84 protein-coding genes, 2 tRNA genes and 1 pseudogene (1 of these 87 only partly in view) are annotated in these 115,343 nt (G+C 70.6%); 40 read left to right on the top strand and 47 right to left on the bottom strand.

What is annotated here, in order from left to right:
* The 3 genes from WMF26_RS36695 to WMF26_RS36685 form a co-directional block, all read left to right on the top strand.
* A protein-coding gene (locus WMF26_RS36695) for an NAD(P)/FAD-dependent oxidoreductase (protein ID WP_437996512.1) crosses the window boundary here: on the top strand, positions 1-646 show its 3' portion. 1,184 nt of this gene lie to the left of the window's left edge; the window shows 646 of its 1,830 coding nt (coding positions 1,185-1,830); the start codon falls outside the window, past its left edge; its stop codon occupies positions 644-646.
* A gap of 112 nt (positions 647-758) precedes the next feature.
* Entirely contained in the window at positions 759-1,400 is a 642-nt protein-coding gene (locus WMF26_RS36690; protein ID WP_437567794.1) for a hypothetical protein, read from the top strand.
* 290 nt (positions 1,401-1,690) lie between these two features.
* The gene (locus WMF26_RS36685; RefSeq protein WP_437572906.1) at positions 1,691-3,283 is read left to right on the top strand and encodes a peptide chain release factor 3; all 1,593 of its coding nucleotides are present in this window, start codon (positions 1,691-1,693) and stop codon (positions 3,281-3,283) included.
* Between the two features lie 155 nt (positions 3,284-3,438).
* Here the strand turns inward: WMF26_RS36685 and WMF26_RS36680 are convergent, their stop codons facing one another.
* From WMF26_RS36680 to WMF26_RS36660, 5 genes are all read right to left on the bottom strand, one after another.
* A complete protein-coding gene (locus WMF26_RS36680; protein WP_437996511.1) occupies positions 3,439-5,295 on the bottom strand; it encodes a DUF885 domain-containing protein in 1,857 nt (618 codons plus the stop codon).
* A gap of 89 nt (positions 5,296-5,384) precedes the next feature.
* Positions 5,385-6,581 (bottom strand): hypothetical protein, encoded by a 1,197-nt coding sequence (locus WMF26_RS36675; protein WP_437996510.1) that lies wholly within the window; start codon positions 6,579-6,581, stop codon positions 5,385-5,387.
* Positions 6,582-6,649: 68 nt separating this feature from the next.
* Positions 6,650-7,312 carry a DNA-3-methyladenine glycosylase gene (locus WMF26_RS36670; RefSeq protein WP_061622299.1) on the bottom strand — a complete coding sequence of 221 codons (663 nt, stop codon included), beginning with the start codon at positions 7,310-7,312 and terminating at the stop codon, positions 6,650-6,652.
* A 42-nt stretch (positions 7,313-7,354) separates the two neighbouring features.
* Positions 7,355-7,831: a peroxiredoxin gene (locus WMF26_RS36665; protein WP_437996509.1), complete on the bottom strand. Its 477-nt coding sequence runs from the start codon at positions 7,829-7,831 to the stop codon at positions 7,355-7,357.
* A gap of 109 nt (positions 7,832-7,940) precedes the next feature.
* The gene (locus WMF26_RS36660) at positions 7,941-9,416 is read right to left on the bottom strand and encodes a sigma-54-dependent transcriptional regulator (RefSeq protein ID WP_437996508.1); all 1,476 of its coding nucleotides are present in this window, start codon (positions 9,414-9,416) and stop codon (positions 7,941-7,943) included.
* A 356-nt stretch (positions 9,417-9,772) separates the two neighbouring features.
* Here WMF26_RS36660 and frr point away from each other — a divergent pair, with 356 nt between their 5' ends.
* Both frr and WMF26_RS36650 read left to right on the top strand, forming a co-directional pair.
* On the top strand, positions 9,773-10,330 hold the full coding sequence (gene frr / locus WMF26_RS36655) for a ribosome recycling factor (protein WP_061622296.1): 558 nt from the start codon (positions 9,773-9,775) through the stop codon (positions 10,328-10,330).
* A 474-nt stretch (positions 10,331-10,804) separates the two neighbouring features.
* Positions 10,805-11,668, top strand: a complete 864-nt coding sequence (locus WMF26_RS36650; RefSeq protein ID WP_236644138.1) for a Stp1/IreP family PP2C-type Ser/Thr phosphatase — start codon at positions 10,805-10,807, stop codon at positions 11,666-11,668.
* 109 nt (positions 11,669-11,777) lie between these two features.
* On the opposite strand, the gene WMF26_RS36645 is transcribed toward WMF26_RS36650, so the two are convergent.
* The 4 genes from WMF26_RS36645 to WMF26_RS36630 all read right to left on the bottom strand — a co-directional run bounded on the left by WMF26_RS36645 (position 11,778) and on the right by WMF26_RS36630 (position 15,594).
* The gene (locus WMF26_RS36645; RefSeq protein ID WP_437996507.1) at positions 11,778-12,350 is read right to left on the bottom strand and encodes a hypothetical protein; all 573 of its coding nucleotides are present in this window, start codon (positions 12,348-12,350) and stop codon (positions 11,778-11,780) included.
* Between the two features lie 143 nt (positions 12,351-12,493).
* Positions 12,494-13,684: a cystathionine gamma-synthase gene (locus WMF26_RS36640; protein ID WP_437996506.1), complete on the bottom strand. Its 1,191-nt coding sequence runs from the start codon at positions 13,682-13,684 to the stop codon at positions 12,494-12,496.
* Positions 13,685-13,779: 95 nt separating this feature from the next.
* Entirely contained in the window at positions 13,780-14,676 is an 897-nt protein-coding gene (locus WMF26_RS36635; RefSeq protein WP_061622293.1) for a protein kinase domain-containing protein, read from the bottom strand.
* Positions 14,677-14,682: 6 nt separating this feature from the next.
* Positions 14,683-15,594 carry a hypothetical protein gene (locus WMF26_RS36630; protein ID WP_437996505.1) on the bottom strand — a complete coding sequence of 304 codons (912 nt, stop codon included), beginning with the start codon at positions 15,592-15,594 and terminating at the stop codon, positions 14,683-14,685.
* A 288-nt stretch (positions 15,595-15,882) separates the two neighbouring features.
* Between WMF26_RS36630 and WMF26_RS36625 the strand changes: the two genes are divergently transcribed.
* A complete protein-coding gene (locus WMF26_RS36625; protein WP_437996504.1) occupies positions 15,883-16,521 on the top strand; it encodes a hypothetical protein in 639 nt (212 codons plus the stop codon).
* Between the two features lie 18 nt (positions 16,522-16,539).
* Here the strand turns inward: WMF26_RS36625 and WMF26_RS36620 are convergent, their stop codons facing one another.
* Together WMF26_RS36620 and WMF26_RS36615 are read right to left on the bottom strand one after the other, a co-directional pair.
* On the bottom strand, positions 16,540-17,061 hold the full coding sequence (locus WMF26_RS36620) for a YqaA family protein (RefSeq protein ID WP_437996503.1): 522 nt from the start codon (positions 17,059-17,061) through the stop codon (positions 16,540-16,542).
* A gap of 68 nt (positions 17,062-17,129) precedes the next feature.
* Positions 17,130-17,633 (bottom strand): response regulator, encoded by a 504-nt coding sequence (locus WMF26_RS36615; protein ID WP_437332869.1) that lies wholly within the window; start codon positions 17,631-17,633, stop codon positions 17,130-17,132.
* Positions 17,634-18,020: 387 nt separating this feature from the next.
* Between WMF26_RS36615 and WMF26_RS36610 the strand changes: the two genes are divergently transcribed.
* A complete protein-coding gene (locus tag WMF26_RS36610; protein WP_061625543.1) occupies positions 18,021-18,290 on the top strand; it encodes a hypothetical protein in 270 nt (89 codons plus the stop codon).
* Positions 18,291-18,372: 82 nt separating this feature from the next.
* On the opposite strand, the gene WMF26_RS36605 is transcribed toward WMF26_RS36610, so the two are convergent.
* The 3 genes from WMF26_RS36605 to WMF26_RS36595 form a co-directional block, all read right to left on the bottom strand.
* Positions 18,373-19,755 carry a hypothetical protein gene (locus tag WMF26_RS36605; RefSeq protein WP_437996502.1) on the bottom strand — a complete coding sequence of 461 codons (1,383 nt, stop codon included), beginning with the start codon at positions 19,753-19,755 and terminating at the stop codon, positions 18,373-18,375.
* Between the two features lie 788 nt (positions 19,756-20,543).
* Positions 20,544-20,619 (bottom strand) — tRNA-His (locus WMF26_RS36600).
* Between the two features lie 197 nt (positions 20,620-20,816).
* Positions 20,817-21,908, bottom strand: coding sequence for a histone deacetylase family protein (locus tag WMF26_RS36595; RefSeq protein WP_437332868.1), 1,092 nt, complete (start codon positions 21,906-21,908; stop codon positions 20,817-20,819).
* 81 nt (positions 21,909-21,989) lie between these two features.
* On the opposite strand from WMF26_RS36595, the gene WMF26_RS36590 reads away from it, so the two are divergent.
* Positions 21,990-23,438 (top strand): MXAN_5187 C-terminal domain-containing protein, encoded by a 1,449-nt coding sequence (locus WMF26_RS36590; RefSeq protein ID WP_437996501.1) that lies wholly within the window; start codon positions 21,990-21,992, stop codon positions 23,436-23,438.
* 45 nt (positions 23,439-23,483) lie between these two features.
* On the opposite strand, the gene WMF26_RS36585 is transcribed toward WMF26_RS36590, so the two are convergent.
* Positions 23,484-24,572 (bottom strand): hypothetical protein, encoded by a 1,089-nt coding sequence (locus WMF26_RS36585; RefSeq protein ID WP_437996500.1) that lies wholly within the window; start codon positions 24,570-24,572, stop codon positions 23,484-23,486.
* Positions 24,573-24,874: 302 nt separating this feature from the next.
* Between WMF26_RS36585 and WMF26_RS36580 the strand changes: the two genes are divergently transcribed.
* The 4 genes from WMF26_RS36580 to WMF26_RS36565 all read left to right on the top strand — a co-directional run bounded on the left by WMF26_RS36580 (position 24,875) and on the right by WMF26_RS36565 (position 30,667).
* Positions 24,875-25,858, top strand: a complete 984-nt coding sequence (locus WMF26_RS36580) for a hypothetical protein (RefSeq protein WP_437996499.1) — start codon at positions 24,875-24,877, stop codon at positions 25,856-25,858.
* 274 nt (positions 25,859-26,132) lie between these two features.
* The gene (locus WMF26_RS36575) at positions 26,133-28,313 is read left to right on the top strand and encodes a transglycosylase SLT domain-containing protein (protein WP_437996498.1); all 2,181 of its coding nucleotides are present in this window, start codon (positions 26,133-26,135) and stop codon (positions 28,311-28,313) included.
* A gap of 101 nt (positions 28,314-28,414) precedes the next feature.
* Complete coding sequence (locus WMF26_RS36570; RefSeq protein WP_437996497.1) at positions 28,415-29,758, top strand: hypothetical protein; 1,344 nt, start codon at positions 28,415-28,417, stop codon at positions 29,756-29,758.
* 210 nt (positions 29,759-29,968) lie between these two features.
* The gene (locus WMF26_RS36565; RefSeq protein WP_437950766.1) at positions 29,969-30,667 is read left to right on the top strand and encodes a DUF4230 domain-containing protein; all 699 of its coding nucleotides are present in this window, start codon (positions 29,969-29,971) and stop codon (positions 30,665-30,667) included.
* Positions 30,668-30,751: 84 nt separating this feature from the next.
* On the opposite strand, the gene WMF26_RS36560 is transcribed toward WMF26_RS36565, so the two are convergent.
* Positions 30,752-32,023, bottom strand: a complete 1,272-nt coding sequence (locus tag WMF26_RS36560; RefSeq protein WP_437996496.1) for a DUF418 domain-containing protein — start codon at positions 32,021-32,023, stop codon at positions 30,752-30,754.
* Positions 32,024-32,231: 208 nt separating this feature from the next.
* Here WMF26_RS36560 and WMF26_RS36555 point away from each other — a divergent pair, with 208 nt between their 5' ends.
* Together WMF26_RS36555 and WMF26_RS36550 are read left to right on the top strand one after the other, a co-directional pair.
* Positions 32,232-33,212, top strand: coding sequence for a hypothetical protein (locus tag WMF26_RS36555; protein WP_437996495.1), 981 nt, complete (start codon positions 32,232-32,234; stop codon positions 33,210-33,212).
* A 136-nt stretch (positions 33,213-33,348) separates the two neighbouring features.
* Positions 33,349-33,846 (top strand): hypothetical protein, encoded by a 498-nt coding sequence (locus WMF26_RS36550; protein WP_437996494.1) that lies wholly within the window; start codon positions 33,349-33,351, stop codon positions 33,844-33,846.
* A gap of 374 nt (positions 33,847-34,220) precedes the next feature.
* On the opposite strand, the gene WMF26_RS36545 is transcribed toward WMF26_RS36550, so the two are convergent.
* Positions 34,221-35,441 carry a helix-turn-helix domain-containing protein gene (locus WMF26_RS36545; protein WP_437996493.1) on the bottom strand — a complete coding sequence of 407 codons (1,221 nt, stop codon included), beginning with the start codon at positions 35,439-35,441 and terminating at the stop codon, positions 34,221-34,223.
* An 83-nt stretch (positions 35,442-35,524) separates the two neighbouring features.
* Between WMF26_RS36545 and WMF26_RS36540 the strand changes: the two genes are divergently transcribed.
* Together WMF26_RS36540 and WMF26_RS36535 are read left to right on the top strand one after the other, a co-directional pair.
* Positions 35,525-36,331, top strand: a complete 807-nt coding sequence (locus WMF26_RS36540; protein ID WP_061627925.1) for a DUF899 domain-containing protein — start codon at positions 35,525-35,527, stop codon at positions 36,329-36,331.
* A gap of 318 nt (positions 36,332-36,649) precedes the next feature.
* The gene (locus tag WMF26_RS36535; RefSeq protein ID WP_437996492.1) at positions 36,650-39,112 is read left to right on the top strand and encodes a PAS domain-containing protein; all 2,463 of its coding nucleotides are present in this window, start codon (positions 36,650-36,652) and stop codon (positions 39,110-39,112) included.
* A gap of 59 nt (positions 39,113-39,171) precedes the next feature.
* Here WMF26_RS36535 and WMF26_RS36530 read toward each other — a convergent pair whose 3' ends face one another.
* The 3 genes from WMF26_RS36530 to WMF26_RS36520 form a co-directional block, all read right to left on the bottom strand.
* Entirely contained in the window at positions 39,172-41,070 is a 1,899-nt protein-coding gene (locus WMF26_RS36530; RefSeq protein ID WP_437996491.1) for a hypothetical protein, read from the bottom strand.
* Between the two features lie 337 nt (positions 41,071-41,407).
* On the bottom strand, positions 41,408-42,919 hold the full coding sequence (locus tag WMF26_RS36525) for a hypothetical protein (RefSeq protein ID WP_437996490.1): 1,512 nt from the start codon (positions 42,917-42,919) through the stop codon (positions 41,408-41,410).
* Between the two features lie 367 nt (positions 42,920-43,286).
* Positions 43,287-43,451 (bottom strand): hypothetical protein, encoded by a 165-nt coding sequence (locus WMF26_RS36520; protein ID WP_437996489.1) that lies wholly within the window; start codon positions 43,449-43,451, stop codon positions 43,287-43,289.
* 302 nt (positions 43,452-43,753) lie between these two features.
* Here WMF26_RS36520 and WMF26_RS36515 point away from each other — a divergent pair, with 302 nt between their 5' ends.
* From WMF26_RS36515 to WMF26_RS36505, 3 genes are all read left to right on the top strand, one after another.
* Complete coding sequence (locus tag WMF26_RS36515) at positions 43,754-46,699, top strand: eCIS core domain-containing protein (RefSeq protein ID WP_437996488.1); 2,946 nt, start codon at positions 43,754-43,756, stop codon at positions 46,697-46,699.
* A gap of 84 nt (positions 46,700-46,783) precedes the next feature.
* Positions 46,784-47,908, top strand: coding sequence for a hypothetical protein (locus tag WMF26_RS36510; RefSeq protein WP_437996487.1), 1,125 nt, complete (start codon positions 46,784-46,786; stop codon positions 47,906-47,908).
* A complete protein-coding gene (locus WMF26_RS36505; protein ID WP_437996486.1) occupies positions 47,909-48,556 on the top strand; it encodes a CpXC domain-containing protein in 648 nt (215 codons plus the stop codon).
* Between the two features lie 354 nt (positions 48,557-48,910).
* On the opposite strand, the gene WMF26_RS36500 is transcribed toward WMF26_RS36505, so the two are convergent.
* The 3 genes from WMF26_RS36500 to WMF26_RS36490 form a co-directional block, all read right to left on the bottom strand.
* Positions 48,911-49,207 carry a hypothetical protein gene (locus tag WMF26_RS36500; protein WP_437996485.1) on the bottom strand — a complete coding sequence of 99 codons (297 nt, stop codon included), beginning with the start codon at positions 49,205-49,207 and terminating at the stop codon, positions 48,911-48,913.
* Positions 49,208-49,223: 16 nt separating this feature from the next.
* Positions 49,224-50,321, bottom strand: a complete 1,098-nt coding sequence (locus WMF26_RS36495) for an IS630 family transposase (protein ID WP_437996484.1) — start codon at positions 50,319-50,321, stop codon at positions 49,224-49,226.
* Between the two features lie 313 nt (positions 50,322-50,634).
* Entirely contained in the window at positions 50,635-51,117 is a 483-nt protein-coding gene (locus WMF26_RS36490) for a hypothetical protein (RefSeq protein ID WP_437996483.1), read from the bottom strand.
* 29 nt (positions 51,118-51,146) lie between these two features.
* Here WMF26_RS36490 and WMF26_RS36485 point away from each other — a divergent pair, with 29 nt between their 5' ends.
* Positions 51,147-51,464, top strand: a complete 318-nt coding sequence (locus tag WMF26_RS36485) for a hypothetical protein (RefSeq protein WP_437996482.1) — start codon at positions 51,147-51,149, stop codon at positions 51,462-51,464.
* 159 nt (positions 51,465-51,623) lie between these two features.
* On the opposite strand, the gene WMF26_RS36480 is transcribed toward WMF26_RS36485, so the two are convergent.
* Together WMF26_RS36480 and WMF26_RS36475 are read right to left on the bottom strand one after the other, a co-directional pair.
* Positions 51,624-52,238, bottom strand: a complete 615-nt coding sequence (locus WMF26_RS36480) for a hypothetical protein (RefSeq protein WP_437996481.1) — start codon at positions 52,236-52,238, stop codon at positions 51,624-51,626.
* A gap of 115 nt (positions 52,239-52,353) precedes the next feature.
* The gene (locus tag WMF26_RS36475; RefSeq protein ID WP_437996480.1) at positions 52,354-52,479 is read right to left on the bottom strand and encodes a hypothetical protein; all 126 of its coding nucleotides are present in this window, start codon (positions 52,477-52,479) and stop codon (positions 52,354-52,356) included.
* A gap of 345 nt (positions 52,480-52,824) precedes the next feature.
* Between WMF26_RS36475 and WMF26_RS36470 the strand changes: the two genes are divergently transcribed.
* Positions 52,825-53,106, top strand: a complete 282-nt coding sequence (locus tag WMF26_RS36470) for a hypothetical protein (RefSeq protein WP_437996479.1) — start codon at positions 52,825-52,827, stop codon at positions 53,104-53,106.
* A 1,391-nt stretch (positions 53,107-54,497) separates the two neighbouring features.
* On the opposite strand, the gene WMF26_RS36465 is transcribed toward WMF26_RS36470, so the two are convergent.
* The 7 genes from WMF26_RS36465 to WMF26_RS36435 all read right to left on the bottom strand — a co-directional run bounded on the left by WMF26_RS36465 (position 54,498) and on the right by WMF26_RS36435 (position 69,602).
* The gene (locus WMF26_RS36465) at positions 54,498-58,247 is read right to left on the bottom strand and encodes an effector-associated domain EAD1-containing protein (RefSeq protein ID WP_437996478.1); all 3,750 of its coding nucleotides are present in this window, start codon (positions 58,245-58,247) and stop codon (positions 54,498-54,500) included.
* 65 nt (positions 58,248-58,312) lie between these two features.
* Positions 58,313-61,594 (bottom strand): helicase HerA domain-containing protein, encoded by a 3,282-nt coding sequence (locus WMF26_RS36460; protein WP_437996477.1) that lies wholly within the window; start codon positions 61,592-61,594, stop codon positions 58,313-58,315.
* A 51-nt stretch (positions 61,595-61,645) separates the two neighbouring features.
* On the bottom strand, positions 61,646-62,695 hold the full coding sequence (locus WMF26_RS36455) for a hypothetical protein (protein WP_437996476.1): 1,050 nt from the start codon (positions 62,693-62,695) through the stop codon (positions 61,646-61,648).
* 222 nt (positions 62,696-62,917) lie between these two features.
* Entirely contained in the window at positions 62,918-63,940 is a 1,023-nt protein-coding gene (locus WMF26_RS36450) for a trypsin-like peptidase domain-containing protein (RefSeq protein ID WP_437996475.1), read from the bottom strand.
* A 42-nt stretch (positions 63,941-63,982) separates the two neighbouring features.
* Complete coding sequence (locus WMF26_RS36445; protein WP_437996474.1) at positions 63,983-64,636, bottom strand: hypothetical protein; 654 nt, start codon at positions 64,634-64,636, stop codon at positions 63,983-63,985.
* A 110-nt stretch (positions 64,637-64,746) separates the two neighbouring features.
* Entirely contained in the window at positions 64,747-68,007 is a 3,261-nt protein-coding gene (locus WMF26_RS36440) for a protein kinase domain-containing protein (protein WP_437996473.1), read from the bottom strand.
* Positions 68,007-69,602, bottom strand: a complete 1,596-nt coding sequence (locus WMF26_RS36435; RefSeq protein ID WP_437996472.1) for a sigma-54 interaction domain-containing protein — start codon at positions 69,600-69,602, stop codon at positions 68,007-68,009. Before WMF26_RS36435 ends, WMF26_RS36440 begins: the two co-directional genes overlap by 1 nt.
* Before the next feature lie 647 nt (positions 69,603-70,249).
* Here WMF26_RS36435 and WMF26_RS36430 point away from each other — a divergent pair.
* Both WMF26_RS36430 and WMF26_RS36425 read left to right on the top strand, forming a co-directional pair.
* Positions 70,250-73,036 carry an ATP-dependent helicase gene (locus tag WMF26_RS36430; protein WP_437996471.1) on the top strand — a complete coding sequence of 929 codons (2,787 nt, stop codon included), beginning with the start codon at positions 70,250-70,252 and terminating at the stop codon, positions 73,034-73,036.
* 111 nt (positions 73,037-73,147) lie between these two features.
* Positions 73,148-73,447 (top strand): DUF3892 domain-containing protein, encoded by a 300-nt coding sequence (locus WMF26_RS36425; RefSeq protein WP_437996470.1) that lies wholly within the window; start codon positions 73,148-73,150, stop codon positions 73,445-73,447.
* A gap of 288 nt (positions 73,448-73,735) precedes the next feature.
* Here the strand turns inward: WMF26_RS36425 and WMF26_RS36420 are convergent, their stop codons facing one another.
* The 3 genes from WMF26_RS36420 to WMF26_RS36410 all read right to left on the bottom strand — a co-directional run bounded on the left by WMF26_RS36420 (position 73,736) and on the right by WMF26_RS36410 (position 76,754).
* Positions 73,736-74,437: a sigma-70 family RNA polymerase sigma factor gene (locus tag WMF26_RS36420; RefSeq protein ID WP_437996469.1), complete on the bottom strand. Its 702-nt coding sequence runs from the start codon at positions 74,435-74,437 to the stop codon at positions 73,736-73,738.
* A 225-nt stretch (positions 74,438-74,662) separates the two neighbouring features.
* Positions 74,663-75,565, bottom strand: coding sequence for a helix-turn-helix transcriptional regulator (locus WMF26_RS36415; protein WP_437996468.1), 903 nt, complete (start codon positions 75,563-75,565; stop codon positions 74,663-74,665).
* A gap of 115 nt (positions 75,566-75,680) precedes the next feature.
* Entirely contained in the window at positions 75,681-76,754 is a 1,074-nt protein-coding gene (locus tag WMF26_RS36410) for an RNA polymerase sigma factor (protein WP_437996467.1), read from the bottom strand.
* A gap of 513 nt (positions 76,755-77,267) precedes the next feature.
* On the opposite strand from WMF26_RS36410, the gene WMF26_RS36405 reads away from it, so the two are divergent.
* From WMF26_RS36405 to WMF26_RS36395, 3 genes are all read left to right on the top strand, one after another.
* Positions 77,268-78,101, top strand: a complete 834-nt coding sequence (locus WMF26_RS36405; protein ID WP_437996466.1) for a hypothetical protein — start codon at positions 77,268-77,270, stop codon at positions 78,099-78,101.
* A 218-nt stretch (positions 78,102-78,319) separates the two neighbouring features.
* Entirely contained in the window at positions 78,320-79,759 is a 1,440-nt protein-coding gene (locus WMF26_RS36400; RefSeq protein ID WP_437996465.1) for a hypothetical protein, read from the top strand.
* A 37-nt stretch (positions 79,760-79,796) separates the two neighbouring features.
* A complete protein-coding gene (locus tag WMF26_RS36395) occupies positions 79,797-81,332 on the top strand; it encodes a hypothetical protein (protein WP_437996464.1) in 1,536 nt (511 codons plus the stop codon).
* An 11-nt stretch (positions 81,333-81,343) separates the two neighbouring features.
* Here the strand turns inward: WMF26_RS36395 and WMF26_RS36390 are convergent, their stop codons facing one another.
* From WMF26_RS36390 to WMF26_RS36380, 3 genes are read right to left on the bottom strand one after another with little or no spacing between them, the layout of a single operon-like run.
* Positions 81,344-82,456 carry a hypothetical protein gene (locus WMF26_RS36390; RefSeq protein WP_437996463.1) on the bottom strand — a complete coding sequence of 371 codons (1,113 nt, stop codon included), beginning with the start codon at positions 82,454-82,456 and terminating at the stop codon, positions 81,344-81,346.
* On the bottom strand, positions 82,453-83,145 hold the full coding sequence (locus WMF26_RS36385) for a hypothetical protein (RefSeq protein ID WP_437996462.1): 693 nt from the start codon (positions 83,143-83,145) through the stop codon (positions 82,453-82,455). The genes WMF26_RS36390 and WMF26_RS36385 overlap by 4 nt, the downstream gene beginning before the upstream one ends.
* A complete protein-coding gene (locus tag WMF26_RS36380) occupies positions 83,142-83,645 on the bottom strand; it encodes a hypothetical protein (protein WP_437996461.1) in 504 nt (167 codons plus the stop codon). The genes WMF26_RS36385 and WMF26_RS36380 overlap by 4 nt, the downstream gene beginning before the upstream one ends.
* Before the next feature lie 847 nt (positions 83,646-84,492).
* On the opposite strand from WMF26_RS36380, the gene WMF26_RS36375 reads away from it, so the two are divergent.
* Positions 84,493-84,627 (top strand): hypothetical protein, encoded by a 135-nt coding sequence (locus WMF26_RS36375; RefSeq protein ID WP_437808605.1) that lies wholly within the window; start codon positions 84,493-84,495, stop codon positions 84,625-84,627.
* Positions 84,628-85,566: 939 nt separating this feature from the next.
* Positions 85,567-86,082 (top strand): hypothetical protein, encoded by a 516-nt coding sequence (locus WMF26_RS36370; protein WP_437996460.1) that lies wholly within the window; start codon positions 85,567-85,569, stop codon positions 86,080-86,082.
* Between the two features lie 159 nt (positions 86,083-86,241).
* Here WMF26_RS36370 and WMF26_RS36365 read toward each other — a convergent pair whose 3' ends face one another.
* Positions 86,242-86,880 (bottom strand): hypothetical protein, encoded by a 639-nt coding sequence (locus tag WMF26_RS36365; protein WP_437996459.1) that lies wholly within the window; start codon positions 86,878-86,880, stop codon positions 86,242-86,244.
* Between the two features lie 91 nt (positions 86,881-86,971).
* Positions 86,972-87,100 carry a hypothetical protein gene (locus WMF26_RS36360; protein WP_438002513.1) on the bottom strand — a complete coding sequence of 43 codons (129 nt, stop codon included), beginning with the start codon at positions 87,098-87,100 and terminating at the stop codon, positions 86,972-86,974.
* Positions 87,101-87,446: 346 nt separating this feature from the next.
* Here WMF26_RS36360 and WMF26_RS36355 point away from each other — a divergent pair.
* The 3 genes and pseudogenes from WMF26_RS36355 to WMF26_RS36345 all read left to right on the top strand — a co-directional run.
* A pseudogene (locus WMF26_RS36355) lies at positions 87,447-88,583 on the top strand (tyrosine-type recombinase/integrase); the annotation flags it as partial.
* A 217-nt stretch (positions 88,584-88,800) separates the two neighbouring features.
* Positions 88,801-88,884: transfer RNA gene (locus WMF26_RS36350), tRNA-Leu, on the top strand.
* A gap of 380 nt (positions 88,885-89,264) precedes the next feature.
* Complete coding sequence (locus WMF26_RS36345; RefSeq protein WP_437950713.1) at positions 89,265-89,465, top strand: hypothetical protein; 201 nt, start codon at positions 89,265-89,267, stop codon at positions 89,463-89,465.
* Positions 89,466-89,804: 339 nt separating this feature from the next.
* On the opposite strand, the gene WMF26_RS36340 is transcribed toward WMF26_RS36345, so the two are convergent.
* A complete protein-coding gene (locus tag WMF26_RS36340; protein ID WP_236644122.1) occupies positions 89,805-90,152 on the bottom strand; it encodes a hypothetical protein in 348 nt (115 codons plus the stop codon).
* A 107-nt stretch (positions 90,153-90,259) separates the two neighbouring features.
* Positions 90,260-91,867 (bottom strand): histidine ammonia-lyase, encoded by a 1,608-nt coding sequence (gene hutH, locus WMF26_RS36335; RefSeq protein WP_437996458.1) that lies wholly within the window; start codon positions 91,865-91,867, stop codon positions 90,260-90,262.
* Positions 91,868-92,045: 178 nt separating this feature from the next.
* On the opposite strand from hutH, the gene WMF26_RS36330 reads away from it, so the two are divergent.
* On the top strand, positions 92,046-93,833 hold the full coding sequence (locus WMF26_RS36330; protein WP_437996457.1) for a hypothetical protein: 1,788 nt from the start codon (positions 92,046-92,048) through the stop codon (positions 93,831-93,833).
* A 187-nt stretch (positions 93,834-94,020) separates the two neighbouring features.
* Positions 94,021-95,010 (top strand): D-cysteine desulfhydrase family protein, encoded by a 990-nt coding sequence (locus WMF26_RS36325; protein ID WP_437996456.1) that lies wholly within the window; start codon positions 94,021-94,023, stop codon positions 95,008-95,010.
* A 24-nt stretch (positions 95,011-95,034) separates the two neighbouring features.
* Here the strand turns inward: WMF26_RS36325 and WMF26_RS36320 are convergent, their stop codons facing one another.
* Entirely contained in the window at positions 95,035-95,802 is a 768-nt protein-coding gene (locus tag WMF26_RS36320; protein ID WP_437996455.1) for an NTP transferase domain-containing protein, read from the bottom strand.
* Between the two features lie 143 nt (positions 95,803-95,945).
* On the opposite strand from WMF26_RS36320, the gene WMF26_RS36315 reads away from it, so the two are divergent.
* Entirely contained in the window at positions 95,946-96,719 is a 774-nt protein-coding gene (locus tag WMF26_RS36315) for an acyl-CoA desaturase (RefSeq protein WP_437950709.1), read from the top strand.
* Between the two features lie 185 nt (positions 96,720-96,904).
* On the opposite strand, the gene WMF26_RS36310 is transcribed toward WMF26_RS36315, so the two are convergent.
* Positions 96,905-97,999 (bottom strand): hypothetical protein, encoded by a 1,095-nt coding sequence (locus WMF26_RS36310; RefSeq protein WP_438002475.1) that lies wholly within the window; start codon positions 97,997-97,999, stop codon positions 96,905-96,907.
* A gap of 130 nt (positions 98,000-98,129) precedes the next feature.
* On the opposite strand from WMF26_RS36310, the gene WMF26_RS36305 reads away from it, so the two are divergent.
* The gene (locus WMF26_RS36305) at positions 98,130-99,047 is read left to right on the top strand and encodes a TIGR01777 family oxidoreductase (protein WP_437950707.1); all 918 of its coding nucleotides are present in this window, start codon (positions 98,130-98,132) and stop codon (positions 99,045-99,047) included.
* Between the two features lie 524 nt (positions 99,048-99,571).
* Here WMF26_RS36305 and WMF26_RS36300 read toward each other — a convergent pair.
* Positions 99,572-101,443, bottom strand: coding sequence for a HEAT repeat domain-containing protein (locus WMF26_RS36300; protein WP_437950706.1), 1,872 nt, complete (start codon positions 101,441-101,443; stop codon positions 99,572-99,574).
* An 843-nt stretch (positions 101,444-102,286) separates the two neighbouring features.
* Between WMF26_RS36300 and WMF26_RS36295 the strand changes: the two genes are divergently transcribed.
* Both WMF26_RS36295 and WMF26_RS36290 read left to right on the top strand, forming a co-directional pair.
* Complete coding sequence (locus WMF26_RS36295) at positions 102,287-109,597, top strand: SpvB/TcaC N-terminal domain-containing protein (RefSeq protein WP_437996454.1); 7,311 nt, start codon at positions 102,287-102,289, stop codon at positions 109,595-109,597.
* Positions 109,598-110,389: 792 nt separating this feature from the next.
* Positions 110,390-111,640 (top strand): glycosyl hydrolase family 18 protein, encoded by a 1,251-nt coding sequence (locus WMF26_RS36290; protein WP_437996453.1) that lies wholly within the window; start codon positions 110,390-110,392, stop codon positions 111,638-111,640.
* A gap of 50 nt (positions 111,641-111,690) precedes the next feature.
* Here WMF26_RS36290 and WMF26_RS36285 read toward each other — a convergent pair whose 3' ends face one another.
* Entirely contained in the window at positions 111,691-112,776 is a 1,086-nt protein-coding gene (locus WMF26_RS36285) for an acyltransferase family protein (protein WP_061627298.1), read from the bottom strand.
* 405 nt (positions 112,777-113,181) lie between these two features.
* On the opposite strand from WMF26_RS36285, the gene WMF26_RS36280 reads away from it, so the two are divergent.
* The 3 genes from WMF26_RS36280 (at position 113,182) to WMF26_RS36270 (ending at position 114,612) form a co-directional block, all read left to right on the top strand.
* Positions 113,182-113,766, top strand: coding sequence for a thioredoxin family protein (locus tag WMF26_RS36280; RefSeq protein WP_437950703.1), 585 nt, complete (start codon positions 113,182-113,184; stop codon positions 113,764-113,766).
* 328 nt (positions 113,767-114,094) lie between these two features.
* Positions 114,095-114,373 carry a hypothetical protein gene (locus tag WMF26_RS36275; protein ID WP_437996452.1) on the top strand — a complete coding sequence of 93 codons (279 nt, stop codon included), beginning with the start codon at positions 114,095-114,097 and terminating at the stop codon, positions 114,371-114,373.
* Complete coding sequence (locus WMF26_RS36270) at positions 114,370-114,612, top strand: hypothetical protein (protein ID WP_437996451.1); 243 nt, start codon at positions 114,370-114,372, stop codon at positions 114,610-114,612. Before WMF26_RS36275 ends, WMF26_RS36270 begins: the two co-directional genes overlap by 4 nt.
* Positions 114,613-114,922: 310 nt before the next feature.
* On the opposite strand, the gene WMF26_RS36265 is transcribed toward WMF26_RS36270, so the two are convergent.
* A complete protein-coding gene (locus WMF26_RS36265; protein WP_437996450.1) occupies positions 114,923-115,114 on the bottom strand; it encodes a hypothetical protein in 192 nt (63 codons plus the stop codon).
* Positions 115,115-115,343 lie beyond the last annotated feature (229 nt).

Genomic DNA, 115,343 nt, shown 5'->3' with positions numbered 1-115,343 from the left:
GAAGTACCTGCTCGATTTCAACAACTACTACAACCTGGTCGTCTGGCCGTTCATGGCCGACCGCGTGACGGACGTCGGCTGGATCCGGGAGGAGCTCCGGTTCACCGATCTCGTGCTGCGGGCCCTCTCGACGATGGGCGATCATTTCGCGTCGCTGGCCGCCGACCTGCGCGCGCGCGGCGAGTACTTTGCGCAGAACGAGGGGCGCTTCGCCAACGGGCTGAACGGCGTCGTGCAGCTGGAGACGCGGCTCGGGCCGTCGATCGACGAGCGGTTCCGGCGCGAGCAGGTCGATCGGGCTTACGGGAGCGTCTTTGCGGCGCTCGTGGAGAGGCGGCTCGCCGAGCGGGGCCTGTCCGATCGTGCGCGCCTCGTCTCGGAGCTCAAGCTCCCGCAGGTGCTCACGTTCCGGGACATCACGCCCGACCGGCTCGCGCGTTTGCTCGATCGCATCGGCGAGCGGATGACGAAGGAGTTGCGCGCCGAGTTTCCGGACGCCGGGGTCGAGCGGGTGGATCTCGGTTCGGGCGGTGAGGTCTCGGTGACCGGCCCTGCGGAGGGGACCGAGGTGCACGCGGCGGTCCTCTCCCGGGCGCGGTCGCTCTGGGACGCCTCGGCGGGCTCGCTCGCGCACGTCGCCCTCTGATCCGGGGACAAAAAAGCGCCGTTTCCGATGTACAAGCGCCCGTTCCGCAGTATCACAGCGGCCGATGCGGTGGCGAGCGGCAGGTGGGCGTTTGGGTCAGTGGACGGTCTCGGTGGCGCTCTCGATCAGCGCCATCGGCGCGTGTGTCGGCGCGGCTACCGAGGGTGGCGCGCAGCCGCCGCAGGCTCCTCCGTCGCAGGGGTGGGTCACCGCGGCGTCTGAGGCGGATGCCGGTCCGCGGTGTCCGCATGGCGCGCTGGAGGATCCGCACCATGGTTTCGTGCGGTGTCTCGAGCCTGGCGAGGCGGATGCCGGCTGGCTCCCGCCGCCCCCGCAGCCCGAGCCTCCTCCGGACGACGCCGGCGCCCCGCCGCCCGACGGCGGCCCCGTCGATGGCGGCGCGCCCGACGCCTCTATCGTCTCGGCCCCTCCTCCGCTCGTGGAGGTCAAGGAGCCCGAGTTCATGAACGGCGACGTCCCGAACGTGGCCAAGCGTCTCGAGAAGGTCTCCTCCGACCTCGCGAAGTGTGTTGCCGACAACGGCGGTCTCTCTGGCGCGACGGGCACCATCAAGCTCCAGTTCCTGGTCCGCGTGCGTGGCCGTGCCGAGGGTGTGGAGATCCTCGACGCTCGCGGCGTGACCCCCGATGCTCAGCGCTGCATCCGCCAGTTTCTCAAGAACCGCGCCATCGGCACCCCCAGCGCCGACCCGGTGGGCGTCACCGTCACCCTCTCCCTCCGCGCCCCGAAATAAAAAAATAACGCCCTCCACCCCCTTGGAAGAGCCGGTGCGGGCAGGGGTGGCTCGCGAGCGGGCGGGCGGGGGTGGGCCCCACGAATCCGAGGGCCGGCCCGCATCGCAGCGTCCACCTCCCGGACCGCGTCCCCCGTCCATCCGGCCATAGCCTCCCAAAGGCCCGAGTTCGTGGGGGGACCCCCGCCCGCCCGCTCGCGAGCCACCCCTGCCCGCACCGGCTCCGTGGCCGCCGTGGGTTGACGCCGCCCCCGCCGCTCCTATCCTGCCGCGCCGCCGTGCCCGACCCAATGCTCACCCGCGAGATCGCCCGTCGAAAGACGTTCGCGATCATCTCCCACCCCGACGCTGGCAAGACCACGCTCACCGAGAAGCTCCTGCTGTACGGAGGCGCGATCCAGCTCGCCGGCGCCGTGAAGGCGAAGAAGGCGCGGGCCCACGCGGTCAGCGACTGGATGGAGATGGAGCGCGAGCGCGGCATCTCCATCTCGACCAGCGTCCTCCAGTTCCCGTACAAGGGCCGCCTCCTCAGCCTTGTCGACACCCCCGGCCACGCCGACTTCAGCGAGGACACCTACCGCGCGCTCATGGCGACCGACGCGGCCATCATGATCCTCGACTGCGCCAAGGGCGTCGAGGCGCAGACGAAGAAGCTCTTCCGCGTCTGCAAGCTCCGGCAGATGCCGATCTTCACCTTCGTCAACAAGCTCGACCGCCCCGGCCGCGACCCGTTCGAGCTCATCGGCGAGGTCGAGGAGGTCCTCGGCATCGGCGTCTACCCGGTCACCTGGCCGATCTCGGCCGGCGGCAAATTCCGCGGCGTCTACCACCGCGAGCGCAAGCAGGTGTTCCTCTTCGAGCTCGTCGCGCACGGCGCCGAGATCGCCCCCATGGAGGTCGTCTCGCTGGACGCGCCCGAGCTCATCGAGGCGCTCGACGAGGAGGGCGCGCGCCAGCTGCGCGAGGACATCGAGCTCATCGACGCCGCCGGCGACGCGCTCGACCGCGACAAGCTCGCCCGCGGCGAGGTCACGCCGATGTTCTTCGGCAGCGCCATCACCAACTTCGGCCTGCCGCAGTTCCTCGACGCCTTCATCGAGCTCATGCCCCCGCCCGCGCCGCGCGGCAGCGACAAGGGCCCCATCGCCCCGGACGACGAGCGCTTCACCGCCTTCGTCTTCAAGATCCAGGCGAACATGGACCGGGCCCACCGCGACCGGATCGCGTTCCTCCGCGTCTGCTCCGGCCGCTACGAGCGCGGGATGAAGGTGCACCACGTGCGCCTCGACCGCGACATCCGGCTCACCAACCCGGTGCAGTTCATGGCCCAGGAGCGCACGCTCGTGGAGGACGGCTTCGCGGGCGACATCATCGGCGTCTTCGACCCGGGGTTGTTCCTCATCGGCGACACCCTCTGCAGCGGCTCGCCCGTGAAGTACGCCGCGCTGCCGCAGTTCCCGCCGGAGCAGTTCGCCCGCGTCGTCATGATCGATCCGATGAAGCGCAAGCAGCTCAAGAAGGGGCTCGAGCAGCTCGCGCAGGAGGGCTCGGTGCAGCTCTTCCGGCCGCCGGAGGGGCGCGAGGGCGAGGCGATCCTCGGGGTCGTGGGCGAGCTCCAGTTCGACGTCGTGAAGCACCGGCTCTCGGCCGAGTACGGCGTCGACGCCCGGATCGAGCGGCTCTCGTTCAGCCTGGCGCGCTGGGTCGAGGGCGAGCCGGTGCCCCTCGCCGAGCTCGAGTCGAACCTCTACGGCTACGGCGCCCTCGACGTGCACGGCAACGCGGTCGTGCTCTTCAAGGGCGACTGGCAGCTCGAGGCCTGCGCGAAGGCGTTCCCCAAGACGCGCTTCGTCGAGCTCGGCGGCTCGATCAACCCCGTGTAGCAGAGCGACGCGCCCGCTTCGGATACGGGCCCACCTCGACGTTTTCGGTGCTCAGCGCACTGGAGTGCGCTTGCGCGCCGAAAACGCCGATCTGGGCCCGTCTCCTGTGCGGGCGCGCCGCTCTGCTGCGCCGCGGCGGCTGACCTACGGCTGATCTACTCCGAGAGCAGCGCCCGGAGGTGCCGCACCGAGGGCGAGCCGTGGCTGAGCAGCCGGTCGTGGTAGGCGCGCTCGGTGAAGCCCGGCTTGCCCTGGTGCTCGGCGCGCAGGCGCATCATCTCGGTGAAGCCGTGGAAGTACGTCGTGAGCTGCGCGCTCGTGAGCCGGGCGCGCCGCCACTTGCCGACGGCCTCGCCCTCCTCCTGGAACGCGTCCCGCGTCATGAGCGCGATCGCCTCCTTCTCGTCCATCGCCCCCGCGTGCACGCCGTGGTCGATGATGGCGTTCGCCGCCATGCGCAGCACCATCTTCTGGCGCTGCATCCGCACCTTCGGGCCGCCGAAGCCGTGGTGGGCCATCAGCCACTCGGTGTAGACCGCCCACCCCTCGACGAACGGGCCGCTCGAGAAGACCGCGCGGAACTTCGAGGGGAACGCGTTGTTGTGCATGAGCTGCAGGAAATGGCCCGGCATCGCCTCGTGGATGGTGAGGTCGGCGAGCATGCTCGTGTTGTACTCGCGGTAGAACGAGTCGACGCGCGCCTTCGGCCAGTCCTTCGGCGTCGGCGCGATCGCGAAGACCGTCTCCTGCTTCGCCTCGAGCGGCCCGGACGCGTCGCAGTAGGCGATCGCGACCCCGCGGCGGTACTCCGGCATCTCGATCACCCGGCAGGGCTCCTCCGGGACGCGCACGAGGTCGCGCTTGCGGACGAAGTCGGTCGCCTCGGCGAGCAGCCTCTCCGACGCCTTCACGATGGTGGCGTTCGTGGGGCGATCGGCCGCGATCGCGTCGAGGACCTTCCGGATCGCCGCCATCTTCTCGTCCTGCGCCTCGACCCTCGGGAACGGCTGCTTCCCGAAGAGCTCCGGCCAGAGCTCCCGCGAGGTCTCGAGCATCTCGGCGTGCGTCGCCGCGAGCAGCGCGCGGGCGCTCGTCACCACGCCGTCGATGTCGACGGACGCGTCGTCCAGCGCGAAGCGGAGCTTCTTCTCGAAGCGCGCGCGGCCCAGCCGGAAGTCGCCGTTGCTCCGCGGGAGCAGGTCCTTCTCGAGGAACGCCTGGAAGCCCTCGAGCGCCGCCGCCGCGGCCTTCGCCGCCGCCTCGAGCTCGGCCTTCTGGGCGGGCACGGACGCGAACAGCGCCGGGAGCTCGGCCTTGCAGAGCGCGATGAGCCCCTGGTTCTGCGCGATCGCCGTCTCGGTGTGGATGCGCGGCGGCGCCCCCGCGAGGCGCTGCTGCGCGCTCCGGACGAGCGCGGGGATGCCCGAGAGGCGGCCCTTCAGGCTGCGCATGCGCTCCTCGAGCGGCGCGAAGCTCCGCGTGATCAGCGGGTCGAGCCCGTCGCCGATGAGGCCGGTGGCGACCATCGGGTTCCACGTCGCCTCGCGGAGCTCGTCGATCGCGAACAGCCAGGAGCGCAGCTGGTTGTCGATCATCGCCGCGTCGACGCGGCTCTGGAGGCCGAGCCGATCGACCGGCAGCGCGGTGAGCTCCGACAGCGCGCGCTCGATCGTGCGCCGGCGCGCGGCCTCGCCCTGCTCGGTGATGTCGGGCCACGCGCCGTCGTACCGGTGGTCCCCCGCCTCGGTGGCGCGGACCGGCTCGTCGCGCAGGTACTCCTCGAGCACGCGGGCCGACAGCGCCGCGAGCGCCTGCTCGGCGCCGGCTGCCGCGTCGCCGGGCCGCGCGTCGGCCGCGCTCACGACGGGCTCCTTGGCCCCGGGCTGCGCGGGCGGCGGGACCGCTGGCTCGGCCGACCCGCACGCGCAGAGCAGCGCGACGAGCAGCAAGAGGCCGCCGCGGAGCGGCCGCCGGGCGGTGGAGGGAGCGTCGGACGGATCATGGTGTCGCACCTCGGCGTTCTTAGCGAAAGCCCGCGAAGAAACTAGCGAAAGCTGGCGGCGAAGGGAACGCGCGCGCGCCGGGGGGAGGAGCGCCGGCCTCACGGCGCGCTGCCGAGCGACGCCTTCGCGAGGCTGGAGATGGCGTCCATGTCGCCCTGCACCGCGTCGAGGAGCGGGCCGAGCGCGAGCCGCAGCTGCTTCGAGTTCGGGTGCCGGAGGATGCGCGCCACGCTCTCGGCCGCCAGCTCGTTCAGATCGTGCTCCACGTAGCGATCGATGTGGGCGCTCGACAGCGCGAAGCCCGGGAAGGCGGTGCGGCAGAGCGCGTCGACGAGCTCGCCCACGAGGCCCGGCGGGATCGCCGCGGTGCTCAGCGCCATCCGGGCCTTCTGCGCGCTGATCGTGCACGACTCGGCGCGCAGCTGGCTGATCACGGGCGAGCCGAGCACCGCGTGCCACCGGGAGAGCTCGGCGGCCCGGCTCGCCTCGAGCTCGCCCGGCGGCGCGTCCGAGACCGGCACGAGCGCCGCCATCTGCTCCGCCGCGCCCGGGTCGATCGCGACGCGGCGCACGATGATCAGGTCGTGCGCGCGCAGGCACCCGAGGAGCAGCCGCGTCGCCGCGTCGCGCAGGAGCGGCGCGAGCGCGGCGGCGATGACCGTGGGGGGCGAGCCGACGAGCCCCGGGCTCGACCCGCGCCCGTTGCCGGCCCCCGCGCCGCGGAGGCGGTAAGCGCCCGAGCTCGGCGGCGAGCGCACGCTGGACGGGGGGATGCTCGACGGCGAGCCGTGGCCGAGCGCCGGCGGCGGGCTCGGCAGCTGCCCGACGTTGCGGCTGCTCGGCGGCGGCGGCGCGCTGGTGGGCATGCCGCCCGCCGGCGGCCGGCTCGACGGCGCGCGCGTGCCGGCGCTCCGCGGCGGGTCCGCGACGAGCGGCGGCACCGGGGTCAGCCGGTTGCGCCGCGACTGCGTGGTGCGGTCGGTCACGACGTGCAGCGACGCGAGCTCGATCGCGCGCAGCGCCGGGACGCCGCGCGGCGCGCGGGCGGCGATCGCCGCGGCGAGCTCGGCCTCCCTGCCGAGGAGCGGCTCCTGCTCGCCGGTCTCCCGCAGCAGATCTCCGGCGATCTGCGCGCACCGCTCCGCGGCCTTGCTCGCGGCGCTCTGCGTCTGCGGGTCCTTGAAATAGAGCGTTAACTTTCCCCGGAGGGTCTCGCGGCGCGTGGCCGCCGTGACGACCTGCGAGGCGCTCTCGACGTTGGCAGGCTCGCGGCTCCCGAAAGGCCAGAATCCCATGCCGCCATTGTCGCGCGATCCTGGGCCCGGGCGCGAGCGCTTCGAGCGGCTCGCGCCCTCACGCCCGCTCAATGGCGAGGAGGAACCGATACATAGCGATTGCCGCGCTCGTAGAAGCGCCACGGTTTCTTGGCCCACGCACCTGCGTAGTCCACGTTGATGCGAGGTGACCTACCAATGCGCCCCGCCGCGCCGGGGAGCAGCGAGAGCTGGGCGCCGCACACATCCATCCCGTAGGCGGCGCGATCGAGCCCCAGCGCCTTGCAGAGCTTCCCAGGGCCGTTGGTCAGCTCGACCCGCCCGGGCGCGACGCCCCGCCGGCGGCTCATGAGCGGGAGCCCGAGCACGGGCTCGATGGCGCGGACGAGCACCACGTGCGGCTCCCCCTCCGAGGCCACGACGATGTTGAACGCCCAGTGCATGCCGTAGAGCATGAACAGGTACGCGTAGCCCGCCGGGCCGAACATGACCTCCGTCCGCACTGTCCGCCGCCCTCCGGCGCTGTGCGCGGCGAGATCTTGCGGGCCGCGGTAGGCCTCGGTCTCGACGATCCGGCCGGCGGCGACGCCCTCGGGCGTCCTGTGGACGAGCACCTTGCCGATGCACGCCCGCGCGACGACGAGCGGGGGGCGCGCGTAGAAGTCGCGGGGCAGCGGCGACGCTCCTTCGAGGAGCGCGGCGGCTCGGTCGCGGGGGGCGGGCGGCTCGGGCGTGGGGCGCGTGGTGGGCACTCGGCTCTCCGGCGGACGTCCGGCGCGCGGACGAGCGCGCCGTCAGGAAGGGGGGCCCGGGCGCGTCGCCCGGAAGCGCTCGTCGACGAACGCGAGCACGTCGTCGCGGTGCTTCGTGGCCTGGAGCTCGTGATGGAACACCGCCGCGACGCGCAGGTCGGGCGCGATGACGTAGGTGACCCGCCGGGCGACGCCGATGAGCGGCCAGAGGACGCCGTAGGCGCGGCTCACGCTGCGGTCGTCGTCGGCGATCATCGGGAAAGGGACCTTGTGCGACTCGGCGAACCGGCACTGGGTCCGGTGATCATCGGTGCTGATGCCGACGAGGCTCGCCCCGGCGAGCGCGAGCTCGGCGTGGTTGTCGCGGAACTGCCGGGTCTCCACGGTGCATCCGGGCGTGAACGCCTTCGGGAAGAAGAACACGACCGTGCAGAGCCCGCCCTGCCGGGACAGCACGAAGCGCTGGCCGTCCGTGGCCAGCTTGTCGATCTCCGGCGCGAGCTCACCGACCTTCAGCATGACGCCGCAATCTGCCGCAAGTCGCCGCCCGCGTCGACAGGCGAGGGGGCGCCGCGCGCCGGCGCCGCCGGCCGCGATCCGCGCGATCGGCGCGATCGTCCGAAGGACGTCACGTGTCGATGCCGAGCCGCTTCAGCCTGTAATAGAGGGTCGTGCGCTGCATGCCGAACTGGCGCGCGACCTCGGCCTTGTTCCCGCCGCAGCGCTCGAGGGCGGCGAGGAGCTCCCGCCGCTCGATGTCGTCGAGCTGCGAGCTCAGGTCGAGCTTCGGCCGCGACGAGGCCGGCGCGGCGAGCGCCTTGCCGGCCGCGTCCGCCTCCGGGTCCGCGGCCTTCGGCGGCCGGGCGGGAGGCTCGGCCGGCTGGGGGCGCGCGGTGAACGCGAGGTGCTCGGGCAGGATCACGTCGCCGCGGGAGAGGATGGCGGCGCGCTCGACCACGTTCTCCAGCTCGCGCGTGTTCCCCGGCCACGCGTAGGCCGTGAGCTTCGCGATCGCCTCGTCCGAGAGCGACGTGGCCGCGCGCGCGTTGCGGCGCGCGTACTTGCGCAGGAAGTGCTCGGCGAGGGCGCGGATGTCCTCGCGCCGCTCCCGGAGCGGCGGCAGCCGCAGCGGGAACACCGAGAGCCGGGAGACGAGCTCGGGCAAGACGCCCGCGCGCGCCCACGCCTCCTCGATGCCGGGCGTGAGCGACAGGACGACGCGCACGTCGACGCGGGTGGTCTCGGTCGACCCGAGCCGCTCGACCTCGCCGTCGGCGAGCACGCGGAGCAGCCGCGCCTGGAGCGAGGGCGTGAGCGGCGCCGGCTCGTCGAGGTAGATCGTCCCCCGGTGGGCGAGCTCGAGCCGCCCGGCCCGCTCGGTGAACGCGCCGTCGAAGGCGCCGCGCCGCCAGCCGAACAGCTCGCGCTCGAGCGCCTCGCCCCGGAACGCGGCGCACGTCACCTTGACGAACGGCTGCTCCTCCCGCGGGGAGCCCACGTGGATCGCCCGGGCGACGACCTCCTTCTCCGCCCCCTCCTCGCCCTCGATCAGCACGTGCGTCGCCGCCTTCGCCACCTCGCCGATCCGGGCGGCGACCTCGCGCATGGCCTCGCTCTCGCCGGCGATCTCCCCGAAATCGATCGGGTCGCGCTGCTCGCGCTCGAGGTAGCCGGCGTAGTGGGCGAGCTGCTCCCGCAGCCGCCGGTTCTCCCGGACGGTCGCGACGCCGGCGATCGCCTGCCGGAGGACGACGGCGAGCTCCTTCGAGTTCCAGGGCTTCTGGACGTAGCGGTCGACCGCCCCCGAGTTGACCGCGTCGATGAGCACGGTCATGTCCGCGTAGGCGGTGAGCAGCACGCCCGCGGCGTCCGGCCGCCGCTCCTTCGCCTGCTTGAGGAACTCGATACCGCTCATCTCCGGCATCCGCTGGTCCGCGACGATCACCGCGGGATCGAGCCGCTCGAGGAGCGAGAGGGCCTCGGCGCCGCCCAGCGCGTAATGGAGCTTGAACGACTTCCTGAAGGCGAACCGGAACGCATCGAGGTTGTCCTGCTCGTCGTCGACGACGAGGACGTCGAAGCTGTTCCAGTCCAGATCGCGCATCGGGTGGCCCTGCCTCCCAGAGTTACTACAGCTCGGCGCGACCGTGACAGCGGAGGTGGCGCCGCCCGGCCGCCGGCGCGGCGCTTGCTGCGCGGACTGCCGCGGACTGCCGCGGTCCGCCGGCGGCGTTCCGCGGTCCGCCGGCGGCGTCCTGCCGTCCGCCGTCCCGAGAGGGGGCGTCCTGCGGTCCGCGCCGCGGCGCCCGCGCCCCGACGGAGGCGAGCGTTCGTCCGGCCGCGACGCCGGCGGCGCCGGGGCGGATCGATTTCTCCGCCGCCCCAGAAATACGCGGTAAGCTCCGCGCCCGCTCGCGAAGAGGGCGGGCTGGGCGAGCCCCACACGGAGGAAGCCGGATCATGCTCGAGGACATCATCAAGGAGCTGCGCGAAGGGATCGACAAGGCCATCGAAGCTCTCCGGCGAGACCTGGCGAAGGTGCGCACCGGGCGCGCCAACGCGGCCATGCTCGACGGCATCCGCGTCGATTACTACGGCGTGCCGACGCCGATCGTGCAGATGGCCACGGTGTCCGTGCCGGAGCCCCGGCTCATCACGATCAAGCCCTGGGAGAAGAACCAGGTGAAGGCGGTCGAGAAGGCGATCCGGGAGAGCGATCTCGGCTTGAACCCCCAGGTGGACGCGGATCTCATCCGGCTTCCGATCCCGCCGCTGACCGAGGAGCGGCGCCGCGAGATGGTGAAGCTCACCAAGAAGAACGGAGAGGACTGTAAAGTTGCCATCCGGAAGCATCGTCGAGACGCCAACGAGATGATCGACACCCTCGAGAAGGACGGCGAGGTCAGCGGCGACGAGGCCGACCGGTCGAAGAAGAAGGTCGAGGACGTGGTGGCCGAGGGCACGAGGCAGGTCGACACGGTGATCGCGACCAAGGAAAAAGACATCCTGGACGTGTGAGCGGGGCCGCCGCGGCGCTGGCGGCCGAGCGCGAAGGCCGGGCCGCACGATGCGGCGTCCCTGGCCATCGCGGGATGGGCCCGCGTCTCGGGGCGTGGGGGCGCGTGGTCCGCGGCCACGTGGCGCCGCCCGGCGTGAGCCGTGACGCCGCGCGCGCCGCGCGCGCCTCGTCGAGGACGGCCCTGGAGGTGCCCCGCAGCCCTGCCGGCGCGGGGCCCGGGGCTGAGCCGGCGCCGGCGCCGGACCGACGCCCGGGCCGACAATGAAGCGTTCAACGAAAAAGAGGCTTGCGGTCCCCCCGGTCCGAGTCGGTAGGATCAGGAAGGTCGGCGAGTGGACGTCTGAAGACGCCCATTACGGTGCGAGAGGCCCTGCTTGACAGGTTTTCGGTAGCATGAAACGGTTGGTGCTCGAAGCCAAAGGCCCGGAGCCGTCTCAAGGATTCCCGAGGTTATGCGAGCGATCGCTTCAGGAATGACGGACGTTGGTCTCCAACGCGACCACAACGAGGACAGCTACGCCGTCCTGTCGGAGTATGACCTGTTCATCGTCGCGGACGGCATGGGGGGCCACCGCGCGGGGGACGTAGCGAGCAGGCTGGCGACCGAGTCCATCGCGGACTTCTTCCGGTCCACGTCGCGGGAGGACGCCACCTGGCCATTCCACTTCGACACCAGCCTGTCGGAGGAGGAGAACCGGCTCCAGGCGGGCATCCGGGTCGCCAACCGCCAGATCTTCGAGCGCAGCATCCGGTCGCGCGACTGCGCCGGGATGGGCACGACGGTCGTGGGGGCGCTCTTCTCGAAGAAGAAGAACCGCATCTACGTCGGCCACGTCGGCGACAGCCGCGCCTACCGCGTCCGCAAGGGCTCGATCAGCCAGCTCACGCGCGATCACTCGCTCTTCAACGACTACATCATGGCGATGCCCGAGCTCACCGAGGAGCAGCGGGCCGAGCTCCCGCGCAACGTCATCACCCGCGCGCTCGGGATGAACGACAGCGTCGCCGTGGACCTGATCAGCGACGAGCCGCAGCCCGGCGACGTCTACCTGCTCTGCTCGGACGGCCTGAGCGGGATGCTCTCGGACGATCAGATCCTCCAGATCGTGAGCTCGACCGAGGAGGTGCCGGAGATGTGCCGTCGCCTCATCGCCAAGGCCAACGAGAACGGCGGCGAGGACAACATCACGGCGCTCGTGATCCGGATCGACGAGCAGGACGAGGCCGAGCTCCCGAACAGCGCGACGATCGGCCCGCCCGCCGACTCGCAGCAGGTCAACATGGGCGAGCGGTCGACGGTCCCGGCGGCGTCGGCCTCGCGCTCCGAGAAGAGCTGACGCGCAAGGAGCGCGGCGCGCGGCCTGCGCCCGCGCGTCCCGGCCTCGCGCTCCGAGGAGCGCCGCCGCGCGGGGGGCGCGCGCTCAGCCCCCCGCGCCCGCGGTCGGTTCAGTTCCCGCAGCTGTCGAGGGCGAGGGCGCCCCGCGTGATCTCGCAGGTGTACTGGCCGTCGGTCACGGACGGGCACTCGAAGACGACCCAGATCTTGCCCGCGTCGACCCCCTGCTCGCTGTCCGCGTCGAACCAAAACTGACACTGTTCGTCGGACGTGGAGACGAAGGCGGTGCCGCTCGTCTTCGCCGACGAGAAGATGATGCTGCCGCTGGCGGGCATCTCCTTCGTCGCCGCGGGGCTGATGTCCACGATCTTGATGCGGACGTCCGTGGCGGCGGTGCTGTTCCTGAGCGCCATCGTCGCCGAGACGTCGAAGGTGCCCGAGCCGGTCACGGTGCAGTCGACCGTGGCGCCCTCCTCGCCGTCGGCGACCATCCGGAGCCGCCGGGCCGCGCTCACCTCGCCGAGGACCTCCAGGTGGTTCCCCACGTTGCAGCTGGCGCCCGGTTTGACGAAGTTCAGGGAGTAGGCGGCGCGCGGGGTGGGCGGCGCCGGGTCGCTGCAGCCGAAGCCGAGCAGGGGTAGAAGGCCGAGCACGGGCACGAAGCCGAGGCGGGCGAGACTCATGGCAAGCTCCGGTGGTGGGTGGCGGCCCCGAGGCCGCACCTCGCTTCTATCGTATTCGAGGGCCCCCGATCAAACGGCGGCCGCGCCCCGCGCGACCGCGCGGCGAGCGCGAGCGGCCGCGCCCCCGCGCCCCGCGCGCGCGATCACCCGCGGGGCGCCTGCGCCTGCGCGTCCTCCAGCGCCTGCGCGACGTCGTTCCAGAGGTCCTCGCCGCCCTCCAGGCCGACCGAGAGCCGGAGGAGGCCGTCGGCGATGCCGAGCGCCTCCCGCGCCGCCGCGGGCACGGAGGCGTGGGTCATGATGGCGGGGTGCTCGGCGAGCGACTCGACGCCGCCGAGGCTCTCGGCGCAGGAGAAGATCGCGAGCCGCTCGAGGAACCGCGAGGCGACGGGGAGGCCGCCGCGCACGACGAACGAGATCATCGCGCCGGGCGCGCGCATCTGCCGCGCGGCGAGCGCGTGGCCGGCGTGCGTGGGCAGGCCGGGGTAGTTCACGGCCTGGACGGCGGGGTGCACGGCGAGCCTGCCGGCGATGAGCGCGGCCGACGCGCACTGCTGGCGCATGCGCACGCCGAGCGTCTTGATCCCGCGGAGCACGAGGTAGCAATCGAACGGGCTCGGCACGGCGCCGATCGCGTTTTGCAGGAACGCGACCCGCTCGGCGAGCGCGTCCTCCGAGGTGATGAGCGCCCCGCCCACGACGTCCGAGTGCCCGTTCAGGTACTTCGTGGTCGAGTGCGCCACGACGTGGGCGCCGAGGTCGAGCGGCCGCTGGAGCACCGGCGTGGCGAACGTGTTGTCGACGACGAGCAGCGCCCCGTGCGCGCGCGCGATCTCCGCGATCCCGGCGATGTCGAAGATCTTGAGCATCGGGTTCGTCGGGGTCTCGATCCAGATCATCCGCGTGGCCGGGGTGAGGGACTTGCGGACGACGTCGAGGTCGCTCATGTCGACCGAGGTCGAGGCGATCCCCATCGGCCGCATGACCTTGTCGAAGAGCCGGAAGGTGCCGCCGTAGACGTCGTCGCCCGAGAGCACGTGATCTCCGGGCCGGAGCGTGTGGAGCAGCGTGGCGGTGGCCGCGGAGCCGCTGCCGAAGGCGAAGCCGTGGCGACCGCCCTCGATCGCGGCGAGGCACGCCTCGAGCGCCTTGCGGGTGGGGTTGCCGCTGCGCGAGTACTCGAACCCCTTGTGCTGGCCCGGCCGCTCCTGGGCGAAGGTGCTCGCGAGGACGATCGGCGTCATGACCGCGCCGCTCGTCGGATCCGGCGGCTGGCCGGCGTGGATGGCGAGCGTGTCGAGGGCGAGCCTGTCGTGACCTAGGTGGGGCTTCATGCGGTCGAGACTTATCCCTCGGGCCGCGTGCGTCCACGGTTTTGGCGCCCGCGAGGGCCGGGCGCGCGCGCGCCGTCCGCGCTCCTGGGCCTGCGCTAGCCGCGCGGAGAGGCCGCGTCGCTGGCGCGCGGAGAGGCCGCGTCGAAGGCGTCGAGCAGCGCCCGCGCGCTCTCGACGCGCCGCTCCGGATCGCGGTCGAGGGCGCGGGCGAGCGCGCGGCGCTGCCCCGGCGAGAGCGCGCCCGCGGCGGCGAGCGCGTCGAGGCGGAGGCCCGACTCGCCGATCTCGACCAGCATCGCGGCCTGCTCGCGCGCGCGCGTGAGCGGCGCGCCGGTGGCGAAGGCGACGAGGGTCGCCGCCATGGCGTAGACGTCGCCGCGCGCGGTCGGCGGCGATTCGCCGCGGGCGATCTCGGGGGCGACGAACGGGAGGGTGCCCCGGTCGGCGGTCTCGAGATCGGGATCCATGCCGCGGAACCGCGCGGCGCCGAGGTCGACGAGGCCGACGTCGCCGAGCGGACCGAGCAGCACGTGATCGGGGCCGAGATCGCCGTGGACGAAGCCGATCGGGCCCGCGGCGTCCTCGAGCTCCTGGAGCTCGGCGAGGGTCTCGATGGCGGTCCGGACGACGTGGGCGACGAGCGACGCGGGCGGCGGACGGCCGCGGCCGCGCCATCCGTCGAGCACGTCGCGGAGCGAGGCGCCCTCGCGCCGGCTCTCGAGGAGGAAGGGGCCGTGGCGATCGACGCCGACGCGCGCGAGCGCGGGCAGGGCAGGGTGCCGGGCGAGGGAGATCGCCTTCGCCTCGCGGACGATGGCGGCGCGCCCGGCGTGCGCGTGGAGGGCGCCGGGGGCGAGGCGCTTGCAAACCAGCGTGGGGCCGAGCGTGGGGCCGGGCGGCGGGCCTCCGAGCCGGACCAGCGCCACGTCGAAGGTGGCGCCCGCGCCGAGGTGCTCGACCAGCTCGGTGCCGTCGGGAGCGGGGTAGGGCATGGGCCCTCAGCCGCCCCCTCCCGGCGCCGGGGCCGCCTCGTCGCATTCGCGCAGCCACCGCAGCGCCTCCTCCGCGCCGCCCTTGCCGCGCACCGCGAGCGCCCACCGCGCCTCGCGCCAGCGCGCCACGAAATCGGCCCAGCGCGCCGGCGCGTCGCCCCGGCCGGAGAGGGCGGCGACCCGATCGTCGATGCGCTGGAAGGGGAACACCGGGTTGCCGAGCCCGAACCGCGCCTGCGCCCAGTGGACCACGCTGATGAAGAGGCCGTACCGGCAGCGGCCGGTCGCCTCGTCGACGCCCACGACCGGCGACCTCCAGTCGAGGTGGATGTCGTCGAGCTCCGGCAGCCGCGGATCGCGCTTGCCCACGCAGATGTGCACCGCCTCCTCATCGGGCCGGTGCACCTCGCGCCAGCTGTCCGCGTCGAGCGGCTCGCCGCCCCGGAGCAGCGAGCCCATGCTCCCCGCGAGGGCGCCGAGCAGCGGGCCTCGCTGGTGCTCGATCCCGCCGAGGATCGTGTCGCGCGCCATGCGGCGACCGCCCGTCCCGGCGACCTGGCCGTCGAGGCGCTCGCGCATCGCCGCCGGCTCGGCGTAGACCGCTTTGAATCCCGCGCTCCCGCCGACCCACACGTTGCGCAGATACCTGATCTGCGCCCAGAGCCCGAGCGCAGGGTCGATATCGCGGATGCGCTCGAAGATGCGCGCCACCACGTTGACGCACGACGGCCCGAACCGGGTGAGCGCCTCGCCGAGGTCGCGGGGCTCGGGGGCGCCCCAGAACGCGTTGTCCAGGTTGAGCTCCGCCCCGGGGCAGCGAGCGAGCCGGTCGGCGAGGCTCCTCTCCAGCGCCTCGCGCAGCGGGCCCTCCAGCCCGGCGAGGTGCGGGCCCGCGCCTGCGTCGAGTGAGCCGGTCATGCGAACATCGTATCACGCCGGCCGCGCGCATCGCCGTGCCGCGGGGCGCGCGCCGCGGTGGGACCCGCGCCGGCGACGCGCGCCGCGGCAGAGCGGGGCGCGGCCCGCGCGGCGAGCTCACCGGCGGGCGTCGCCGACGCCGCGCGCGCGGCGGCCTGTGGGATGGCCACGCACCTGCACGGGGGGAGGGCGGTGGCCAACTTTTCTTCGCGTCATGCGGCATATCTCTGCGTTCATCGCGAACGTGATAGAAGTCTTGAGAACGGCATGGATCCCAAGATTTTGGAGATGCTCTTCATCGCTGTTAGCAACGGCGTCGCCCTCTTTATCGGCGCTTACGTGGCGCGCAGATCGGCAGATCTCAGCGCGGACCGCCGGGCCGAGCACGAGGAGAAGGCGGAGCTCCAGCGACAGCGGCGGGAGGCGCTCCTGGAGCGGCTGGCCCTCCAGCGGCGCGCGCTCGACGACTACGCGCGGATGATCGTCCGGTGGTCGTCGGCGCCCGCGTCCGGGGCGCCGCGCACGCGGGAGGAGGACCTCGCGGCGGACCAGGAGTCCATCGCGATGTACGCGCAGATGGCCAACGCGTTCGGGAGCCGGCAGTTCGCCGAGCAGGCCGCCGCGACGCTGCACGCCGTGCGCGCCGGCCGCGGCAATGTCCAGGTGTTCCCGTTCTCCGTGCAGATCGCCTCCGCCTGCTACCAGGAGATGATCCGGGCGATCTCCGAGCTCGAGAAGGAGATCGGCCTGCCGGCGCCGCGGTCACCCGCGCGGCCGTTCCTCCCGGACGAGGAGCTCGCGAAGGAGGCGACTCGGCTGTTCTCCAGGAACGTCGTGGAGCGCTCCGGGATCGATCTCGGCATGGTCGATCAGATCCTGGAGCGCGTCCGGGTGAACCCGTCCGAGGAGGCGGACAGCCCCAGGTAGGGGCTCACGCCTCCGGCTTCACTGGCTCCATCCCATCCGGATGAGCGCGTAGAAGATGAGGAGGCGAGGCACCCGGAACAGCACCATGGTGAAGAAGTAGCGCGGCGGGATCCGGTACAGCCCCGACAGGTAGCAGAGCATCGAGAAGGGGACCGGCGAGACGCTCCCGATGGCGATGGCCCAGTACCCGTAACGGTCGAACAGCCGATCGATCTTGGGCCGCGTCCGCTCGAGGCGCGCCGCGAAGATGCGGAAGCGCGCGAGGTGGGCGGCGAGCCGGTATCCCGTGCAGCCGGCGAGGAGCGAGGCCACCGAGATCGCGATCATGGGCCCGACCTGCGAGCCTCCCGAGGTGATCGCCGTCAGCATGTAGAACTGCGGCGGGATCGGGAACGAGAACGCGTCGGCGAGGTAGGTCCCGACGAACATCCCGGCGAGGCCGAAGCGCTCCACGAACCCGCGGCCGAGCGCGTCGAGCTGGTCGCGCGCGAGGTGCGCCGCCAGCGCGATGAGGCCGAAGAGCGCGGCCAGGCTGAGCACCAGCTGGACCAGCGTGCGCCACAGATCTCGCCGGTCGTCGCGCGGGCGCGCCTCGCTCGTTTGCTGGCTCAGACCGCCTCCTGCCGGCGGCGCTGGAGCCGCTCGATGATCCGCCTGCTGCGGAGCGTGCTCTGGAAGATCCGCGTCGCCTTCTCGAGGGCGTCGAGGAGCCTCTGCGCGTCGCCGTGCTTGTCGACGGACGCGAACGGCCGGTGCGCGTTGATGACCTCGAACGAGTCCTGCTCGTCCTGATACGCCGAATAGAAGATCACGGGCACTTCGGGCTGCACCTTGCGGATCTGGTCGCAGACCCAGAAGCCGTCCTGCCCCGACATCCGCACATCGATGATCACGGCGCAGGTGTCCTCGGTGAACGCGGCGACCCCGTCCAGGGCCGAGGCGCACACGACGAGGCGATATCGCTCCGAGAGGAGGGCGCCGAGCGGCTGCCAGAGGCCCCTGTCCTCGTCGACCACGAGCACGAGAGGAAGCCGCGTGGACTCGGGCTTCTCGCGATCCGGCCGCTGGGCTGGATCGGCCCCGAGCAGGGTATCGGGTTCCTTGGAGGGCATTCGGCGTGGATCGTGGAGGGCGCGTCGGAGCGCCCATGACACAATGTACCACGCCCTGCGCATCGAGCCAGCGCGGCGGCGCGCTCGGCCGGCGCGCTGGCTCGATGCGCGGCGAGCTCGGCGCGCGGCGCGCATCGAGCCAGCGCGGCGCGGGCGTGGCTCCGGCGCGCGGGCGGCCGCGCCGCGGGCGGCCGCGCCGTGGGCGGCGGCCTGGGATTCGTCTATGCTGGGCGCCGAGGCGTGGCCTCATGGTGAGGCCTGCAGGCCGTTTGCAACGCGCCGCGATCCTGCCGGATCGCGCGCTCGCCTTCTCGTGCGCTGACCCGGTCTGCCGGTCGGCAGCGGGTCGCTCGCCGGGGAGAGCCCCACAATCGAGATGAGCTGCCCATGAAGAACGCAGGACTCCGATCGATCCCCCTCGTCATCGCCGCTCTCGGCCTCTTTGCCGCGGGGTGCAAGGACGAGGACAACTTGCATGCGTGCAGTGAGCTCTGCAAGCACCGCATCCTCTGCGCGGAAGAGCAAGGGGACCCGCCGCCGAGCAAGACCAGCTGTGAGACCGCGTGCCTCGGCCTCGAGGGAGAAGGCCTCGTGGAGCGAACCGAGGAGTGCGTGAACGAGGCGTCGTGCGATTACGTGGCGTGCGCGGACCCCTGAGCCCGGCGAGCGCGCGCGCCGCGGGGGGCGGGGCGCGCCGGGCCTCCCGGCGCGGAGGCCGGCGCGATGACGGCCGGCGCGATCACGGCTCCGCGTCGCACTCGGGCGCGTCGCGGAGCTTGCCCGAGGCGAGCGGCGCGTCGAAGCGCAGGAGCTCGAGATCGACGAGATCGAGGCGCTTGAACGTCAGGTTCAGCGGGCCGACCGACACGCCGGCTTCCGCCTCGGCGTAGGCGCGCACGCCGCCGTCGACCCGCGCGTCGTACGAGCAGTAGGGCGGCGCGGTCTCCGCGCTGACGCGCGCGTACGCCTGGACTCCGACGTTCGGGCCGACGATGCCGTACAGGCGCGACCGGAGCTCCGCGCCGGCGCTCACCTTGCCGGACGCCGTGATCGCGCCGGGCGCCCCGATCGAGGCCGTCCCCGAGGCCGAGCACGAGGGATCCCAGATCGTGCGCCACGTCCCGTTCTTGTAGTCGACCCCGGCCTCGATCTCGGCGGTCGTCTGCGCCTCGGCCGCCACCTCGGCGGCCGTGAACGACAGCCCCACATCGGCCGTCGCCCTCGGCACGACGTTGGTCGTGACGACGATGGGCACAGGCCCCACCCAGAACGTCAGCGTCGGCAGCGGCACGCTCGGGACGCCCCCGGCGAGCTCGAGGAGATCGACCGTGCAGCTCCCCGTGACCGTGCCGGAGCCCTGGAGCGTGGCGCTCACGTCGAGCCTGCCCGAGGCGACGAAGCGGAGCTGCTTCAGCTCCGGGACGGGGTTGATCCCGCCGCGCGTGCCGACGTGGACCTCGAAATCGAGCACCGGAGAGAGCTCGGCCGTGACGTCGAGCGCCGCCGTCCCGTGCGCGGTGACCCCGCACGAGGCCGGGAGCGAGGCCGAGGAGAGCTCGAAGAGCTTCAAGGAGGCGCCGGACGCGATCTTCAGGGCCTCCGCCTGGCTCGCGATCGGCTCGTCGCCCTCCAGGCCGAGCTCGCGGGCGCGCGCGAGGTGCTCGTCGATGGCCTGCGCGTACTCGCGCGCGTCGTAGTGGACGTGGACGTGCCCCTCGGTGATGAACTCCGTGAGGTCGGCGGGGGTCGTCTCGAGCGCGACCCGCGCCGCGTCGAGCGCGCGGACGCGCACGACGCGGGCGAGGTAGCCGCCTCCCTGCGTGCCGCCGAGCACGTCGCCCGCGGCGAACGGCGGCAGGCTGCCGTCGTGGGTGATGACGAGCTCGCGCTCCCCGAGCTCCGCGGCGACGAACCCCGGCTCCTTTTCGGGCACGCGGGCGCGCTCGGACAGCTTGAGCGGCTGGACGACATCGACGGCGCCGGGGGCCGGCAGCTCGGCAGGGTCCGCGACGTCGTCCGCCGTGGCGGCGCACGCGGCGAGCCCGGGCGCGCCGATCGCGAGGAAGACGGCGGAGATGAGCCGCGCGGCCAGCGCGCGGCTCCGAGGGAGCGTGGTTTTCATGGGCGCGGACCCTATGCGGGCACTGTGGCGAACCGGTTACAGCGGCGAGACTTGCTGTCTCCGGGAGATGGGACAAAGGCTCACCGCGATGGATGGATATCCATGAATCGATGTCTCCGGGGCTTGCGAAGAGCACTTATTGAATCGAGCGATGTACGGAGCCCCGCGCGACGCGCTCGTGAGATGCCGCGCGACGCGCTCGTGAGATGCCGCGCGACGCGCTCAGGACGTGACGTGCGGGCGCGCTCATGAGGTGACGCTCGACGCGCTCATGAGACGACGTGCGAGCGCGCTCCTGAGGTGACGCGCGAACGCGCTCCTGAGGTGACGCGCGAACGCGCTCATCGGGGGCGACGGCGTGGAGCGCGTCGCGCGCTCAGACCGGGGCGCGCATCGCGCTCGCGCGGGGACGGCCGAGAGAGGGGGGCTGCGGCTCGCGGGTGGAAGGAAGAAGGCAGAGCGCGGAGATCGCGCGCGTCGCTCCCGCGGGCATGCCGCGTCGGGAGGGCGGCGGCTCGCCCGGCGAGCCGCTGCGCGGGCCTTGCTGGAGGCGCCGCGCTCGTCAGGCGGTCGCTCGCCGGGCGCCGCCGCCTCTTGCGTCGCCGGGCGCCGCCGCCTCTTGCGATGCGCAGGGTACGACGCGCCCGTTCGGGAGGCGCCGCAGCCTGTACCGCGGCGCTCGGGCGAGGAACCCGGCAGGCCCGCCTCGGCGGTCTGCTGTCCGTCGTGATGCGATCACGCCTCCGGGGCACCCGTCGCTTGCTGGGTGGCCTCGGGCTTGTCCTACCTGGGGTGAGTAACGGGATTCGAACCCGCGACAACTGGAGCCACAATCCAGTGCTCTACCAACTGAGCTATACCCACCGTTCTTCGCGGCCCGGGGGCTGCGAAGGCCTGGCAGAATACTCAGCTCCGCGCAGAGTGCAATCGGGTAAACGCACGGCGCGTCGCTCTTTTTGGTCCGGGCTCACTTCCGGCTCCCCCCGGGCCCCGCGCTGGCCCCCCACCGCGCTGCTCCCCCCCACCGCGCTGCTCCCCCCTCCCTGCTCCCCCCGCCTCCCTCAGAGCGTCGCCCACCGGCGCAGCGCGACCCGGCGGGCGCGGTCGAGGTCCGCGCGGTGGCGCGTCGAGATCGGCGCGCGCTGCGCGGGCGGCGGCCCGGATGCGCCCACCGGCTCGTCCGCCTCGCGGCCGGAGGCGGCGATCAGCGCGGCGGCGAGCGAGCCCTCGATCGCGGCCAGGTCGTAGCCGCCCTCCAGGAAGACGGCGAGCCGCCCCCCCGCCTTCGCGGCCGCCATCGCCGCGAGCCGGCGGCCCATCGCCGCGTAGGCCGAGCGCGACAGCTTCATCGCCGCCAGCGGATCGCGCTCGTGCGCGTCGAACCCCGCCGAGACCAGGATGAGCTCGGGCGCGTACTCGTCGAGCACCGGCAGGACGAGCTCGTCGAACGCCGCCTCGTAGACCGCGTCCGTCGCCCCGTCGGACAGCGGCACGTTCACCGTGTAGCCGGCGCCCTCGCCGCCGCCGATCTCCTCGGCGGAGCCGGTGCCCGGGTAGAACGGCCACTGGTGCAGCGAGCAGAACAGCACCCGCGGGTCGTCCCAGAAGATGTCCTGCGTGCCGTTGCCGTGGTGCACGTCGAAGTCGATCACCGCCACCCGCGACAGCCCGCTGCTCAGCGCGGCCCTCGCCGCCACGGCGACGTTGTTCAGGAGGCAGAAGCCCATGCCCGCCTCGCGCGTCGCGTGGTGGCCGGGCGGGCGCAGCAGCGCGACGCCGAGCCGGCCGGGGCCGGCGAGCACCGCCTCGACGAGCGCCACCGCGGCGCCGGCGCCCCGCCTCGCCGCGTCGACCGAGCGCGGGACGACGTACGTGTCGGGATCGAGCGCGGCGTAGTGCCCGCTGACCCGACCGAGCGACTCGAGGTACCGGGGCGCGTGGACCCGGGCGAGCTCGTCCTCGGTGGCGTCGCGCGTCGCGACGCGCTCGATCGAGAGGCCCGCCGCGGCGCAGCGCTCGATGGCGCGGCGGGCGGCCTCGAGCCGCTCCGGGCGCTCGGGGTGCGCGCCGCGCGCGCGGTGTTGCTCGAACAGCGCGTCGTCGACGACGTAGAGGCGCGGGGCTTCGGAGTGCGGGTGATTCAAGTGCACCATGAGCTGGGTGGAGAGTTGTAGCAGCGCCGCAGCGGATGGTAGCTTGCCCTGAGCCCCCGAAAGAAGGAGTGGAGACGCAGGATGCGCGGAAAGATCATCGCAGTCTTCGCCGTGATTGTCCTCATGGTCGGAGGGCTCTCGTACGCCCTCACGCGCGCCTCCCTCGCGGAGATGGGGCGGCCCGGCGAGGCGTCGCGCGCGCTCGCGGCCGCCATGGCGCAGCTCCAGGTGGACGGCCTCGTGCTGGAGCGGTGGCTCGCCTCCCACGCGAGCGACCCGAAGCTGCGCGAGCCGTTCAACGCCGGCACCGCCCCGGCCCGCGCCGAGGCGGCCACGAGCGCCGCCAACGCCATCCGGGAGGCGGTCGCCGCCTCGCCCGAGCTCGGCAGGACCCCGCCCTCCCTCGTCGTCCTGGTAGACACGAAGGGCGTGGTGCTCGGACGGAACGGCTCCGCGCTCATGCGCGGGGACAACCTCGGCGCCGTCTACCCGTCGCTGAAGCGCGCCGTCGAGCAGGGGGTGACCGGCTCGGACGTGTGGGTGAGCCGGGCGCGCAACGAGCAGCTGCTCGCGTCCTACGCGCCGATCCGCAGCGACGCCGGGCAGATCATCGGCGCCGTCGCGGTGGGCACCGCGCTGAACGACGAGCGGCTGACCAACGCGAGCGAGCGCACGAGCGGGCGGCTCCTCGTGGTCGCGATGCAGTCGGGTGACGGGCTCGACGTCGTCGCGAAGTCGCGCGACACCCCCCCGCAGCTGGTCGCGGCGCTCACCGCGTCGCCGGCGAAGGACAGCGCCCTCCAGGCGCTGAGCTCCGGGCGGGCGGTCGACATCGGCGGGCTGTCCGGCGAGTACGGCGCCGTCGGGCACGCGCTCGAAGGCTACGGCGACGGGCGGCGGGCGGTGCTGCTCAGCGTCGCGCAGATCCGGACGCCGGGGCTCGCGAGCTCGCTGGTCTGGCCGCTGCTCGGCGTCACCGCGCTCGGGCTCGTGCTCGTCGTGATCGCCGCCTATTTCCTGGACGCGTACATCTCGCAGCCGGTGTCCGAGATCGAGGACGGCCTGCTCGCGATCATGAACGGCCGGACCGACCTCCGGTTCGGGATCGAGCACGCCGAGCTCGGCGGCCTCGTGTTCCGGCTGAACTCGCTCCTGAACCAGCTGCTCGGCGTGCAGGAGGACGAGACCGACGCCGAGGGGCGCCCGTCGCGCGCGCCCACGTCGGCGTCGTTCCGGGACGCCCTCGAGGTCGACGAGCGGATGGCCGCGCTGTCCCCCGGCGAGATCCCGGCCGACGCCAAGGCGCTGCTCGAGGAGCCGGAGGACGCCTACTACGCGCGCATCTTCGCCGAGTACATCGCGGCGAAGAGGTCGCTCGGCGACCCGGTGGATCACATCACCCGCGACGCGTTCGTCGCCCGCCTCAAGGCGAGCGAGCAGGAGCTCGGGCGGAAGCACGGCAAGCCGATGCGCTACAAGATCGAGGTGCGCGGCAAGGAGGTCGTGCTCCTCGCCGTGCCGCTCGCCTGACGCGCGGCGCGCGCGCCCCGGGGCCGCGCGGCGCGCCGCGGCCGCTCAGTGCAGCACGGCGTCCGGGCCCTCGTGCGGCTCGACGCGCCCCGACGAGGGCTCGCGGCGGAGGGCGATCACGTCGGAGAGGTCGCAGCCGAGCGCGAACGCGGGCGACGACGTCGTGACGATCCACTGCACGTTGGGGAGCGCCGCCCGCAGGCGGGCGGCGAGCGAGCGCTGCCGGTGCGCCGGCTGCTGCGCCTCGATGTCGTCGATCAGGACCACGCCCTCGGCGAGCCGCGGATCGCCGGTCGGGTGGGCGGACGCGAGCGCGCGGAGCGCCAGCGCGCCGAACGCGATGGTGTGCCGCGCGCTCCGCCCGAGATCGTCGAAGTCGACGCGCTGGCCGTCCGCGCGCTCGAAGATCGGCTCGAGCCGCAGCGGATCGACGCCCACGTACGTCGCGTCGTGGCCCTCGAGCAGCGCCTCGAGCACCTCCCTGAGCGCGCGCTCGAGCGCGCCGAGCCGCGCTGCCTGCGCGTCCGCGCGCGCGTCCGGCCGCGCCTCGGGCTTGTTCTTCGCGCGGTCGCGCGCGATCGCGGCCGCGACCGGCACGAACGAGAGCACCTGCTTCGTCTCGCGGGCGAGGTCGGTGCGCGTCGCGTCGTCGAAGCTCGCGGCGGCGCGCACGTCGTAGCGGAGGATGCTGCGCTCGGGCGTCGTCAGCACGATCGCGGTGCGGGAGAACCAGCGCGCGCCCGAGAGCGCCACGAGGACGAAGCCCCCCTCGGCCGCGCGCCGCTCGAAGAGCGCCTGCTCCCGCCGCCGCAGGAGCGCCGCGTCCTCGGGCTCGTCGAGGCGCGCGTTCGGGCTCGCGACGCGCAGCGGGTGCGCGCGCGCCGGATCGTCCGTCCCGAGCATCCAGTCGGTGACCACGAGCGGGGGCGAGCCGTCGTCGCCGCGCGATTTCAGCTGTGCGACCGCGTAGCCGGGCCGCGTCGACGCGATCGCCGACAGGATCGAGGTCTTGCCCACGCCGTCGCCGCCGAAGAGGACCACGAGCCGGCGCGGCGCGCCGTCGGCGTCCTCGAGGGAGAGCGAGAGATCATCGAACGGACCGACGTGGGCGAGGCGGACGCGGGAGAGCAGCACCGCCCGCGAAGCTACCACCGCGCCGCGCGCGCGGAACGCCGCAGCGCCCACCTGCGCCGCACGCGCCGGCCGTCCGCCGGACGCACGGCGGCGCGGACGGCGCGGAGGTCGGCGCGCGGAGGCCGGCGCACGGCTGCGATCGGCACGACGCGCGCCTTCGACGCGCCGTGGCATGCGCCACGCGTGGATTCCTTCGCTCCTCCAGCAAGCCCGCGCGCGCCGCCGGATGCGCGCCACGGCGCCCGCGCATCCGGTGGCGCGCGGTGGCGCGGCGGCCTAGAGTCGTTGTCCGGGGTCGTATCGTGCTGCGCAAGCTGCCTCCGCCGGATTTCCGCTACGTGTGGCTCCACCCGGAGCCCGGCTCGACCGGCGCGCTCGCCGCGGCGGGGACCGCGGGGCTCGCGGGGGCCTCCGCGGCGACGTGGAGCGCCGGGAGCCACGCGCTCTCGCTGGGGCTCATGGCGGTGGGGAGCGCGCTCGGCGTGCTCGCGCTGGTCCGCGCCGAGCACCGCCTCCGCGCCCAGCGCGGCGCGCGCGAGGTGGCGATGGCCGTCGTGCCCTGGGGCGTCCTCGTCGACCCGGACACCGAGCCGCGCGTGCTGCGGTGGCCCGCCGTGAAGCGGGTGAGCGTCGACGTCTCGCACACGATGCGCGGCGGGACCCCGGCCGTCGTGTCGAGCCTCGTGACGGTGCACACCGCGCGCGACGTGCTCGCCGGCCGCGCCGCGGGCGCGGTGGACCTCGAGCGGCTCCTCGCCAACCTCGAGGGCTACGCGCAGGAGGCGGCGCGGCCCGTCGCCGGCGACATCGAGGGGCAGACGGTGCTCGGCGACGGGGTGACCGAGCCGATCGCCGCGGCGCTGCTGCAGGCGGCGGACGGCGTCTGCGCGACCAGCCAGGGCGCCGCGCAGCTCGCGCTCCCGGGCGGCGGCTACCGCACCGCGGCGGCGCGCGCGGCCGCGCCCGAGACGGTCACGGTGCTGCGCTCGGCGCTGTCGTGGAGCTACGACTGCCCCGCCGACCCGCGGCCGCTCGCGGCGATCCTCGCGGGCGTGCTCGGGGCCACGGAGCTCGTGCCCGAGCTCCTGCGGCTCGCGAGCTCGCCGCACCCGGTGGTCGCCGCGTTCGGCAAGGCCGCGGCGCTCCGCCTCGGTGCGCCGCCGAACCGCGCCGGCTCGCTCGACGAGGTCGCGGCCTTCCTGTTCGAGGAGGACGTCGAGATCGGAAAGCGGTGGATCGCGTCGGCCCCGACACTTTGTTTGCGACCTGGCGCGGAAGCTTGCTAGCTAAAGGGGTCGGCAGCGCGAGCGCTGCGGTTCGAGCGGCCTGCGCGCGGGGGCCCTCGGCCCGCGGGGCCCGGTCCTCACGGCGCGCTGCGTTCGGGTCGTCCACCGCGCCGGGTCGGCTATGAAACGGGCTCCGTCGCCACCGAAGCCGTCTGCGCGAGGAGCGCGCCGCGCGCTGGCCGCCGCGTGCCTCCTCGGCGCCTCGCTCGCCGCGTGCGCCGAGCCCCACGCGTCCGGGCCGCCGCCCTCGCAGAGCACCGCGCGCGTCGCGCCCTTGGACGCGCCGATCGCCGCGGCGGCCGCGGCCGCCGCCGCCGTCCCGCCGCTCGCGCCGCCCCTGGCCCTCGGCGCGTGGGTCGAGGCCGTGCGGCTCGAGCGCTGGGCCGAGGCGGCGGAGCGGCTCGACGCCCTGCCGATGGAGCAGCGGGCGCTGCCGGCGATGAAGTACGCGCGGGCGCGCGTCGCGCTCGAGCTCGGCGATCACGGCAAGGCCGTGGAGCTGCTCCACGGCCTGGAGCAGGAGCTGCCGTTGCTCGCCCGCGAGGTCTCGCGCTACCGCGCGGAGGCGGCGTTCGAGGTGGGGCCGTTCCTCGCGGCGGCGGCGTACTTCGAGGCCACGGGCAGCGCGCCCGGCCTCGCGCGCGCGGCGATCGCCTCGATGAAGGGCGGCGATCTCCAGAAGGCCCGCGCGCTCGCCGATCGCGCGGTGGTCGCGGCGCAGCGCGCGCGGCGGTCGCGCGACGAGGCGGCGGCGCGGCTCGCGCGGGCGCGGGTCCAGCTCGGCGTGCGCGACGCGGCCGAGCGATCGGGGGACAAGGGCGGCGCGAAGGCCGCGGCGGCGGCGCTCGCGCTCGCCGACCTCCGGTGGATCGTGAAGAGCGCGCCGTCGTCGCCCGACGGGCGCGAGGCCGCGGCGCTCCTCGCCGAGGTGCCGGGGCCGCTCTCGCCGGACGACCGGCTCCAGAAGGTCGACGCCATGGTCGCCGGGGGCAGCGCGGCCGAGGCGATCGCCGAGCTCGACAAGCTCTCGGGCGTGCCGGCGTCGGAGCTCCACCACCGCAGGGCCACCGCGCTGTACCAGGCGCGCGACTACGCGGGCGCGGCCGAGGCGTTCCTCAAGGTCGCGGCCTCGCCGTCGGCGCGCCAGGCGGAGCAGCTGCACCTCGCCGCGCGCTCGCTCTCCCGGCTCCACCGCGAGGCCGAGGCGATCGAGCGGCACCTCGCGGTCGCGCGCAAGTTCCGGAGGACCCGCTGGGGCGAGCTCTCGAGCCTGCTCTCGGCGCGGCTCCTCATGCAGGTCGGCCGCTACGCGGAGGCGGTCGCGCAGTACGGCCGGTTCATCGACGCCTACCCGCGGAGCGAGCGGCGCGACGACGCGCTCTACGAGCGGGCGCTCGCGATGCTCTCGACGAGCGGCGCGGCCCGCGCGCGCAAGCCGCTGGAGCAGCTCGCGCGCGGGGCGCGCCCGGCCGACGCGGCGCGGCTGCGCGAGCTCGCCGGGCTCGCGGCGCTACGCGGCGGCGATCGCGACGGCGCGGTGCGGCTCTGGACGGAGGTGATGAAGGAGCAGCCGCTCTCGTGGGGCGCGCTGCTCGCGCGCTCGCGCCTCGCGGCGGTGGGCGCGCCCATGCCGCCGCTGCTCGTCCCGGCGTCGCTCCGGGACGCGCGGCCGGTGGAGGTGAAGCTGCCGCCGGCCGCGGCGCTGCTCGCGTCGATGGGGCTCGACGGCGACGCGGAGAGCTACCTCGCCGAGAACGAGCGCGAGGTGACGGCGGCCTACGAGGGGCAGGAGAGCGAGGCGCTCTGCCGGATGTACGGCATGCTCTCGCCGGCGAAGCGCCGTTACCGGGTGGGCACGCAGGCGGTCTCCGCCGCGGCGCTCCAGCGCGCGCCGTCGGAGGCCGATCGCTGGACGTGGGAGTGCGTCTATCCGGAGCCGTACGTCGGCGAGGTGCGCGCGCTCGAGGCGCAGCACGGGCTGCCGAAGGGCCTGGTCCACGCGCTCATGCGGCAGGAGAGCGCGTTCGATCCCGTCGTGGTGAGCCCCGCGAGCGCGGTCGGGCTGATGCAGCTCATGCCGGCGACCGCGCGGAAGGCCGCGAGCGAGCTCTCGCTCGGCTTCGAGCTCGGGCAGCTCAAGAGCGCGCCGCTCAACCTGCGCCTCGGCGGCTTCTACATCGGCAAGCTGCTGCGGACGTTCGACGGGAGCCTGCCGCTCGCGACCGCGGCCTACAACGCCGGCCCCAAGGCCGTGTCGCACTGGCTCGAGGGGAAGATCGACCGGGACACCGACGTGTGGGTGGCGCGGATCCCCTATGACGAGACGCGCACCTATGTGGGGCGCGTCCTCGCGAACCTGGCGCGGTATCAGTGGCTGGACGGTGGGGACGCGGCCGTGGAGATGCTCCCGCTGACGCTCCCTACGGACGCGCGCGCCCCCGCCGACGCGTACTGAGGGCGTGAGGGCGGCCGCGCCGCCGCGGCGCGGGCGTTCTTCCTGCGCTGAAATTGCGCTGTGCGCTTGAACTCGAGGCCGGGTGCGCTCACCGTGATGGGGTGGCAGGAACCGCTGGCAGCGACGGCGTGTTCAAGCGCTGCGGGGTGCTCATCCAGCCCTACGCGGACGCGCGCTTCGTCGGCCGGCTGCTCACCTCGGCGCTCGCGTGGCTGCTGGTCCTCTTCTCGGTGGCCTCGCTCGTCGAGCCCATCGCCGGCCGGCTCGCGATGGTGCTCCTGATGCCGTTCGTGCTGCTCGGGTCGCTGCTCGCGCTGCTCTGCCTCGCGTGCCTCCTGTACACGCCGATCGCGTGGCTCTGCGCGGCGGTGGGCTCGTCCGGCGCGGCGGTCGTCCGGGTGAGCAACGCGCTCTGGATCGAGCGCCCCGGCGAGCGACGGTCGTTCTCGCTGCTCTCGCTCACGCGCGCGCGGCTCTCGAGCTCCGGCGGCGAGGTCGCCCTGATGACCGACGACGGCGACGTCATCCGCGTGCGCGTCGACGACCCGGTCGACGCGGAGCGGCTGCTCGGCGAGATCGCCGCCGGGCGGGCGCGGGGCACGTGGAGCGCCCGGCTCTACGACGACGCGCCGCGGCCGCTCCGGCGCCGGCTGTTCGTCGGCGTGGCGACGCTCATGTCGCTGATCTGCTGGTCGGTGCTCGACTTCGACCTGGCGCTCTCGCTCGGCGTCATCACGGGCGCCGCGGCGTGGGTGCTCGCGGCGCTGCTCCGGGAGGGCTCGGCGCTCCGCGTGCTCGTGGCGGGCAGCGACGGGCTCTCGCTCCGGGACGAGGCCGGCGAGCGCTTCGTCTCGTTCGGATCGATCGAGCGGGTCGACGAGACCGCGCTCGGGGTCGAGCTCGTGCTCACGGGGGGCGAGGAGCTGCCGCTGACCCTCGTGCCGCCGCAGCTGCTGCGCGATCCCAGCGAGACGGGGCTCAGCATGGTGCTCGCCGAGCGGCGCCGCGAGCACCTGCTCGCGCTCGTGCGCGAGCGGAGCGGGCGCGGCGCGCGCGAGGTGGGGCGGGCGGGCGCGCTCCTCGAGCGCCGCGGCCTGACCGCGCCGGCCTGGCGGGCGGCGCTGCGCCGCCTCGTGAGCGAGGCCGGCGCCGATTACCGCACGGCGAAGCTCACGCGGGAGCAGGCGTTCGCGGTGCTCGAGGACGGCGACGCGCCGGCCGAGCTCCGCGTCGGCGCGGCGCTCGCGCTGTCGTCGACGCGCGACGCCCAGACGGTGGAGCGGCTGCGGATCGCGGCCGAGGGCTGCGCGAACCGCGACGTGCGGCTCGCCATCGAGCAGGCGGCCGAGGGCGACGTGGACGACGGGATGCTCGAGCAGGCGCTGTCGTCCTCGGCGGCGCGGCCGCGCCTGGACGCGCCGCGGTGCGCGACGCCGGCCGCGTGAGGTGACGCCGGCTGCGTGAGGTGACGCCGGCCGCGCGCGGCTGCCCGGAGGGGCGCGCTCCTCGCCGGGCCAGCGGCCGGGTCGATTCTTCTCGCCTTCCGGCCTTCCTGTTCTCAGAACTCTCTCCCGGAGGACGCGCGGCTCTTCTAGGCTGTGCCCAGCCGAGCTGCCGCGGGCGCCTGCGCGCCTGCGGTCCTCCGAGGTACCCCGATGGAAGGCCCGCTCCAGGACCCCTACGCTCCGGTCGCAGCGCACGCGCCGCGCCCCCGCGCGCAGGCCGGCCGCGCCGCGCGGATCGCGCTGCTCGCGGTCGCGTTGCTCGCGTCGGTCGGCTTCGGCGCGCTCGTCGTGGCGCCGCGCCTCCGCGCGCCCGCGCCTGAGAGCACCCTCGTCGCGCGGCCGACGCCCGCGCTCGTCGTCGCGATCCGCGACCTGTCGCGGCTCGAGACCACCGAGGTCCACGTCGAGAAGGTCGTGGATCTGGCCGACCGGCAGAGCCGCCTGTTCGGCCTGGTGCAGGCCACCGACGCCCTCCTGCTCGTCGCGGTCGGGCACGTCACCATCGGCGTCGATCTCGCGCGGATCGGCGAGGGCGACATCGCGATGGATCCGGAGACCGGGGTCGCGCGGCTCACGCTGCCGGCGCCCGAGGTCTTCGCGACCCGGCTCGACGAGGATGCGACGTACGTCTACACGCGCAAGACGAGCCTGCTCGCGCGGCGCAACGAGCAGCTCGAGTCGCGGGCGCGCAAGGAGGCGACCGAGGCGATCGAGAAGGCCGCGCTCGAGGGGAACGTGATGACGCGCGCGAAGGCGCAGGCCGAGCGGCAGATCACGGCGCTCGCGACCCAGCTCGGCGCGAAGCGGGTGGAGATCCGCTGGCGCGACGTGGGCGTCGGGGGGGACTGACCCGGCGCGGCGGGCGCTCAGGCTGGACCGGGGTCTCGACCCGACGGACGCGGGCGGAGCCCGCGCAGCGAGCGTGAGCCACCTTCACCTCGAATCTGCGGTGATGCGGAGCGGCTGAAGACGAGCGTACGTCAGCGACCGCCAGAGCCACTCCGCCGGCCCGAAGCGGAAGCGCGACAGCCATGCGCGCGCGAGCAGCACCTCCAGCACGAAGACGGCGACCGTGATCGGGGCGATGTGGACCGGGCGGAGCCGTCCGGCCAGCCCGAGACCCCAGCCATAGAAGAGGAACGTGCAGATGAGGCTCTGAAGGAGGTAGCTCGTCAGGGCCATCTGCCCGACCGGGGCGATGCGCATCAAGGCGCGGCGCCAGGCGGGCTTCTGCATCAGCAGGACGACGGCGGCCGCGTACGCGCTCGCGAGCGCCATCGCCCCCAGCTCGGCGGGGATGACGAGCGCGAGCCCGGCGGACTCCGGGACGGCGACGCCGTGGCGCTGGAGGAGGCGGCGCCCGGCCATGAGCGAGGAGCCCGCGATGCCCAGCGCGAGGCCCCAGGCGAGGAGCTTGCGGAAGAAGGGGAGGCGCTCGCCGGCGTCCTGGAGCAGCCTCGTCGTTCCGGCCCAATAGCCGACGAGGTACCGCCCGAGGACCCACGCGAAGTACCACAGCCAGATCCGCCCCACATGGTAATAAGCCTGCTTCACGTGCATCTCGGCGAGCGCGCCGCGGTCATGCCCGGTGATCGCCGCGAACACCTGCGCCCTGAACGCCGCGAGGTCGGCCGGCTCGGGCGTGACGCGCGCGATGACCGCCGAGACGGCGGGGATGGATGCGACGAGCTGCGGCACGAGCGTGAGCGCCACCGCCCAGGCGAGGAGCTTCGCGCCCCGCACGCGTCGAAAGAGCGCGAGGCCCACGCCTGCGATCGCGTACCCCCACAGGATATCGCCCCACCAGAGCAGCAGCACATGGCAGACACCGATGAGCGCCAGCGCCGCGAGCCTCCGGAAGTGTGTCGGGAGCACGCTGCGCCCGTCTGCCTCGGCGCGCTGGAGCTGCAGCGCGAACCCGAGACCGAACAGGAAGGTCAGGAGCGTCATCGCCTTTCCGTCGACGAGGACGTTGAGCAGGACGAGGAACACCTCGTCGGCCGGGCCCCTCTGCGCGATGAGCTGGTCGCGCGTCATGAAGGCGCGCCCGCTGAACCACGGCACCGCGTTGGCGAGGAGCACTCCGTAGAGCGCGAAGCCTCGCAGCACGTCGAGCGCCGGAATGCGCTCGGCAGCGGCTGTCGGCGCCGCCCCTGTCGCCGCCGCCCTCGCCGGCTCGGCGTCGGCCCGGCTGGTGGCTGTCATCGTCGCAGGAGGATAGAGGCTCGTCGGGCAATCACCACCACCGCCGCGATGCTGAACCGTGCTCGGCGGCCGGGCGGCGATCTGCGAGGTGGACAGATCTCCGCGATTGCAGCCGTAGCGGATGACTTCGAAGGTTCATTTTTCCAAATGGCGCCCTGCCGGCGTCGCCACCCATTCGCAGCCGCGAACCTTGTCCCAGGGGGCGACCATGCTGCGTATCGCCTGGCCTCTGATTTCCGTAGGCATCGTCGTCGTCTCGCTCGCCGCGTGCGCGCAAGGCACCACCTTGGACCACCCCGTCGATGGGAGCCACGGGGAGGATGGGAGCGAGGGGGAAGCTGGCCCGTTCGGCGCGATCGGGCACGTCGGCGAAGGGGGGAGCGCTCGCGACGGGAGCGGCTGGGATCCGCCGCCGGGGAGCTCTGCCGGTCCGTGCTCGGATGTGACGCACCACATCTATCTCGTCTCGCCCTACCAGGAGCTCTTTTCGTTCCATCCCGCCGACCTGGAGCTCCATCGCATCGGCAGGCTGGGGTGCGGCGATGGCGGCCCGTTCTCGATGGCCGTCGACCGGAACGGCGTCGCCTGGATCGTCGACTGGAACGGGTCGGTCAGCCGGGTCGACATCGCCACGGGTCGCTGCGAAGTCACGCCCTACAAGGTGGAAGACGGGGCACCGTTCCGCAATTTCGGCATGGCGTTCGCCGCCGACGACGGCCCCGACCAGGAGACCCTTTATGTGCGAGACGCGGTCTTCTTCAATGACACGGACGGGGCGAACCCCGCCCGGACGCTCGGCGTCTTCGACAGGCGGTCGTACGCGGTCCGCCCGCTCGGCCAGGGCGCGGGCGCCAACGCGGACCTGACGGGCACGGGCGACGGCCGCCTCTTCGGGTTCGTGAAGCAGCCGGCGGGGGTGTCGTCCGTGAGCGAGCTCGACAAGCTCACCGGCGCCACGCTCTCGGAGAGAGCGCTCCCCGGCGTGACCATCGGCTCCAGCTGGGCGTTCGCGACGTGGGGGGGCGACTTCTGGTTCTTCGTGACCAACGACGAGGACGCGCTCTCGTCCAGGGTCTATCGCCTGGACCCTGACTCCCAGGCCCCGCCGGAGCTCGTGGTGCCCGTGCTCCTGACCGCGGTTATCGGCGCGGGCGTCTCGACGTGCGCGCCGACCGAGGTGCCCCATTAGCCCGTCCGCCGGTCGGAGCGATCGCGCGCGACCGCCGCGCGCGAAGGGCTCCTGGCGATCGCCTTCCGGGTGTAAGCTGCTGGGCGACGAGCGCGTTGCTCGGAACATGAGGATGAGGAGCGCCAGCGCATCGCCCTTGGTCTTGATCGTTCTGGGGATCGTCGCTGCGTGTGCAGCAGAGACCCCTTCTCCCGACTCTCCCTCCGCCGCCGGCGAGCCGCCCCTGGCCCGGGACTGCACCCAGATCGGGTGCGTCAACGGCTTTACCCTCCGGCTCGCGTCCGAAGCGCCCTGGCCTGCCGGTGCGTATCGCTTCGTGATCACGGCCGACGGCGAGACAACCACCTGCGAAGGAAAGCTGCCGTTGCCGGACTGCGCGGCGGGCCGGGCGCTCACGTGCAGCGGCCCGAACCTGCTCATCGGCGAGTCCGGCTGCGCGTTGCCGCCGAGCGCGCACGGGTTCTCCGAGATCCAGATGAGCTCCGCGCCCGGGCAGGTCACCGTCGAGATCTCGCGCGACGGCACGTCCCTGGCCGAGGCAGACTTCTCCCCATCGTACGTCGAGTCGCGCCCCAACGGCCCTGGCTGCGAGCCCGTCTGTCGCTCGGCCAGCGCCACGCTGAACGTGAAGTAGCGCCCCGCGCCGGCCGGGCGCGGCGCGATCCAGCGGGCAATGCATCGATGAAGGGTCGAGGGGCGGCCCATTCAGACCGATGCTCATTCGATTCTTCCACTTCGCACGAACGGCGCGTCACGGCATGTTGGCGAACCAGCGGTCGAGGATGGTTTGCGCCCGCCCGAGCTCCGAGAGCTCCGTCACCTCGTTTTGAGCGTGCATCGTCCGCTCCATGCCCGGTCCGAAATTCGCCGCCGTGCGCGCCAGCGACCGAGCCGCTCAGCATCGACCCGCTGGCGAGAGACCGTGCAGCACACGTCGCGCGCACGCAAGGGTCGCGTGCGGGCGTCGCGCGCTGGCTCATCGCACATGGCGGCGCGCGGCGCGCCCGCTCAGTCATTCGGCAGCGGGGCGGGGAGCAACAAGATCGCCGTGAAGCCCGGCCCCAGCGGGGTCATCCAGCGCCGCGCCCGCCCGTGACCGAAGGACTGTACCTTGCCCGCCGCCGCGAGGGCGTCGAGGGCCCGCTGCACCGTGCGCTGGCTCGCGCCGAGGGCGAGCGCCAGGGCCGAGCTCGACCAGGACTCGCCGTCGGCGAGGAAGGCGAGCACCGCCGCGTGCTGCTCCTCGACGGGCCGCGCCAGCACGACGACCTCGCGGGCGAGGCGGGGCGCCAGCGCGAAGCCCCGCCGCGTCGCGCTCACGCTGGCCAGAGCCCGCAGCGTCGCGCGGAGCCGCCCGATCTCGACCCGGAGCCGCGCACGATGCGAGTCGTCGGCGCGCTTCGCCTCGAAGGCGGTCGCCACCAGCGTGTCCCTCGGCACATCTCCGGGCCATGCCTCCGCCAGCGCGCGCGCGAGCGCGAACAGGACCGGGCGTCGCGCGAGCGAGACCGCCGTGCGCGCGTCGCGCACGACGTGGCGACAGGCATCCACGACCAGCGCCTCCGACGCCAGCAGCGCCTCCACCTCTTCGAGCAGCAGGGGGCGCGCCTCGCCGCGCGCGATCAGGCGTGCTGCCGGCGTGGTCAGGGTGAGGGCCGCGCCCTCGACCTCCGCCGTCAGCGCGGGGACACCCGCCTGGCGCGCGGCGCGCGCGGCCCGGGCGAGCGCAGCGCGCGCCGGCTTCGTCCGGAGGCGCCGCATCGCGATGCCGGCGACGACCAGCTCGTGGGCGGCCTTGAGCGCGGGCGGCAGGGGCGCCGGGTTGAGGTCGGCGAGCCTGTCCTCGGCCTCGTCGAGGCGTCCGATCAGCAGCAGGCGCCGGATCTCGAGGACCCGCGCATGTGCGGCGTTCACCCGGTCGCCGTGCGCTTCGAGCGTCATCCGCGCCGCGTCGAGCAGCTTCGCGGGCCAGTCCAGGTCGCGCGACGCGAGCGCGATCTCGGCCTCGGCGACCGCGCATCGCGCGCGGGCCACGGCCTCCTTCGCGCCGAAGGCGCGCGCCGCCCTTCGCAGGAGAGACTTCGCGCGCGCGAAATCGCCGAGCTGCGCCATCGCGATGCCGCGCAGCGCGAGCGCAGGCGCGTCGTCGCGCAAGGCGACCCGGCTCAGCGCGCCGAGCGGATCACCCGCCGCGAGCGCGCGCGCCGCGGCCGTGATCAGTGAGTCCATCCGAATCCCGCCACACTTGTAACTCCCGCCCGTTCGGCGCCCGATCCTAAACTACCTCACGACCGATTCAAGGAGTGAAGACGATGACGGCACACATGATCGGGACACGCGAAGACTGGCTGGCGGCGCGGCGCGAGCTGCTGGAGGCGGAGAAGGAGCTGACGCGGCGCAGCGATGAGCTGGCGCAGCGACGCCAGGCGCTGCCATGGGTCCGAGTCGAAAAGAACTACCGCTTCGAGACGGACGAGGGGGCCGCCTCGCTGGCGGACCTCTTCCGAGGGCGCTCGCAGCTCCTCGTCTACCACTTCATGTTTGGACCCGATTACGCGGCGGGCTGCCCTTCCTGCTCGATGATCGCGGACGGGTTCAACGGGTTCTCGGTTCACCTGGCCAACCACGACGTCATGCTCTGGGCGGTCTCGCGGGCGCCGCTCGCGAAGCTGCAGGCGTACAAGCGGCGAATGGGCTGGACCTTCCCCTGGGCGTCGTCGTCTGCGAGCGACTTCAACGCCGACTTCAATGTCTGGTTCACCGAGGAGCAACAGCGCAAGGGGGGTGTCGACTACAACTACCGGCGCGAGACTGCGTTTGTGTGGCGCCCGGGCCAGGAGGGCGGCGGCGAGGGGGCGGAGTCCAAGATCGCGGCCATGTGCGGGACCGACACGGCCACGTTCCACCGCGATCGGCCGGGCATGAGCGCCTTCGTGCTGGAGGACGGCGCCGTCTACCACACGTATTCCACGTATGCGCGCGGCCTGGACGGGCTGTGGGGCGCGTACCAGTGGCTCGACCGCGCTCCCAAGGGGCGCAACGAGACGGGCGTCTGGTGGCGTCGTCATGACGAGTACGATGCGCCGGCGAAGAGCGTCGGCGCGCCGTGCTGCGGGTGATCCGGGCGTCGCTGTCGACGGTGCGATGGGAGGGCGAGAGGCCTCGAGGCCGGCGCGCTCTCCCCTCCGCGACGAGCTGAATGGACGGCGAGGAGCCTTATTCGCGCACGCGGTTCTGGCGATCGTGGATGCTCACTCCGAAGCATCGCGCGAGCGTCCGGTAACGCTGCGAGACAGAAGAAGCCCATCGACCTCGGCGCGCTGCTCGAGCGGTCGAGCGCTACGTCTGATGAGCTCGCCGCGCGCGGGGGTCCCGCGGTCTGATGGACTTGACGCCGTCCGAGGCGTTTGCTCGTCTGGCCGGACGGACGTCCAGGAATGAAGCCAACCTCTCGCACGCACTTCGCTCCCGCCGAGAGCACCGTCGCTGCCGGCGGAGTCCGCCGCCCCGCCATCGCCGATGTCTTCCCCGGCGCGAGCGAGCTGAGCGCGCTTTGCCGGGAGAAGGACTGGGGCGCGACGCCGCTCGGCCCTGTCGAGCGCTGGCCGCAGAGCCTGAAGACCGCGGTGAGCATCGTCCTCAGCTCCAGCTTCCCGATGATCGTGCTCTGGGGGCCGGAGCTCGTGCAAATCTATAATGACGCGTACCGGCTGCTCATGGGCGCCAAGCACCCGGCGGGGCTCGGACAGGCGAACCGGGAGTGCTGGCCCGAGGTCTGGCACATCAACGAGGGCATCTACCCGCGCGTCTTCCAGGGTGAGACGATCTCCTTCAAGGAGACGATGTACCCGCTCGCCCCGCATGGCCGAGTCGAGGAGCATTACCTCACGCTCTGCTACAACCCCGTCCGCGACGAGTCGGGCGCGGTGGGCGGCGTCTTCGTGACGGTCTTCGACGTCACCCAGGAGGTGCGGACGCGGATCGAGCGCGACCGCGCGCTGGCGGAGGCCAAGGCGGAGCGGGAGCGCCTCTATGAGGTGTTCATGCAGGTCCCGGCGATCATCGCCGTGCTCGAGGGGCCGGAGCACACGTTCACCGTGGCCAACCCGCGCTACCTCGAGCTCGTGGGCCGGCGCGACCTGGTTGGCAAGCCGCTGCGGGAGGCGCTGCCCGAGGTCGTCGGCCAAGGGTTCCCAGAGCTCGTCGACTCGGTGCGGCGCAGCGGCAAGCCGTTCGTGGCCCACGAAGCGCTCGTGAAGCTCGATCGCCGCGGCGACGGCGTGCTGGACGAGGTCTACCTCGACTTCGTGTACCAGCCGCTGAAGGACGCGGGCGGGAGCGTCTTCGGCATCATGGCCCACGCGGTGGAGACCACGGAGCAGGTGCTCGCCCGCAAGCGCGTCGAGGAGCTCGCGGCGGAGCGGGCGGCCATGCTGGGGCAGATCGCAGACGCGGTGGTGACCTTCGACAGCGAGGGTCGGGTCAACTTCCTCAACGACATGGCGCGCGCCCTGTATCCCGAGCTCCGCGCCGGGGCGACGCTCGCCGAGCAGCAGGAGCGGCTCCCGCTGGAGCGGCTGGACGGCACGCCGTACCCGGCCGAGCAGCTCCCCCCGGCGCGGGCGCGGCGGGGCGAGCGGGTGATCGACGAGACGTGGGTCGTGCGCAGCCCCGGCGCGGCGCCGCGCCGCATGCAGGGCAGCGCGGTGCCGGTCTACGGCGAGCAGGGGCGGCACATCGGCGTGGTGCTCACCGCGCGCGACGTCACCGAGCAGCACCGGCTCCAGCAGCAGCTCGAGCACGAGCGCAACCGGCTGAACGACGTGTTCCTGCAGGCGCCGGCGGCGATCATGGTCACGCGCGGGCCGACGCACGTCATCGAGGCCGCCAACCCTCTTTACGCGCACGTGACCGGGGAGCGCCCGCTGCTCGGCAGGACGGTGCGGGAGGCCTTCCCGGATCTCGTCGACCAGGGCTTCCCCGCGCTGTACGACCAGGTGCTCGCCACGCGCGAGCCGTACGTCGGCAACGAGGCGCTCGTGCGGGTCGAGCGCTTCGGGCGCACGGAGGAGGCATACTTCAACTTCGTCTATCAACCGCTGATCGGGGAGGACGGCAGCGCCTTCGGCGTGATGACCCACGCGATCGAGGTCACGGACATGGTGCGCGCGCGTCAGCAGGCGGAGCAGCGGGCCGTGGAGCTCACGCGCCTCACGCAGGCGCTGGAGCAGTCGAACCGCGAGCTCGACCGCTTCGCGTACGTCACGTCGCACGACCTGAAGGCGCCGCTCCGCGGCATCGCGAGCCTGGCGCAGTGGCTCCAGGAGGACGTGGGCGAGCTCCTCTCGCCCGGCTCGCAGGAGCACATCAAGTTGCTGCTCGGGCGCGTCCACCGCATGGAGGCGCTGATTGACGGGATCCTGGCCTACTCCCGCGCGGGGCGGGTGCGCGACGCGGCCGCGCCGGTGGACACGGCGACGATGGTCAGGGAAGTGCTGGATCTCCTCGCGCCGCCGGAGCACGTCCAGATCGCGGTGCAGCCGGGGCTTCCCACGCTGATGGCCGAGCGGGTGCCGCTCCAGCAGGTGTTCATGAACCTGCTCGGCAACGCCATCAAGTTCTCGGCGCTGGCGCGCCCCGATCCCCTCGTCCGGCTCGGCTTTCGGCCGGCGGGCGACGCGTTCGAGTTCTTCGTCACCGACAACGGCCCTGGCATCGCGCCCGAGTACCACGAGCGCATCTGGGGCATCTTTCAGACGCTGGAGGCCCGCGACAAGGTCGAGGGGGCCGGCATCGGCCTCTCGGTGGTCAAGAAGATCATCGAGACGCGGGGCGGCCGGGTGTGGGTCGAGTCCACGCCCGGCCAGGGCGCCACGTTCCGGTTCACCTGGCCCGCATAGCGCGGAGGAGCCCCAGGACTGCATGCGGGGCGCCGGACGCGTGCCGCGGGGCGGCGCGGCTATTGCAGCGTCATGGTGTAGGAACCATTGGCGCGGAGGCCGATCATCTGGATGACCCGGACGACGTACTCGCCAGGTTGCTCGAAGAGCCGCGATACGTCGTTGTCACCTTCCAGAAGATACTCCTCGAGGGGGAGCTCGTCGGCCGGCGCATCGCGCCGGATCACCTCGACGCGGCCAGTGTCCGTATCCCGCAGCACGATGTGGACGTTGGCCGATGCGCCTGCGCTCACCAGGAACCAATCCTCGTCTTCTCCCTTGGCCAGCTCCCACGTGCCCTCGCCGGCCTCGCCGGCCTCCAGCGTGGTCGCCGTCTCCAGGGACGCCCCGTGATCGTCCGCGTAGAGGGAGATGTAACGATCGAGCTCTTCGGGTCTCGGGAGCAGCGGTGACGTGACCAGCTGTTCGCCCAGCGACGCTCGGAGGTAGTATGTGCCCGTCTGGCTCGGCTTGAACGAGACGGCCCGTTGCGAGGCCGATGCCACGAGGTTCTGCTGGGCATCGAAGAGCTCGAGAGGCAGGCGGCCACCGAGGGAGTAAAGCGTGTTCGCCTGCAGATCGACGGCGAACATGTCCGCGTCGCCGGGCGGCTCGATGCGCGCGCTCCATTCGCCGGGATCGACCGCGCTGGCCGAATCGGGGCGATTGCCGTGGTCGTCTTCCACGTGGCACAGGGGCCGCGACGGGTCGTCCGTGTGCCCCTCGCACGCGCGAAAATCCCGGAGGAGACCCAAGTAAAGCGAGAGCCAGCGGGAGAAGACCTCATGGTTCTCCTCGTTCATGGTCGACTGATCGACGGCGCCTTGCATCTGGTCGGCTCGAGCCAGCATCCTGTCGATCTGTTCGAACAGCGTGGGGCTCTGGTTGCGCCGCAGCCAGTCCGCGAACGCGTCTCGGTTCTGTTCGAGCGTGCGCCCCTCGTTGGCCACGTAATCTGGCCGGGACACGCCGACCAGGTCGAAGTCGTAGGGAGCGTGGACGATCGCCTTGCGATCGACGTCGGCCATTTCGACCAGGTTCTTCCCGTCGATCCCGTCGTACTGAATCACGAAATCGTTCAGCAGGTTCAGCAGCACTACACCCTGCTGGTCCACCTTGAACTGCGAGGTGTCGACCCCGGACAGGTCTTCCAATTCCTCCATGCCGCAGCGCTCGGCCATCTCGTCCTCGGGCTCGCGCACGAACGCGAGGTGCGTCTCCTCCTTGCCGGTCGGCGCGTCGTGGTAGGTGAGCCGTACGAGCCGCGTCTTGAGCGAGGGCATCTGCAGCTGATCGAGCACTTGATAAATAGTGTCCTCCATCAGCAGGCGCTGTTCGTAGGTCTCGAGAGAGTCCGCCTTGAGCGTGGGTGACAAGCCTTCCCTGTCTCCGCAATGCGTGACGAATTTCACCGACTTGCCGAGGTGCGCGAAGATGTTGTCTTTCTGCTTCTCCTCGAATTTGAGCGAGAACGGGCGAAAGCCGCAATTGAAGCGCGAGACTCCCCGGGCGATGATGTTCGCGGTGATCGGCGCCGCGTCGCTATGGTCGCTCAGCTCGATCACGGCCTGCGAGCCCGATTCCTCTTTTGTTGGCGCGCTGTTCAGCTTCGTAAAATCCGCAGAGATCCGCATGTTCAACACGTCGCGGCTCTTGAACATGGGCGACTTCGAAGCGTCGCAGGTGAACATCTGCGAGCCCGGCGGCGTGTCGGGGGGCATCTCATCGCCAGGGTCGGCGGGCGTCTCATCGCCAGGGTCGGCGGGCGTCTCATCGCCAGGGTCGGCGGGCGTCTCATCGCCATCGGGATCCAAGATGGATTCCTTCGGGTTGTTGGGCGGCTCACTGGAGCATGCCCCGCTCAACGCGAGTCCAGGCAAGAGCAGGGCCGCAAGGGTGATCAAGCGCGCTTGGTTCATAGGACATACATCCATTGCGAATGGTTGGTGCCGCGAGAGGAAGCATTGGCGCCGCGGATGGAATATTCAAACCATGGTAAACGGCGATGCTTTTCTCATGTGCAACTACATCGTTGATGCCGCCAGGGGGCGCGAGCCTTCAGACGATTTGCCGTGGCGTGCTCGGCTCGCTCGCCTGGACACCTGGAGGGGTGTCGTCGCGGAGGTTTCGATCCAGCGAAACGCGATATTTGCTATCGCATGAAAGAGTTTGGACGCGTTCTGCTGCTTGCTCGTCCATCGCCGCTTCCGCTGCACGAGCGATCCGTGAGGCGTCCACGCGCGGCCTCGTCGTGCTTCAGCGCGCGATGAGCTCCCCGTCGGAGGTCCACCCCACCTTCGCGTCGGGCGCCGTGGAGCCCGGCTCCGGGAACCACAGCGTGATGCGACCGCTCGTGGGCTCGCGCTCCGATTCGGGGAACCCGAGATCGGGATCGCCCGGGTAGCTCCGCTGCTCGCCGTCCGCCAGCGTGACCGTCATCTGCCGGATGAGCGCGCCCTCCAGCTCGAACGCCACGCGGCGGCCATCGGCCAGGGTGACGCCGCTGCGACCGATCGATGTCGGCGCGTTCGCCAGCCACGCTTCGCGCATCGCGAGGCGCGGATCGCCGATGCGCTGGGCGTGCTCGCCGCAAGCCGGCGGCGCATCGCCGAGGCGCGCGCACACCGCGTGGAAGAACGCGCTCGCCGCATCATACTCGCGCGCGAAGCGATAGCGCGTGGCCAGGATCTCGTCGTCGAAGATCGGAACGTTGGCGAGCGGCTCCGCATCGATCTGATTCAGCGCGACCTGCACCGCGGCGATCCCATCGACGATGGCAGCTCGGAGCGCGTCCGCCGGCACCTCTTCCCGCAAGGTCCAGATCAGCTGCCGGAGCGACTGGCCTGTCTCGTGATCGGCGCGACCGAAGCCCCAGAACGCGTCGGAGACGGACCGCTCGTAACCGTCCATCCTCCGGCGGCAGTCGACGGGCGAGCCCCCTTCGTCCAGCACCTTGCCATGGCAGGGATCACCGTCGAACACGTGCGCGAGGATGTCGGCGATGGCCTCATTCGCGGCGGTGCTGAGGCGCTCGCCGAGCGGACCGGAGGCGAGCCAGAGACCGTAGTGCAGCGCATGGCCCAGCTCGTGATTCACGACGTCCCTCTCCAGGTAAGGGTGTGCGCGCGTGGGCTGCGTGGAGTGTCCGAGCAGGATGTAGGAGCAGTTCCTGCGCAGCGGCAGCTCGAACTCGCCGTTGTCGGTTTGAAACGAGAAGGTCCCATCGGGTCCCAGGAGCTGCTCGTGCTTCCGGCGCAGCGCCTGCGCAATGTCTGCCGGGCCGACGTCGGGGTTGTCCGCGTGCTTCTCCACGTCTTCGAGGAAGCCGCGATGCAAGGGTGGCCGCTCGCACGTGAACGCGTCGATCCGCTCGATCGCTGCCCGGTTCGAGGGCGCGCTCGCGACCTCCGCCTCGAGCGCGCGCAGGTCGTCGAAGATGCGCTCGCCGTAGAGCTGCGGCAGGGCCTCCGTCGCGCTCGTCCCGGGCGGCGGAGAGATGAACAGCCGCGCTGGCGCGTGCGGCAGGCTCAGCCCTGCCTCCGCCCAGTACGCGAGGAACGCTCGCGCCGAGGGCAGCACGTCGGCCTCGAAGCGCTCGCGATCGGCCTCCGTGGCAAACGCTGCGCGCGCGACGACCGGCTCGACGAGGGGCGCCGACTGCGGCGTTGCCTCCTCGCGATCTCGGAGATCGAGCCCAGCGCTCGTCATCGGTTCCACGTCACACGCCGCGAGCAGCGGGGCAAAGGCAATGAGAATGGCTTTTTTCATGTTGGGTCTCCAGGAAAGAGGGGGGCTCCCGTGGGGCCGGCGCGTCATGCGCCGGCTCGTCAATGGTCCTATTCCGCGCCGTCCCGTGTTCCTTTAAGCTCTGCGGACGATTTCTCGCCCGTCGTGCGGCGCGCAGGCGCCGGCCGACCTCCCGGATCAGGCTCCATTCGCGTTGGCTGACAGTGCGGCGGACCGAGGTGGACCACCGCCACGTACGAGGCCTCGGGAGGCCTATCAGGGTGTAGTTTCGCGAGGTCGCCGGCCCTTCTTCGAAGGCGCCCACGAGAACCGTCTTCGGCTACCGGTCGTTGGGGTGTAACTGCGGTATCCTCAGCAGGACGGCGGGCCTTCCGCCTTGAGGGAGGCGCTACAGTTCGTCGACCAGGACGGCGAGCGCTTCAGCGTCGAGCGCGCGGCCGAGCGGCTCCGCGCTTACCTCCAGCCAGCTCGCCAGCACCGGTCGCCCGGAGCTCTTCGAGGACCCCGACGAGCGCCAGCAGGTGCGCGTCCACGACACGCGCTCCACCTTCATCACCGTCGCCCTCGCGAGCGACCGGAGCGAGACCAGGGTCGCCGACCGGAACCGGGCGCCGGAGCTCCATCATGGGCCAGAGGTATCGCCAGGCGGCCAGGACGTTTGCAGAGCTGGGCCTTGGCGAGCTAGCCTCCTTCGCCGAGGCGATCCCCGAGCTCGGGGGCAGGGGAAAAGGCACGAGCCTTTCTTTCAAGGCATTCCGTTTGCGGCGCAGGATTTCTCACACCTCGGACCGGCATCGTAGGCGCGAAATCCACGCGCAGTAGAATCCGGAGCGACGAGCCAGAGAGGAACCGGTCATGCCCACGTTCGATCGAAAGCAACGCCCACCGGCCGCGCGCGCGCCTGCACCGGCACCCGACCGCGCGCGCCCGGCCCGCGAGCCGGAGCCGGAGACGTCTCCGCCTGTCGCCTCGGGCATCCCGTTCGACATCCGCGCCATCTCCATCCTGCCGCAGCCTGTCCAGCGCCGGTCGAGCGCGAGTTCCCGGCCGGGCGCGGCGCCGCCCGGCGCATCGGCCCGCGAGGCAGCGCTGGACGAACGGGCGGCCGCGGAGTACGTGCGCGAGGCGGCGCGCGGCGGCGTCCAGGAGGGCGGCACGTCGCTCCCGCACGGCGACCGCATCGCGGCGCTGTTCGGCAGGCACGCCCTGGGCGGTGTGCGCGCGCACGTGGGCGGCGCGGCCGCCGACGCCGCGCGCGCCATCGGCGCGGACGCCTATGCCATGGGCGACGATGTCGCCTTCGCCCGGGATCCCGATCTGTTCCTGTCGGCGCACGAGGCGGCGCACGTGGTGCAGCAGCGCGCTGGCCTGCGCCCGCCGTCGGGGGTGGGCGAGCGCGGCGATGCGCTCGAACGGCAGGCCGACGCCGCCGCCTCGGCGGTCGTGCGCGGCGCGTCCGCCGAGGCGATCCTCGGCGCCCCGGCCGCGAGCAGCGCCGGCGGCCCGCCGGCGGTGCAGCGGCTCGACGCGAAGACGTACGCGGGGATGGATCCCGTGGCCGCCGTGGGCAAGGCGCTCGACGACGACGAGGTGGACGACGCGCACGAGCTCATGACGAGGCTCGACGCGGCACAGGCGACGCAGGTGCTCGAGCAGTTCCAGAAGAAGGCGACCGGAGCCTTCAACAACAGCGAGATGGGCAAGGCGGCCAGGATCCTCGTCGAGCGCGGCGGGCGATTGGACCTCTCGCTGGAGTGGATGTTCGACGAGGGGACCAGCTGGACCATGCTTCGCGCGGTGGTCGCCGCGTGCACGAACGAGGTGCACAAGACGATGGTCAGGACCGACCACTTCCGCGACCTGTTCGTCGGCGAGATCGGCAATGACGAGATGGCCGAGCTCGTCGATCTGCTGGGCGGGGACACCGCGCTCAAGCTCCGCTGGATGTTTGAGGAGGGGACCAGCTTCGAGAAGGTGAAGGCCAAGATCGCCGCGGCGAGCCCGGCGGACCGCGCGGCGCTGCAGTCGGCCGCGTGGCGCGATCGCTTCGTCTCGCTGCTCGGCAACACCGAGATGGCCGAGCTCGTGAAGATGCTCCCGTTCGATCTCACCAGCAAGCTGCTCTGGATGAAGGCCGAGGGGACCAGCTGGGATCTCATGAAGGACGTGATCACCTCGGTCCCGGCGCCCGATCGGGTCAAGGTCGTCGAGAGCGACCAGGTCCGCGAGCTGTTCGTCTCCGAGCTCGGCAACGCCGAGATGTACGAGGCCGTGAAGCTCCTCGGCGGCAAGCTCGCCAAGCAGCTGCTCTGGATGGCCGACGAGGGGTGCAAGGACGCGTGGATCAAGGAGCGGATCGACAGCCAGCCCGACCCCGCGCAGCGCCTCGAGGTCTACAAGGAGCCGCTCGTCATCCAGCGGCTGCGGGAGCTCGACGCCGACAAGCGCATCGCGGTCTTGAACGCGCTGCAGGGCACGCCCGAGCAGCAGATGAGCGTGTTCACCAACGACATCCCGATCGAGAAGCTCACCTGGGCCACCCCGACCGCCGACTGGGTCGCGGCGATCATGAAGTGGCGCAAGAGCCCGCTCGATCTGCTCGAGGTCGCCATGGGTAACGCCGCCGCCTGGGCGCCGTTCATCCAGCCCAAGCTCTGGGCGCTGCTCAAAGACTTCAAGGACACGCTCTACCCGGAGGCGCGCGTGAAGGTGTTCTGGGAGGCGTACGGCAACGGCGCCACGTTCACGTCGGGCCAGATCATGCACTTCATCGGCGTCCTCACCGGCAAGGAGCCGGTCAAGGGCGGGAAGACGCTGAAGGGCACGTACATGACCAAGGATCCCGACGACGCGACCGCGCGGGAGCTCATGAACATCCTGAAGCCCGGCGGATCGAGCGGCGCGGCCGGGATCTCGCGCGCCGAGCTGGCCATGGGCGAGCTCGCCTTCTGCGACCAGAAGAAGGACGACGCGGGCAACTGGGTCGCGATCAGGACCAGCTATTACCACGATCCGTACATCATCATTGCCGTCAACGCGGCCGGCCGCATGAACACGAGCACGATCGCCAACTCGGCCGATGGCACGCCAACCGCCGTGGGGACCTCGCCGGTCGCGCTCACCTTCTTCCAGAACCACGTGCGCCACGAGATCGGCCACGCCGTGGGCGCCAGCAAGGTCGGCAAGATGGAGCAGAGCGGCGATGACTTCGCGAAGCAGTACGGCGGATGGGACACCTCGTCGGCGAGCGCGCTCGAGGCCGCCTACTGGACCGACGTGGCCCGGCCGGCGACCGGCTGGCCGTCCGTGCCCATCGCCGGCGTCGCCGTCACGCTCACCAACGACGACGTGAAAGCGTGGTGCATCGGCCTGCTCGACGACGGCAAGGAGGCGCGGAACGCGATCGGAAGGGCAGCCGGGACGATCCAGCAGAAGCTCGCCGCCATCAAGGGCTCGCTCTGGAGCGCGGTGAAGATGGTCGACTACCTGATCGCCATCGGCGCCAACTCGCCGGCGGACCTGCGGGACAACGCATATGAGTTTCCGAACTTCACGCCGAGCGATCCGGTGCAGATCTACTCCACGCGTTACAAGGACGGGTTCGCCAAGTACTCGAAGGCGGCGTGGGCGGCCCTCCAGGGGATCTCGTGGTACGCGCTGTCGTCTCCGGCCGAGATGTTCGCCGAGATGTACACGGCGAAATACGCGCGGATGGCCCTGCCCGCCGCCGTGAACGGGAAGGACCCGGCGGCCTTCTTTGCCGATCTCGAGGCCCAGCGCGACCCCATGTTCGGGAAGTGAACGATGCGAGGCCTGACGCTCACAGCCTGCTTGCTCTCGGCGGCCTGCAGCTCGCCGACGAGGTGCGCAGACACGAGGACGACGATGACGAACGACGCGAGCCGCGCGACGCCGGGAGATCTCGTGGCGAGGACCGCGCGCGCCATGACCGATCTGCCCGGCGGGACGACCGACGCGCCGACGCGCCAGGACATCTCCAGCGTGCCGGACATCTTCAGCGTCTCGGTGGATACACCCAAGCTGCGGCTCAACGCGTTCCTGCAGATCACCGGCGGGCGGGTGAGCGTGCCGACCGGGCTCGCGGAGGCGGGCCGGCGGCTCTCGATGATCCGCGCGCTTGACAAGAAGGATTGGGGAGGCGGGCTCGCCTACGTCGTGGGGGCGCTGGGCGGCATGACGCCGGGCTGGCCCGACGTGCTGCTCGCGACCGAGTCCCTGGGCGAGGCCGGCGGCGTGCGTGTCACGTTGCGCATGACCGAGCCGTGGCTGGCCTACGCGGCCGCGGGCGGCGTGGGCCACGCGCCGCGCGGCGCACCGATCGAAGGCCGCCGGGGCGGCATCGCCCCGCCGCTGCCCGAGGGCACGGCCACGCTCGACATCGGCCCCGACTACGCGCTCCGCTGGAGCTACACGTTTGACGGGCGCGACCTGGGGAGCTGCGCAGCGCCCGCCGCGAAGGAGGCGCCCGCGCTGTCCGACGGCGAGCTGCTCGACGCCCTGGAGGGCGCGCGGCACCGGGCCATGGCGCCGCGGGCCGTCCCGGGTAGCGCGCCGCGCCCCCACGACGCGGCGCGCTACCCGGGGGTCGTCGTCGTCGACTTCTGCGCCCTCGGGCCGGTCTACGTGGATCTGAAGCTCGCCGGCGCCGCGGCCGAGGAGCGGCTCGCCGCGCTGGGGGTCGGCGCGAGCACACCGCCCGCGGTCCTCGTCCCGCTGCTGCAAGCGGTCGGCGCCCTCCCCCCCGGGCTGCTCGTCACGGATCTCCTGCCGAGCGCGCGGATCACGTCGGGCGAGCTCGTGGCCGACGTCCCCGCGCCGCTCGTCGAGTGGGCCGCGTCGTGCGGAACGCAGCTGTCGCCGCGGATCCCCCGCGCCGGCGTGGACATGACCCGGAAGGGACGGGTCCGCTTGCGGCTCGGCGGCGCGATCGACTGGGCGCTCGAGGTCGAGGAGGGCGCGGGGCGGTGGCGCCGGGCGGGGGAAGAGTAGATGTCGATCACGGCCTGGAGAATGCTCTCCTGCCGCGCGTGCGGCGCGGCCGTGGAAGGCCTCACGGCCGAGAGCGCGAACCCGGTGCGCCACCCGCCCTTTCGCGAGGGGCTCCTTTCGCGGACGCTCCTCCGGCTCCCCTGCCCCGGCTGCGGCACCGCGCACCAGCACTTCGACCGCTTCGTCTGGACCGATCTCCCGGGGCGGCTCTGCGCCTGCGTGATCCACGAGAGCGAACGTGACGACTGGGCGGATCTGGAGCAGGAGGCGCGCGACGCGCTCTCCGTGCCGCTCCGCGAGGAAGGGCCCGAGTTCGTGCGCGCCTGGGGGGCGAGCGTCGCGCTGCGGCTGGTGTTCGGGCTTGAGGAGCTCCGCGAGAAGGTCGTCTGCAGCATGAAGGACCTGGACGACCGCGTGGTCGAGGCGATGAAGCTCGAGCTCCCCTGCGGCGTGATCCTCGACGACGTGACGCCGGGCCAGCGCCTGCGCTTCCGCCTCGACGCGCGGACGCGCGACGTCGCCTGGGCGATTTACGAGCAGACGGCGGGCCGGCGCGACGCGCTCGCCGGCGAGCTCCCCGGGATCTTCGATCCGCGCAGCGCCTGGGTGAGCTGCGCGCGCGCTCGCCGTCCACCCCGAAGGCCTTGACGGGGAGGTGGCCCTTCGACGCGGCCGCGACCGAGGACCGGTCGTGCCTCGGGGAGCAGGACCTCCTCATGGGCTTGCCGCTCTTCAACGTATCGTTGCGCCGCATCACGAGGAGACATGAAGAGCAAGCGCATTAACGTGGGGGGGCGGCATCGGCCTTCGTGGCCGTCGGGTGCAAGTCGCTCTCGGGGCTGGACAAGGCCTATCACCTAGTACAGCGTTCCCGAAGTTCGTCCCTGGATCGACGACATGCCGGCCCGTTCACGCTCCGGGCCAGCCGGGCTGGTGAACGGAGCGAGCTCCGTCACAGGACGCGGATGCAATGCCCGACGGCGTAACGCCACTGCGGGTGAGCTACTCGATGCGCGCAAGCGTCCAGGGGAAGTCCGCCATCAGCAGCTTGAGCAGGTCCTGCCACAGGCCGCGGAAGCCGGTCTTCTCCCACCGTCCGGTGTGGGTCGCGACCTCGAGCGTCCAGAAGTGGACCGTATCGCGGCGCAGCCGGGCGTGGCCGATCGGGTCGGCTTCAGGACCCGACTCGATGATCACCATCTGCCCGTACTTGCGCGCCCGCAGGTGAGAAAGCCCCTGGGCTGCGAGGAAGGAGCTGATCGCGGCGGCGTGCTCGGGGGCGGCGTGCTGCTTCGGCATGGGCCCGCACCGAAGCTCAGGCTGCGTACGATGGCAAGGACGCCCTCCACTGGCCGCGGAACTTCCAGCGGAAGGGCCGGGCTTGGTGCTCGTTCCAGTGGCGCACGAAGCCGAGCACGCACCGGCTCAGCTCCTCGGCGGAGGCGAAGGAGGCGTGCTTGAGCACCCGACGGCTCAGGATGCTGAACCACAGCTCGATCTGATTGACCCACGAGGCGTGGATGGGCGTGTAGACGAAGTGGAAGCGCCCGCCGTGCCGCGCGTTGAACTCGTTCCACCTGGCGCCGTGGTGGATGTTGAGGTTGTCCCAGATGATGTAGACCTCGCCCGTGGGGTAGCGCTTCGCCACCTCGTCCATGAACGCGAGCAGATCGGCGGCGGTGCGTGTCGGTCCACAGCGCGACACCACCTCGCCCGTCTTGACGTTGAAGGCGCCGATCGGCGCGAGCGTGCCGTGGCGTTGGTACTCGAACTCCCGGCGCGCGGCTTTTCGGCTGCGGCACGGCTGCATGGGGAACCGATGCTGCAGCGCCTGCATGCCGGTCTTCTCATCGACGCACAGAACGGTCGCGCCTGCGGGATGCTCCAGGTACAGCTTGCAGATCACCTCGACCTTGGACCGGAAGTCCGGGTCCGGGCTGTGCAGCCACAGCCGGACCCGATGCGGTCGGAGGCTGGCTCCCTGCAGCACGCGCCAGACCTCGGTGCGGCTCAGCTCCACCTTGGTCTCGAGCTTCAGGGCCTTGGCCAGCTGGTCCAGGGTCCAGACCTGCTCGAACGGAACCTTGTGCTCATCGGGGCGGCTGCAGGCCAGCTTGATGAGCTCGTAGTGCACCGTGGTCGCCACGCGCGGCGGTCGGCCCGTGCGCGGCTTGTCCTGCAGCACCGCCTCGTCGGCAATCGCTGCGACCCGGTTGCGCCACTTACGCACCGTCTTGATGTCGCAGCCTACGGCGCGCTGGATCTGCTCGTTGATCCATCCCTCGTCGGCCAGCAGCGCGATCCGGGCACGCTGCGCGTCGCGCTGCGAGGTCTTGGGCGAGCGCGCCGTCAGCTGCAGCTTCTGGCGCAGCGGCGCGGGCAGCAGGACGGGTTTTGCGCGAGCTCGGGGCACCTACGCGCGTGGGACCTGTCCCGAGCCGAAGGCTTCAAGAACGCACGCGATCGCAGATGACCCGGCAACCTCGCCTCGCAGACCTCAATGCGCTGCGCGTGCTCGCCACGCTCAGGCTGCGCACGACCCCGATGGGCTCGGCTGGCTCACCTCGGATCCAGGGATGGACTTCGGGAACGCTGTACTAGTTCCGCGGCGCCCTGACCGCTCCTGACTGCGTGAGAGGTCTCGCCCAGCTGGGCGGCTCGCGGCGATGCGGTCCGCGTCGCGCGGCTTCTCCAGCGCGGAACCAGGGACGAACCTGGGCGGGGTGCTAGCCTCGCGCGTGGTAAAGGACGACCTGATGCCGGTAGCGCTCGCCGAAATCCATGGTGAGCCACAGGTCGCCTTCCTCGCCGGCCACCAGACGAGATGAGGAGAACTTGCTCGAATCCGTGTGAAACGAGATGGGAATACGCTCCCAGTTCCCTCCTCGACCCAGACGGTAGATGCAGAGCGGCGACGTGTGGTCGTGAGAGCATACGACGAGCCCTCCCGACGGCGTGGCCAGGAGGTTGTTCACCCCGTAGTCCCCCAAGAAGGGGGGCAGCATCTGCCATGTGCCCTGGGCGCGACGTGCGATGAAGCGCTCCCCGGATCGCAGCGAGCCCCGCGCGAGGAGCTCGTCGCCTCCACCTCCGGTATGCACTGCGACGCTCTTCTCATCCACGCCGGGTGGCAGCACGAGCCTCTCCGGCGTGAGCTCACCTCGCTGGAACAGCCACCACCCAGGGGCGAGGCGCGTCGACTGTGTCACCTGACCTCCTCCTACGCCCCTGGATCGAGATGCTGTCGCAGAAGAACGTCGCGTCGGTCACCGGCATCCCGGCGCGTGTCTTCCTCGACACGATCCGCGCGCCGGGCTTTCCCCTACCGGTCGCGAAGCTCGGCAAGCTGCGCCTGGTCCGGCGCGAGGCGTTCGTCGCCTACCTCCAGGCGCTGGGCGGTGACCGGGCACCGCGTCGAGCCCAGCGGAGGACGAGCGGACCGCGGTTGCGGCGGTGCTGCCGGCGGCTGGCCTTGAGCCGGTCCGGCAGCCGCGGGCCGGCACGAGCGAGCGCCTCTTCCGAAGGCGCGAGGCGTGGCATGCTGCCGCCGAGGTAGCGCGGGTCCGCTTGGCGCTGCCAGCGGCGTCGCGTGGGCGCGCGTGGCAGACCGGGGGCCAGCCACGACAGCGCCGGTCTCCCAGTCCCGGTGCTGGGCGCTCCGCGCGGGGCCGCCCCGAGGTGGAGCACCGCCACGCTCAAGGGCGCTGGAGGTCCCTCACGGTGCGGTTCCGCGAGCTCGCCGGCCCTCTCTCGAAGGCGTCTCAGGCGTGGGCGCCGCCGGCGGCGCCGGGGAAGGGGAGCCGGCCTCCTGAGCGAGCGCTCCGGAGCGGGCACCGAGCCGGCCGACGAGCGTGGCGAGCGCGGCTTGCACCGCGGCCTGGGCTTCGTGGAGCTCGTCGAGGCGACGCACCCAGCTCGAGAAGCGCACGCCCTGCGGTCGTCGCGGGATCGGCTCCCGCGGATCCGGCCCAGCGCCGAGTGCGGCCCGCGCCTTCGTTCGCTGTGCGAGCGCCTGCTCGAGGACACGCTCCTCGGGACGCTGCCGTGTCGCAGGATAGACGAGCCCGGCGCAGCGACGGCAGCGCAGGCCCGGCGCAGCGAGGTACAGCACGGCCGCCCGCGCGGAGCAGCCGGGACAACGCGCCCAGAGCCGGAGGCCGCCGGAGGCCACGCGGGTCGTCTCGAGCTGCACGGTGATCGTCCCGGCCAGCACGAGGCACGTGCCGGCGATGGCGAGCTCGACATCGGTGTCGACCTCGCCGCGTCGGGCGGCGCTGGCAAGCGCAGCGATGTTTACAGAGGCGGTTTCAGCGGTCCTGCGGCTGCGCACGCCGGCATCGTAGCAGGGCTCGACGCCGAGCCTTGTGAGTAAGCAGCGGAAGGTCAGGTCATCGAGGCAGGCGCGCTCTTACCTTGGCGATGATCTCATCGTGCGGGATTCCACCTCAACGTAGTGCGTTCTCCCGCTCCCAGCGCGTTTGCGCCGCGATCGCGTCGTCCGCGGCGTGGACACCCGAGACGAAGAGCGCCGCGTGCGCGGGGTCGTCGAAGTCGAGGCCAAACCGGAGCATCACGACGCGGCCGCGCGGCGGGACGGAGCGGAGGATCTCGGCGGCGGCGGAGCGGGCGCGGCGTCAGGAGGGCAGATTACGAGCATCCCAGCGTTGCCGGCTGACGTCGTAAACGAGAAGTATACCAAGGTGCAGCTCGTCAATATCCGGCTGCCGTGCACGAGAAACGTCCTCGGCTGCCCGTCTTTGGAGTGCAACAGCGGAATCGTCGACGGGACGGCGGGTCTTCCGCAGGGGGGCGGCGCAGCGGCGGTGCTCCGTGAGGCCGGCCTCGTGCCGGGCCCCTAGGCAGGCGGGCCGCCCGTGCGTGAGCGCGGCCGCGAATCGCGCTAGAAGAGCGTCGCCATGCCCCGCAGGCCCACGGGATCGCGCTTCCGCAACGACGCTGGTCGGCTCTACGTCCGCGTCCTCGTCGGCGACAAGGACCGCGAGAGCTTCCCTCTGGATCCCAAGCTGACCGCGGAGCAAGCCGAGAGGCACGAGGAGCTCGTCGTCGACGTGGCCGTGCGCCTGCGTGCCTCGCGCAACGTCGCGCGCGACGCGATCGTCGCGCTGCTGGAGCGTGCTGCGGTGGGCGAGGGAAGGGCGCTCCGCGACGTCATCGCGGCGGTCGACGTCGTCTGCTGATGGAGGACGTCGACCTCGGGCGCGGCGCGCTGCGCCTCGAGAACAACAAGACCAACGGCCCGCGCGCCTGGGCGCTGTCGCCCGGCGTGCCGCAGGCACTGTGCGCCCGGCTCGCGCTTCGCGGCAACCGACGCCCTCCGCGCCGCTGTTCGTCAACGAGGACGGCGAGCGCGTCAGCGTCGAGCACGCGGCCGAGCGGCTCCGCGCTCACGTTCAGCTCGCTGGCATCGGTCGCTCGGAGCTGTTCGAGGACTCCGGCGAGCGCCAGAAGGTGCGCGCGCACGACACGCGCTCCACCTTCATCACCGTCGCCCTCGCGAACGGCCGGAGCGAGACCCGGGTTGCCGACCGGACCGGGCGCCGGAGCTCCGTCGTGAGCCAGAGCTACCGCCAGGCGGCCAGGACGTTTGCAGAGCTGGGCCTTGGCGAGCTAGCTTCCCTCGCCGAGGCGATCCCCGAGCTCGGGGGAAAAGCCAGCGGAATAGCCAGCGAAGGGGGTGGCGCGGAGCATGACGGCGCGATAATAACCAGCAAAATCAACAACTTGGCCCCGTGGCGAAATGGCAGACGCGGTGGATTTAAAAGGCGGTCTGGGGAGGGGGAATGGGGGCGAAGGGGCGAAATTGTTGGGGAAATCGGAGGGGGGTGGCGACGGATCGACGCGGTTGGAGGGGGGGTGTGACGATTCGGAGGGGGCGCGTGGCGATTCGATCGGGGGGAGTGGGGCGGGGGGAGAGCGGGGCGGAGAGGGGGAGGGGGCGAGGGGGGCGTCGGTGAGGGCGACGCTGCTTGTGCAGCTCGGGGAGGGGCTGGCGGCGGCTGTTGCGGCAGGCGATGTCGAGACGGCGCGCGTCGCGCACGAGGCGATCGGGCGGCTGCTCGGAGGGGCGACGTCACCGCAGGGCGAGGCTGCGGCCGGGGTCCTCGACCTCGCACGCGAGCGTGAGCGGAGGGGGCGATGAGGTCCGGTGCGGCCTTGAATGCGGGGGCGTCGCCATGCCGCCAAGCGGCTACGAGGAGAAGTTCCTGATGAGGAGCGTCCTCGTGGCGGCGGTGCCGTCCACCGCCGCGGCCTCATAGGTTGAAGCGCATGTCGCGTGAGCGCGGTGCTGTCGCTACCGTCAAGGCGAACCGTCGCGACGCTGCGGATTTCCGGGCGGGGCGGGGGGCTCATGGGGGAGGGTCGCGACGCGTATGCCCGGAGGACATGCCGGCGGGCGCGGACCAGGTCGGGCGAGCCGACGCGGCAGGCAGCCTTCGCCCGCCGCGCTCCGGCCGGCGGCGGCGCGCCGCTCGTCAGCGCCGGCGCACGGTGCATCGGTCCCGTGATGGCTGCTCCGCCTCCAAGGCGCTGCCAAATAGCGCGACCATGTCCAATGCTGACAAAGCGTTCAGTCGAAACCCAGCTCTCGCGCAGCCGCAGCGAGCCTCGAATTGCTGGCGAAATTCTTCCGTGCGCAGCGCACCACCCTGTCGAGGCACTCAAGGCGGTGCGCCTCGGTGAGAATGGATTCCCAGATATCCCAGGCAGCTCCTGTCAGCGCGACTCGCCGCACATCGAGGTCGGCCTCCGAGAGGAAGCGCCGGATTTCCTCCACCGTTGTGTAGAGGTCTGCGAGAACGTCCCGCAGCTGGGCGTAACGTGGCCTCGTCATGGGCGCGTGCGCCGAGCTGGGCTTGGTGTCGATGAGCAGGGTTGCCGTGGTTCGCTTGCCCTTGGGGGACGTAGCGCTGCGGCTCTGCACGGCGGAGGACACGGGCGCTGCGGCGCTGCGGCGGACAGGGGTCGTCTTCGGCGCCCGCTTCGCTGGTCCCTGACGTGCACCTTCCTGGGGTGCCGCGGCACCGGACGCCAGGATCCAGAGGTTTCCCTCTTCGTCTCCGGCGCAGATCCAGTCCTTCGTCATGGCCACACATCGGAACAGGCGGACGCCGTGAAGAGTGCCAAGGAGTTTGCCTGTATCAAAGTCCCAGGTCTTGAGCGTCTCGTCCTCGGAAGCCGAGATGACTCGCTTTCCGTCCGGCGACAACGCGCAGCCCAGGATCCGCCTCTCGTGCCGCTGCTGGCTGTAGCTCCAGCGACCGCTGCCGAGGTCGTGCATCTCGAGCTCACCGCTCTCCCGGCCGAGCACGACGCGCCGGCCATCCGGAGTCAGGGCGCCGCAGAGGAATCCGGCGCCGATCGGCAGCGGCTCGCATCGACTCATTGCTACCTTCCAGAGCTTCGCCCCGCTGCCCCGTGACACCGAGAGGGCAAACGATCCGTCGGGCGTGGCGGCAAAACCCTCGATGGCATCACCGTGACGTCCGATGACGGTGCCGTCCGCCCTGCTTGACGGATCCCACAGGCGCAGCGTGCCGTCGTGTGATGCAGAGAGGATCTGACCGCGGGGCGTGAACGCGCAGCCGCTCACCCGATCCGTGTGAACCTTGCGGCTGGACACGAGCCCTCCCGTGGCGACGCGCCACACCAGGAGCCGCCCATCGCTCGCACCAGCGGCCACGTGGAGGCGATCCGCCGAGATGGCGCAGCACGAGGCGACCATGTCGCGGTCGCCTTCGAGCGTGGCGCTGCACGCGCCGGTCGCCCGGTTCCATACCTTGATGGTCCGGTCCGCCGATGCCGAGACAGTGGCCGCGCCGTCGGGCGTGAAGCCGCAGGCGGTAATGGGCGCGGCGTATCCCTCACCAAGGGGCCTGATCGTCGGCACGCCGAGCTCCCACAGCTTCAGGGATCGATCGGACGACGCGGAGACGATGCGCCGGCCGTCCGGTGTCGCGGCGCAGGCCAACACAGCATCCGCGTGCGCCTTTACGCAGAGGACGCGGCGCGATGTCACGAGGTCCAAGACCACGAGGTCGCCGTTCTTGAGGCCACAGACGAGGTGAACGCCGTCATTCGTGACGGTGCATGTGTCGATGCGCCCCTCGCCGAGGGCGAAGCTATGGACGAGCTCTCCCGAGGAGAGCTCCCATCGCGTGAGCGATCCGTCCTCCGACGCTGCGACGACCTGACTTCCGTCCGCCGTGAGCGCGATGGAGGTGATCCATCGCTGCTTCTCCACGTCGCGCGAATCAGGTGGCTCGGCGCGACGAAGAACGAAGAGGCACTCGCCGGACGCGAGATCCCAGACGCGCACCGACTCGTCGCGCGATGCGGAGACGACGCGCTTGTTGTCCGGTGTCACTAAGCACGCGGTTACGTAATCGGTGTGCCCCAGGAGCGTCACGGTGGGCTTGTGCGAGCTGCTATCCAATACGCGGATGCTGCCGTCGTCGGAGCCGATCACGATGTGTGCTCCGTCGGGGGACACCGCGCACGCTGTTGACCAGCGGCCCTCGTTTTTCAGCTCGACAGAGCAGACGCGAGTGGCGAGATCCCATATCCTCACCTTCGCGTCGACCGACGTGGTAATCGCCAAACGCCCGTCGCGTGTCGCGGCGCAAGCGGTGAGCTGGTCGGTGTGGCCAGCCAGCACCGCGATGCAGTCGCCGGACTCGACCGCCCAGAGCCGAAGCGTGTGATCGGCTGATGCTGAGAGGAGATGTCTCCCGTCCCGCGTCGCGACGCAGGCGACCACCGCCTTATCGTGCCCTGGCAAGGTGCGCAGGAGCGTCGCCCCGAGGCGCACTGGGTGCAGCAGCCGGAGCGCGGGCGGGCCGGCGCGGAAACGGAGCACGCGCTCGATCTGGTCGGCCGGCCACCCCGTGCAGCGCAGGCGGTTGTAGAGCAGCAGGGGCAGCGACGCGGGGTCGGCGGTCAGCCGGTTCGCCTCCGCCCTGACGGCCGCGAGAACGGCGGACAGGTCCACGGAGACGTCGCCCTCCGAGGCGCAGATCGTGGCCTCGAGATCTCTCTCGATCGCGGCGACGCCGAGCACACGGCATTTCGTTTTCAGGTAGTCGACGTCGGCGCAGAGCGTCTGCGCCTGGTAGATGTCGCCCGCTTCGAGCCAGTGCGCCACGGTGTGGCGGAGCGCGTAGCTGTGCCCTGCCTTGTTGTTCTCGTCGCGTAGCCAGGTGGCGAGCCTCGCGGCAATCTGCCGGTGGTGCTCGCGCAGCTTCGGCGTGCCGAGCCGACTGGCCACGAACTCGCGAAAGGAATCATGGTACAGCCGGTATGCGGACTCCTCGTCGTGCCAGTGCGCGAGCTCCTTGAGCAGGAAGGGGCGAGTCGCGCGCAAGAACGCCTCGACATCGCTCGTCGCCGACCACCCGAGCAGCTCGCTGAAGAGGTACGCCGGGAGCGCCTCGCGAGCGACGCAGGCGACGCCGAGCCCCTCGATCACGAGCGCGCAGCGCGCAGGGTCGAGCTGGTGAAGATCGGACCATATCTGCTCGAGGAAGCTGTCGAGCCCTTCGGGGATGTTCCTGGCGACGCGCCGCTCGGGTGGCTGGTTCTCCAGCCATTCCCTGAGCATGACCGCATGCAGCAGGTTCCCTCCCGCACGCTGCACGGACGCCTCGATGAAGGCACGATCGAGCGGAGGAGCGAACCGCGCGCCGTGGTGCTCCCAGAAGACACGGCACGCGTCCTTGTTTGAGGGAGACCACTTGGGGTCGTCGAGGTTCAGCCGGTGCAGTCCGCCGAGTCGCTCCGTCCAGTGCAACCCGTAATGGCTTGGCCGGGACGCGCACAGGAGCACGACCCCCGCCGGCAGCACGTTCGGAAAGAAGCGGTGCAGGTAGCCCTGTCCCAGTGCGTCGGTCGCGACCTCGTCGAGCCCGTCGATCACCATGATCAGCCGTCGGTTCTCGGGGCCGAGCACGTCCTTCGAGACCCTCTTGAGCAGCTCGCCGAGACGCCGCTCCAGAGGCACGTCCATCCTGTCTACGCCCGGGAAGATCTCCTCGATCTGGGCGCACAGGTTCTGCACCACCGCTTCGGGTCGGTCCCAGCCTTCGTTCCCGCGCCGGATGATGTGGTGCGGAGCCGTCGGCCCGGGGAGCGTCTTCTTGAGGATGTGGGCGAGGATCGCGCTCTTGCCGATACCCGGGCTCCCGAGCAAGAGCACGCACCCGCGGCGCAGGGCTTGCTCCCCGATGAGCCAGGCGCGGAGCTCCGCGAGCACGGCTTCGCGCGCCAGGAGCTGTCCGTGCCGGGACAGCTCGTCTTCGAAATCGATGATCGCGCCGCTCACCCCTTCACCTCTTCATCGCGTCGAAGGATCGCGTCCACGAGGCGCCATGCGCACGGCCCGTTGCCTCAGCGCGAAAGTGGCCCTCTGCGCCGCGCCGCGAGCGTCAAGATCTCGTTCTCCGGCACCTGCTCGGTGCGAAGGAGGGCCTGGTCGGCCTTGAAGCTTGTCGCTTGCCCGTTCTGGAGTAGGTAGAACTCGCCCACGCCCTGGGAGGCGATCCGATCCGCGACGTTCACACGAGCGTCGCTGAACAGCGGCTTCATCTTGTCGAGTGCAACGGGCTGGGTGACTCGACCAACGAACCAGCTCCGGATGTTGTCCCGGCCCTTGTAGTCGAGGTCCCCAGGGCTCTGCGTCGCGAGCAGCAGCCCGAGCCCGCCCGAGCGCGCGCGGCGGAGCAGGTTCTCCATAGGTGCCTTCGTCGCTGGCTGCGATTGCGCCGGGAGATACACGTCGGCCTCGTCAAAGAGCACCACCGCCTGGAGGCGCGTCGACGGCGCGCGGGTCACCCAACGGGTGAGCGACAGGAGCAGCTGCGAGACCCAGAAGAGGATCTTCGCGTTGTCCCCCAGGAACTTGGTGTTAATGATGCTGAGGCGCGTCCGCCCCGGCTGCGCGTGCGCGCCGAGACCGAGGAGCAGCTCGGCGTCAAGCTTCTCGCTTGTCGAGGACAGGAGATCGGACGCGCTGAGCTTGAGCGTCTCGAGATCCTGCACCAAGTCCTTGAAGAGCTTGGTGTCGAGCCTCCCCAGCGCGTTGACGAGCAGCGGATCGGCGTCGGCGATGAACGTGATGAGCGCCTCCAGCGTGAGCTTGTCCGGATTGCCGTGCGCGGCCAGGAGCTGGAGGGCCTGGGCGAGGATCGCCCGGAGCGACTTGTCCTTCCGCGCGTGCTTGTAGCCGAGCATGTCGCCGAGCGCCTGGGCGGCGTATCCGGCCGCCTGGTCGCGGTCGAAGTCCTTGAGCTCGGAGAGCCCCTTGGGCACGAGGGAGATGGCGAGCTGCCTGCCTTCCGGGTGGCCGGGCGTGAAGAGCGCGATGTCGAGCCGGCCGCGCAGCGCTCGCCGGCGCTCGTCCAGCGCGGGGTCCTCGTGCTGCTGCTCCCAGGGCGCCGTGCGCCCGTAGGCGCAGAGATCCCCCTTGCGGTCTATTAGGATGGCGGGGATGCCGCGAAGCAAGAGCTGCTCGACCACGTTGAGCGCCAGCGTCGTCTTGCCGCTGCCCGTGCTGCCGAGGAAGGCCGCGTGCGCGCTCAGCACGTCCATGTCGAGCGCGAGCGGCTGCGACAGGAGCTCCCCCGTCGTGCCGACGAGGATCGCACCGGCGTCGCGCAGGGGCGCCTGCTCCTGCGGGCTGCGAGGCGCGGCGTCGTTCTCGGTGGCCCCGGGCGCATCGGGCTCTGGCACACGAGGCGCAGGATCCGCCGCGCGACGCTTCTCGGGCGGATGTGGCGCGACGCCGGGCGCCGCCGTGGCGGAACGAGCGGGAGGCGCCGCCTCCGTGGCGAAGCGGTGGAGGCGATCGAGATCGAGGACGTGTATGAGTGGCAAGAGCCGGGAGAGGTGATTCTCCTGCCGGAGCCAGTCCATGAAATGCGGCCGCTGCTGGTTCGCCTCGCGAAACGCGCGGAACGCCACGATCTTGCGCCAGTCGCTGTCCTCGACGACGGCCTTGCGAGCGCCCTTCTCGAGGATCTTCGCGAGCGTCTTCACCACGGCCGTCTTCGGATTGCTCGGGAACTCCCCGCTGCGGATCAGCACGAGAGGACGATTATCGGCCTGCTTCGCCACCGCCTCTATCTGGGCGCCAAGCCCGCCGCCCTGAGGTGCCTTGTTGCACAGCGCGACGAGGATTTCCTCGCCGAGGCGGAGCTTACCATCCGAGGTCGGGACCATGATGCGAACCTCGATGTTCCCGTTCTTGACATGCGTCTCGAAGCGGTGCCCGCTCTCGAGCTCGTCGGCGCAGGTCTGGATCGCCCAGGCGAAGAGCTCCGCGAGCTTGGCGTCCTCGGGCGGCTCCGCCTGTCGCTGGGCCAGGTGGTCGTTCCACTCGTGCTCCAGCATCGTCTTCGCCGCGTCGACGGCGCGCTCGTCGGGGCTGGGCGTATCGAGACCGGTCGTAACTGGCGGCGGTTCCACGATCCGGCCCGCGTCGATGCAGCTCTCTCGGAAGCGCCAGCACCAGTCGAGCACGTCGCGTGTACGCTTTCGGACGAGCCGCTGCACGACCGCGCGTGGGACGGGATAAAGCGCGTCGTCCGGGGAGGTGAACCCGGAGGACGGCGTGATGCCGGACGTCTCGTAGAGATAGCCGAGCCGTTGCTGAATGATCCTCTCGACCTCCTCGGCGCTTCGCTCGCTCACGAGCCGGACAGGAGGAGGATCGTTTTCTATGCGGTCGAGCGTCGAGCGGGTAAGGCGGGTGCGGAGCTTGGCGTAGTAGTCCTCGAGGCAGGAGATGACGACGATTGACGAGGGCACCTGATCGGCGATGGCGCAGAGCGCGGCCATCACCCGCCTAAACACACCCTCTGCCTCGTTGAGTTGAAATGCCTCTTCGAATTGATCGACGCAGATGACCAGCGAGCGCGAGTCGAGCGCCCACATGAGCTTGCCGAGCTGCTCGACGAGGCTCTGGGCGTCCTCCTCAGCAGTCTTGGATGACAGATCCCCGAGGAGCCTGCGGTCCCTGGGGGAGAGCTCCTCGCGGCGCAAATACTTGACCACGCGCTTCTTCAACGCAGGATCGTTACGCTGCAAGTAGAGCAGCGCACGCACGAGATCGAGGTCTAGATCGGCGTACCGCGGCTGCGCGATGAAGCGATCGGCAGCGTGCTCCACGAGCTCGACCACCGAATTCGTGTCGAGGTCCTCCTTCTCGTGCAACGCATTGATCGATGTGGGATCTCCGCACCGGAGCGCGACCGCGGTGGAAAGCTTGAGCAGACCTGAATCGGTCCCCTTTGGCTCGTAGTAAGGCTGGTCGAGAGAATCGATGAGGTTGCTGAGGAGGTAACGACTGTAGTTCGCCGAGGCTGTCGTCATCTGCATATAGCCGACGAACCCTAGGCCATTGATGTGCACATGATTGCGGAACGAGCGCAGAAGGTGCGTCTTGCCGCTACCCGATTCGCCGAGGAGCAGAAGGACCCGCCCTGATTCAAGCCCTGGCGGCGTCGTGGCCTGGGTGAGGAGTCTCTGGAACTGCTCGCGGGCCCTCACGTGCACAGAGTCGACGTCGAACGGATTTTCTCGCCAGATCTGGTGCCGGTGCTCCACCGAGTGGAACACTTCCTTCTTCGCATTCGACAGGAACACCTCAAGCCGAGCCGCACCAGCCGTCATGGTATGAACCGTCCTCTCTGCGTTCCTGCGTGATTGCACATGTCAGTGATCTTAGATCTCGAGTCTCACGAAGTGGAACGTAGATCCATCGCGTTGCGTCTCTGACTCATCCACGTCTTCCGGATCCATCGCTTCGACCAGGTCTGCACGGCTGAGCGACAAGAACCCCTGGAAGTGCGCGCTGACAAGCCGATCTTTGAACGCGTCGAGATCCCCAGCGACAAGGCCGCCGTTGACGAGCTTCCGGAACACATGCGAGATGAACACCTTGTTGTCGCCGAATCGCCCGGTCTTCGAATCGCGGGCCGCCGCGAGCACCTGCGCGGCGAACGCATCTTCCTTGTCGTCGGACGGCGAGGAGGGCGCAGCGGGTGCGTTCTGGACCTCGGCCCCCGTGGCGAGTACCTTCGAGGCGCCATCTGTCCCCTCGATCCAGCGACTCAGTGTGGCCGTCCGGAGCTCGTCGATCTCCGCCCGACGCGCCTTGACCCTCTTGACCGCGAGCTGCACCATCGCCTTCTCGATTTTCTGCGGACCTGTCGTTCCCAGCGCTCGGCTCAAGATCTCCTCTCGAACTGCCTTCAAGGTGAGCGGTGCTCGAGTTTGAACGCCGAGCTCCTGCCATACCAGAGCATCCGCGATCCGGGTCAGCGTCGGATCCCCGTCAATATCGATCCGGTCATGATGAGCGAGGATCGCCGCGCTGACCTGCTCGATGCTGCTCTTGTCGCGCTTCCCCTTCTTCGCTGCTGGAGGTGGGAGACCGAGCGCACATGCAAACAGGTACTTCGCCTTGATCGTCGCCCAGGTGGTCTTCTCGGGGAGCGACTTCACTCTCAGCACGGCGAGGCCCTCGCGCCGGCCCTCGTCGGTGAGCACGATCGAGGTCTTCTTGATGCGCCTGATGAGCGCCATTCCCTCGAGGGTGATGAGCTCGCTCTCCACCGCTCGGCACCGCTCAGCGTCGCTCCACCGCTGCTCGAGCAGCGGTGCCAGCGCTTTGTCAACCTCGGCTCGGGTGCCTCCATCGGACCGCGTGAGCAGCCAGACCAGGATCAGCGCTCCAAGCCGGGACGGGGATCCAGTGGACGAGGTGCTCATCGCTGTTCCTTCGCCGTCTCACACAGGCGCGGAGCGAACACATGGACGTCTGTTCTGAAGCGACGATCGTGCGCAGTCATGGTCTCCTCTCCGATCTCGACGGACGGTCTCATATCACGGACGGACGCCGCCTCTGGAAGAAAACTTCGCGACCCGCTGCCTCGTCGCCCGCCCTCTGCTCGATGAGCACTGCCGCGTGCGCTGCGGACGGTCCGACGCCCATCAGACCACCGCCACCCCGTCTGCCCGGAGCCCCTGGATTACAGTGTTGATGTGGATCCCTTCATTTCGGTAATAGATCTGGTGAGTTTCCGCTCCGGGCTCGGACATCCAGCCGCCGCTGTGGTGGACGGCCACCACGCGCCACTGCTTGTCGAACACCGGGGAACCCGACGAGCCGGGGAGCGTGTCGGTGAGGTACTGGACCCGACCGTTCCCCACGAAGACGACCGCGTTGTGGAAGAACGAGACCTGCTTCGGCCCGCCGCCGGGGTGCTGGATGATGTTGACGCGATGGCCGGCGGCGATCTCGACCTCGGCGAGCTCGATGCAGCCCCACCTCTCAGCAGGGTTGCCGTCGACGGCGACCGCGGTCCAGTCGTCCTCCTCGGAGGTCCTGAAGAACGTCTCCGGCGCGAAGCGGTAGCGGTCGACGCTTGCGTCGAGCCCGGCAGGCGTTTTCTGGAAGTTGAACTCCAGCACGGCGAGCTTGGCCTCGGACGCGTCGTGGAGCACGTGGTGGTTCGTGATGAAGAGCCCGCCCTTGATCAAGAAGCCCGACCCGGTTCCCCGGGTCGGGAGCACCACGCGCGCCACGGCTCGGGCCTGCTGGGCGCCGACCTCGAGGAAGCTCACGTCGACCAGCGTGCTCTCGGAGCCCATGAGCTGCTCGAGCGACGCGGGGGTCGCGGGGCCTCGCCACAGGACATCGCTGCGGATGTCGGCTCCTCGGACGGCAGGGATGCTCCCCCGATCTTTGGCGAGGCGGAGGAGCTCGTTGTTCGGGTTCTCGCGGAGCGCGAAGTCGACGATGTCGAGCACCTGATCCTGGTTCTTCGCGTAGTCGAGGATGTTGAACCAGTTGACGACCGCCGCGTCGCTGAACCGGATCCGTCCCCGGTTCAGCCCCGCGGCACCCACGACGCGATACGCATCCTCTCGCGTTGGATACAGATCCGCGAGCACGTCGCCCAAGTTGACGATGGAGGGACCATCCCAGGCTGCTTTCCCCTGTCTGCCGATCATCGAGCGCCCTCTAGCCAAAGCACCCCTGCCTGTCAATCCGTGTCACGCCCTCGGCAGCGTGCCGTTCTCGCTGGTCACGACCCAGTAGATGCACTGGTCGAAGCGAGAGTTCACGTGCGCCGCCCACTGGGCGTAGTTCCACCCGTTTTTGACTGGCTCCAGATCGAATCCGATCTGGATGTCGTACGAACGCGCCACGCCCCAGTGCTCCGCCTGCTTCGTGACCAGGATAGCGCCGACCTCCTTTCCGTTCTGGATGACGCGGTACGAGCCTCCGTCGAGGATCGTTCCGTCGCTCCGGCCGATGGCCGGGGGCGCGTCGGGCGAAGGCGGCGGGAGTGTCACCGCCCTCGCGATGACGTACCTGGCCACCTTCCTCTTCGCCATGTCCTGCAGGAATCCCTTGAGGGACGTGTGCACGATGCCGCTGTCCGGGCCGATGCGCTTCACGCGGATCGACCTTGACGCGTCGTAGGGCTCATCCTTCAAGAAGACCCAGTGCTCCGCCGTGTGGATGCACATGGCCTCATGGAGCACGAGCTTGCCGCCTGACGGATTGATGAATTCATAGTCCACATAGATGTTCGCGACGGGGTAACCACCGGCCATGTGATGGGTGATGTACTCACCAATGTCGATCTGCTCGTGGGGATCGAGCAACCTCCGCACGGGCGACGTGTAGGGGTACATCCTCATCGAAGGGGTTCCGAACGCTCTGTCGAATGACATAATTCCTCCAGGGGGTGTGGTGCACAGATGAGTACGTGATGTTTCGGATGCTCGACGGGCAGCAATGTACAGCGTGATCACTCACCGCCCGTCAGCGGTGGACTGAAAGCAGCGAGGGCCTCATCGGTCGCGAGCACATCCATGCGGACATGGCGGTGCTCGGGCGGCACGCCCTCTGCGAACATCTCGGCCGCAGCCTTCCAGGTCGGGCTGGCGCGGTCGACGCACGCGAGCAGCCCGAGCGCCTGGAGTCCAACGCGCGGCATGGAGCACGCCTGCGCCTCGGCGGCGAGCGCATCGATCTCGCCCGCGAGCGGGGTATCACGACAGACGAGCGCCAGGCACCTGGCGAGGAGCGCTCCGACGCGCCACCCCGTGCCTTCCCAGAGCCGGTGCGCGCGGGACGCGAGCCTAACCGCGAGCGCGTGCCGACCGCCACGCCAGGCGACCGCGGCCTCGGTGAGGCAGGAGATCGCCTCGACCTCTCGGACACCGATGCCGGCCAGTACGTCGCAGAGGTCGATGTCCGGGTCGAGCGCCGTCCCCGCTCTGTACTCGATCGCACGCAACGTCCAGGCAGCCCGTGCCTCGAAGTACGCATGGCGGCATTGGTCCGCGAGCGAGCGCGCCTCCTCGGCCCAGGCGGCGGCCTCGTCCAAGCGGAACGCCTCCATCAGCGCTGCAGCGCCGTTGAGCTTGGCGTTGATCCGATCCGTCATCCACGTCTTCGACGAGATGGCCATGGCCTGGAAGGCGGCCGCTTCGTCGAAGCGCTCTTGCCGATACCGCAGCCGGCCATACCAGCCCGCAAGGCTGGCCTTGATCTCCGCGTCGCCTGATTGCGCAGCCCAGCGTGCCACCTCTGCTAAGACGGCCTCTTCCTGCTCCATCGAGCACCGCCGCGCCGCGACGATCCGGACGGCCTGACGGTGCCGCTCCAGGCGGAGCTCGTCGAACGGCTCGACGAGCTCCGCCATCTTGAACGCGCGCTCCCCGCCCGCGCCGCGCGCGAGCGAGGCCCGCACGAGATCCTGGAGGTGAAGCACCTCGCGATCGGGCGGCCGCACGCGACACAGCTCGTACAGCACTCGGTCCATGGCGCCGGGCGTGCGCTCGGAGAGGGCGACCTCGACCCAGCACCTGAGCAGCTCCAGCTCGACGGCGAGGTCGCTCTCCCCAGCGCTCGCGAGGTGCCTGCGTACGGCGAGCAACGCTTCTCCGAGCACGGTCGCAGCCAGGTTGAGGCGCCCCTCGCGCGCGAAACGTTCGGCGAGCGTACGCCCTTCGCGCGCGACCTCGACCCGATCGGAGCCGCATGAGCTGTCGGCTGCCATGAGGAGATGGAAGAGGCGACCGACGGAGCCGCGCTCCAGGGCGCGCGCCATGGCACGATGGGCGGCCCGGCGTTGCTCCCAGGTCCACACGCGATCGAAGCTCACGGCGGCGCGGGGTTGGATCCGGCCGTCGTCCAGCGCCCGCACGGCGCCGTGGGCTTTGAGCTCGGCGATGTGTGCCTCGAGCTGCCATCGCGGTCGGCCGCTCGCGACCACCAGACGATCGACATCGACGTGCGGCCAGGCGAGCGTCACCCATGCGAGCGTCTCCTCCATGTGCTGCGGGACGGCGCCGGTTGCGCTCCGCGGAGGATGGCATAGCGGCACCCCTCCCGTATCTGCGGCCGGGCCTAGGCCCACTTCGAGCAGCCCGAGCGCGTCGCGATCGACCGCGAGCCGGGCTCCGTCCGAGCGGGCAATCCCAGTGTGCAGCCATGCATTCACCTCCTCGGCCACACGCTTTGCGAGCCCGCCGGTGCGCTCCCAGAGCGCGCGTGCGGCGTCAGTGGGCAGGTGGAAGATGCGATCCGGGCCCGAGAAAAGCGGCCTCAATGCAGCCTCGTCCAGCGGGGTGAGGCTCACGACGTCAGGAGCAGCAGGCGCATGCGCGGGACCTGCGTGCGCGAACGCGCGGACGACGGCGCCGAACGGGCGGCAGCGTTCGAGCGCCGAGGACGACCAGTCATCGACCCGGGTCGCGTCGTCAACCAGGACGACCGCGCCGGTCGCGAGGAGCGCTTTCAGCTCGGCATCCACACATGATACGGCCTCGTCGAGCGTCTGCGAGCTGCGGACGGCGGGCGCCCCGATGAGCGGCTCCAGACATGCGAAAGGCCGCTGATCCGGCGTGACCCAGAGGACCCGGCGCCCCTCCCGCTCCAGCATCTCAGCTGCTTCGTGAAGACACCGGGTGAGCCCAGCGCCCGCCGGCCCGTAGAGGTCAACCGAGCGCCCTGCTCGTACGGCGTCGGCGAGCGCACGTACCGGTGCGTCGCCTCCGAGCCGGGGCAAAATCCAGCCGGTGTGCGGGATGAGCCGCTGTCCGCGGAGCGCTGCGAGGACGTCACTGGCCGACGCTGGGCGGTCGGCGGGCGCGTGCGCGATCATCCTGTCGACGACCTCTGCCACCGCCTCAGGAACGGCCGGCGCCACCTCTTTCAAGGGAAGCGCGCGGCGGGGCCGGCGCGTGCGAGCGAGCTCGAAGACGCTGGCGGCCGAGTAGGGCAAGCGTCCCGCGAGCGCCTCGTAGAGCATGATGCCGATCGCATGGATGTCGGTTCGCGCCGTGACCGGCTCTTTGAAGGCCTGCTCTGGAGAGAGATAGGGCAGGGTGCCCTCGATCGCGTCCGTACGGGTCGAGAGGCCTCTGGACGCGGGCGCGATCGACAGGCCGAAGTCGAGCACGGTCACGCGTCCGGACGCGCTCACGAGCACGTTGCCCGGTTTCAGATCCTGGTGGACCACGCCGGTCGCGTGGATGCGCCCCACGATCTCGAGCAGAGCCTCTGTCGCTCCGGCGATGGAGGCCCAGTCGCAGGGCAGCGGCGCGCCGGGAAACGGCGCACCTTCAACCTGCTCCATCACCAGGAACACCTGCCCTTGATCGGCGCCCTCGTCGATGAGCTGCACGACGCCTTGCAAGCGCAGGTGGCGCAGGACCAGGATCTCACGTCGCGCAGGGGTCTGGTCGAGGTAGACGCCCTCGCCGAGCAGCTTCACGGCGACCCTCCTGCCGACGAGCAGATCGTCGGCGGACCAGACCTCGCCGTGGCCGCCGCCCCCTAGGCGCGTGTGCAGGCGATAGCGTTCGACGAGCACACGGCCGCGGATGTCCCCCGCGCTGGTCGCCAGACGTGGCTTGTCGCGTCCGTCGTCGGGAGGGGGTGGCAGCCGCTGGAGCGAGAGCGACTCCTGCGGCAGCGTGATGCGGCACGCCGGGCAGACCGGATCGAATTCCGAGCACCACCTTCCACACGCCGGGCACTGGACGGATGACGAGGTCATCACGAGTGCTTGATCCCGTATTTAGTGAGGAGCTTATGGAGCTGGCCGCGGTGGATGCCCGACTCCCGCGCGGCCGCTGCAGCGTTGCCCTGGTGCCGCTCCATGAGGCCCTTCAGGAAGGCGATGTCCACCTTCTGCTGCGCCGCCGCGCGTGCGGCCTTGTGCTCGGCTCCGGTGAACTCGCGGAAGTCGGAGCCGGGCGCCTCGGGCTCGGTGGGCCTCATATCTTCCGGGAGCACGTCGATGTCGAGCTCCGGGCTCGTGGCCATGACGCAGGCCGCCTTGACGGCGTAAGCCAGTTCACGTACGTTGCCGGGGTACGCGTGCATCGCAAGTGCGCGCTCCGCGCTGGCGGTCCAGCGTGGCCGCTCGCCGTCGCGCTTCCAGTTCGTGCCGAGGAAGTGGGCGACGAGCAGCGGGATGTCCCCGGTGCGCTCCCGCAACGGCGGTATCTCGAGCTGGATCATCTTGAGGCGATGGTAGAGATCCTGCCGGAAGTGCCCGTCGCGCACGAGCGCCGGCAGGTCCTTGTGCGTCGCCGCGATGACCCGCACGTCGATCTTCTCGGTCCGGTCCGAGCCGACACGCTGGATCTCGCCATAATCGAGGAAGCGGAGCAACTTGACCTGCACCTCAGGCGTGATGTCGGCGACCTCGTCAAGGAACAGCGTGCCGCCATTGGCGCTCGCGAGCCGGCCGAGGCGCTCGCGGGTCGCGCCGGTGAACGCGCCCTGCACGTGGCCGAACAGCTCGGACTCGAGCAGCTGGCCCGAGAGCGCCATGGTGTGCAGCGGGACGAGCGGCTTCGAGCGCCGCTCGCTGTTCACGTGGAGCGCCTGCGCGATGAGCTCCTTCCCTGTCCCCGTCTCGCCGTGGATGAGCACCGCCGCGTCCGAGCTGGCGACCTGGGCGACTTTCCGGAGCAGCGCGATCATGCCGGGGTGCTGCGTGATGATCCCCTTGAAGTCGTAACGGGCGAACAGGTCGTGCTCGAGGCTCTGGTTCCGACGCCGTAGCGCGTCCCGCTCGATGGCGCGACGCAGGAAGAGCCCGGCCATCTCCGTGAACTCGCGGACGAGCCAGCGCGCATCTTCCGGGAACCCGGCGTCGCTCCGCCGCTCCAGGTACACGGCGCCCTCGCTGCCCTCGGCGTGCCGGAGCGGCGCGACGAGCACGGAGGTGCGCCCGAGCAGCCGGATGCTCTCGAGCTCTGCGAAGCGCTGGTCGTGGCTCAGGTCCGCGGAGTAGATGATCTCGCCTGTCCTGATCGCCTGCTTGACGAGGCTCTGGCTGAAGCGGCGCTCCTCGGTGGAAAGGCTGCGCCGATCGAACTGGACGTCGAACCTCTGCACGTACGAGTCTCCCTCTCGCACGACGATGAAGCCGCGCTCCGCCCCAGTCGCCGCGAGGACGCGCCGCAGGATGACCTCAGGCGTGTTGGCGTCGCTCTCGGAGAGGAGCCCCTTTGCGATCTCAAACAGCCATGCGTAATTGTTCATGCCGGTTTCTCTCGGACCGGTAGAGCCCGCCGGCCCGCCCTGGCTATAGACGAATTCGACCGGCGGCGGAAGCGGCGGTAGGACGATGGGCTTCATGATCGTATCGTTCCCTGCTCCAGCGGGCTCAGGCGCTGCCTCCATGGCTCACGCGAGGCGGGATGTCTGCGCGTGCGCGCAGCGCGGCGCGGCTTCCGCCGGAGGAGCCGCCAAGGCCGCTTGGCATCCTGGAGCGCTCGTTCTCATCTCCGGACGTCTCTCCTGGAATCCTCCCGGAGCAGAGGCGCCGGTTGAACCGGATCCGCTGCCTGCGTGGGCCGCGTCGCATGCGCGACCTCGCCCGGGGGAGGTGCCCCGCGACCGCCTACGCGCCGGCGGCTTTCGCAACCTACGTGCCGCGCGTGTCGGCGTAAGAAAGCGCCAGAACCAGGAGGTCAGCTCCAGCGCTCGTCGCCCGGGCGCGACACCCATCGAGGCGTGCGCCGGGGATTCCGGGGCGATCGATGGACGCTGGTCCGCGACACCCGTCGCTCACGGGTGACGGCGCCACCTCGCGACGCCTGTCGCGCGGGTGCGACGCCCAGCGGACCGCGCCGGGCCCAGTGATCCGCGCTCGGAGCAGCGACCCGGCGTCGCTCGCGAGAGACAGCGGCCGCTCGCCTGCGGACCGTGATCGCGGAGCAATCCCGGTCCTCGCACCACATGACGGTGCGGCACGGTGTCTGCAATGAGAGCGGAGCACGGACATGAAGTTCACCCCCAGCCAGCTCGAAGCCATCCTGCACCCTGAGGGCAACCTTCAGCTCATCGCCTGCGCCGGCTCCGGGAAGACGGAGGTCGTCGCGCGACGTATCGCCACCCTCCTTCGCCCCGGTCCGTGCGGTGGCCTGAGGCCGCGGAACATCGTCGCGTTCACCTTCACGGAGAAGGCCGCGGCCGAGTTAAAGGAGCGCATCGTCACCCGCTGCCGCGAGGAGCTCGGTGACATCCCCGGGCTCGCGGAGATGTACGTGGGGACGATCCACGCCTTCTGCCTCGATCTTCTCAAGAACGAAGTCCCCATATACTTCAAGTTCGACGTCCTCAACGAGGTTCAGCAGAGGCTGTTCGTCGATCGGCACAGCAAACAGAGCGGCCTCACCGCCTCGACTAACCTGAGGGGGGAAACGCTGAAGCGTTACGTGGACACGAGCCGCTACTGCGATGCGCTGTCTATTCTCCGTGAGTCCGCCATCGATCCGAAGGCCCTCGCGGGCTGCTCCGTCTTCGCTGCGCTGAGAGCCTACCGGAGCCTGCTCGAGGAGCGATCGCACTTCGACTACTCCGAGATCCTCGCCGCCGCGGCGGACGCCCTCCAGAACGACCATGGCCTGCGCAAGCGGCTGTCCGAGCGCATCCGGCACGTCGTCATCGACGAGTATCAGGACGTGAACCCTGTGCAGGAGCGCATCGTGTCCTGCTTGCACGGGCTCGGCGCCAAGATCTGCGTCGTCGGCGACGACGATCAGACAATCTACCAGTGGCGTGGGAGTGATGTCTCCAACATCCTCACGTTCCAGGAGCGCTACCCTGACGTCCACATGGTCCGGCTCGAGGACAATTTCAGGTCGACGCGCGGCATCGTCGAGACAGCGCGCGCCGTCATCGAGAAGAACGGCCTGCGGCTCGAGAAGGCGATGAAGCCGACCGGTGCTCATGCGTATGAGGTTGGAGATATCGCGGCGCTCGCGTTCGACACCCCGGAAGACGAGGCCCGTTACATCGCTGAGACCGCGATCGCCCTCCGTGGCGTCGCCATCCGCGACGGCGACGTCGAGCGCGGTATCTCGTGGTCCGACATGGCGGTGCTGCTCCGCAGCGTGCGAAGAAACGGCGCCCCTATTACCCAGGCCTTCGACGCCGCCGGGATTCCCTATGTGATCGCCGGCATGGGCAACCTGTTCAACACCGCAGAGGCAGAGGCCGCTCGGCAGCTGTTCTACTTCATGGCGGGCCGGCCGGAGGTGGACGTCGGGTCGCTCGAGGCGGCATGGTCGCGAGCTCGCACCGGCGCGACACGAGCCGACCTCCTTTCCGCCATCCGGGCCGCGGCCGGCGTCCGCGAGGAGATGCGGAAGGATGGGGGCAAGCGGTTCGCCTTCTACTCGATCCAGCGCCGCTTCCTCAGCTTCCTCGAGGACGCCGGCATCCGGGAGGAGCGGGTACCGGACGGACGAGGAGAGGTCGTGTTTTACAACCTCGGTAAATTCAGCCAGGTGATCTCGGATTTCGAGGCGATCCACTACCATTCCGAGCCGGTGGAGAAGCACCATGCGTTCGCCAGCTTCCTCCAGTACCAAGCGGAGGACGTGTATCCTGAAGGCTGGCAAGACAATGCCTACGCCAACCCCGATGCGGTCCGGGTCATGACCGTCCACCAGGCGAAGGGTACGCAATGGCCGGTCGTGTTCGTTCCCGCGCTCGTCAGAAACCGCTTCCCGTCGAAGAAACAGGGCGGCCCCAGCGTCTGGCACCTGATTCCCGCGGCCGGGATTGAGAGACAGGCCCGCTTCGAGGGCACGGTGGAGGACGAGCGGAGGCTGTTCTACGTCGCCGTGACGCGTAGCCAGAAGTTTTTGCATCTGACCTGGGCGCCCGTACCGGGCAACCGGCTCTACCAGAAGGCGTCGGAGTTCTGGGAAGACGTGCTGGTCTCGAAGTGGGTGAAGCGTCGCAGACCCGATTACGCAGCACGTGAGCGCCTTCCTCCGGCGCCGCGGAAGGGCGTGACGAACGTGGCCCTCTCGTTCTCGGAGCTCAAGTACTTCTTCGAGTGCCCCTACCAGTTCAAGCTGCGCATCCTCTACGGGTTCAACGCGCCGCTTCACGAGGCGCTGGGTTACGGCAAATCGCTGCATGACATTCTCGCCGAGGTTCATGCCCGAGCGATCCGCGGCGATATAGCGACTGCGGCCGAGGTGCCCAGGCTGGTGGACACACACCTATGCACGCCCTACGCGTACCCCGATCTGAGGGAGAAACTCAAGAGTTCGGCCGAGCGTGTAATCCACGATTACCTCGAGGACAACCGCGATCGCTTCGACAAGATCGAGTTCTCGGAGAAATCGATCGAGATCAACCTGGGGGACGGCGTTTCCATCGTCGGCCGGATCGATCTGGTGCGCCGCGTCGACACCGGCGAGACGACGATCGTCGACCTCAAGTCCAGCGATCGTGCCCAGCCTGAGGAGATCACCGAGAAGCAGCTCCACATCTACGCGCTTGGGTACCAGGAGCTCACCGGTCGGAGCGCTGACTTCGTCGAGGTCTACAACCTCGACGATCGCAAGCAGAAGCCGCGCGCCGTGGACGATTCCTTTATCGACGAGGTGAAGACTGGTCTGCTCGGCGCGGCGGACGCTCTTCGTAAGGGGAGCTTGCAAGCCAAGCCCGCTGCAGCGAAATGCAGGAGCTGCGACTACCTGCGGCTGTGTACAGAGGGGGGTAGAGCGGCCGTGATCGCGCCGAAGAGGGCCCTGAAGACGCGAAGCTAATGGATGCTTTAACTTAGAATCATGGCGGCGCTGCGGCCCTTGTTGCGAGGCTGTTAGGGCGCCGCGCTGTGCTGCAACTGTGGCTAATATTTTTTCAAAGAAGAGGACGAAATGGGAACGTATTACGTGACGAAGGTGCGCAAGCAGGCGGTCGCTAATAAGGATGGAACATCCCACGAGCATATTATCGGTGTCGTGACGAATCTCGGCAGGTTCTACACGAACAAGGAGGTGGTTGACAGTATCGACACCGGCCACGCTTGGTACACGGAGGTGGACAAGGAACCCAGGGCGAAGATCAAGAAGCTCAGTTCATGCTCTAATAGGTCGGGCTGCCTTCATAGCCCGTATCTCACCACGAACCCCGACCACACGACGAGGAACAATCTCGAGAATCTGCCACGAGGCTGAAGGAGTCCGTCCGCCTCGGGGTGCCAGTCATCGGGCGCGGAGCCTCCGGAGCTGCAGCATGAGCTACGAGCTTGTGCATGAATCCGTGACGCATACTCGGCATCCTATCCAGATCCTGCCAGCGCGACCTACCGCGCATAATGATTGTGCTGCGGGCGACGTTGACCTCCTACAGTCAGAACCTGCATTGCTGCGGTAGGTGCGCTGGAACGCGCGCGGTCCTCATCGGCGAGGGCCCCTCGCGCGATGGACAGGTCTGTGCCGCCCGATCGATCCACGAAAGATCGCTCATCTCCGCTTCTCCTCGTCGTCTAGCGTGCGCTCGAGCTCCTCAAGGCGCTCGAGCTCCGCGCGGAGCGCGGCACGAGCGCGATCACGCATCTTGTAAGCCGTCGACAGCGGGATTCCCGTCGACTCCGCGATCTCTCTCATGGGTCTTTCGTCCAAGTCCCGGGCCACCAGGATCCCCGCCGCTTCGGGGTCGGCGCGAAGGAGCGTCTCCAGCAGACGGAGCCAGCTCTGCTCCGCGATCAGCTCCGCCTCGGCGTTCCGCCGAGGGTCAGGCGTTTCAGGATCGAGCGGCTCGTCCAGCAGGATCTCAACAGAGCGGAAGTTCTGCCTGAAGTATCTAGACACGCTGCGCGCGACAATACGGTGTAGCCAGCGGGAGAAGAGCTTCCGGCGCCTCTCTGATGCCGCTGCGCTGCTTTCTTGTCCTGGTCGGTTGAAGTCAGGATCGAATCGAGGCCAGGCAGTGGTCGCCGTCTCCAGCGCGCGCTGCATAACGTCGGCTTGATCGTTGCGTGGCACGCCCATGCCTGCGACCCACGCCGCCACGACGGCGAGGCCACGCTCGCCCGCCGTGCTTCGGAGCGCGTCGAGCTGAGCGGCCAGCATAGATGGATCGCCGGACGTGGACATTCGGGAAATCGCCAGGATCGCCGCCGTGAACGCGAGCAACAGTGTTGCCGAGCCGTATCCGGCGATCATGGTATCGCTCTTTCTGATCCTTGGGTCACGTGAGCAGACGGATTACCGTCGCTCCGTGTCTTCAGCGGGCGCGCCGGTGACCGGCGTGCGGCCGTTCCGTGTGGGGTCAATCTGGATTCGGACCGTCGCCTCCGGGTCGTGCCGCTGGCCCCTGGTCGCGAGGCGCTCCACCCACGGCCGGCTTGATAGCGGCGCCGAGTTCAGGTGCCCCGAGCGAGCCTCACGCTATGCGCGTTCATGGCTTTCTACGCCTGGCAGCGTCGTGTTCGACGCAGAGCGCTCGATGTCCTCCCAATCGGCTCCTCGTGCAAGACTGGATCCGCCGTCGTCGTGCTGTACCGGAAAGCTCGTCAGTGCGGCAGCGCGACACGCGAGCTCGGCTCCCGACATCGTGCGAACGGGGAGCGGTGACCGAAGCCGCGGCTGAGGAGGCGGCGGGAGCTTGGCCCGTGGGCTTTTGGCAGCCAGGTCAGAGCAAGGCAGCACCGGCGGGGGAACATCAGGCGCCCGAGGGGGAACGGCGGCCGGACTCGTCGACGTCGTGCTTGACGATGACGACGCCGCCGCACACGCCGAGCGCTCGCGTTTGGCGACGGGCTCACCGAGCTGGATCACCACCGTGTCCTCCGCGTCCGCCCGGTAGTCATCGTGCAGACGCCACAGGCGTTCCCAGTACCGCGCAGGCGTGCCGGTGAAGACCTCCAACTGCCGTGCGAGGCCGGGCGTCATCGGGTGGTCGCTGTTCAGCAGCCGCTCGAGTTCCCGTCGTTGCAGCCCGGTGCGCTCGGTCAGCTTGTGCTGCCACGAGGGTATCGTCGCGCAGAACGATTCGAGGACTCTGCCGGGCCATGGGACTGGGCGCGCGCGAACTCCTGTCATCGCCGCGATCAGGGCGTCCACATGGCAGTCGAGCAGGCGCCGGTGATGCTCCAGCTCCCGCTCCGCCTTTTCCTTCGCGTCGGTGAGGGCCAGCTCCTCGTCCTCATGCGCTTGCTCTCGTGCCTCGCGGAGCCCGCGCTCGCGGCCCAGCGCTTCGCGTGCGGTCACCGCGAACCCGATCGCAACACATGCCATCATCGCGAGAACGATCGGCGAGATGAGCCACATCGCACCCAGCACTTCCTCCATGTGTTCCTCCTCCTGGACGTGCGCCTCTTGCCCGACGCGAGACGGATCTCGGCCTTCTGCTGTCGACGACAGCATCGGAGCTACGCCTGTTAACCGTCAGTGAACAGCCGACGATTCAGCGAATCTGCCTGAGTAGCGCTTCGCGCTCCGCAGCGAGCGGCCCGCGCGGAAACTCCCGCGCGTGGGCCTCGAGCAGCCGGCGCGCCTCGAGGTAACCGAGGGCGGTATGGGCCTCGATCGCCCTCCGGGCCTGGTTGACCAGGCTTCTCTCCCGCTCGCCGACGGGGGAGCGCACGGCGCCCCCCGGCGACGCGGCATGACGAGCTGCCATCACCGAGGAAGGGGGCGTGCTATTCACTGCGACCCCAGTGCCCGCGTTGCCAGCTCTCGCCGACCACGAGAGCGCGTGCGCGGGGATGGCGGCGCCATCGGCGACCGCGGTCGCCCTGTCGTCCGCTGCGGCGGGCGCGCTCTCAAGCGCGTGGACTGCCGCCGGTCGCAGCCACGATGCCAGGCCGCGCACAGGCGCCACGCCGGAGACGAGAGCGCCCGCCAGAACGACGGACGCCCCCTGCACGACGACTCTCACCCCCAGACGGCGCAGGGTGGCCACCCCCGACGCGCGATCGCGAAACCCGAAGGCGAGCGGTGCCACCACGCAGGCATCGTCGTCCCAGCCGTGGGAATGCTGCTGCGCATCCCACCGTCGCTTCTGCGCGTCCAGCTCCTCGCGCGCCCGCCGGTGCTGGGTCTTCACCGTCTGGACGCTGAGCCCGAGCTCGGCCGCGATCTCGACCAGCGGCGTCTCCTCCAGCTCGTGCCTGATGAGGATGTCCCGGTACTTGGGGTCAACCTGAGCGATCAGGCGCCGCGTGAGCTCTGCCCGCTGCCGCAGGCGGAGCAGGTCTTCCGGCGTGGGATCCTCCCCTCTGAGCTCGCGCTCGTCGAAGGACGTCAGAACCTCGCCGTGGCGGCCCGCGTCGCGCACATGGTTGCGCGCCTGGTTGAGGGCAATCGTGACGCGGTACGGCGCCGAGTCCCTGCCCGGCTCGATCCGCTGAGCCGCTTCCAAGCCGCGCAGCAGCGCCTCTTGAGCGACGTCCTCCGCGTCTCGTGCCGGGACACCGCGACGGATCGCCAGGCGCCGGAAGAGGTCGAAGCCGATGGACGTGAGCGCGCGCTTGGCCACGGCGGGTAGCACACCTGAGCCGCCCTGAAGGGTTCAGGAAAATGAAGGGACGGCCAACTTCGGTCGGACAATGTGTGCCGCTGTAGCAGCGGCCGTTCTCCCTTCCTCCAGTTCCGTCGTGGTGGAACGAACCAGCACGTTCCGGGATTGCTCTGTTCTTTCTCGTCCATGGAGCATTAAACGGAAATCCCTGAGGGTTGACGCCGCGAGGCTGGCGTCAGTACCGTCGCCCGTATGCGGTGCGCTCCACATTCACTGTCGATCTGTTTGATGCTGGGTGCCGCCACCGGCCTTGTGAGCCCGGCCAGCGCTCAGAGCATCGTTGGGACGCCGCCACGGAGCGACGGTTCGACAGTGAAAGACCTTGTACGCGCTGGGCAAAGGGCTCGTGCAGCGCGAAGGTGGACCGAGGCATATGATGCCTACAAGGCAGCCCTGGAGGCAGCAGAGCCAGCGTCGACCACAGAGCGAGAGCGGGCGGAGATCACCGGGGAGCTCGGGCTCTGCGCGCTTGTGTTGCGCAAGTACCGCGAGGCAGCCGAGCACCTCGCCTGGAGCCTTGAGCAGCGCGAGGCGCTTACTGTAGCCCTCCAACTGCGTTTCGAGGAAGGACTGCGGAAGGCAACGACGCACGTTGCGACGCTGCTGCTCGCGGTCGAGCCGCCGGACGCCGAGGTGCTCGTCGATGGCAAGCCGGTAGGCAGGACCGCGCGGACCCACAAGCTGTTCTTCGAGTCCGGGCAACACATGGTGCGGGCCCGCGCGCCGGGACGCGAGGACTCTCTCCAGGTGTTCACAGCCATGCCGGGAAAGGAGCACGAGATGCTGATGCAGCTGCCGCGCTCCTCAGGTAGTACCAAGGAGGTGGCGGCGGCAGCACCGAAGGAAGCCCCCAAGGCGTTGAGCTCTGCGCTGGCTGTTCCGACGCAGGCCCCCAGCCCGTGGGCTTCGTGGCCGGGGGCGCTGCGCATCGCGGGGATCGCCGTCACGACGGCTACCGTGTCGGTTGGCAGCCTCCTCATGATCCGGGCCAGCAGGCTTGGCGGCGATCTGAGCGAGCGGCGTGACGGGCTCAACAGCGATCCGAGGACGAACTCGTCCATGTGCTGGCAGGCGCCGCAACGCTCGGCGTGTGCTGAGCTGCTCCGGCTGCGGGACGAGCGCAATCAATCCGGAGTCGCAGGCACGGCCCTGGTCATTGTGGGGGGCGTTATCGGGGCGGCAACCGCCGCGTCCTTCTTCACGGACTTCTCCTTCCTGGGACGCACGCCGGCTCGGGAACGGATCCACGTCTCGCCCGTGGCGACCGGGCATGGGGTCGGCGTGAGGATCGAGGGGCTGTGGTGAGGACACCGGGAGCCTTGGAGACGCGCTCGCAGGGAGGTCGAAGCACCGGGACGTCCGTCTTGGCTCTCGCGCTCTGCGCGTGGAGCGCCAGCTCACTGACGGCGTGCACGTACGCCGATGTTTGCTGGGAGGTGTATGCGTGCGCCCCCGATCCGGAACCGCCGCCCGGACCGTGCGAGGGGCAGCCCGAAAGCGCACCGGCGCTCGACCAGTGCGGGGTGTTCGTCAGCGAGAACGGCGACGACAGGAACCCCGGCACGAAGGGCGCGCCGGTGAGGACGTTGCAGCACGGGATCGGGCTCGCCGCGAGCGGCCGAGGCAACGGCGAGGCGCCGACCCGGCGTGTGTACGCGTGCGGCGGGACGTTCCAGGAGGCGATCACGCTGCCGTCGGGCGTCGACCTCTGGGGCGCCCGTCTGTGTGACGGCGGCGATTGGTCCTATGATGGGTCGTTCGGCGGGCCGAATGAGTTGACCGTCATCGCGCCGCCCCTGGGCATCCCGGTGCGTGTCATCGCGGGGGACGACGCGGTCACAGCGGGTGACGACGCGACGTCGATGATCTTCGGCGTGCGCGCCGTGGCGGCCGACGCTTCCGCGAGCGATGGCAAGTCGTCGATCGCGATGATCTTGAGCCCGGGGGCCAGGGCGACCGTGCGGGAGAGCGACATCCTCGCTGGCAATGGCAAGGACGGAGAGCCAGGCGAGGACGCGCCGAGCTTCCGCGCAACGGCTGGCGTGATGGGAAACGACGGCGCGAACGCCTGCACCGCGGACGTGGCGATGGGCGCCCTTCCGGTCGTGACCGTGTGCGACGACGGCATCGAGTCGACGGGCGGCTACGGGGGCGACGGCGGGATCGAGCGGGGCGGCGACGGCACTTCAGGGCAGCCGGAACCGGCTGGGAATGCGGATGCTCGCGGCCTGGCGGGCGGCGGCGCGTTCAGCATGCCGTGCACGGACGGGCAAGACGGAGCAGACGGCGCCCCTGCGGAGCGCGCTGCCGGAGCGGCTGGCGCTGGCCTCCTGGGCGTAGACGGATGGGTCGGCGTCCGCGGCGAGGACGGGAAGCGGGGCGGCGTCGGTCAGGGCGGTGGCGGGGGCGGCGGCGGCAGAGGGCGCGGCCCCTCGAGCGCGTGTCCAGCGGATCGGCCCCAGGGCGGTGCGGCCGGCGGAGCGGGCGGCAGTGGCGGGTGCGGTGGCAAGGGGGGCCAGGGGGGCGGTTACGGCGGCGCGAGCATCGGGATCGTGGCCTTGCAGGGGAGCGCCCTCACGGTCGAGGCCAGCAAGGTCCTCGGGAGCAAGGGTGGCGATGGCGGGGTCGGCGGAACGGGACAGCGGGGAGGCTTGGGCGCCGACGGCGGCTACGGCGGACACGCTGTTCTGACCGACCTGTCGCGAGGGTGCGCCGGCGGCGGTGGCGGCAACGGCGGCCGCGGGGGCGACGGCGGCGGCGGGCTCGGGGGTGCGTCGTTCGGCATCGCCTCCATGAGCGCCTCCGTGACCCTCGTGCAGGATGCGACCGTCTTGCCCGGGCGACCTGGCCAGGGTGGCCGCGGCGGCAATACAACGCTCGGCGATACGCTAGGCCAGGGGCAAGAGGGGCCCACGCTGTTCTGGTACAGGTTCGATGCGCCACATCAGGAACCGCCTCGATGAACCGCCCTGTGCCGGCGGCACACATCAGGAGATGCACATGAGAACGACCACCGCCGCTCCCCTGCTCCTTGTGTTGTCCGCGTGGGCGACCGGCTGCGGAACCTCGCCCAGCGTGGTCGACCCCGGCGTGGCGCCTTGCGAGGGCACCTCGTGCGAGGACGAGCCGCCTCCGGAGTCGGTCTGCGTCGAGCACGTCGCCGCTGGTATCCTCGACGACGGCTGCGGCGTGTTCGTCGCTGGAAATTTCGGGGGCGGCGACGACAGGAACCCCGGCACGAAGGCGAAGCCGGTGTACACCGTCGAGCACGCCGTCGAGCTCGCGCGCGCTGGACGAGGGCGCGTGTTCATCTGCAACGACGGATTCAGGGTGAGTCCCATCACGCTGCCCTCCGGCGTGGACCTCCTCGGGGGTTTTCATTGCTGGAAGTGGGTGCCCGACCCCCTACGCCCAAAGTCCACGTTTCAGCCCACGTCGGCCATCGCCCCCATGCTGACGATCGGGCCCGCGGGCCCGGAGGACAGCGGAGCCGCGGACGGGGTCTCGACGCTCGCCAATATCGAGATGAAGTCGTGGGGCCCGCTCGGCATACTCGTCCAGTCCAACACGGCGGTGGAGATCGTGCGGAGCGATATCGGCCCGAGCGGCTCGCTGTCAGGCAGCGATGGCGAGCCGTGGCCATCCATCCAACCGGACGGACCGGATGGCATGTTCGGTGGGGACGCGTGCTCGGCGACGCGCGTCGCCGGCGGGCCTGCGGTCGTGAACCGCTGCGAGAGCGGGCTCACGAGCGTCGGCGGCAAGGGAGGGGACGGGATGCCCGACAGCGCCGAGGGCGGAGGCGACGGTGAGCCCGCCTCAGCGCGGGAGCCTTCGCCCTCGGGCGTCGGTGGTGACGCGGAGGACATCCGCGATTGTGCCAGCGGATCCGACGGGGCCCCGGGGTTCCCGGGAACCCAGGGCGCGCCCGGCGAGGGCATCGGGCGCCTCACCGAGACAGGCTGGAAGGGCGACACGGGGGCCGAGGGGAGCTGGGGCACGCCCGGCCAGGGCGGCGGCGGCGGCGGTGGTGCTCGGGGCGGGCTCGCCGTGTGCGGCGTGGCGTCCAAAGGGGGTGCAGGAGGAGGCTCGGGCGGGGCCGGCGGTTGCGGAGGCCGAGGGGGCCGCGGGGGAGAGAACGGACATGCGACCATCGGCGTCCTTGCGCTTCACGCCCGGGTGACCGTGCGCGACAGCAAGATCAAGACGCCTTCTGGCGGCCAGGGCGGCAACGGCGGGGAACCCCAGGACGGCGGCCGAGGCGGTCGAGGCGCTCCAGGAGGCGCCCTGGGGAACGGCTTTCAGTCCTGCCTGGGTGGCAGGGGCGGCCAGGGTGGACCCGGCGGCTACGGCGGCCCGGGGCGCGGCGGCGACTCGATCGGCATCGCCTACCTCGACGAGGACCAGCTCACGCTCGAGCGCGTCATCTTCGAGATCGGACCGCCGGGCCCGGGCGGCATGAGCTGGAACCACGATGGCACGACGACGATGGGGCAGAGCGGCGAAAGCCACGAGACGCTTCGCTTTCCCGAATAGCCCGAGTCACGTCACGGGAGATCGGCGCGGAGATCGGCGACCGAGTTCACGGGCCAATTCGCCAGGAAGCTGGAGGCCCAAGCGACCATGGCGGCCGGCGGCTCGCCTTCACCGTCCCACGAAGCGACCAGCGCTTCGAGCTCACGTTTGGCCGCCATGGCGCGGAGAGTCTTCCGCGATTCGTCGTGCGGGCGCATGCGCGCAAGCTCCTCCAGCATCTCGTCCTTGTGCAGGAAGCCGTCTGTAGACACCGACCAATAAACCCCAAACGACTGTCGATATGGCTCCGGCAGTTGCTGAATCATCCGGGGCAAATCGAGTAGTATTCCGATCTGGTGATGCGCCCGGAGCACGGTAAGCACCGCGACAAGCCGTTCCGTGAGACTGGTCACGTCAACACTTACGCCGGGCGCCGGCACGTCGGACGGCGAGGGCTTAACCCATTCGTGTTCTGAGAACAGACAGTCATATACCCTGACTTTCCCAGGAATCTGCAGGCCCGTTGCCACCTCTGGCACGAGCGCGGTTCCGACCTCGGGCGGCATGCGTTCGCAACCGAAGGTCGCTTCGATCTCCTGGGCAACCCAGTCTGCGTATGGCTCCTCATCAGGCGACAGCTCGAACGTGACGTATTCCCGCTTGATGGTGACGGTCCTTGGGCTTTCATGGTCCGGGTTCGAAATGAACCTCGGATCAAGTGGACTTCGTGAAACGCGGAAGTTCATGCCTCGAAAGTCGACTATGAATACGTCTCTTAGCTGCTTCACTATTTCGACCGTGCGCGAGCCGTGAATAATGTAGTACGGGGCCAGAAAGCTCACTTGGAACCGCAGCGTTCGACCGGTGGTCTCGGTCAGATCGAGCGAAAATGAGTAACATCCGTCGCAGCCGCCGGAGGGAAGATGGAGCGACTCGTTCATGACCATGCCAGGGAAGCGCCCTTCGACGCGACGCAGCATGACATGCCAGCGATCATCCTTTGATGCTCGGATCCGCGCGGCCACGAGCCGAGCGTGCTCTTCCGTCGCGTTGCGTAGCTGGACGTCGACGTCATCGGTGATCCCAACCCCGCGGGGATAGTATCGATAGATGATATCCAACAGCTCGTTGAGGCTATGTTTCATGGGTCCATCATCTTGGCGCCGAGCCCCTTGTACTGCTTATCAAACACATATGCCATATCATGCTTCAATCTTGAGCAGAATATACCAAACGGAAGATCGAAGCCTCCTGTGTTCTCCAGCTTGCCGGTTACCGCGTTTGCTACATTGGCACTGATTGCCGCCGCGTCATCCGCAGAGATGTCCCCAAAAAATTCGCTCCTCAGAGGCATGCCAATGCGAACAAAGCACGCCTGTTTGCCAGCGTCCCCTTTGTAGAAAGTGAGCCCAGCCCTCGCCTCCTGCCAACCACCTGCTACCGTTCCGTCGTAGGCGACGATAGTCACAAATTTGAATTCAGACGGGTCAAACCGCTTATTTGCGCACCCCATGGTCGGAGCGCCGCTCTGCTGGCAGGGATCTGCCGGCTTCTCCGGGCTGGGTATCGGGCGCGCTTCTTCTTGCTCCTCCTCTTCTTCTTCCTCCGTCTTGTTGCACTGGATCTTGCGCTCGCCGCCTTCCGGCGGCTCCGCCCCGAAGTCCCCCGACGCGCTGGAGCTGAAGACGGGGACTGGCCCATGGACCGGCGCACCTGCCCCTTCACCCTTCTCCCACTCCTCGCGTGGGTAGCAGTCTCCCACGGTCCAGTTGCATGCCGCAAGCGACCAGACGGCGATGGCCACGATCAGCAGCAGACTTCTCTTCGCGTTCATTTGACACTCCATCGAAGCACGGGACCGGCGACAACAATCACCGACGCGTGACCAGGCAGCACAAGACTGCTCCCGCCGATCCAGTCCACGTTAGCGCTCACCGACACGCCGAGCGGGCCGGCAACGTACGCGTTCATCTGCGCGTGCCCGCCCACCGCCATCCCGGCGATGCGCCCGCACAACGTGCTGCCGCACGCCGGCATGAGATAGACCGCAGCCGAGGGCCCCGCGCTGACATCGCCGCTTTTCCAGGCATATCCGATGGCGACGGAGGTGTGATTGTAAACGCCGGCCCCGCCTACCTGGATCGGAGGCACGACGCTGCACTGGTCGTGAACCTTGAACAAGAGGTCCCTCTCGATGCGCCATGACAGTCCCGCATGCGGCCCCATCGCGAGGCGCTGAGCTGTGCCGGCCTGAACCCACCCGAAGCTCACACCAGCGCTCAGCTCGGACGCTTCTCCCTGCGCTGGAACGGCAACGAGCGGGAAGACGACCATTGCCGCGCATAGTATCCGCCCGCCTCTCGTGCCCATCGACTCTTCCCCCACCTCGGCGACGAACGAGCAACGTGACCACGAGCCATCCTCCTGAACGTAGAAATGGACGTCAATCGGAATATGACGAGAACACCACCATGAACGTGAGTCGTACCGTCCGGGGCGTTCACCGTTGCGCAGCTGACTGCAAGGCGCGAGTGCTTGCCAGCCTCCTGGCACCGGCTGCCGGTCCACGTCGCCGTGAGAGCGCACAGGCCGCCGCGCAGTTTGGGGCTGCACGGCATCGCCGGCGAGCCGTCACGGTGTGCTGACGGGCGCGCACGCAGAGCGGAACGACGGCGCCCGTGCGCCAGCATCGCCCGCGATCACGGCCGGTCGCGGCACCGGGGTCCGGCTGCCGCTGGCCGCGCGCGCAGGGGAGGCGCGCACCTTGAGCCGCGCGACATCGCCCATGCCGGCAACGTTGCCCCCGCGAGCTCGGCCACTCGCGCCGCCGCCGCTCCGTGCGCTGAGCGTCGCACGCCTCGAACTGCACGACCTCGCCCGTGCGCTGGAACGTGTGGCACACGGCAGCGTCCCTCACACTCCTCGACGCGCACGCGCAGGAGCCTCGGCCGACCTCCGGAAGCGCATCCTCACGAGCACGCGGAGTCCGGCGCCCCCGGTCGCGCTCGTACAAGCTCGGCCCTCCATCTGCCAGATCGGCCGGCGTGCGCCTGCTCGCGCAAGGTCGCAGCGGCTCTGTCAGGCCACACCGGCATCGGATGAGGCCGGCGGCTCTGGGTTGACAGGCACCGGCATCGACCGACGCCTATGCTCCGGAGCGTCCGGCCGAACCCGTCGCCCCGTGGCGACCGAGTTCGCCAGGCCGGCCAAGGTCCGGCATCTCGCGGTGGATCGCCTCACGCGCGGCGCCGAAGCGGCGCTCGCGCTCGTCGACGTCCCTCAGCCCGGGACCGGCGACCCATCGGGCCAGGTGTAGGGCGCGCCGAGCACGTCGAGGGGCCGCTTCCAGGCGTCGCCGAGCGCAGCAATCCTCCGGTATTGGCTCCTGATGGAGCGGCCGAGGACGGACCGTAAGCGAGGATCCGACCGTCCCAGGCGACCGCCATAGAGTACATCTTGTCTAGACGGCTGGGCACAAGCCGAAGCAAGTGTAACACAGCGATTCCCCAGGTGAAACAGTCGCGGACCACGATGTGTACTCCACGGTAGAGTGCACGTCCCCTGGAGTACAAAAAACAGTAGGCTTCCGCTGCCGCGCTAGACTTTGGCATCGGACGTCGGACACCGGACGTCGCCGAAGGAGGTTGACTGTGGCCGTTACTCTGGCGCTCCCCGTGGATGCCACCCTGTCCAGCGCATCCAGAGCGGCTCTCGCCACCGCCTTGGCGGAGCCGAACGCTGACGCGAGCGGGACGTCGATGGTCAGCGCGACCACCGCAACCGCAGCCGAAGGCGAGGCGAGGACCTCCGAGCGCGCTCCGCGGGGCGGCTGGCTGATGACCTTCCGTACTCAGGTGGCCAGGCGCCGTACGCGAGCGCACCGGACGCGTCACGACGAAGTCCTGCTGCTCGTGGCGCAGCTCGACGAGCGCGGGCGCTGCTCGCGTTCTGCACGCCGCGCCTACCGTGGCGTCCCCCTCCGTGTTGCCTCCATGCTCGACGTCAACGGAGCCCGCAGAATTACCAAATCGACCCCTTCGCGTGACCCCTTTTTCGGCCCTCTGTGGCGCTTTCCAGAATGCCTAACCCCGCGATGCGACAGGATGTTTTTTTTTTTTTTTTTTTTTTTTTTTTTTTAGGCGCGTCTCCGGGTAATTCGAGTCGAATTACCTTGGGCCCAGAACTACCTTTTCGGGCTCCTTTCGGCGGCATCGGTCACGGTTGCTCGCGAACCCAATACGGATGGAGGTTTGGAATGACACAAGCGGATCTCGCGCGTGTTTCGGCACCGGTTGCTCTTCGTCAGGCGGCCAGCGGCATGCGAGCGACCGAGAGGATGGTCCTGGCGCGGCCTGTCGGCGGGTCGCGGCGCTCCAGGACTATCAACCCCACCGCCACGGCGACGATCGCGATCCCGCTGGACGGGCTCACGATCACGGCGCCGCAGCCGGAGATGCTCTCGCAGAAGAACGTCGAGTCGGTCACCGGGATCCCGGCTCGCGTGTTCCTCGACACGATCCGCTCGCCGGGCTTTCCCCTACCGGTCGCGAAGCTCGGCAAGCTGCGCCTGGTCCGGCGCGAGGCGTTCGTCGCCTACCTCCAGGCGCTGGGCAGTGACCGGGCACAGCGTCGAGCCCCAGCGGAGGACGAGCGGACCGGGGTTGCGGCGGTGCTGGCGGCTGCCGGCCTTGAGCCGGTCCGGCAGCCGCGGGCCGGCCGAGCGAGCGCCTCTTCCGAAGGCGCGAGGCGTGGCAGGCTGCCGACGCCGTAGCGCGGGTCCGCTTGGCGCTCCCGGCGGCGTCGCGTGGGCGCGCGTGGCAGACCGGGGGCCAGCCACGACAGCGCCGGTCTCCAGCTCCCGGTGCTGGGCGCTCCGCGCGGGGCCGCCCCGAGGTGGAGCACCGCCACGCTCGAGGGCGCCGGAGGTCCCTCAGGGGGTGGTTTCGCGGGCTTGCTGGCCCTCACTCGAAGGCGCCTCAGGCGTGGGCGCGGCCGGCGGCGACGGGGAAGGGGAGCCGGCCTCCTGAGCGAGCGCTCCGGAGCGGGCACCGAGCCGGCCGACGAGCGCGGCGAGCGCCGCTTGCACCGCGGCCTGGGCTTCGTGGAACTCGTCGAGACGACGCACCCAGTTCGAGAAGCGCACGCCCGGCGGCCGTCGCGGGATCGGCTCCCGCGGGTCCGGCCCAGCGCCGAGTGCGGCCCGCGCCTTGGTCCGCCGTGCGAGCGCCTGCTCGAGGACACGCTCCTCGGGACGCTGCCGTGTCGCAGGATAGACGAGCCCGGCGCAGCGGCGGCAGCGCAGGCCCGGCGCAGCGAGGTACAGCACGGCCGCCCGCGCGGAGCAGCCGGGACAACGTGCCCAGAGCCGGAGGCCGCCGGAGGCCACGCGGGTCGTCTCGAGCTGCACGGTGATCGTCCCGGCCAGCACGAGGCACGTGCCGGCGATGGCGAGCTCGACATCCGTATCGACCTCGCCGCGTCGGGCGGCACTGGCAAGCGCAGCGATGTTGACAGAGGCGATCTCAGCGGTCCTGCGCCTGCGCACGCCGGCATCATAGCAGGGCTCCATGCCGAACCTTGAGATCAAGCAGCGGAAGGTCAGGTCATCGAGGCCGGCGCGCTCTTACCTTGGCGATGATCTCTTCGTGCGGGATTCCACCTCAACGTGGCGCGTTCTGCTGCTCCCAGCGCTCCTGCGCCTCGATCGCGTCGTCCGCGGCGCGGACACCCGAGACGAAGAGCGCCGCGTGCGCAGGGTCGTCGAGGTCGAGGCCATACCGGAGCATCACGACGCGGTCGCGCGGCGGGACGGAGCGGAGGATCTCGGCGGCGGAGCGGGCGCGGCGTCAGGAGGGCATATTACGAGCATACGAGACGTTCCGTGCTGACGTCGTAAACGAGAAGTATAAGAAGGTGCCGCTCGTCATCACCTTGTCGGGCGAGCGGCGTTGATGGCCCGGCTCGAGACGAAGCATCACGCCGCACCTGCGCTCCCGGAGCGCTCCCGGAGGACGACCCGAGCAAGGGGGCGGCGCAGCGGCGGTGCTCCGTGAGGCCGGCCTCCGGCTGGCCCCCACGCCGGCGGGCCGCCCCAGGCGTGAGCGCGGCCGCAATTCGCGGTAGAAGAGAGCCGCCATGCCCCGCAGGCCCACTGGATCGCTCTTCCGCAACGCCGCTGACCGGCTCTACATCCGCGTCCTCGTCGGCGACAACGACCGCGAGAGCTTCCCGCTCGACCCCAAGCTGACCGAAAAGCAGGCTGAGCAGCGCAAGGAGCTCGTCGCCGACCTCGCCGCGCGGCTGCGCGCCTCGCGCAACGTCACGCGGGACGCCATCGTCGCGCTGCTGGAGCGTGCGGCGGTACGCGAGGGCAGGGCGCTCCGCGACGTCATCGAGGCGGTCGAGGTTGTCTGCCGGGGCGGCGCCCAAGCGAAGGTCGTCCCCGGCGGCAGCTCGGTACCGAAGCAGGTCACCCTCCAGCAGTTCGGTGAGCTCTGGACCTCGGGCGAGCTGGCGCGCATGTACCCCGATCACGTCAAGCCGAAGCGCAGCGTGGAGCAGGACGTCTACCGCTTCGACCGCCACATCTATCCGATCGCCGGTCGTGTCCCTGTCTCGGCCTTCACGCTCGACGACGCGGAGCGCGTCATGCGCGCGCTTCCTGCGATGTCGCCTGCGTCGCGCCGTCACATCGCGCAGCTCCTGCACCGGCTCATGGCGATGGCCGTCTTCCCCTGCCGTCTCCTCGCGACGAACCCGCTCCCCCACGGCTTCCTCCCGAAGCTCGGCCCTGCGAAGGCGAAGGCCTGCCTCTATCCAGACGAGGACGCTCGCCTGCTGGCCTGCACCGCGATCCCGCTCTGCTGGCGCGTTCTCTGGGGCTTCCTGAACCGTGAGGGCCCCCGCATCAGCGAGGCGGCACGCCTGCAGGTGCAGGACGTCGACCTGGATCGCGGCGCGCTGCGCCTCGAGAAGAACAAGACGAACGATCCGCGCGCATGGGCGCTGTCGCCCGGCGTGCCGCAGGCGTTGCGCGCATGGCTCGCGCTCCGCGGCAACCCGGCTCCCTCCGCGCCGCTCTTCGTCAACGAGGACGGCGATCTCTTCAGCGTCGAGCACGCGGCCGAGCGCTTCCGCGCTCATCTCCAGCTCGCCGGCATCGACCGCCCGGAGCTCTTCGAGGACTCCGACGAGCGCCAGCAGGTCCGCGCCCACGACACCCGCTCGACCTTCATCACGGTCGCGCTGGCGAACGGCCGCAGCGAGACCTGGGTCGCCGACCGGACCGGGCACCGGAGCTCGATCATGATCCAGAGGTATCGCCGGGCGGCCAGGACGTTTGCAGAGCTAGGCCTTGGCGAGCTAGCTTCCCTCGCCGAGGCGATCCCCGAGCTCGGGGGCGGAGGCAGGGGAAAAGGCACAGGAAACGGCACAGAGAGGGGTGGGGGTGGGACAAGAATCCGGATAACCGAAGTAAAATCAACAACTTGGCCCCGTGGCGAAATGGCAGACGCGGTGGATTTAAAATCCGCGGCCCCTCGCGGGCGTGCCGGTTCGAGTCCGGCCGGGGCTACCTCATGGGGGACGTGCCGAGCTGGCCCGCGCTGGCGTGATGGGGGGCTCGGTGCTTCCAGCTGAAGCCGCCAGCTCGACCTTCCCCAGCGCCAGCTCGACCTTCCCCAGCGCCAGCTCGACCTTCCCCAGCACCAGCTCGACCTTCCCCAGCGCCAGCTCGACCTTCCCCAGCGCCAGCTCGACCTGAGCTGCTTGCCCGCTTCGAACGGGATCAGGTCGCTCTGTGTCCCACGTGGCGCCGACCTGCCGGGGACGCTGCGCCCCCGTCACGGTCTGATGGCGCTTGTCACGGTCTGAAGGGAAGCGGCGCGCGCCCCGTTTGGCGCTCCTCTGGGGCTCGACAAACCAAGTGGACTCGAGTAATGGGAGCGCCACTACATGGATCTGGACATCGATTGTCTGCGTGAGGCGAAGGTAGAGAACGTAGAACGCCTTGCACACGCTCTGGGCGTCAAGCTGCCCGAGCACAAGCGTCATGACAGGCGTGCTTACACCCGCGAGCTCATTCGCGTGGTGATGCAGGGCATCCGGCGCGACGCCGAGCGGTTCCGCAGCCGCAGGTTCTTCGGTCGCAGCTGACGATTCCACCCACACAGTACGCCCCTTGAGCGTGCCGGCTGGACTGTCCGTTCCCGCCGAGCCCTCGCTTGTTGCGTCTCCGCGTTGGTCGTCCCTCGCTCCTGGCCGAACCGTAGGCCCCCGGAGGGGCTGTTCTCCGCGCGGTGTGGGGGATGGGCCGATGTTTGAGCCTTTGCCTTTGCTCCTCCGGCTTGCCGGAGGAGCAAAGGCAAAGGCGAGTTCGGCGGGGCCCCCACACCGCGCGGAGAACAGCCCCTCCGGGGGCCGATCCGCCCGGAACCTCCTCCCGACCTCCCGACCCCAGCCCCCCGCCCGCCGCCGGCTCCTCGCCGCCGCCCCCTACCGCCCCTGAGGCTTGCTCCGCATCGCCAGCCGGCTCCCCGTCACGCGGCTCCGCGCTGCCAGCAGGAGCGGCGCCGCCGGCGTGAGCGGATCGACCAGGTCGTTCACCTGGAGCATCGCCTTGTCCGTCACCTTCCACGCCGCCGAATGACCCGACACCCCCTGCTGGGGCGACCCCGCCAGATCCAGCGCTCGGCTCAGCTCCCGCCCCACCCGCTCGATCCGCGCGAGCTCCTCCCGCGACGCCCCCCCGTCCTTCGCCGCCGCGTAGATCGCCCGCACCACGCCGAGCAGATCTCGAACGGCATCGAATGGAAACGGCGGGGTGCTGACCGGAATGGGCACTGCGCCAATGTACAGCAACTCGCCGTTCGATGGAGCATTTGCATTCCGATGATGCGCATCAGATTTCCACAGGATCGTCTTGGTTGTAATTTCGAAAACAGAAAAAATCAGTTGAGCGGACCTACCGCCTCCTCCACCGCGGCGATCAGCGCCCCGCTCCGGATGAGCTCGGTCGCCGCCGCGATGTCCAGGTAGAGCGGCCGGTCCTCGACCAGCTCGGGCACCACCCGGCGGATGGCGGCGTGGGCCGCGGCCACCCCCGCGCTCGGGCGGAGCGGGCGCCGCTGGTCCACCCCCTGCGCCGCCGTGATGAGCTCGATCGCCAGCGAGCTGCGGACGTTCTCGATCACCTGCGCGAGCTTGCGGGCGCTGATGCTGCCCATGCTCACGTGGTCCTCGCGGCCGGCGCTCGAGGGGATCGAGTCGACGCTCGCCGGGTGACACAGCACCTTGTTCTCGCTGACCAGCGACGCGCTCGCCACCTGGGCGATCATGAACCCCGAGTGCAGCCCGCTCCGCGGCGCCAGGAACGGCGTGAGGCCCGTCGAGAGCGCAGGGTTGACCAGCTGCTCGACCCGCCGCTCGCTGATGTTCGCGAGCTCCGCCGCCGCCACCGCGGCGAGATCCAGGGCCAGCGCCACCGGCTGCCCGTGGAAGTTGCCGCCCGAGATCAGCTCGGCGACCCCCTCTCCGCCCCCTTCTCCGCCTCCTTCGCCGAGGAACACCGTCGGGTTGTCCGTCACGCTGTTGACCTCCCGGGTCAGCACCTCGGCGGCCCAGGCGAGCGCGTCGCGCGTCGCGCCGTGCACCTGCGGCATGCAGCGGAGCGAGTAGGCGTCCTGCACCCTCGGGCAGTCCGCGTGGCTCTGCATGATCTCGCTGCCCCCGAGCAGCGCGCGCAGGTTGCCGGCCGTGCCGGCCTGGCCCGGGTGCGGGCGCACCCGCATGAGCCGCTCGTCGAACGGGCGCTTCGAGCCCATCAGCGCCTCGAGGCTCACCGCGCCGGCGATGTCCGCGACCGTGCAGAGCGCGGCCGCGTCCCGCAGCGCGAGCGCGCCGAGCGCGGCCATGTACTGGGTCCCGTTGATCAGCGCGAGCCCCTCCTTCGCGGCGAGCTCGATCGGCGCGAGGCCGGCCTTCGCGAGCGCCACCGCGCTCGGCATGAGCTGCCCCTCGAGCCGCGCCTCCCCCTCGCCGATGAGCGACAGCGCGAGGTGCGCGAGCGGCGCGAGATCGCCCGACGCGCCGACCGAGCCCTGCGCCGGGATGCGCGGGCACACGCCGCGCTCGAGCAGCGCGACGAGCAGGTCGAGCACCTCCGTGCGCACCCCCGAGTGCCCCAGCGCGATCACCTGCGCGCGCAGGAGGATCATCGCGCGCACCTCGGCGTCGCCGAGATCCGGCCCGACCCCGCAGGCGTGGCTCCGCACGAGGTTCCGCTGGAGCGCACGGATGTCGTGATCGGCGATGCGCGTCTCCGCGAGCGCGCCGAAGCCGGTGTTGATCCCGTACACCGCAGGCGCGGCGTCGCCCGCCGCCGCGATCGCGTCGATCGCCCGGCGCGAGGCCGCGGCGCGCTCGCGCGCCTCGGCGCAGACCGCCACCGGCCGCCCGCGCCGCGCGACATCCTCGAGATCCGCGAGCGAGAAAGGGCGGCCCAGGAGCAACGGAGACAGAGAAGGAGAGACGGCGGCGCGCGGCGTGGAGAGGGTCACGGGAGCGCACGCTAGAGCGGCGGATGCCTCGAGAAAAGCCGCTGGCGGCGCGATTCGCGGCGCCGCTCGGCCGCCCGCCAGCGACGGACGAGGCCCGGCAGCGCCCCGGCTGGAAAGCGCGGAATCGTGCTCTGCTGCCGGCGACGGGTCGCCCCGCCGGCGACGGAAGAAGAATCCAGTGCCCCGCAGGGATCGATCCGCCTATCCTGCCGGCGCGCTCCGGCCTGCGCCGGCGCGCGGCCGCTTGCTTCCGATGCGCTTCGCCCTGGCCCACCTCGCCCCCCTTGCGCTCGCCGTCGCGCTCGCCTCGCCGAGCGCCGCTCAGCCCGTCGAGGGCGCGGACGCGGGGCCGGGAGCCCCGCCGGCCGCGGCAGACGCCGACCGCTTCGAGGAGCGGCTCGTGCTGGACACCGGCCGCTCGCCGCCGCCCCCGCCGGACCCGACCCGGTCGACGTTCTCGGTGCAGGGCGAGTACCAGCTCCGCTACCGCGCCATGACCGACCTCCGGCTCCGGGCGCCGCCCCTCTCGGATCCGGGCGCGACGACGCTCGGGCAGAACCAGTACATCGCCCACTGGCTGCGCCTCTCGCCGCGCTTCCACTACAAGGACAAGGCCTCGATCGTGGCCCAGATCGACGTCGTCCGCGGGCTCATCGCCGGCGACACCACGCGGCACGTCGAGCAGGTGCGCGACGCGCGCGCCGCCCTGGCCTGGTACGACGTGCACCCGCGCTACCTCTACCTCGAGGTGCCGTCGTCCGTCGGCGTCTTCCGGGTGGGCCAGCAGGGCGCGCACTGGGGGATGGGGCTCGTCGCCAACGACGGCGAGCGCGCGACCCTCTTCGGCGACTACGAGCGCGGCTCGCTCGTCGAGCGCGTCATGCTCGAGGCGACGCCGATGGGGCGGGCCGGGCCGCTCGTCGTGACCGTCGCGGCCGACCTCGTGTTCGAGGACAACGCGGCCGACCTGCTCGGGAACGACGTCGAGGGGCAGGACGAAGGGGAGGGCGATCGCGCGGTCCAGGCGGTCGTGTCGGCGCTCTGGCGCGAGCGGCGCGGCGAGGTCGGGATCTACGGCGCCCTGCGGCGGCAAGCCCGCGAGCGCCGCGCGAACACGAGCCCGGCCCGGTTCACCGAGGCGCTCGCGGCGGCGGTGATCGACGTGGCCGGCAAGTTCGACGCGCCGGTGCCAGGGGGCGGCGCCCACGTCTACGGCGCGCTCGAGGCCGCGGTGATCCTGGGCGCGGCGTCGTTCGTCCCGCGCGGGCCCGAGCCGCTCGCGGGCGCGGCGGCGGGGCGCGCGCCCGTGGCGGTGCGCTCGGTCGGCGGCGCGGCCACGCTCGGCGCGGTGCACGTCGCGGGCCGCGGCCTGCGGCCGGCGGATCGGTGGGGGCGCGTCGTCACCGAGCTCGAGGCCGGCTACGCGTCGGGCGACGACGACCCCAGGGACGACGTGTCGCGGCGGTTCACGTTCGACCCGAGCCACAACGTCGGGCTCATCCTCTTCGACCAGGTGCTCGCCTGGAAGACGGCGCGCTCGGCCACGATCGCCGAGCGGGAGCTCTTCGCCGCGTCGCCCGAGCCCGGGATCAGGTCGCTGCCCTCCAAGGGAGGCGTGTTCGGCGCCGCCTACGTGAACCCGCGGGTCGTCGTGCGGCCGGCGCGCTGGCTCGACCTCAAGGCGGGCGCGGTCATCGCCGAGGCGACGGCCGACGTCGTCGACCCGCACAACCCCCGGGCGGGCGGCGTCCTCGCCAACTACGACGGCGGGGACAAGCGCCGCCGCGACCTCGGCGTCGAGCTCGACCTCGGCGTCGACGCGCGCATCGCGATGGGCAGGCTCGTCACCATCCAGCTCGGCACCGAGGCCGGCGTCCTCTTCCCCGGCGGCGCGTTCGACGACGCCGCCGGCACGGAGCTCCCCGATCAGTACCTGCTCACGCTCAAGCTGGGCGTGATCCACTGATCCGGCCGGGGCTCGCCGGCCCTCGGGCGAGCTCGCGCGCGACACGGCAGACGAGGGCCGCCCAGGGTGGTAGAGGGCGTCTGCGTGGCGGGCGCGGCGCGGCGCGTCGAGCGCGCGGCTCGTCGAGGCCGGGCGACGGCGCCGGCCGCGGCCTCGCCCTCCGGAGGAGAGACATGGGAGAGAAACGATGCGCAAACGACTCGCGCTGAGCCACCTTCCGACCCCGATCCAGCGCCCGCGGCGGCTGGCCGAGGCGCTCGGCGTCGACCTCTACGTGAAGCGCGACGACATGACCGCCGGCGCGGAGGCCGGCAACAAGGTCCGCAAGCTCGAGTACCTGCTCGCCGCCGCGCGGGAGGAGGGCGCCGACTGCGTGATCACCTGCGGCGGCCTGCAGTCGAACCACGCGCGCGCGACCGCGCTGCTCAGCGCCTCGCTCGGCCTGCGCTCCGTGCTGTTCCTGCGCACCGCGGATCCGTCGGCCGGGGCGCCGCTCGGGGGCAACGTGCTGCTCGATCGGCTCGCCGGCGCGGAGATCCGGCTGATCTCGCCCGAGGCGTACCGGGGCCGCGACGCCGTCATGGCCGAGGCGGCCGCCGAGATCCGCGCGGCGGGCGGCCGGCCGTACGTGATCCCCGAGGGCGGCTCGAACGGCCTCGGCGCGCTCGGCTACGTGCGCGCGATGGAGGAGATCCGGAAGCAGCTCGACCTCGGCCTCGCGGGGGGCAAGCCGTTCGACGTCGTCGTGCACGCGTGCGGCTCGGGCGGGACGGCGGCGGGCGCGGCGCTCGGCGCGGCCCGCTACGAGGTGGCCGGCGAGGTGCGCGCGATGGCGGTGTGCGAGGACAAGGCGACGTTCGCGCGCGTCGTGGTCGCGATCATGGACGACGCGCGCTCGCTCGATCCGCGCCTCGGCGCGCCCGCGCACCTCGTCATCGACGACTCCGCGCGGGGGCCGGCCTACGGGGTGTCCACGCCGGAGCAGCGGGCGCGGATCGTGAAGGCGGCGCGGCTGTCGGGGCTCGTCCTCGACCCGGTGTACACGGGCAAGGCGTTCTCCGGGCTCTGGGACATGGCCGAGCGGGGCGAGCTCTCGGGCAAGCGGGTGCTGTTCCTGCACACCGGCGGCCTGCCCGGGCTCCTCGCGCAAGCCGCGGACTTCACCGACGCCCTCTAGGGCGGGCCGCTCGCGCCGGCCGCGTCAGGCCCCGCCGCGCCACCACGCGTCGGCCAGCGACGCGTCTTCCAGCGTGTCGATCTCCATGTAGCCGCCGTGCGTGTCGATCTTGTGCAGGGCCGCGCCCGACTCGAGCATGTGCTGGAGCAGATCGATGAGGTAGGCGCGCCGGAACGAGCGGCCCTCGCGGAACTCCGGCCGCTCCGCGAACGAGGCGCGCGCGGCGTCGAACGCGGCCAGCAGCCGCGCGGCGCCCCGCGCCGACAGCTTCATCACCCCGATGAACTCGCCCGTCGCCGCCTCCGAGGGGATGCGGCGCGAGATCTCCACGACGCGGTCCCCGTCGGCGCGGAGCTTCTCGGCGTCGGTCTCGGGGTGCTGCGAGCGGTTCACATACCGGCGCCGCCAGTCCGTGTCGCAGGCGAGCGCGATGTCGTGCGGAGAGCGCACCAGATCCGCCACGATCCCGGGCCGGTAGACGATGTCCGCGTACGTCGAGACGAAGCCGCCCTGGAGGTGCTCGCGCGCGCAGAGGAGCGAGAGCAGGATGTTGTTCTGCTCCCAGTCGCGGTTCTCGACGTACGTGAGGTCCGGGTAGGCAGCCCGGATCACCTCGGCCTTGTAGCCGCAGACGAACACGACGTCCGACCGCTTGAAGCCGCCCGCCGCGAGCGCGTCGAGGATGCCGTCGAGCATCGGGCGGCCGAGGATCGGGACCAGCGTCTTCGGCAGCTCTTCGGTGAGGTGACGCAGCCGGCTGCCCCGGCCCGCCCCGATGATCACGGCCTTCACGGCTCCGCCGTTACCACGAACGGGCTCGGGAGAGCCCAGGGACGTGAGGAACCACGAGAAAACAAGCGGGATCCTGGCCCCCGTTATGGAAACGTGACCGTGCGCTGACCCCGTGCCGCGGACCACCGGGCTACGACCCGAGCATGGAGATCGCGATCGTCCTCATCGCCCACTCTACGCTTTCGGTCTTTTTCCAGACCTTCTTCCTGCACCGGTACGCCTCGCACCGGATGTTCACGATGTCGAAGCGTTGGGAACGAATTTTTCACTTCCTGACGTACCTGACGCAGGGCTCTTCGTACCTGGTTCCGTGGGTTTACGCGATCTTGCACCGCATGCACCACGCGTACAGCGACACGCCGAAGGACCCGCACTCGCCGCGGTACTACTCGAGCGTCGTCCCGATGATGCTCGACACCGCGAAGCGCTACGACGCGATCTACGAGGGCACGGCCGACGTGGAGCCGCGCTTCCGCGGCGGCTACCCCGAGTGGCGCACGCTCGATCGCATCGGCAACTCGTGGATCAGCCGGCTCGCGTGGGGCACGGGCTACGTGGTCTTCTACGCGGCCTTCGCCTCGCACTGGTGGCAGTTCCTGTTCCTCCCGCTCCACTGGACCATGGGCCCGCTGCACGGGGCGATCGTGAACTGGTGCGGCCACCGCTACGGCTACCGCAACTTCAACAGCGACGACGACTCCCGCAACACGCTGGCCCTCGACCTGGTGACGCTCGGTGAGCTCTTCCAGAACAACCACCACAAGTACGCGATGAGCCCGAACTTCGCGGTGCGGTGGTTCGAGATCGACCCGGCCTACCAGGTCATCCGCGTGTTCGCCTGGCTGGGCATCCTCCAGATGTCCGACAAGGTCCAGGTCGCCCGTCTCGAGCCCGAGGTCGCGCGCGCCGAAGGGTAGGGGCGACCTTCCTGCCGGCCGCGCGGGTGGTGACCGGATTTGAACATGAAGGCGGGAAGGCGGGAAGAAAAGATCAATGATCTTCCTGCCTTCCCGCCTTCATGTGAATCGCTCCGGGGCAAATTGGGCCACCGCCGCGCGCACGGCGCGGCCGGCCCTCGAGGCCGCGGAGCCGAGGCGCGAGGTTACTCGAACAGCAGCCGGAACGCGCCGGGCACGTCCTTCGGCCCGATCGTCGCCTTGCGCTCGTTGAACTCCGGGAGACAGGCCTGGTAGGCCGCGTCCACCCGCAGATCGCTCCCGTCCCAGCTCGGCCGCCAGATCTCCATCGTGTCGCGCGCGAGGTCGATGACGTCCCTGAACTGCCCGCGCTCCTTCAGGATCTGCGTGCTGAGCCCGTACATCAGCAGCCCGCCCGGGATCGCCCCGAGCGCCGTCGTCGCCAGGGCCGGATAGCAGATGCGCGCCGTCTTCACCCCGAACTTCCCCTGGATCTCCGCCATCGTCTGGCGCTGCAGCTTCTTCGCGCCGGCGAGCGGGCCCATCGCGTAGACCGGATCGTCGCTCGGGTAGTCGTAGTCGCAGAACGACACCACGCTCTCGCCCTTCGCGAGCAGCCCCGCCGCGGCCAGCGGCTCGGCCCACAGGAGCGACGACGTGCCCATGAACTTGTTCGTCCGCTCGATGTCCGCGTCGTTCGCGACGTCCACCTCGACGAGCCCGAGCTTGCGGATGTTCTCGGGGCGCGAGAAATCCGGCACCTGGAGCACCGGGTCGAACGCGACGTCGAGGTCCTTCACCTTCGTCGGCCCGTGCTCCGCGTACCGCTTCAGCGCGCCGTTCGCGATGCCGTTCACGAGGTGCACCGCCCGATACCGCTCCTTCAGCGCGGCGACCACCTCGTCGATCACCTGCGGCTTCGTGGCGTCGTTGTTCCAGAAGCGCGCCGTGAGCCCCTCGGCCGCCGCCGCGTCCGTGATCGCCTTCACGTGGTGCGGGCCGATCTGCATCTTCTCGCTGTCGAAGTGCACCGCGAAGACGGCGGCCCGCTCCCCGAAGAGCAGCTGCAGCGCGAGCGCCCGGGTGATGCCGTTCGAGCCGCCCAGGATCAGCACCGCCGTGTCCGGGGCGATCTGCGTGCCCGCCGGGCTGATGCGGGCGCGGTGCGCCTCGAGCTGCTCGCTGGCCACGCGCGCGCCGTGCTCGGCCAGCGCGCCGACGAACGAGCGGCGATCCAGGCCGCCGAGAGGAAGCTTCTTGAAGGTCTCTAGGTCATCCATCACGTCCGGCGTCTTACCGTCTCCCGCGGTCCGCGTCACGACTGGACAGCTGCCGCCCGTCCCGGCGCGCCCCCGTCGCGGCGCCGAAGGGGGAGCCCCGCCTCCGTCCGAGCCGTGATAGAAGGATCCCGTGAAGACGGTTCTTGTCACCGGCGGCAGCGGGTTTATCGGGCGCGGTCTCGTGAAGGAGCTGCTCGCGCGGGGGGATCGCGTGACGGTGCTGACGCGCGACGTCGGGCGGACGCAGGCGTCGCTGCCCGGGGCGCGCGTCGTGTCGTGGAGCCCCTACAGCGCGGGGCCGTGGTTCGAGGAGCTCGACGGCGTGGACGGCGTGATCCACCTGGCGGGCGAGTCGATCGTCAAGCGGTGGTCCGAGGACGCGCGGCGCGAGATCGTGAACAGCCGCATCGACACGACCCGCCTCATGGGCGAGGCGATCGGCAAGGCCAAGCGCAAGCCGAGCGCGTTCGTCTGCGCCTCCGCGGTCGGCTACTACGGCCCGCAGCCGGGCGAGAAGGTGCTCGACGAGGGCGCCCCGCCCGGGCAGGGCTTCCTCGCCGACGTCGTGGTCCGCTGGGAGGAGGCCGCGCGCGCCATCGAGGAGCAGCACGGCGTCCGCTCGGTGCAGCTGCGGATCGGCGTGGTGATCGGCGAGGGCGGCGGCGCGCTCGACAAGATGATCGCGCCCTTCCGGTTCTTCCTCGGCGGGCCGATCGGCGACGGCAAGCAGGTGATCCCGTGGATCCACCGCGACGACGTGGTGGCGCTGACCCTGCTCGCCCTCGACAGCGACGCGGTCCGCGGCCCACTCAACGTGACCGCGCCGCACGCGGCGACCGGCGAGGAGGTCGCGCAGGCGATCGGCGCCGTGCTCCGCCGGCCGTCGTGGCTCCGCGTGCCCGAGGCCGTGGTGAAGCTCGGGATGGGCGACGCGGCCGAGATCGTGACCACCGGGCAGCGCGCCTATCCCCGGCGGGCGGAGGAGCTTGGCTACAAGTTCCGCTACGCCCAGCTGATGCCCGCGCTCGAGTCGATCTTCAGCCGCTGAGCGAGCGGCCCGCGCCTCCGAGCGCCCGCGGCGGAGCGGGCGCCCGTCCGCCCCGGCGGCGAAGGATCTGCCTGGGCAGCTGGGCGCCGCGCCGCGGCGCCCAGCTGCTGCCACGCAAGAAGAGCCGCCGGTGGCGCGCTGAGAAGTCGACCGTTGTCGAGCAGCGCACCATCGGGAGCCCGGACGGCGGTTTCCCAGCGCTCCCCCAAGCGCTCCGTCCGCTTCCATGCTTACGACATCGCGCGCCGAGAAGCTTTCGGGATGAGTTGGATTGGCGCGTGCAGGGTATCCCGACTCATGGGCGCAGCGCATCCCCCCATCGCGACGCCAGACACAAAGTCGTTAGGGGAATCCCTTTGCCGCAGCGCACAATCGCGGGGTTGCTCGTCGGAGGCGGTTTTCCAGCGCGTGAGCGGGGGTGAGGAGCGGACGCAGCCAGCTGTCGCCGTCCGGACAGGCAACCACCCCGGCGTCGCCCGGCGCGGGGCGGCGCAGCCGGGGGGCGGACAGGCGCGCTCGTGCGTTCATGGGCTGATGCCGCGACTCTGGAGGATCTCGCGCACCACGGCCTGCGCGGACGTGGGCAGCTCGGCGAGCGAGGCGCGGGCGAGCTCCACGAACTTCATGCCGCGCGCGCGCTTCAGCGCCTCGACGGCCGCGGCGCGCTCCTCGGCGCCCTCGTGCTGGAGGATGCCGAGGAGCATCTCGCCGGCCTCGAGCGTGTCGATCTTCGCGATCGCGCGCACGGCGCTGGCGCGCACGGCGGGCGCCTGCGACTCGCGGTAGATGCGGGCGAGCGGATCGAAGGCGTGGGCGAAGCGGAGCTCCTCGAGCGCGCGGGCGGCCTCGTGGACGACGGTGGGGTCGGGGTCCACGAGCGCGTCGCGGAGCGTGATGAACGTGCGCTTGTAGAGGAAGCGGGAGAGCGCGCGGACCACGGCCACCCGGATCTTCGGCTCGGGGCGGCGGAACAGGTGCTCGAGCGGCGAGAGGATCGTGTAGAGCTCGACCGTCGCGAGCTGCTCGGCGAGGCTGATGAGCTGCTGCGCGGGCGAGCGCTGCGCCGGGGCGGCCTCGGGCGTCGCGCCCTCCACGGCGAGCGCGGTCAGGCGGGCGAGCATCGCGCGGCGGCGGGTGACCTCGGACCACTGCGCCGGGTCGAGGACGATGTCGCCGCACGCCTGGCTGGCGCTGCCGGCCTGCTCCCACTCGACGAGGTCGATGTGCCAGACGTCGGGGAAGCCGAGCTCGTGGCGGAGGTGCGCCGGCAGCGGCGACGCGTCGATCGGCAGGTCCTGCGCGTTCACGTAGCGGCCGCCGGCGCGGGCGTAGTGCTTCTTCCGGGTCTCCTCGAGCGGCAGCTGCGTGAGGGCGCGGTAGACGCTGCCCACCTTGCTGTACTGCCCCGCCTCGCCGAGCGCGATCACGGCGGCGAGCAGCGCGTTCTCGGCGATCTCGGGCGGCGCGGCGCGCTTCTGCGAGACGGCGGACACCTCCTGCCAGAGCCGGGCCTGCGCGAGCACGGCGAAGTTGGCGACGGCGGTGAGCCCCTCTTTGCGCGCGTACGCGGCCATCTCGCGGGCGAGCGTGGCGGCGGCGGAGATCTCCCCCTGCTTCTCGGCCGCGGCGACGGCCTCCTCGTAGGACTGGAGCGCGTAGTAGCGCAGGTGGTCCTCGCGCAGGATGCGGATGACGTTCACGTAGCCCTCGAGGACGTGCTCGAAGGCGCGGCTCTCGCGGCCGACGGCGATGAGGACCTGGTAGCAGTCGAAGGCGCGCTCGCGCTGGCCGATGGTCTCGTACCGGTCGGCGGCCTCCTCGAGCAGGTGGACGGAGGCGAAGACGGCCTCGCGCGCGGCGGTGGCGTCGCCCGTGCGGAGCGAGGTGCGGGCGAGGTTGAAGCGGGCGAGGCCGGCGGCGTAGAGGTCGCTGCCCGACGAGGAGAGCAGCTGGGCGAGGCGCGACCAGAGGGCGCGGGCGCGGGCGAAGTCCTGGCCGCGCTCGCGGGCGATGGCGGCCTGCGCGACGAGGCCGGCGGCCTCGTACTCGTCGGCGGCGCGGGCGTAGAGCCGCTTCTGCCGCTCGGGGTCCTGCTCGCGCTCGGCCCAGGCGAGCACGGTGCGCGCGCGGTCGATGGGCGGGACGTGGGCGATGAGGGGGCGCTGGCTGTGCTCGCCGCCCGCGTACCAGGCGACGGTGAGGGCGCTCCTCGGGTCGCCGAGCCGGACCAGCACCTCGCGGAGCTCGTCCGTCATGGCGACGTAGTCGTCCTCGCGGGCGATGGTGTGCTGGAGGGCGCTGAAGAGCGCGTCGCGCGCGCGGGAGAGATCGCTCCTGGCCAGCGCGGAGCGGGCCTCGTCGCGGAGCTCGTGCAGGGGGCGGACGCCTTGGGTCATGCGGGTGGCCGGCGGGGGAGCGTAGTACAGGTCGGGGGAGGGCGGCGCGGCGCCTGCGAGGGCGGCGCGGCGCCTGCGCTCCCGTCCTCTCGCGTGGGAGGTCGCTCGCCGTCGCCGCGAGACGAGGTCCTGTCATGGCACGAAGCCCGACCACACGAGGCGCGATCCGGGCATGCCGGCGCCCGACGCCGGGCGGCCGGGACTCGAACGGAGAGCCGGCGGCCGGCGGGTGCGCAGGGGAGAGGGCGGTCGGACCGCCCGGCGAGGCGCGAACTCGATGGGCAGAGGGCGGTCGGACCGCCCGGCGAGGCGCGAACTCGATGGGCAGAGGGCGGTCGGACCGCCCGGCGAGGCGCGAACTCGATGGGCAGAGGGCGGTCGGACCGCCCGGCGAGGCGCGAACTCGATGGGCAAAGGGCGGTCGGACCGCCCGGCGAGGCGCGAACTCGATGGGCAAAGGGCGGTCGGACCGCCCGACGAGCCGTGATCTCGATGGGCAGAGGGCGGTCGGACCGCCTGCCGAGCATGGGCGCGTGTCGGTCCAGCGCGTGGATCTCGCGGATACACCTCCGGATCACCAGATGGGCCGGGCGTTTTTTCGCTCGCGATGTGGGACGAGGCGCGCCACGATAGCTCCTATCGAGCATCTCCTGCGTGCGGTGTCGGGCGGTGAGCCGCGGACGCTCGTAAGGAGTCGATCAAGCCATCGAGTAGGCTCGGCAGGTCCGGCTTTGGCGTGTGATCCCGTATCGACGCCAAGGTCGGGCCGGCGGAAGACGCTACCGTGCCGGAGCGAGGCGCTCCGGGCGCAGGCCGCCCATTGTCCTGGGGAGAGGGAGACGGATGAACGCTCGTGAGCCCAAGAAGGAAACCACCGCTGCGCAGGCAGCATCACCGGCCGCACCGGACGCCGGAGCACGCGGCAAGAGCCGAGACCCCGCGTCCGTCGCCCGGGCGGGGTCCGATAAAGACACCGAGGCGCCGAAGGGCCTCCCCGGCGCGCCCAAGGCGCCGGAGCTGCCGGCGCCCGCGCTGCCGAAGGGAGGCGGCGCGATCCGCGGGGTGGATGAGAAATTCGCCGCGAACCCGGTGACGGGCACGGGGTCGTTCTCGATCCCGCTGCCGCTGAGCCCCGGCCGCGCCGGGTTCGGGCCAGCGATGGCGGTGACGTACGACTCGGGGGCTGGCAACGGCCCGTTCGGTGCCGGCTGGCAGCTATCGATCCCGCGCATCACGCGAAAGACCGACAAGGGCCTTCCGCGTTACGACGACGCGCACGAGAGCGACGTGTTCGTCCTGTCCGGCGCGGAGGATCTCGTGCCCGCGCGGTCGCTCGACGGCGCCGAGCTCGACCGGTACGAGACGGAGGACGAGCGGGTGATCCGCTACCGTCCCCGCGTCGAGGGCGCATTCGCGCGGATCGAGCGCCGCGAGGTGAAGGCGAGCGGGAACGTGTACTGGACGGCGACGACGCCGGACAACGTCACCAGCGTCTACGGGCGGAGCCCGGAGGCGCGGATCGCCGACCCGGCCAGGCCGGAGCGCATCTTCTCGTGGCTGCTGGAGGAGACCTGGGACGACAAGGGCAATGTCGTGGCCTACGCGTACAAGGCGGAGGACCTGACCGGCGTGGCGCGCGACGAGGCGGCGGAGAGCCACCGCCACGCGGGCCGCGCGGCGGTCGCGAACCGCTATCTCAAGCGCGTGCGTTACGGGAACACCGTGCCGGGCGACGCGGAGAGCAGCTTGTTCGAGGTCGTCTTCGATTACGGCGAGCACGACGCCGCCGCACCGACGCCTGTGGCGAGCGCCCCGTGGCCCGTCCGCCAGGACCCGTTCTCGGTGTACCGCGCCGGCTTCGAGATCCGCACGTACCGGCTCTGCCGTCGCGTGCTGATGTTTCACCGGATGCCCGAGCTCGGCGAGGCGCCGTGCCTCGTGCGGTCGCTCGACCTCACGTATGCGGAGAACGCTACCCTGACGCGGCTCGCCGCCGCGACGCAGGCCGGCTATGTCCGCGATCCGCAAACCCAGGCGTACAGCCGCGAGGCGCTCCCGCCGATCGCGCTGACGTACAGCGAGCCGGTGATTCACCGCGAGGTGAAGTCGCTCGATCCCGAGAGTCTGCGCGACCTGCCCGGCGGCGCGATGGGGGCCGGGCGGCGGTGGGTCGATCTCGATGGAGAGGCGCTGCCCGGCGTGTTGATCGAGGAGGGCGAGGCGCTGTATTACAAGCAGAACCTCGGCGGGGGCCTCCTGTCCCCGGCGCGGCCGCTGCCGTCGCGGCCGGCGGTCCTGAACGGCGGGCAGCTGCTCGACGTCGACGGGGACGGGCGCAAGGAGATGGTGGTGTTCGAGCGGCCGGTGGCGGGCTACTTCGACCGCACGGATGCTGGTTGGGCGGCGTTTCGCCCGTTCGCGTCGCAGCCGAACGTCGACTGGAGCGACCCGAACGTCCGTCTCATCGACCTCAACGGCGACGGGCACGAGGACATCCTGATCACGGGGCCCGACACGTTCACGTGGTATCCGTCGCTCGCCAAGGGCGGCTTTGACCGGCCGATCACGATCACGCGCCCGAGCGACGAGGAGCGCGGGCCGGCGCTCGTGTTCGCCGACGCCACGCAGAGCATCTTCCTGGCCGACATGAGCGGGGACGGGCTTGTCGACCTGGTGCGGATCCGGAACGGCAACGTGTGTTACTGGCCCAACCTCGGCCATTGCCGCTTCGGCGCCAAGGTGCAGATGGGCGGCAGCATGCGGTTCGATTATGCGGACCGCTTCGATCCGAAGCGCATCCGCCTCGCCGACGTGGACGGCTCGGGGACGACCGACGTCGTTTACCTGCACCCGGACGGCGTGCGTTTTTATGCGAACAACGCCGGCAACACGCTGGCCGCGCCGGTGATCCTGCCGCGGCTGCCGGACGTGAGCGAGCTCGCGGCGGTCGACGTGATCGACCTGCTCGGCTCCGGGACCGGGTGCCTGGTGTGGGCCTCGTCGCTGCCCGGGGCGCGCCCCGCGGTGCGCTACATCGATCTGCTCGGGAGCAAGAAGCCGCATCTGTTGACGTCGGTCGCCAACAACCTCGGCAGCACCACGACGGTGACGTATGCCCCGTCGACGAAGTTCTACCTCGCCGACCGGGCGGCGGGCCGCCCGTGGGTGACGAAGCTGCCGTTCGTGGTGCACATCATCGAGCGCGTCGAGGTGTTCGACGCGGTCTCGCGGCATCGCTTCGTGACGACGTATGCTTACCACCACGGCGACTACGACGGGGTGGAGCGGGAGATGCGCGGCTTCGGCATGGTGGAGCAGCGGGACACGGAGTCGTTCTCGGCGTTCAGCGGGACGGGCTTCACGCCGTCCGCGGCGAACGCCGATCCCGAGCTGCACCTGCCGCCGGTGCTGACGAAGACGTGGTTTCATACCGGCGCCTGGATCGAGGGGTCGAAGATCTCGGCGCAGTATGAGAGCGAGTATTACGCCGGCGACGCAGGGGCGGTTCGCCTGGAGGATACGGTGCTTCCCGAGGGGCTCAGCGCCGTGGAGATGCGCGAGGCGTGCCGGGCGCTCAAGGGGCGGCCCCTCCGCCAGGAGGTCTATGCGCTCGACGGCTCGGCGGAGGAGCCGCGTCCGTACGTCGTCGCGGAGAGCAGCTACGGGCTCCGGCGGCTCCAGCCCGCGGTGGGCCGTGCGCACGCCGTGTTCTTCGCCCATCCGCGCGAGACGCTGGAGTACCATTACGAGCGCAACGAGAGCGACCCGCGCGTGACGCATGCGCTCACGCTGGAGGTCGACAACCACGGCGCGGTGAAGCGGACGGCGCAGATCGGGTATCGCCGGCGGGCGGCGTGGGCGGAGCTCCCCGAGCAGGAGGAGGGGAAGGCGACGCTGACGGAGAACGACGTGGTGCACCAGATCCCGGACCAGGAGGGTGCTTATCGGATCGGGGTGCCGATCGAGAGCCTCACTTACGAGCTGCACGGCCTGCCGCTCGGCGAGGAGGGGGTGCTCGCGTTCCAGGACGTCCTCGACGCGGCAGATGGCGCGGCCGACCTCGCTTACGACGGGACGCCGAGCGTGGGCTTCGAGAAGCGCCTGTTGCAGCACACGCGCACGAGGTACTGGAGCGACGATCTCACGGGGCCGCTGCCGTTCGGCGAGGTCGGCAGCAGGGCGCTGCCGTATGAGAGCTATGCCAAGATCCTCACGACCTCGCTGATCACATCGGTGTTCGGAGCCAGCGTCACGAGCGGCGTGCTCGCGGAGGGCGGCTACCTGCAGCTCTCGGGCGATCCGGACTACTGGGTGTCCTCGGGGCGGGCAGTGCCCTCGGCGGCCCACTTTTATCAACCGACGGCGTTCGTCGATCCGTTCGGCAACACGTCGCAGGTGGTCTATGACGCGTATCGCCTGCTCGTGATCCAGGTGACGGATCCTCTGAGCAACGCCGTGATTGCTGTGCCCGACTACCGCGTCCTCGCCCCACGGCAGCTCACCGATGCCAACGGCAACGTGAGCGAGGTGCGCTTCGACGCGCTGGGCAGGGTCACGCTCTTGGCGGTGATGGGCAAGCCGGGGGCCGGCGAGGGCGACACGCCCGAGGACCCGACGGTCACGTTCACCTATGATCTGGAGCGATTCCAGAGCACCGGCAAGCCGAACGTGGTGCACGCGCGCGCCCGCGAGCAGCACGGCGCTGGCAACACGCGCTGGCTGGACACGTATACGTACTCCGACGGCTCCGGCAACGCGGTGCTGCGCAAGGTGAATGCGGAGCCGGGGCTGGCGCCCGAGCGCGACGGGACCGGCGCGCTGGTGCACGACGCGCAGGGCAACCTGGTCTTCTCGCACGCGACGCCGCGCTGGGTCGGCACCGGGCGCACGGTGTTGGACAACAAGGGCAATCCGGTCAAGCAGTACGAGCCGTTCTTCAGCGCGACGTACGAGTACGAGGACGAGGCGGAGCTCGTGGAGTGGGGGGTCACGCCGATCCTGCGGTACGATCCGCTCGGCCGGCTCATCCGGACCGACCTGCCGAACGGCACGTTCTCGCGGGTGGAGTTCGATGCGTGGAAGCAGACGTCGCACGATCCGAACGACACGGTGCTGGAGAGCGCGTGGTACGCGGCGCGGCAGGCGCTGCCTGCGGGCGACCCGGAGCGGCGGGCGGCGGAGCTCGCAGCGGTGCACGCCGGGACGCCGGCGGTGAGCCACCTGGACGCGCTGGGGCGGGTGTTCCGCGCGGTGGCGGACAACGGGGCTGAAGGGCAGTACGTCACCCAGACGACGCTTGATATCGAGGGGCGGCCGCTCGCGATCACCGACGCGCGTGGCAACCAGGCGATGCAGCATCGGTTCGGGCTGGGTGGGCAGCTGCTCTATCAGAACAGCAACGACGGCGGGGAGCGGCGGATGCTGGCGGGCGCGACCGGACAGCGGCTGCGGGCGTGGAACGGGCGAGGGTTCGCCTACCGCTCGTCGTACGATGGCCTGCGCCGGCCGGCGCACGAGCACGTGCAGCTGGGCTCGGGCAGCGAACGGGTGGCGCGTCGTTACGTCTACGGCGAAGCGCATCCGCAGGCGACGTCGCTGAACCTGCGCGGTCGGGCGTACCAGGTGTATGATGGCGCGGGAGTGGTGACGAGCGAGGCGTACGACTTCAAGGGCAACGTGTTGCAAGCGTCGCGGCGGCTGCGCAGCGACGTGCACGCGGACGCCGACTGGTCGGTGCTGGCAGGGCTGACGGATGTGTCCGCCATCGCGACGGCGGCCGACCCGTTGTTGGAGATCGAGAGCTTCGACACGCAGACGGCGTACGACGCGCTGAACCGGCCGACGAGCGTGACGGCGCCGGACGCGAGCGAGGTGAAGCCGACGTACAACGAGTCGGGGCTGCTGGAGCGGGTGGAGGCGCGGATTCGCGGCGCGGTGGCGTGGACGACGTTCGTGGACGACATCGACTACGACGCGAAGGGGCAGCGCGAGCGGATCGAGTACGGCAACGGCACCTCCACGGACTATACGTACGACCCGCTGACGTTCCGGCTCACGCGCCTGAAGACGACGCGGAGCTCGGACAGCACGGTACTGCAGCACCTGAGGTACGTGTACGACCCGGTCGGGAACATCGTGGAGATCGGGGACAGCGCGCAGCAAACGGTGTTCTTCAACAACGATGTGGTGTCGCCGAGCGCGCAGTACGTGTACGACGCGGTCTACCGGCTGATCGAGGCGACGGGTCGGGAGCACGCGGGCGGGCTGTCGGACGCGCCGCGCGACCAGAACGACCTTCCGATCCAGTCGCTGCCGCACCCGAACGACCCGCAGGCGCTGAGGAACTATACGGAGCAGTACGTCTACGACGCGGTGGGCAACCTGCTGAGGATGGTGCACCAGGCGGGGACGGGGAGCTGGACGCGGTGGTATGCGTACGAGGCGGCGAACAACCGTCTGGCGAGCACGACCGGCGATGCGGAGCACGGGCCGTTCAGCACCTATGCGCATGACGCGCACGGCAACATGACGTCGATGCCGCACATCACGGCGCTGACCTGGGACGAGAACGACCAGGTGCGGAGCACGGATCTCGGCGGCGGCGGCGACGTCTACTACGACTACGATGCTGCGGGGCAGCGCGTGCGCAAGGTGTGGGAGCACAGCGGGCTCGTGGAGGAGCGCATCTACCTCGGCGGCTACGAGGTGTACCGGAGGCGCAACGGCTCGGGGCTCTCGCTGGAGCGGCAGACGCTGCACGTGATGGATGGCGCGCGGCGGGTGGCGATGGTGGAGACGAAGACGGTGGACACGTCGGGGCCGTTCACGGTGACGCCGCGGGTGCGCTACCAGCTCGACAACCACCTCGGGTCGGCGTCACTGGAGGTCGACGAGGCGGGGCTTGTGATCGGGTACGAGGAGTATCACCCGTACGGAACCACGGCGTACTGGTCGGCGGCGTCAGGGATCGAGGTCTCGCAGCGGCGGTACCGGTATACGGGCAAGGAGAAGGACGAGGAGACGGGGCTCTACTACCACGGGGCAAGGTACTACGCGCCGTGGCTCGGGAGGTGGACGAGCGCGGATCCAGCGGGATTGGTAGATGGGCCGAACCTGTACATGTATGTTCGTGGAAATCCCGCTGTGTTTCGCGACCCGACCGGACATCTGACCTGGCTGGAAGAGCAGCTCGACGGCATCGTCAATCCAACGAATCCCATCGCCAGGGGTGTGGTCGAGAACCTGCGCAAGCGTGGCGAGGCCGTCGCCAATGCGCCTGAAGCTATTAAGAAGATTGTCGAAAAGGAGGGCATGACGGGCCTTGTTGAGACCGTCGTGAGCGGGGCGGGGGCCCTCGTCAAGGATACTGGTGAGGCGCTCGGCGATATTGCTTGGGAGGCGACTCATTACGATGGCGACAAGAGTGCGGATAAGATCGCAAGTCGGTCGCTCGACGTCGTTTTGAATACCGCCGATGCCGTAGCCCTGGTGGCCGGAGGTGTGGGAGCCGCCAGAGCAGCGGGCAGAGGTGCGGCCGCGGTAGGCAGGACCATCGAAGGCGCCGCGGCGGCCATCAAGACCGGGACGCCAGCGCTCGCAGTTGTCGGAGGTGGCGTTGTTGGTGACACGGCAGTCGCAGCCCAGGCTGGAACCGCTGGTGGCGCGTCAGGGCTCAAAGCGCTTGGTGGTGCCACTACAGCCCTCAGCACCGGCGGCAAGGGGGCCGGTCCTCCTAAACCCGCCGGAGGAGCAGCGGCGCCTGAAGCAGGACCGAAAGCACCGTTTCCGAATCAGCTCCCGGAGAGGCTCGCGGGAGAGTTGGCTGAAGCAGCCAAGGTGGGCGCGAAGCCGATTCGTCCTGGGACGCCCGCTTTCGAGGCAGCCGTGAACGAGGGCACCATCAAGTGGGTTGTCACCGAGTCAGGTGAACTGGTTATCTCCCCGCACACCGTGAAGGGAGTCGAGATTTCTCACGCGGTGTTGTCAGGTGGGAAGCCGGTGCTTGCGGCGGGACAAGCAGAGGTCGCTGGTATTGGTGGAAAGTTTGTAGGAATGAGAATTTCGAGGTTCAGCGGCCACTTCAGGCCGACGGCCGAGAGTGTTCAGGTCGGTAGGGAGGCGTTCGCACGCCACGGCATCACGTTTCCACAGTAATAGGGAGCCCATGGACGTTCTAGTGCGAGATTGGAATGTAGCAACGCTCGGCGAAATGTCGGACGCCAAGGTTCGAATGCTACACCGGCCTTCGGGAAATTTCCGAGTTAGCCGCAGCATCTATGCAGCGGGCGAGGATGACGATGGCGTCATGCGCGCTGGCATCTGCTACGTCCTTCATGGGACTTGCTCCTTCAGATTCGGCTCTCAGGAGGCGATCGAGATCCGTGAGGGACAATTCGCCACTCTTCCGGAAGGGACTTACCACTTCCGCGTCCTAGGGGAAGCGCCCGTGGAGCTGATCATGGTCTGGGAGCTTCCCGAGGACTTCCGTTCGCCCGCCTGACCTGGCTGATGGCTTTCGGTCATTCTTCCCGTCCTTGGCGACCGCCGAGCCCGTGCGCCGTCGGCAGCCCGGCGTTGTCGGTGTTGAGCCTCGCCATCGAGCGACGTCCATACGCCAGATGAGCAGGCCGAAGACGGGCATGGCGAAGGCACAGAGCTGATAATGGAGCGGTTCCCAGCGGCGGTGTTCCAAAAGCTCAAGCTTGCGGCACACCACGTTCCCTCGGCTCGATCTCTCGGATCTCCCGGGATACCAGCGCATCGAGCAGCGGGCTCGGGCGTGAACGTCCTCCTCGTTCTCCGTCCCATCCCTGCCTCCTGCCGTCAGGGGGCCACGGCAGCGGTGGAGGACCAAACGGCGCATCGCGGGCACATCGTGAGGCGCCCCGCGGAACCGCGCGATCGCGGCTGTAGCTCGGGCGGCGGGCTGCTAGAGGGGCGGCCGCCATGAAGCAGCTACTCCGGATCCTGCCGCTCGCCTGCTCCGCCGCTGCCGCCGCCTCGTGCGGCGGCGGGGTGGAGCGCACGCCGCTCGTCGTCGAGGTGGGGAGCGCCGCGGCGCCGCGCGAGGGAGCGCCGGGGTCGCCCGACGCGCCGGGCGCCGCGGCGCCGCGCGACGGGGCGCCGGGCGATCACCGCTTCTGCGGCTGGCTGCACGAGTTCCTCGGCGATCCCGCGTCGACGGAGCTCGGCTACGACACCTTCGCGGCCCGCGCCGAGGCGTTCGACGCCGTCCACCCGAAGTGGTGGCGCGTCGCCTCGCCGATCGCGTTCGAGAACCACCCGCGCGGCCGGTCGGCGCCGTTCGCGGGCTTTCACGACCCGCGCGTCCTCGACCGCACGACGCCCGGCGGCGGGCGGACCCGGCTCGTCCCGCTCGTCGCCGCGGTCGACCGGCCGGACGTCGTCGCGGTGCACGCGATGATCCACGAGCCCGCGCTCCGGGCGCAGCACGTGGCGGGCCTCGTGGCCCTCGCGGTGGACAACGGCTACGACGGGCTCGACATCGACTACGAGCACCTCGCGTCCGTGCTCGGGCCGGGCGAGACCGTGGAGGCCGAGCGGGCCGCGTTCTCGGCGTTCATCGACGAGCTCTCGCGCGCGCTCCACGCGGCCGGAAAGGCGCTCTCGCTCGCGGTCCCGGCGGTCGCCTCCGCGACGGGCGTGTTCGACTACGAGGCGCTGAGCGCCTCGGCGGATCACGTGCACGTGATGAGCTACGACTACCACTTTGGCGGCGGCGCCCACGCGGGCCCGGTCGCGCCGCTCGGGTGGGTGGAGCGGACCGTCGCGTACATCGGGGGCCTCGACGGCGGCGCGCGCCGGGAGAAGTTCATCCTCGGCCTGCCGAACTACGGCCTGCTCGGGCCGGAGGCGCCGGAGGGCGGGGGCGCCGTGGTGGGGTGCGAGCCGCTCGGCAAGTGCCTGGAGCTCGCGGGCGGCGACGGCTACGACACGAGCACCGACCACATGCGCCGGTGCCCGGAGGACGGGGCCGCGCGGTTCGCGGCCGGGAGGGCGCCGAACCAGGTCCTCGCGAGCGGAGAGCGCCTGTTCTTCGAGGACCTCGCGTCGCTCGAGGAGAAGGTCGCCGCCGCCAGGCGCGGCGGGCTCGGCGGGGTGACGTACTGGAGCATCGGCGGCGAGCCGGGCGAGGCGGCGTTCTTCTCGATGATCGAGCGCCACTTCCCCAGGTGATCGCGCCGCGGCGCGCCGGGGCGCCCCAGACCTTGAGGCGCCGGGGCGCCTCAGACCTTGAGGAAGATGCCCCGGCGGTGGAGGGGGTAGAGGAGCACGAGCCAGAGGGCGACGGCCGCGAGCGCGAAGGCGAGGGAGGCGTTCAGCGGCGAGAGCCACGACGCGAAGAGGCGCGTGTAAACGAGCTCCAGCGCGCTCGTCCTCGCGCCGTCGTCTCCGGTCCTGCTCACGTGATAGAGCAGGTGTCCCATCATGGTCGAGCCCACGTAAGCCGCGATGGGGTTGGCGCCGAAGATCAGGAACGGAGCGCCCCAGCGCCGCCATCCCTTCAGGTCCACGATCCACACGCAGGCGGCGAGGACGACCGCGGCCACGCCGGCGGTGAACAGCGCGAACGAGCTCGAGTACAGGCTGCGGTTCCACGCGAACCACGGCGCCCAGGCGGCGCCCAGCGCGATCCCCGCGGCGCCGGCGGCGAGGAGCCCGGCGACGCGCGCCTGGAGCCCTACGGGCGCGGTGAGCCAGCGGCCGCCGAGGCTCCCCAGCATCACCGTCATCGCCGCGGGGAGGGTGGGGAGGATGCCCATCGCGTCCCAGCCTTTGCGCGCGATGTGCCCCTCGAGGAAATACCGGTCCACCCGGGCCGCCAGCGTCTGGTGCGGATCGTCGAGCGGATAGAGCCGGAGGACGAGCCAGTAGCCGATCAGGGCCGCGGCGATGATGCCCGCCTGCTGCCGGGCGGTGGTCTTGAGGCAGAGGAGCGCCGCGAGCACGTACGCGGCGCCGATGCGCTGGAGGACGCCCGGGATGCGCAGCGCCGTCAGGCGCTCTTCGGGAAAGAACGGGAACGCCGACAGGAACAGCCCGAGCAGGATGAAGATCGCGCCGCGCCGGACGATCTGGAGGGCGAGCTCACGGTCGGTCGCGCCGCGCGCGCGGCGCCCGGACATGGAGATGTGCAGGGTCACGCCGACGATGAAGAGGAAGCAGGGAAATATCGTGTCTGCGAGTGTGCAGCCGTCCCAATACGAGTGGGCCAGGGGCGGATAGATGGCCGGGAAGCTGTCCTGGAAATTGACGAGGAGCATCGCGACGATGGTCATTCCGCGGAAGATGTCCAGCGATTGGAGCCGCATGCGATGAATGTAGTGCGCGTGGCATGATGAGCCATGACGGCGTCTCTCCATCGTGCGTTGTCCGTCAGCGGCATGACGAGGTCGTTGCTCTGTACGTGCCTGTCCGGCGTGCCCGGCTGTTCGGGGGTTCGCGGCGCCGGCGCGCCTGCCTCGGCCCGTCGGGCGCCGGCTGCCGGACGGTCCTGGTCGCGCGGCCCGGCGGGGGAGCCGGCGCGGGCCGGGCGAGCGGAGCGATGGCGGCGTGGCCGAGCGGAGCGACGGCCGGCGATCTCGGGCGGGGCGGCGGCGCGGGCGGGCGGGCCGCCGCGCCGCGCGCGGGCGGGCCGCCGCGCGTGCGCGGGGCGAGCGCGGCCGTCTCGCCGCGTGGTATGGTGCGCGCCGTCACAGCGAGAGGAGATTTCTGCCATGGCACGCACCCCGTCCACGATGCTTGAGCTCGGCACTCCGGCGCCCGACTTCCGGCTGCCGGATTTCAACGGAAAGCAGGTGGCGTTGTCGGACTTCACCAGGGAGCGGGCGCTCCTCGTGATGTTCATCTGCAATCATTGTCCGTTCGTCAAGCACGTGCGTCACGAGCTCGCCCGGCTGCGGCGCGACTATCGCCCCGAGGACGTGGCCATCGTGGCCATCAACCCGAACGACATCGTCGCCTATCCGGCGGACAACGCCGAGGCGATGGCGAGGGAGGCGCGCGAGTTCGGTTATACGTTCCCGTACCTCCTCGACGAGGCGCAGCGGGTGGCCAAGGCCTATCGGGCGGCCTGCACGCCGGATTTCTACCTCTTCGGCCCGGATCGCCGGCTGGTCTACCGCGGTCAGCTCGACGACAGCCGCCCTGGCAACGACGTCCCGGTGACCGGCCGCGACCTCCGCGCCGCCATCGACGCGGTGCTCGCGTCGGCGCCCGTCCCCTCGGATCAGCGCCCGAGCATCGGGTGCAACATCAAGTGGAAGCCCGGCAATGAGCCGGAGTATTACGGGCGAATTTAGCAAAAATTACCACCGATTGGATCCGGGTGGAGGTCCGCTCGGCGTGGCAGGCCCGCGCACGTGCCCCGCCCTCGCTTTGCTGCCGAGATCCTCCGCTCGGTCCCGCCGCGCGATCGCGCCGTGCTGCTCCGGCTCGGCATGGATCTGGACGACCGCGAGGCCGCGAAGCTCTGCGTCGAGGGCGTCCGCGCCGGTGACCCTCCATGGCGGAGCAGGAGCGCTGGGAGCGGGAGCATCTCGGCTGAGGCGGAGCATTCCGGACTGCCGTGCGCATTTCCCATGCCCGGCGCCGTCGATCTGGCGACGGGCCCGTAGTATCCTCCCGGACATGAGCCCGCGACGAGACAGCGCCGCCCCCGCCATGGCCCCCGACCTCGGCGACGAGGAGGATCCGGTCCTCCGCGCGTTCCGGTTGGCGCCGGTGGTCTACGACGAGCAGATCTCGGACGAGGAGCGCGAGGCGGTCGCAGCTGCTGCTGATGGCCCCTGGATCCCGCACGAAGAGGTCGTCGCCGAGATCCGAAAGATGGCGGAGGCCGAAGGCGCCGGTGCCGAGTTCGACGAGCTCATGAAGGCCCGCGGGCGCACGGCCTCCCGTCCTCGATGACGTGGATCGTCGACTGGACCCCGCCCGGCCTCGTCGCGCTGCGCCGTCTCCCCTGGATCGACGCCGCCAGGATCGACGAGACCGTCGAGCGCTTCGCGAAGGCGGGCGAGGGTGACTTTTACCGGCTACCAGAGGACGACGCCGTGACGCTGCGCCTCCGCGTCGGGTCGTACCGCGTGCGGATGACGCGTGACGTCCGAGATCACGTGCTTCGGGTCTGGTGGGTGTACAGGCTGTAAGTGCCTGTTCGCCGAGCGCGCCGGGGGCGGCGAGCTGTCGGCGGTATGCTCTCCGCATGAAGCCGATCTCTGGATGTCCCGCTAAGAACTGTCGCGCGTCGAACCAGCGGGTCCGGTTACTCACCCAGACGATCGCGCGAAGATCCCTCCCCCACAGGTGGTGATGGCGTGGGCAATTGCCGAGCCGAACGGTGACTCGACCCTTGTCCCGTAGCGGCTTCGACCCCTGGAGGGGAGGTCGGCCGTCGTGGCGGCGAGCAGCCGTCCACCGACGGTCGTTTGCGCGCGGTGAGGCGGTAGGCCCCCGGGGCTACCCTCCGCCGCCCAGGCGCGCGGCGACCTGATAGAGCAGCGCTGCGACGCCTCCGGCGAGCAGCCAGACGGCGGGGCCGGTGAGCTTGAACTCGAAGGAGCCTTGGTGGCCGCTGCCTGAACCATGCGCGTGGTTGCCCGGCCCGCATCCGGAGACGTTGGGTTTAGGGAGTCGTTTGGGATTCGTCACGGAGACCTCCTCAAGCCAGGGCCATCGCTGGCTTTGTAGATCACGGTCTACCTGCTCCGGAGTTCAGTATCGCGGTCAGTGAGCGGATCGCCGGCTCCGGACGATGCGCCGGATCCGGCCGGCGCGGACGCTTCACGTCGGCAACATAGTACCGGGTGCGCCATCGGACGACATTGACGTCCTGAAGCCGAGCCGCGGCAGGCCAGGGGGTAGGCGTCGAGGGATCCAT

Source organism: Sorangium sp. So ce185 (assembly GCF_051526825.1).
GTDB lineage: Bacteria > Myxococcota_A > Polyangia > Polyangiales > Polyangiaceae > Sorangium > Sorangium cellulosum_D.
This window is presented reverse-complemented; position numbering and strand designations above follow the sequence as displayed.

Excerpts from the sequence above, each read along its gene's own strand:
- WMF26_RS36295 (WP_437996454.1), top strand. The coding sequence starts at position 102,287 with ATGAACGCTCGTGAGCCCAAGAAGGAAACCACCGCTGCGCAGGCAGCA.
- WMF26_RS36545 (WP_437996493.1), bottom strand. The coding sequence starts at position 35,441 with ATGGACTCACTGATCACGGCCGCGGCGCGCGCGCTCGCGGCGGGTGAT.
- WMF26_RS36610 (WP_061625543.1), top strand. The coding sequence starts at position 18,021 with ATGAAGAACGCAGGACTCCGATCGATCCCCCTCGTCATCGCCGCTCTC.
- WMF26_RS36630 (WP_437996505.1), bottom strand. The coding sequence starts at position 15,594 with ATGACCGGCTCACTCGACGCAGGCGCGGGCCCGCACCTCGCCGGGCTG.
- WMF26_RS36290 (WP_437996453.1), top strand. The coding sequence starts at position 110,390 with ATGAAGCAGCTACTCCGGATCCTGCCGCTCGCCTGCTCCGCCGCTGCC.
- WMF26_RS36485 (WP_437996482.1), top strand. The coding sequence starts at position 51,147 with ATGCTGTCGCAGAAGAACGTCGCGTCGGTCACCGGCATCCCGGCGCGT.
- WMF26_RS36675 (WP_437996510.1), bottom strand. The coding sequence starts at position 6,581 with ATGGGATTCTGGCCTTTCGGGAGCCGCGAGCCTGCCAACGTCGAGAGC.
- WMF26_RS36385 (WP_437996462.1), bottom strand. The coding sequence starts at position 83,145 with ATGAACGCGAAGAGAAGTCTGCTGCTGATCGTGGCCATCGCCGTCTGG.
- WMF26_RS36540 (WP_061627925.1), top strand. The coding sequence starts at position 35,525 with ATGACGGCACACATGATCGGGACACGCGAAGACTGGCTGGCGGCGCGG.
- WMF26_RS36325 (WP_437996456.1), top strand. The coding sequence starts at position 94,021 with ATGCGCAAACGACTCGCGCTGAGCCACCTTCCGACCCCGATCCAGCGC.
- WMF26_RS36315 (WP_437950709.1), top strand. The coding sequence starts at position 95,946 with ATGGAGATCGCGATCGTCCTCATCGCCCACTCTACGCTTTCGGTCTTT.
- WMF26_RS36640 (WP_437996506.1), bottom strand. The coding sequence starts at position 13,684 with ATGAAGCCCCACCTAGGTCACGACAGGCTCGCCCTCGACACGCTCGCC.
- WMF26_RS36390 (WP_437996463.1), bottom strand. The coding sequence starts at position 82,456 with ATGAAACATAGCCTCAACGAGCTGTTGGATATCATCTATCGATACTAT.
- WMF26_RS36660 (WP_437996508.1), bottom strand. The coding sequence starts at position 9,416 with ATGCGCGATCTGGACTGGAACAGCTTCGACGTCCTCGTCGTCGACGAC.
- WMF26_RS36665 (WP_437996509.1), bottom strand. The coding sequence starts at position 7,831 with ATGCTGAAGGTCGGTGAGCTCGCGCCGGAGATCGACAAGCTGGCCACG.
- WMF26_RS36430 (WP_437996471.1), top strand. The coding sequence starts at position 70,250 with ATGAAGTTCACCCCCAGCCAGCTCGAAGCCATCCTGCACCCTGAGGGC.
- WMF26_RS36395 (WP_437996464.1), top strand. The coding sequence starts at position 79,797 with ATGAGAACGACCACCGCCGCTCCCCTGCTCCTTGTGTTGTCCGCGTGG.
- WMF26_RS36525 (WP_437996490.1), bottom strand. The coding sequence starts at position 42,919 with ATGAAAAAAGCCATTCTCATTGCCTTTGCCCCGCTGCTCGCGGCGTGT.
- WMF26_RS36500 (WP_437996485.1), bottom strand. The coding sequence starts at position 49,207 with ATGCCGAAGCAGCACGCCGCCCCCGAGCACGCCGCCGCGATCAGCTCC.
- WMF26_RS36365 (WP_437996459.1), bottom strand. The coding sequence starts at position 86,880 with ATGGAGCCCTGCTATGATGCCGGCGTGCGCAGGCGCAGGACCGCTGAG.
- WMF26_RS36560 (WP_437996496.1), bottom strand. The coding sequence starts at position 32,023 with ATGACAGCCACCAGCCGGGCCGACGCCGAGCCGGCGAGGGCGGCGGCG.
- WMF26_RS36605 (WP_437996502.1), bottom strand. The coding sequence starts at position 19,755 with ATGAAAACCACGCTCCCTCGGAGCCGCGCGCTGGCCGCGCGGCTCATC.
- WMF26_RS36650 (WP_236644138.1), top strand. The coding sequence starts at position 10,805 with ATGACGGACGTTGGTCTCCAACGCGACCACAACGAGGACAGCTACGCC.
- WMF26_RS36535 (WP_437996492.1), top strand. The coding sequence starts at position 36,650 with ATGAAGCCAACCTCTCGCACGCACTTCGCTCCCGCCGAGAGCACCGTC.
- WMF26_RS36300 (WP_437950706.1), bottom strand. The coding sequence starts at position 101,443 with ATGACCCAAGGCGTCCGCCCCCTGCACGAGCTCCGCGACGAGGCCCGC.
- WMF26_RS36475 (WP_437996480.1), bottom strand. The coding sequence starts at position 52,479 with ATGCTCCGGTTTGGCCTCGACTTCGACGACCCCGCGCACGCGGCGCTC.
- WMF26_RS36595 (WP_437332868.1), bottom strand. The coding sequence starts at position 21,908 with ATGGTGCACTTGAATCACCCGCACTCCGAAGCCCCGCGCCTCTACGTC.
- WMF26_RS36520 (WP_437996489.1), bottom strand. The coding sequence starts at position 43,451 with ATGAAGGTGGAGCGCGTGTCGTGGACGCGCACCTGCTGGCGCTCGTCG.
- WMF26_RS36345 (WP_437950713.1), top strand. The coding sequence starts at position 89,265 with ATGGATCTGGACATCGATTGTCTGCGTGAGGCGAAGGTAGAGAACGTA.
- WMF26_RS36370 (WP_437996460.1), top strand. The coding sequence starts at position 85,567 with ATGACACAAGCGGATCTCGCGCGTGTTTCGGCACCGGTTGCTCTTCGT.
- WMF26_RS36445 (WP_437996474.1), bottom strand. The coding sequence starts at position 64,636 with ATGAGGATGTACCCCTACACGTCGCCCGTGCGGAGGTTGCTCGATCCC.
- WMF26_RS36685 (WP_437572906.1), top strand. The coding sequence starts at position 1,691 with ATGCTCACCCGCGAGATCGCCCGTCGAAAGACGTTCGCGATCATCTCC.
- WMF26_RS36510 (WP_437996487.1), top strand. The coding sequence starts at position 46,784 with ATGACGAACGACGCGAGCCGCGCGACGCCGGGAGATCTCGTGGCGAGG.
- WMF26_RS36280 (WP_437950703.1), top strand. The coding sequence starts at position 113,182 with ATGGCACGCACCCCGTCCACGATGCTTGAGCTCGGCACTCCGGCGCCC.
- WMF26_RS36590 (WP_437996501.1), top strand. The coding sequence starts at position 21,990 with ATGCGCGGAAAGATCATCGCAGTCTTCGCCGTGATTGTCCTCATGGTC.
- WMF26_RS36645 (WP_437996507.1), bottom strand. The coding sequence starts at position 12,350 with ATGAGTCTCGCCCGCCTCGGCTTCGTGCCCGTGCTCGGCCTTCTACCC.
- WMF26_RS36565 (WP_437950766.1), top strand. The coding sequence starts at position 29,969 with ATGGAAGGCCCGCTCCAGGACCCCTACGCTCCGGTCGCAGCGCACGCG.
- WMF26_RS36270 (WP_437996451.1), top strand. The coding sequence starts at position 114,370 with ATGACGTGGATCGTCGACTGGACCCCGCCCGGCCTCGTCGCGCTGCGC.
- WMF26_RS36440 (WP_437996473.1), bottom strand. The coding sequence starts at position 68,007 with ATGACCTCGTCATCCGTCCAGTGCCCGGCGTGTGGAAGGTGGTGCTCG.
- WMF26_RS36425 (WP_437996470.1), top strand. The coding sequence starts at position 73,148 with ATGGGAACGTATTACGTGACGAAGGTGCGCAAGCAGGCGGTCGCTAAT.
- WMF26_RS36455 (WP_437996476.1), bottom strand. The coding sequence starts at position 62,695 with ATGAGCACCTCGTCCACTGGATCCCCGTCCCGGCTTGGAGCGCTGATC.
- WMF26_RS36515 (WP_437996488.1), top strand. The coding sequence starts at position 43,754 with ATGCCCACGTTCGATCGAAAGCAACGCCCACCGGCCGCGCGCGCGCCT.
- WMF26_RS36625 (WP_437996504.1), top strand. The coding sequence starts at position 15,883 with ATGCTCTTCATCGCTGTTAGCAACGGCGTCGCCCTCTTTATCGGCGCT.
- WMF26_RS36460 (WP_437996477.1), bottom strand. The coding sequence starts at position 61,594 with ATGACGGCTGGTGCGGCTCGGCTTGAGGTGTTCCTGTCGAATGCGAAG.
- WMF26_RS36275 (WP_437996452.1), top strand. The coding sequence starts at position 114,095 with ATGAGCCCGCGACGAGACAGCGCCGCCCCCGCCATGGCCCCCGACCTC.
- WMF26_RS36415 (WP_437996468.1), bottom strand. The coding sequence starts at position 75,565 with ATGGAGGAAGTGCTGGGTGCGATGTGGCTCATCTCGCCGATCGTTCTC.
- WMF26_RS36555 (WP_437996495.1), top strand. The coding sequence starts at position 32,232 with ATGCTGCGTATCGCCTGGCCTCTGATTTCCGTAGGCATCGTCGTCGTC.
- WMF26_RS36435 (WP_437996472.1), bottom strand. The coding sequence starts at position 69,602 with ATGAAGCCCATCGTCCTACCGCCGCTTCCGCCGCCGGTCGAATTCGTC.
- WMF26_RS36615 (WP_437332869.1), bottom strand. The coding sequence starts at position 17,633 with ATGCCCTCCAAGGAACCCGATACCCTGCTCGGGGCCGATCCAGCCCAG.
- WMF26_RS36635 (WP_061622293.1), bottom strand. The coding sequence starts at position 14,676 with ATGCCCTACCCCGCTCCCGACGGCACCGAGCTGGTCGAGCACCTCGGC.
- frr (WP_061622296.1), top strand. The coding sequence starts at position 9,773 with ATGCTCGAGGACATCATCAAGGAGCTGCGCGAAGGGATCGACAAGGCC.
- WMF26_RS36450 (WP_437996475.1), bottom strand. The coding sequence starts at position 63,940 with ATGATCGGCAGACAGGGGAAAGCAGCCTGGGATGGTCCCTCCATCGTC.
- WMF26_RS36310 (WP_438002475.1), bottom strand. The coding sequence starts at position 97,999 with ATGGATGACCTAGAGACCTTCAAGAAGCTTCCTCTCGGCGGCCTGGAT.
- WMF26_RS36285 (WP_061627298.1), bottom strand. The coding sequence starts at position 112,776 with ATGCGGCTCCAATCGCTGGACATCTTCCGCGGAATGACCATCGTCGCG.
- WMF26_RS36470 (WP_437996479.1), top strand. The coding sequence starts at position 52,825 with ATGCCCCGCAGGCCCACGGGATCGCGCTTCCGCAACGACGCTGGTCGG.
- WMF26_RS36530 (WP_437996491.1), bottom strand. The coding sequence starts at position 41,070 with ATGAACCAAGCGCGCTTGATCACCCTTGCGGCCCTGCTCTTGCCTGGA.
- WMF26_RS36420 (WP_437996469.1), bottom strand. The coding sequence starts at position 74,437 with ATGATCGCCGGATACGGCTCGGCAACACTGTTGCTCGCGTTCACGGCG.
- WMF26_RS36505 (WP_437996486.1), top strand. The coding sequence starts at position 47,909 with ATGTCGATCACGGCCTGGAGAATGCTCTCCTGCCGCGCGTGCGGCGCG.
- WMF26_RS36380 (WP_437996461.1), bottom strand. The coding sequence starts at position 83,645 with ATGGTCGTCTTCCCGCTCGTTGCCGTTCCAGCGCAGGGAGAAGCGTCC.